Source organism: Thermopolyspora flexuosa (assembly GCF_006716785.1).
GTDB classification, from domain to species: Bacteria; Actinomycetota; Actinomycetes; order Streptosporangiales; family Streptosporangiaceae; genus Thermopolyspora; species Thermopolyspora flexuosa.
The window spans coordinates 1-113,746 of record NZ_VFPQ01000002.1 but is presented as its reverse complement, the minus strand read 5'-3'; the positions used below and the strand labels follow the sequence as shown (position 1 = coordinate 113,746).

The window sequence follows — 113,746 nt, the reverse complement described above, 5'->3', positions numbered from 1 at the left end:
CTGCTCCGGCGTCGCGTTGCTCACCCCGAGGTGCCGGATCACGCCCTGCCGCTGCAGCTCGACGAGCGTCTCGAAGGCCCGGGCGATCGAGCCGGGCTGCGGCCCGGTGGCGTCGCCGAGGCGCAGGTAGACCAGGTCCAGCCGGTCCACCCCGAGGGTCTTGAGGTTGTCCTCGACCTGCCGGCGCAGCTGGTCGGGCTCGCGGGCCGGCGGCCAGCCGCCCTGCTCGTCACGGACCGCCCCGACCTTCGTGGCCACGAGCAGCGAGCCGTACGGCTGCAGCGCCTCGCGGATGAGCTCGTTCGCGACGTGCGGCCGTACACGTCCGCGGTGTCGATGTGCGTGATCCCCAGGTTGCGGACCTCGCGGAGGACGGCGAGGGCCTCGTCACGGTCGGCGGGCGGACCCATCACCCCCGGCCCTGTGAGCCGCATGGCGCCGTAGCCGAATCGCGTGACGGTCAGGTCGCCCAGGGTCCAGGTACCGCCGGGCAGGGAAGGAGTGGCACTGCTCACGTTCTTTCACCCATTTCCACAAACAGAGAAAAGCGGCAGACGGCCTTGTGCTCGCCTGCCGTCTGCAGAAATGGTGCGGACGACGCTCCGAGGCTGTCCAAGACCGGCTGGATCTCGGCCGATACCGCAGCGGTATCGCAGGTAGTCTGCGGGCGTGGACGGTCTGGAAACTCGCGAATTGCGGTACTTCGTGGCGGTGGCCGAGGAACTCCACTTCGGCCGCGCCGCCGAGCGTCTGCAGATGGCCCAGCCGCCGCTGTCCCGGGCCATCCGCCGGCTCGAGCGCCGCCTGGGAGTCCAGCTCCTGAACCGCGACAACCGGGGCGTCTCGCTCACTCCGGCGGGCGAGACCCTCCTGAAGGAGGCCCGGCGCGCGCTCGACGCGGTCGACGCGGCCGTACGCCGTACCCGCCGCGCCGCGATGGCCAAGCCCACTCTGGTGCTCACCACGAAGGCGGGCGCCTCCCACGCGCTGCTGAAGGAGCTGCTCGACGCGTATGCCGCGCGGCCGGGGGCCGTCGAGATCGACGTACTGCTGTGTGAGATCGGCGAGCAGCGGGGACTGCTGCTCAACGGCCAGGCCGACGTGGCGATCATGCACGCGCCGTTCGACCTGATGACCGGGCTCGAGAGCGTCGAGATCCTGACGGAGGGCCAGGTCGCGATCCTGCCGAGGTCGCATCCGCTCGCTCGGCGCTCCACCCTGACCATGGCGGAGGTGAGCAACGTCCCCGACCTGCCGATGGCCCGGTGGCCGCGCCACGACTTCACCTATCCGCCCGGCCCTGGGCCCGAGGTACGCAGCCAGTCCCAGCTCGCGCAACTCGTCGCCCTCGGGCGGACGCTGCTGGTCATCCCGGCCTCCAGCCGCGCCTGGCAGTGGCCGGAACACGTCGCGGTCCCGGTCACCGACGCCCCCTTGGCCACAACCCTCCTCGCCTGGCCCGCCGGCGTGCAGTCCCCCGCACTGGCCGGCCTCATCGAAACGGCGAAAGAGGTCAGCGAGCGGCTGGCCAAGGATCCCCTCGACGTGCTCGGCGTGCGCTGATCCCGAGCAGCGGGACCAGCGGGACGCCGAGATCGCCGGGCCCGATCGGCCAAAGGCACCGCAACGGCACGAACGCCGGTCAATGGCCGGGCTCGGTGCGTTCTCGCCGGTGGAGCTTAGGGACTCGAAACCCTAAGCATCGGCTTGCAAATACGCATTCCGATCTCCGTTGACCTGGGAAGCCGCGGTTCAGCGCACCAATCGTGCTCCCCCCTGATTCCCCGCTTCTCATCTGTTCCCATTTCTTGGGTCGGCGACGGCGCGATCGGCGAAATATCGTGCAGATGCTTGCTTGCAATCCCTCAGGGGAGGGATTTGGGCGAGTCGGCGAACCGGGAAACGCGTGATCCTGAATCGCGGTGCTCATCGCCTGCTTGCCGTGCTGCTCGAACCGAAAACGTTCCAGCCGAATGCGCTTGGAAGCCGTCCACAACCGTGGAGGCGTCCTCGGAGGTCGCCTCGCAGGAGGCTGTCGATTCCGTCGGTGCCGAGGTCGGAAAATCCTGACCGCCATACGGCGGAGGCCCCTGTCGCACCCTGACACACCCGTACGACCTCCGGGTCTGCGAGGCCTGTCGCCTCCTTCGGCACATTGCGCCATGCCCTGGCGCGCCGCTCGCGGCCGACTTGACACCCGAGTCATGTCCATAGATAGTTGGGAATACCAACTTTGATCGTCTCGGGGGAGATCAATGCGTGCCGTCGCCGGGCTACCGCCGGCCCGTGCTCGTTTCCTGGTGCCGGAGCCGATGTCGGCCGGACGCCGCTGAAACCGGCGGGAGATTTCACGTACAACGGCGTGCGTGAAACTCGTGTCCGGGTGCCGTCAGCGCGGCGAAACCTGTGATCACCTGACGCCCTGGAATCGATTCCATGCCGGGTTGATCGCCATGCCCGGCGGTGCTCAGGAAATCTCCACACGACGATAGGACGCCGCGCTACGCCTGCACGGCTGTTGCGGCGCCGGTCAATCCTCGCCTATTGCCCTGGGAGGCCGCATTGCGGAAAACCACAGTCCTCAAACTGAGCACCGCCGCCGCCCTGACGGCGCTGCTCACCACCATCATGACGACCGGCGGCCGGGCGGCCGTCGCCGACACGACCCACCCGAGGCCCGCCGCGACCACCTCGGCCAAGGGGGCCCCGACCATGGTCGATCCCGAGGCGGATCTGGCCGCGCAGACCCCCGAGCCGGAGGGCCGCTGGACCGACAACATCTACTTCAGCAGCCGCGTGAAGGCCGGCGGCCAGGACATCGGGGTGGTGGTGCAGACCGTCAGCGCGCACAATGCGCAACCGCGGATCGTGTCCTTCGCCGTCACCAACGTGACCACCGGCTGGTACAAGAACGAAGCGATCGTCGTCGACCCGGGTGACTACCGGTGGAGCACGACCGGCTTCGAGATCACGGCGCCGGGCCTGAAGTGGACCGGCGACGCCCGGCGGATGAACGTGTCGATCACCGTGCCGTGGGGCTCCTTCAACGTGACCGCCCGGGCGCGGGGACCGGTCCTCCACTACGGCGGCGTCGGCGCGTTTCCGCTCTTCGGCCGCACCAACCACGAGTACGCCTTCCCGGACATGCAGACCACCGGCACCCTCGTCATCGACGGCAAGGCGCGGCGCGTGACCGGCCGCTCCTGGCTCGACCGCCAGTGGGGCGTGATCCCGGACGACCCGAACCTCCGGTGGCGGTGGACGTGGATGAACTTCAACATGCCCAACGGCGACTCCCTGGCCGTCTGGGACGCCGTCTCCATCCACGGCGAGAACTCCTGGGCCACCGTGGTACGCCGCGACGGCACCCACGAGGTGGTGGCGGTCGAGCCGCTCGCCAGGCGCGCGGACCGCTTCTACACGAGCTCCGTGAGCGGTGACCGGTACCCGACCCGCTGGCGCATCGGCATCCCCGCGCTCGGCACGAAGCTCACCGTCACCGTGGTGGGCCCCCGCAAGCAGGAGATCACCCAGGGCTCGGGCGGCCGTCTCGAAGCCACCACGTCCTTCACCGGCGTCCACCGGAACACCAAGGTCAGCGGGAAGAACAACGTGAGGCTGATCGGCGACTGGAAGCCATGACCCCGGCGCACACGCGCACCGCGTCGGCCTCGCGGCTCGTTCGCGGGGCCGACCCGTTCCCGCCACCGTCCGGCCGCCGCCCCTGGCCCTGACGGTCTGGGCACACGGGGGGTCGGATCGGCGATGCTGAGGGCGTGGAGTACGTGTCCCGAGCGCCGCGGCCACCGCTGGACGGGCTGATCGACGACCTTTACTACCTGGCGGGCGCGCCGCCGTACGCCCGGCTCACGCTGCCCCGGCGCCGTTCCACTTCGTCAACGGCATCGAGGCGGCCGTGGCCAAGGCGCAGGAGCTCGCCGGTGACCGCCTGGTAGAGGTCACCGCGGGCGACGTCGGCGGGCAGGTGCTCGCCGCGGGCCTGGTCGACGAGGTGCGCATGGACGTCGTACCCGTCGTGTTCGGATTTGGCAAGCGCTTCTTCGGGTCGGTCGACGCGCAGCACCTGCTGGAGGACCCCGACGTGGTGATCCGCGGCAACCGGGTGCTTCACCTGCGCTATCGGGTGCGCCGTTGACCGGCCTGGGCGGATGCGCGAAGAACTCCACCGCGAATGCCCGGCACGCGCTCGGGGTTTCCGGCTGACCGGGCGCGCACGACGGGCGACGATGACGCGCCGAGGGTAAAGCAGCAGGTGACAGGTGCTCTGTCCCCGGGCTGAGCGGCGAGTTTCGCAGGAACCTGCGGTAGTGCCGGAATCCCGATGGCCCGCCGCAGACCTCATGATCATGTGACTTCAAGCTTTCAAAAAGATAGCGGAACGCCTGAGACGGAGCGGCGTGGGTCGCTGTGGCGGCCAATGTCATGCCCTTGCAGACAGGCCCGGAGGGCGGCGACCGGCTCGACGAGTCCTGCCTGTTCAAGGGTCGAGCACGTCATTGAGGGCTCCGACGAGTGTTTGGGGTCCTGCGGCGCCCGATCGCGGGCGACGTGCGGGTCGGAGGGGACATGGCCCTGGTAGGCAGGCGTACACCATGGGGCAACCGGTGCGGGTCAAGACCTGGCCGTGCATGGTCGCGTGCGCCGGCGGTCGGTCGGACGCTTCGCCGTTCAGGCGTTTTCGTCCGGGTTCTCCCCGGCGAGGGCGGTCTGGTGTGACTCCGTTGACGCGATGAGGCGGATTCGAAACTCTGTTTTGGAACTTCTATGAGCGCAGCATTTAGGCCAAAATGCATTGCTGAGGCTTCGCGGTATTGATGTGAGTTCCACTCATACGGCAACCGCCTCGATCCACAGAACACCTTTCTGAACGGAGTCTCACCCTCATGTTCTCCAGAGGCTTAGCCCGGCTCGCCGCTGTCGGCGCCGCCGCGCTGACCGCCGTGGGGGTCGGGTCTTGTGGCCACCCCCGCAGCCGCGGCCGGCGCTCCGGTCAAGAAGCCGTCCGTGTCGGTGAGCACACCCACGGCGTCACCCCACGGACACGTCGGCAAGTGCCCGGTCACGGTCACCTTCTCGGCGAAGGTGCGTCTGAAGGTTCGCGGCAAGGCCACCGTCGCCTACCGCTGGCTGCGCGGTGACGGTTCCAGGAGCGCGGTCAAGACCCGGACCGTCAAGGGCCGGGGCGTCAAGACCGTCACCGTGGCGGAGAAGGCGACCTTCACGAAGAGCGTCAAGGGCTGGCAGGCCCTGCAGCTGTTGTCGCCGCGCAAGGTGACGACGAAGAAGGCGTACTTTGAGGTGTCCTGCCGCCGCCCGGTGAAGCCTGCGCCGGGCAGGCCCGGACCGGGCAAGCCGGGACACGGGAAGATACCGGCGTTCGTCAAGGCGTTTGTCCATGTGCCTGACTACACCGGTGTGTGCCCCCGTCGCGCGGCGTCACGGCCAAGGGCGTGATCAAGACCTTCCGCCCCACCGTGGTGACGTACCGGTGGGTGCACAACGGCAAGGTCGTCGACACGGGCAAGGTCAAGGTCGTCCGCGACAAGAAGGTCTCCTACACCTTCAAACCGGACAAGAGCCACAAGGGCTGGGTGACCTTGGACATCGTCTCCCCGCGCCATGGCGTTTCCGGCCGTGACGGCTACACGGTGACGTGTGAGAAGGAGGAACCCCCTCCGCCGCCTCCGGTCGAGGCGACGGCCTCGGTGACGGCTCCGGAGAACTACACGGGCGCCTGCCCTCCGATCACCCGCGTGTTCACCGGCACCGTGACCGTCGACCGGATCAACGCCGGCGGTACGGCCGTGCAGTACCGCTGGGCCGGTCCGGGCTTCCAGGGCCCCACCGAGACGCTGACCTTCGCCGAGGGCGATGCGCTGAGCAAGAACGTCTCGCACACGGTGGAGGTGACCGAAAGCGGCCCTGTGCAGCGGTGGATCGAGATCCTCTCGCCCAACACCGGCGTGTCCAACACGGCCGAAGTGCAGGTGACCTGTGAGGCGCTGAGCATCCAGGTCCTTAATCTCCAGCGGAACTACGACACCTCCGCCTGCACCCCCGGTAACGGGCCCGCGATCAACTTCACCAGCCGTATCCAGGTGAACGGCCCGGTCCGCGTGGAGTACCAGTGGGAGTTCCTCAGCGGCAGCGGTGGCGAGATCACGGTTCCCGGGTCGTTCGAGACCACCGGGCCGGACACCGTCACCGTCTCGCACCGCCTGGAGAGCTCGTCCTACACCAACACGGGCATTATGCGCGCGCGGATCAGGGTGACCTCTCACCCCGACGTCAGGGGCATCGTCACCGACTTCACTCCTCCGCCTTGCCCGACCGCATGACCTGACCCGAAGAAAGGCGCGGTGCCCGCATACACCGCGCCTTTCATTTATGCAGCCCACTAGTCCATCTGCCGCATATGCCTCGTACCTGCAAAGGTGCTCGCGCGTACGCCGCGGCCGGGCCCAAGGCGGAACGGCCGCGGCAGCGCGACGCGTAAGGCCTTCGAAACTCCATCGGGCACACAACGGGCACGGAAGCCTTGAATAGCTCCGGAAAGATCAAATCCCAGGTCAGCGCTGTGTCGCTGACCTGGGATTTTGTCCGGTGGAGCTTAGGGGACTCGAACCCCTGACCCTCTGCTTGCAAAACGGCCGGATCACGGCCGTCATAGGCCATGACCTGCCCGACCATGTAGCCGCAAGCGACCGTGACTGCCCCCTGCAGACCCCTCTTAATGGCACGCTAATGGCACGCGATCACGCGACGCGACCTGTCCAAGAGCGGTCGGCCCGCCCCGCCTCATGGCCCCCGTCTTCCTCAAAACTGCCGATCTTCCGGACAGTGGTACCTGCGAAGAGCCAACGATGTGATCGCAGCGACGCCGTTGGCACCAGCGAGGCGTAGAGGGCGACCGAAACCTTTATATGTAGAGAGGAAAAATTTCTAGGGAAGTGCCTGGCGTGTAGTGCGTCTGTGCCGCACCAAGCCCCCTCGTCGGGGTCTTCTCATCTTCGGATACAAGTCGCCTTCCGGTGTTGCATCATCAACCTATGTACCTATCACGTATCCGATCGGCAGTCTGGATGATATCAAAACATGCCTATACCTGGAAAATTATAAATGCGCTTCGCGCTCAGATAACATTCTCTAAATATTGGACGTATATACGAGTAGCTGGCAGAGTTCGCAGAGAATCGCAGACGATAATCGGCTACATAGATGGCCTGCCAGAGCTGACCGACCCAGTGATACGGCTTCGCCTGCTCGCGACAGCAATGCGAGGTGCCGTCTACAAGCAATTCATTTTCCACGGTTCGGCATCCGTTGTGCTAACCCTAAATTACGTTATCCTGCTACTCGGGGCGGTAGGGGCCATGGTGATTACGTTTCTTCGCGAGGCGTCGACCGTTGGGGCACTCATATTGACCTCCCTAGTATTTGCGGGGTCATTGCTGCTGCTCGTCATGATTCCGACACCTTACGTCCGCTTCGTTGATGTCTGCACATCGCACCTAGACCTTAACACCCCTTCCTCGATGTACTTCTATTGGAGAATGCTGCTTTTCTTCTTTGCTGTATCTCTGCTCTTAATGGCGGGAGCCCTGCTCGATATCCCCGATATGAGCAGGGCTCCCGACATGGTATTTCTGATCGCGCTATTTCATATAGTGGCAGTCCTGATGGTGAATATAATTATAGGTATCAGATATTATCGAGAAAGGCGTCGTCACTCAGCTCCTGGACCTCTAGATAGGATTATTCTCGGGCTTCTCGAGGTCGCATACTGGTCGCATTGGTGCCGCGAGCGCAGACGGTGGTCCTATCCACGACACATCAAGGCTCTTATTGCAGCGTTAGAACGGTTGGGCCGTGAAGCAGAACGGTTCGCCGTTCGACGGGTTCCGTTATGGGACATAACAGCTCGCCGAGATGCTCGACGTATCGGTGTTTGCTTAGCTAATGAGATTCGGAAGCACAAGGCCAGCCTTGCCGCTAGCTCTAACGGTACAGACCTTGAAAAGATCTCGGTCGAGATACTGAAGATTGTCGAGTTATGGAGCGACGGTAGTATTAAACAGCTATGGGAGGCGGCGGGAGAGGTTACTCTTGCAGAGAGGGTTCGTCGACTTGCGGCTCGCTTGTGGCCAGCAATAGTGCTCGCCAGTATGGGTTTCGTCCTGCCGCTACTCCCCGTTTTTGATAACTCTCAGCAAGCAGCTCAGAGTGTTCGAATCACTCTGGTAGCAGCTGCAGTTATCGCCCTAGCTAGCGGAGGTGTCAGCGTCTCAGAGCGGGTGAATGCGGTGTTAGATAAATCTCTTCCCTCGGAGTCAAAAGATAAAGAAGGTGACTAACGATGAACGAACTCGCACGCCACGATGCTCACTTCCGCCCGGTAGCCGGTATGCACAGTCAGCCCTTTTGCCGGCGAGTCGAGCATGAATTTTAATAGCACGATTTGAGGCTGTTTCGGACCGGGCCCCTACTCGGTGCAGTTGGGCGGTCGGGAGGGATTCCCGCGTATCTGCATGGGGAGAGTACGGCACACCAAAGGACACCGTAGCGCAACGGTATCTCGAGACTCGGCGAAGCACTCAGGCGCACAGACGAGACAGGCATCCCGGTGTCCGGTGGGCCAGGGCTGAGGAACGAAGCCCTGGCCCGGCGATCGCCCCGAGCCGTCTACGGCGACCGGCCATGACGGGGCGATCGTGAGGCATGCACGGTTACGGCGGCAGGGCATGGCGGCTAAAGCCGATGCGGCCCGGAGCCGTCGGCGGCCGGGACCGGCCGCGAGCCGCATGCCCGACCGCCGAGCGGCGGAGGGCCGCGAGGCGGCGCGGAGCGCCGCCCTTGATCTGTATAGGCGTAATTCGGCAACCGCCACAGTGATCGCGCGGACGCGTGTACGGCGGGGCCGTGGGACGTTAGCTTCGCGGTGTGGGCGAGGACACCGAGCGTACGCGCTGGATCGTGCACGGGGAGCGGCTGGTCTATGACAACCGGTGGATCCGGTTGGCGCTGGCCGACGTTGAGATCCCCGGGGGTGAGCGGTTCGAGCATCATGTGGTGCACCTGAAACGGGCGGCGATCGCGGTCGTGGTCGATGAGGACGATCGGGTGCTGATGATGTGGCGGCACCGGTTCGTGGCCGACCGGTGGGGCTGGGAGCTGCCCGGCGGGCTGGTGGAGGCCGGCGAGGATGCTCTTGTCACGGCGGCCCGGGAGGTCGAGGAGGAGACCGGGTACCGGCCCAAGCAGATGGAGCCGCTGCTCACCTACCAGCCGATCGCGGGCTTGGTGGATGCCGAGCACCTGCTGTTTCTCGCTCGCGGCGCCGAGTACGTCGGTGAGCCGACGGGGGAGGTCGAGGCGGATCTGATCCGCTGGATCCCGATGGCCGAGATCCCACAGATGATCGCCCGGGGTGACATCTGGACGTCGGGGACGTTGATCGGGTTGTATGCGGCCCGGGAGTGGCTCAGTTCAGAGCGCGCTTGAGCAAGCGGGCCACTTCGTCGATACGGCGGCGCTGGCGTCGGCGCCATTGTCAACGAACAGTTCAGTCGGAATGGACTTCTTGGGAACTATGAGCACCGAGGTTGAAGTTCACGTCACTACGAGTAATCGGCAGGAGGCCGATCAGATCGCAAGTGCGGTCGTATCCCGGCGCCTGGCCGCGTGCGCGCAAGTGGTCGCCAAAATCTCCTCCACCTACTGGTGGGAGGGCGAGGTACGCCAGGCAGAGGAATGGTTGCTGCTCATGAAGACGACCACTGATCGCTTTGACGACCTCGCAGCGTGCGTACGTGAGCTGCACTCCTACGAAGCGCCGCAGGTCGTGGCAGTACCGATCGTGCGAGGTACGCCGGATTACCTGGAGTGGATCAGGCAGGAGACAGACCCAGCGCGCGGCGATTAGCACGAAGGTCCCCGAGCAGTTCGCGCGCGGCCTTGTCGGGCCGGGCCGCAAGGGCCTTCTCCACCTTCGTGAGGTGCTGCATGCCCCAGGTGGATTCGGTGCGCTGGGCGGCTTCGAGGGCACGGCGGGCGTAGGCGACTCCTTCTGTCACGTCGCCGAGCTGAAGCTGTGCCTGGGCGATGTCGGCGTAGACGACGGACACGCGCTTTTGATCCTCGTCCGGACCGAGAGCCGCGAGGGCGGCTTGGCTGGCCTCTGCCACGCGCTGCTCATCGCCGAGCCGTACATAGGTCGAGAGCTGAAAAGCGGCCATTCGTCCGGGGTCGAGAAAGCGGGTCCACGCCCGCTCTCGGTGGGGTCGGGCTCGAGTGTGGGCTTCCTCGGCTCGCTGCAGCAGCTCGGCGGCATGGCCGTCGCCGAGCGCGGCCAGTTCTTCGGCTTCGCGGGCCAGCAGCCATGCCCGAGTCGCGTCGTCTCCCTTGGCTGGAAGGAACTGTTGCGCTCGCCGGATGTATTCGACGGCTTCGGGGCCCGCGACCGCGTACGAACGGTAGGCATAGGTGCATGCCTGGATGATGTGGTGACCGCTCTCCTTCGCGGCCAGGGCGGCGACGCGCTCGAACGAGGCCGCCTGCGCAGGCTGGTTGAGGTCCCAGGCGATCCAGGATGCCAGCGTCGCGGCTTCGCCGGCCGTAGCCGCCAGGCGGCGCCGGTAGCGCTCCGGCGGCCCGCTCTGAAGCAAGGTGCTCAGCTCGTTGATGTGCGTTGTCAAGCCCTGGTAGATGGCCCGGGCAGGCAGGACGTATTCCAGCCGATGGAAGCCGATGGTCCGTGCTTCGAGCCGTTCAATCGTTTCCTCGTCGAGCGCCTGCGGCCCTCTCAGTGCGCGAGAAAGGCGTTCCCAAGGATCCGCCATGGAAGCCGCGGTTTCGGCGGTCATTCCGACCGCGAGGAGCAACATCGTACGTCGGTCCATCCGAGAATCCAGCCTTCCCACTACCCACGCCAGCGTCAGAAGATCGATATCCCACAGGTCGTCACTTCGGCGCGAGCCCAACAGCACGCCTTCGACGCTAAGGAGTTGTCCCGCTGGGACCCCATCCCGAGAAGGGATAGCGCGGCGGGATGGGACGGTGCCGATGATCTGGGCACGGCTGGATGAGCTGGGTGCGAGGCCGAGAGCGAGTCGGGCCGAGTCCGGCATGCGCAGCCCGTCGGCTATCCGCTCGAACACTTCGAGTGCGGTGACCTGGGCGGTTCCGCGCATGATCTCGCTGACCTTGCCCTGGCTGAGATTCACCGCAATGCCGATGCGAGTCTGACTCACGCCCGCATATTGTCTGACAAGTCGGAAAACCTGCCCGATATTCCGTTTTTGTAGAGCGTCAAGCATTTCGGGGCGCTCCCAGAGATCGGGCGGTATCGAAACCGGTTCCGCCGCGTCTGCGGGCATAAGTCCTTCCCCTTGCATCGCATGACCACGAGCATTTCCAAGCTTCCGGATTGGAGGTAACCCGTCAAGGGATATCGGCATGCCCGCTTGGAATATCGGCTCGGGATGGGTTAAGCGGCTGGCAATTACGACCCTTGCCCCATGGTTCCGAAGACGGAGAGGTGCTGGGCCTGCCGGGGGAAGGGATGGCGGCTCGTTCGGCGAGCGTCGGCGGATGCCGAGTACCGGCTTGACGGCGTGATCCTGCAGCTGTCCACGGTCACGTGTTTCGAGTGCTCGGGCTCAGGCCGTAGGGCGGTCGCGTCGTGAACGCGGACCGGCTCGTGGCAGGTCGTCGTCCCCGGCCCCTCACCGCCGCTGAGTGCGCCGAGCGGCTGCGCCGGGAGCTGGAGAAGTACGGCGTGACCGCCGAGGTTCACGCGGGGTTTGGGTTGGCGCTGGTGTCGGTCTGGGCCGACCTGGTGGTGTGGACCGACGGCCGCTGGTTCCGTTGGCGCTCGGGTCGTATCTCGATCAACGGGCGGCCGGTCTACGCTTTCGCCCCGGCCTCCGATGTTGTGACTGCTGCACGACGGGTGGCTCAGCGCTATGGGCAACTGCGCCAGCAGTACCCTCCACCGCCGTGGCTGGCAGAGGGTTCCTCATAGCTGGAAGGTGTGGTTCGACCTGCTGACGGCTGAGGTCCGGTAGGGCGGTGATCGGCTGCCCACGGGGTAATGGGCTCCTGTCGGCCATGGGCCTTCGCATGGCGCGCTTGCGCTGCTAGCCTGCTTGGCTAGACAAGCATGTTGTATGCGGAGCCCTGATGTCATTCAAATACACTCCTCCCAAGTACGCCCAGCTGATCGCCGAGCTTGAACGGCGCATCGAGTCAGGTGAGTATCCGCCCGGCTCGCCGCTGCCGAGCGAGCACCAGCTCATGGCGGAGTTCGGCATGGCGCGGCCCACGGTGGTCAAGGCGCTTGGCGTGCTCCGCGATCAGGGATGGATCGTCACCCATCAGGGCAAGGGTCGTTTCGTGCGCGGCCGTCCTGCCATCGCCTCCGGGCAGCAGACTCGTATGGGCCGGGAGCTGCTCGACCGCAAAGAGGCTCAGGTCGAAAGCTCGCTGCTATCGGCGGGGCCGGTGCCGGCACCCAACCGCATCGCGGCCTACCTCAACATCGAGCCCAAGTCACCAGTCGTTCTTCGTAAGATCCTCGTCACGCGCGATGACGAAGCATCTGAGATTTCCTCCACCTGGGTACCAGCCGACGTGGCCGAAGGTACCCCGCTGACAGGAACCGACGATCTCAAGCAGGGGGTGCGGCGCTACGTAGAAGCCGCGGCCGGTATCCAGCTGGACCACATCGTCGAGCACGTGACCGCCCGCAACCCCACTCGGGAGGAGTGCAAGCTCCTCGGCGTCAAGCCCTCTGCCGCCCTGCTGGCCGTCTACGCCGTCGCCCGTGAGGCGACCGGCAAGCCGTGGGTCGTCGTGGAGACGGTGCTTCCTGGCGATCGCCACGAGCTTGAGGATGCCTACCCGATCAAGTAATCCAAACTTTCCTGCCTGAACCCACTTGGGCTACTTGACTAGCCAAGTGGGTTCAGTGCTAAATGGAGAGCAACTTGGTCAGTCAAGTTGGCTGACTAGACAAACAGAGGTGGTGACCATGGCTCTTCGGGGACCCATTCCGATCAGCTTCGACCAGATCTTCCCGTACGGCTGCTACGCCGTGGGTGAGGTCGAGCCGGTCAAGGATTTCGAGGCGTCGAGCAACGGCCGCTTCGTCCAGGCGCGGGACAAGCAGACTGGCGAACTCGTCTGGCAGATCGCCGTAATGGACGCCGATCCGTCGCTGAAGGCGGCCCAGAAGACCGTAGCCGTCAAGATCCTCGCTCCGGCTCAGCCAGTGCTACCAGCCCCGGTGGCAGGCGTGCCGTTCACGCCGGTCGAGTTCGACGGGCTGACCGTGACTCCGTACGTCAACGGGTCCGGAAGGCTCGCCTACTCCATCCGGGCTCGGGAGATGCGCGCTCCTCGCGCTCATGCCAAGGCAGGGAACAGCAAGGAGGCCGCGGCGTGACCGAGCAGCCGTACACGTACCTTTCGATGTCGATCGACCCCGGCGAGCGTTCCCGTGTCCGAATGTCGCTCTGCGGCTCCATGATCCGAGCGCGTGCCTGGGTGCTCGATTCCGGACGGCCGCACCTGGCCCTGGAGCCCGACGAGGCGGATGTGACGGTCTCGACAACGCGGAGCGGGCCGGTCGCCGCCAAGGACCTCGACATCGTGCGGCAGGTCTTCGGCGCTGCGGCGCGGCACCTGGCTGGCTGCGAGCTCATGCACGCCGAACACGCCCAGGTCACCGACCGCGCGGCCTGACAAAAGGCGGGGCCGCTGGAACTGCCATTCCAGCGGCCCCTGGATCTCTCATACACGCCGGTGCTGAGAGGACACCAAGCTTAATGTTCAAGAAACTGCCTGGCGACGAGGCCCGCAACCTCGTCTCCACCACCCCAGACACGGCCGTGGTCTTCCGCCCGGCCGTCATGAACACCCCTGTCAGCATCACCCTGGCGATCTGGCTGTACCGGCTCGTCGCGGGCCTTGCCCGCCTGGTGTGGCGGCACCCGGTCGCCCTGGCCGTGGCGGCGACACCGGTCGCGGCCTGCTGGCTGTATGGCTGGCATGTCACCGTCGCCGCCGTCTGCATGACCACCTCGGCGCTGACCGCGTGGGCGACCCTGCACCGCTCCTCGTTCGCGCGGTTGGTCGGCTGGCGGCTGCTGGCCTGGTGGCGCTGGGTGTGGGTCTACCGGCGGCACTGGCAGCCGGTAATGGTCGTCTCCGGTCTGGGGCGGCACCTGCGCGGCCGCGACTACCTGCCCGCGCTGCTGAAGGTCCGCTGCGACGACTGGGCCGACCACGTCACCGTCAGGATGCTGCACGGCCAAGCGGTCAAGGACTGGACCGACCGCGCCGACCATCTGGCCCACGGCTTCGGCGCGGCAGGCTGCCGGGTGTCGGTTGCCCGGGCCGGTCGGCTCCGCCTGACCTTCCCGCGCCGGGACCCGCTGGCGGTTCCGCTGCCCGCCATACCCATCCCCGAGACCCCCTCGGTGGGGCCGGTGGAGATCGGCATCTGCGAGGACGGCACCCCCTACCGGCTGAAGGTGCACGGCACGCACGTGCTGATCGCGGGTGCGACCGGCTCGGGCAAGGGCTCCTACCTGTGGTCGGTGATCCGTGGCCTGCTGCCCGCGATGCGATCAGGCCTGGTGCAGATCTGGGCGCTCGATCCCAAGCGCATGGAGCTGTCCTACGGCCGGGAGCTGTTCGACCGCTATGCGGCCGACCCGGCCGATTGCGCCGACCTGCTTGAGGCCGCGGTGGCGGTGATGCAACAGCGCGCCGACCGCTACGCCGGGGTCCGCCGCGTGCACGAGCCGACCGCCGCCGACCCGTTCATCCTGGTGATCGTCGATGAGGTCGCGTTCCTGACCGCCTACCAGTCCGACAAGCACCTTCGCGCCCGGACCATCGCCGCCCTGGCCACGCTCACCACCCAGGGCCGCGCCGTCGGCGTCGGCGTGCTGGCCGCGCTGCAGGACCCGCGCAAGGAGGTCATGAGCATCCGCAACCTGTTCCCCGACAAGATCGCCCTGCGGCTGGATGAGTCAGAACAGGTGGACATGGTGCTCGGCGAGGGTGCCCGCGACCGGGGCGCGCTGGCCGACCACATCTCACCCATCCCCGAGCGCGGGGCCGGCGTGGGGTATGTGCGGCTGGAGTCCAGCCCTGACCCGATCCGGGTGCGCGCCGCCTACGTCTCCGACGCCGACATCCGCGCCATGGTCGCCTACGCCGCGGGTGGGGGTGAGGGCCGATGACCCTGCAGGTGCCACGGTCGGTACGGCAGGCGATGCCGCTGGCCCGGGAGGTCGTCGAGCACATCGCCATCGACTACGGGGTGTGCATCCGCCCGGTGCCGATGCGGCGCATCGACACCCACACGGGCAAGTCCGAGATCATCGACGTCCCCTGCGGGGCGACCCTGGAGACCGTGTGCCCGTCCTGCGCGAAGCGCAACCGGCAGCTTCGCATGGCCCAGTGCCGCGAGGGCTGGCACCTGGAGACCGAACCGGTCATCACCCCGAATCAGCCCAGCGAGCATCAGCGGCACCTGGTCGAGCTGCGGGCCGACCTGCAGGCCTGGCGGGATGCGGCCCAGGCGGCGGGCGAGCCCACCGAAGATTTCGACGGCGCGATCACCGACCTGGATGCCGAAATCAACGCCGCGGGCCTGCGCGGCAACGTCCTAGGCCGGTCGGTGCCGAAGCGCACCCGTTCGACCCGGCGCCGCCAGGACGCGCCGGACCTGCCCAAGCGCAAGCGGGCCAGCACGACGCTGGGCCGGACGTTCACCGCGCCGGACGGCAAGGTCTACCGGCCGTCGATGTTCATCACCCTCACCCTCCCCTCCTACGGCCGGGTCCGCGACGGCGTCCCGGTCGATCCGGAGGAGTACGACTATGCGCGGGCTGCCCGGGACGCGCTGCACTTTTCCAAGCTGATCGACCGGTTCGTGCAGAACCTGCGCCGGGTGGCCGGGTACGACGTGCAGTACTTCGCCACCGTTGAGCCGCAGCGGCGGCTTGCCCCGCACCTGCACATGGCCGTCCGGGGCACCCTGCCTCGGGCGGAGATCCGGCAGATCGCCGCGGCCACCTATCACCAGGTCTGGTGGCCTGCGGCCGACCGGGTCGTCTACGACGGCGACCACCTGCCGGTCTGGGATGAGAAGGCCGGCTATGTCGATCCGGACACCGGCGAGGTGCTGCCCACCTGGGACCAGGCCCTGGATGCGCTCGACGCCGACCCGGACGCCAAGCCGCTGCACGTGATCCGCTTCGGCCCGCAGATGGATGTCCAAGGCGTGCTCGCCGGGTCCAAAGATGCCGACCAGTGCATCCGCTACCTGTCCAAGTACCTGACCAAGTCCATCGGCGACGCCGCCAACCCGGCCGATGCGGCCCAGGCCGAGCACGCCGCAAGGCTGGTCGAGGCACTGCGGTACGAACCCTGCTCGCCGAGCTGCCCCAACTGGCTGCGCTATGGCATCCAGCCCAAAAACGCCCGCGCCGGGATGCGCCCCGGCTGCTGCAGGGGCAAGGCGCACAAGCCCGAGCACCTGGGCTATGCGGGCCGCCGCGTGCTGGTGTCGCGCAAGTGGTCGAACAAGACCCTCGCCGAGCACCGGCAAGACCGGCGGGCCTGGGTGCTGGAAGCCCTCGGGCTGTCGGAGGAGGAGGCGGCCGACCCGCACCGCTACACCTGGCGCCCGGTCTCCCGCAACGAGCGGGACGTCCCACCGCTCGCCGTACGCCTCCTGCGGGCCGTCGCCGAGCGCCAGCGCTGGCGCGCGGCCATGCAACGGCTACAGGCCAGAGCCGAAGGACGCACCTTGCAAGATCTTTCGGCAACGTCGGCAGCCGATCGAGGGAGGGCGGCATGAAGCGACTTCTCACCGTCCAGGAAGCGGCCGAGCGGCTCAATACCTCGGTGCGGTTCATCCGGCGTCTGGTCGCAGAGCGGCGCATCGAGTTCGTCAAAGTCGGGCGGCACGTGCGCATTACCGAGCACGCCTTGGACGCCTTCGTCGCCGCCGGTACGGTGCCGCCGCTGACGGCCGGGAACGTCGCGAGGGGCGTTGCCTGATGGCGAATAAGAAGGGTCACCGGCGTTTCGGCAACATCCGCAAACTGCCCTCGGGCCGCTACCAGATTCGCTACCCCGGCCCGGATGGACGGATGAGGACCGGCCAGACCACGTACGCCACCAAGACGGACGCCGATCGCGCGCTCACGCTGATCGAGGCTCAGATCATTTCCGGTGACTGGACCGACCCAGACCGTGGCAAGGTCCGGCTCGGCGACTACGCACGACGGTGGATCAAGGAACGGCCCGGCCTTCGGCCGAAAACGATCGATCTGTACACGTGGCTGCTGGAACGCCACATCGCGCCCACCCTCGGCGGGGTCGCGGTCGGCAAGCTCACCACCCAGATGATCCGCACCTGGCGGAGTGAGCTACTGGACAGCGGCGTTTCGGTGTCGACGGCGGCCAAGGCGTACCGGCTGCTGCGGGCCGTGCTGATGACGGCCGTGGAAGAGGACAAACTATTGAGCCGCAACCCCTGCCGGATCAAGGGGGCGGACAACGAGCAGACGCCGGAACGCCCCGTTCTCTCCGTCGCCCAGGTCTTCGAGCTGGCCGACCGTATGGCCGATCGGCGTTTCCGGGCGCTGATTCTGCTGGCCACCTTCGCGAGCCTGCGCTGGGGCGAGGTGACCGCGCTGCAGCGTTGCGACATCGACCTGGCGGCGCGGACGGTGAGGGTTCGCCACCAGCTTGTGGAGCTGACCAGCGGAAAGCTGATCCTCGGTCCGCCCAAGTCCCGGGCCGGGAAACGCATCGTCAGTATTCCGGCCGTCATCATTCCGGCGCTGGAAGAGCACCTCGCCACGTACGTCGACGACGTGCCGGACGCGTTCGTATTCCTCGGCGCGCGGGGCGGATTCCTCCGCGGTGGCAATTTCCGGCGGGAGGCGAAATGGGCGGAGGCGCTGAAGGAAATGGGGCTGACCGGCCTGCACTTTCACGACCTTCGCCACACCGGGAACACGCTGGCCGCGCAGAGCGGTGCGAGCCTGGCCGATCTCAAGGCGCGGATGGGGCACGACAGTGACCGGGCGGCGCTGATCTACCAGCACGCGACGCGGCGTGCCGACCAGATGATCGCCGATGCGCTGAGCGCGCGGATCGAGGCCGAGCGTCGGGAGCGGAACGGCGGGAGCTTGCCCGGCCCGCCCGCCTCAGAAGGCTAATGGCACGTTAATGGCACGAACGCCCCGGTCCATGATCTGGATCGGGGCGTTTTCCCTGGTGGAGCTTAGGGGACTCGAACCCCTGACCCTCTGCTTGCAAAGCAGATGCTCTTCCAACTGAGCTAAAGCCCCGTGTGCCGCTCTCGGGTGGACCGTTCGACAAGATCGCCGAGGTGCGGCCGTACCTCCAACAGCATAGGACATGTGGCGGTGGTGATGGGTGCTAGCCGGGAGGGCCTGGCTGGGGAGGGGTGCGGGTGGGGTCGAGGAGGAGGGACGGGAAGTCGGCGATCGAGTCGATGATGTGGGTGGCGCCGCCGGCCAGCAGGCGTTCGCGGCTGTGGTTGCCGGTGAGGAGGCCGGCGACGATGGAGGCGCCGGCGCGGCGGCCGGAGAGCATGTGGCTTTCGGAGTCGCCGGCGACGGCGACCTCGCGTACGTCGTCGATGCCGAGGCGGAGGACGGCGGTGAGGATCATGTCCGGCCAGGGGCGGCCGCGGCCGGCGTCCTCAGGGCTGAGGGCGAGGTCGAGTTTGTCGGTCCACTCGAGCACGTCGAGGATGCGGCTGAGGGTGGTGCGGTTGAAGCTGCTGAGCAGGGCGACCTTGATGCCGACGCCGCGCAGCTTCTCCAGGGCCTCGACGGTGCCCGGGAGAGGGATGAGGCCGGAACGCTCGATGACGCCCGCGTAGGCGCGCTGGAAGGTCAGGTTCGCGGCCTGGGCCTGCGCCTCGTTGCCGGGGAATATGGCGCGGAAGATGTCGAGTTCGGGGCGGCCCCGGGAGCGGTGCACGTGCACCATTGCGCGCGCGTACGCACCGGTCCCGGGGACGATGCCCTGGGTGGCGATCGCCTCGGCGAACGCCCGCTCCACCATGGCGGAGTCGCCTACCGTGGTGCCGGCCAGATCGAGACAGACGAGCTTGGTGTGCGGGGTGCTGCCTACGCCGTCACCGTCGCGTTGCTCGACGACCATGTACGCACCCGTGTCGGTAGCCAAGCGGTCAGTTCTCGCTACCGGTGGCCTCGGTCCACAGGTCGAGCTCGGCGCGGTCGGCCTGCACCTTCCGCCAGATGAGCAGGCCCCCAAGGGCGACCAATGCGAGAACGAGCAGCTTCTTCACGTGTGACCCCACTTCTCGACGGTCTCACCACCCGGTGGGGTGAGACGACGCCCGGTTCTTATGGTTGCTTGCAGCCTAGCAAGCCATCGGCACGGAACTCGGTGCCCTGCGAGAGCGGTCGTGCCGAATTTACCCGATTCGGAATCCCTTTCAGGTACGGCGTGCAATCGGTGTCTCATGCATTCAAGGTCCCGACTGACCCCCGTTCGTACGCATTTGGCCAGGTAAACCAGTTAATAGGCTGGTTGTCCGCCTTGTCGCTACCGTCCGCATGGCAGGGAATCGGCGACCGGGCCGTCCCCCCACGACGGTGACGACTCGACGGTAGGCGTCCTGGCGCTCCGTGTCAGCGGGTCGGCGTGAAAAAGCGTGCTCGCGACTCGTGCCGTTGATGATGATGGAAAACATGACCGACATCGATCCGGCCGACGCCCGCGCCCTCGCCCACGCCCTTCGTCGCGTCTACGAGGCGGTCTCGCAGCGCATCGACGCGGAGAACGCGGCATCGCCCCTGGTGCAGAGGGTGACGGGCCACATCGGGTGTCCGCTCACCGATGTGGTCACGGTCGAGGAGCAGTACCCTGCGTTCGAGCACGCCGGGCTCCAGATCGCCATCGACCGCTACCTGGCGGCGCACAGCCCCGACGCCCGCTGGTTCGGGATCGTCGGCGCCGACGGTGGCTGGGAGAGCGTCACCACCACGCTGCTCAGGGCGGTGAGCTGGGGCGCCGCCACGCTCGGACGGCCCGACTACGGCACCGCGCCGATCGGCCCGGACGACACCGTCGAGGTCGTGAAGCTGGGCATGATCCCCACCTTCGCCCCAGACGGCACCCCGGTGGTCGTCGGCGTCTTCGTCAGGGAGGACTTCCAGCCGCGGTGCCTGCTCGCCGTCCTCGCCGCCGACCACGCCGCGGCGACCGCCGTACGTGAGGAGATCGAGCGGCTGCGGCGCGAGCACAATCCGCTCCGCGGGCAGGTGCTCAGCTTCTCGATGAGCGAGCACCAGGACAACGGGGTCGTCAGTTTCCTGCCGCGGCCGGAGCTGAGCGCCGAGGACGTCGTGCTGCCCGAGGGCCGGCTGGAGGCGATCGAGGAGCACGTCGTCGGCATCGGCGAGGCGGCCGACCTGCTCCGCGAGGCCGGGCAGCACCTGCGGCGCGGCCTGCTGCTGTACGGCCCGCCGGGCACCGGGAAGACGCACACCACCCGGTACCTGATGAGCCGCATGCGCGAGAGCACCGTCGTGGTCATCACGGGTCCGGCGATGGCGAGGATCGACCAGGCCGTCGCGCTCGCCCGCGCCATGCAGCCGTCGATGGTGATCATCGAGGACGTCGACCTGATCGCCGAGAGCCGCGACCACTTCGAGACGAGCCCGCTGCTGTTCTCCCTGCTCGACGCGATGGACGGCACCTCCGGGGACGCCGACGTGACCTTCGTGCTCACCACCAACCGGCCGGAGGTGCTGGAAAAGGCCCTCATCCAGCGTCCGGGCCGGGTCGACCTGGCGGTGGAGATACCCCTGCCCGACGCCCGGGCACGGGAGCGCCTCATCCGCCTGTACGCGCGCAACCGCCCGATCGAGGCGGACCTCGCCGCGGTGGTCGCGGCGACCGAAGGCGTCACCGCGTCCTACATCAGGGAACTGCTGCGCCGCGTCATCCTGCTCGCCATCCGCGCGAACGAGCACACCCTGCGCGACGAGCACTTCACCGCGGCGTTGGAGGCGATGTCGGGGGCCGGCCAGGCGCTCACCCGCGCCCTGCTCGGCGGCCGCGAGGGCCGGGCCCGCCTCGCCGAGGCCGAGGAGCCGTTCGAACCCGTCGGCCCGGACGACCTGGCGGGCCTCGATGAGGACGGAGAGACGGACGGAGCCGTTCCCGCCGGGCCCAGGGACCGGCGCAAGCCCGCCCGGCTCCATCCGCCCGCCTGCTGACGCGGCCCCTCCGCGAGGCGGCGGCGACGGCTCCGCCGCACCGTCCTGGCCCGGCTCCACCCGGAGGTCGCCGAGTCTGACGTGGCGGTTGCCGCCTACGAGGGCAGCCCTCGGCCTGCGGGACGTCTCGCGCACCGACGCCATCGCCGACGCCGGCCGCAGGCCGTCTGTCCTCGAGGTGAACGTCGCCCGGCGGCGGAGGTACGGCGGGCGGCCGCCGCCGGGCACATCACGGCGGCCGGCGGCCCGGGCGAGAGGGATTCAGCGGAGGTGGATCCTCCCCCTCGCGATCTCGAACCGCATCCTGGCGAGGGGCCGTCTCGCCGGGCCCGCCACCACGGAGCCGTCGGTGATCGCGAACCTGCTGCCGTGGCAGGGACAGATGATCGTGCCGTCGCGTACGTCGGCGACCGGGCAGCCCTGGTGGGTGCACGCGGCGTCGAAGACGCGGAAGACCCGCTTTCTCGGCCGGGTCACCACGTATCTGCCCCTGATGACCTTCCCGCCGCCCACCGGGATGTCCCTGACCCGGGCGATCACCGGGCCCGGGGCGTGGCGCCCCACGGGACGCTCGGGGGACGTGGCCGCGTCGGCCGGCCGTACCCGGGCGATCACCTGGGCGAGGAACGCGGCGGCGCCGGCGAGGGCGGTTCCGGTGAAGACGGCACGGCGGGTGCGCTCGGACATGGCGTCCTCCTCGATCGTTCGTGGACCGGCTCGGGGAGGATCACCGGGCCGGTTCACGGGAACGAGGGGTTCGGCCCAAGTGCCCAGTACTCGGACCGACCGTAGCCGATGTCGCCGTCGTATTCGAAGCACCCACGCGCCGGCCACGCCCCACATTCGGTCCGCGTCGTCGGGAGGCGCGGAGGGACGCCCTGCACGACGGTGCCGGGCCGTGGGGCTCGCCGTGCCGCCGGTCCGGGGCGCCCGCCGTACCCGGTGCCCACATGAGGTGCACCGGCGGCGGGAACCGCCGACGGGGCACACGGGCCGTGGCCGGCGCCGTCCTGCGCGCCGCCGGCCACCGTTCGGCGGGTCCGCCGGGAACGGATCAGGGCCGGCGTCCGGACCCGCCCTTGGGGTCGGCGAGCCGCTCGGCCTTCTCGGCGAGCCGTTCGCTCGCCTCGGCGGCCCGCTCACCGGTGGCGGCGGCCCGGCGGCTCGTCTCGGCCACCTGCTCGCCCGCCAGCGCGGCGGCCTCGCCCTCGGCCTCGGTCATCGAGTCGACCCAGTTCTGGTTGTTCCGGTACATCACGTAGCCGATCGCGCCGAGCGCCACCCCGGTGACGAGGGTGAGTACCGGCCAGCGGCGTTTCGCCTTCGCGGTCTTACCGGGGTCGACGGCCTTGGCGGCGTCCGAGAGCATCGCGCTCACCCGGGGCGCGATCCGCTCCTCGACCGAGTGCGCCGCGCGCTCCAGCCGTGGCGCGGCCCAGACCCGGGCGTCCTCGATGCGCCGGGACGCGACGTCGCGCGCCTGGGCGGCGAGCGGGCCGACCTTCTCCACCGCCCGCGCGGTCTGCGACCGTACCTGGTCGATCCGCGACTTCGGGATGACGAGCTCCAGGCGGCGCTTCTTCATGGTGAGGGACACGACAACCTCCTGTCCGTTCGGGTCGAACGCTCCGTTCCCGTCAGATCCGGACTCAACCGTGACCGGGGCGGCGGAGATGTTGCGTAGGCTGCTAGCGCAGGTCCACACCGAAAGGCCCGGTGGGGCAGGCAGGTCAGTGACGGATCCCCACCTCGTCAAAGAGGTGTCGAAGAAGGGCGGCCCTCGTGGCTGAGACGTTGATCGCGACGCTGCGGACCAACCGCGGCACCATCCGGATTCGCCTGTTCCCGGAGCAGGCGCCCGTCACCGTGCGGAACTTCGTGGAGCTCGCCGAGGGCACCCGCGAGTGGATCGACCCGCGGACCGGCCGGCGTACCCGTGACCGGCTGTACGACGGCACGATCTTCCACCGGGTGATCGCCGGCTTCATGATCCAGGGCGGCGACCCGCTGGGCCAGGGCACCGGCGGGCCGGGCTACCGGTTCGACGACGAGATCCACCCGGACCTGAAGTTCGACCGGCCCTACCTGCTCGCCATGGCGAACGCGGGCCGGATCGGCGGCATGGGCACGAACGGCTCGCAGTTCTTCATCACCGTGGTGCCGACCCCGCACCTCGACGGCAACCACACGATCTTCGGCGAGGTGATGGAGGGCCACGAGGTCGTGGACGAGATCTCCAAGGTGGCCACCGACTGGAACGACCGGCCACTCGAGGATGTCGTGCTGGAGCAGGTCACGATCGACCGCGTGCCTTGGTGAGCGGCCCGGTGAGCGCCGGACCGAGTGACACTCACGTGACCCGCGTGCCCGGGCACGCGGATTCGATGGCAGGCTGTGGATAACCGTGTCGGGCGCCGCGCGCCGGCGACGGCGGGAGCAAGGAAGTCGGAACGGCAAGGAACCCAGGCAGGCGATGACGAGTCAGCCACCCACCACCCCCTCGCAGGGCGAGGAGGCGGTACCCACGTGTTACCGGCATCCCGAGCGTGAGACGTACGTCCGCTGCCAGCGCTGTGACCGGCCGATCTGCCCCGACTGCATGCGGGAGGCCGCCGTCGGGCACCAGTGCGTGGACTGCGTGGCCGAGGCGAACCGGGCCACGCGCGCGGCCCGCACCGTGTTCGGCGGCGGCTTGATCGCCAAGCCGTATGTCACGTTCGCCATCCTCGGCATCAACGTCCTGCTCTTCATCGCCCAGGAGCTCACCCAGGGCGGGATCGCCGAGCGGTTCGGGATGAACGTGGCCTACGTGGCGGTGCTCGGCGAGTACCACCGGCTGATCACCAGCGCGTTCCTGCACTGGGGCATCCTGCACATCCTGTTCAACAGCTGGGCGCTGTACGTGCTCGGGCCCAGCCTGGAACGCATGCTCGGCCACGTGCGGTTCCTCGCGCTGTACCTGCTGAGCGCGCTCGGCGGGTCGGTGCTCGGCTACTGGTTCGACGATCCCCGGGTGCTCAGCGTCGGGGCGTCGGGCGCGATCTTCGGCCTGTTCGCCGCGACCTTCGTGATCGGCCGGCGGCTCAACGTCGACATCCGCGGCATCGTCGTGCTGATCGTGATCAACCTGGTGATCACGTTCTGGCCCGGCACGAACATCAGCTGGACCGCCCACGTGGGCGGCCTCATCACCGGGGCCGTCGTCGCCGCGGCGCTCGCCTACGCGCCGAAGTCCGCCCGCACGCCCGTACAGGTGGCGGCGCTCGCCGCCGTGCTGGCGCTGCTCGGCGTGCTGGTCATGATCCGGCCGAACTTTCCGTTCCCCATCGTGTAGGCGTGAATCCACAGGGTGTGGACAAACCTGTGGATCAGCATCACCGAGCGGTCGAAACCGGCGTCAGCGCCACCGGGTGGACAGAATCACCCCGAGGATGATGAAGCCGAACCCGATCGCGAGGTTCCACTCCTGCAGCGTGCCCAGCAGCGGCGCGTCCGTCCACACGTACCACGTGGAGATCCAGGCCACCCCGAGGATCCAGCAGGTCACCATCAGCGGCGCGAGCCACCGCGGGCTGACCTTGACCTCCTTCGCCTTCGGCGGCGGGGTGTAGACCGCCTTCTTGCGATTCTTGGACTTGGGCACGGTAACGCTCCTGGGTAGATGCCGACGTCAAGCAAGGATAGTCGTCAAGGGCGCGCAGGGGGGATGTCCGGCGGCCGGACGGTGCGGTGCCCCACCGGCGGGCGGGCCGTCCGGGCTCCGGCGTCTCCCGGGACGATCCGCCGAAAAGACTCATCGGAACCCTGTAACGCATTCGCCCTCAGAGACGACATCAGAGTGAGGGTCTCCGCCGTTGCCCCCGAGCGGCGGAGACCCTCACTCGTTTCCGCCTAGAACCCGCCCTCGTCGAGCGGCGGATCCTCGACCTCGCCGGGGCCGAGGCCGCCACCGCCGTCCTCGAGGGTGCCGTCGCCGGTGTCGCCACCGCCCGGGTCGCCGCCGGTGTCGCCACCGCCGCCGAAGTCACCGCCGCCACCGTCGAAGTCACCGCCACCGGAGGGCTCGTCGGCCGGCGGCCGGCTCGGGGTGTCCTGCCGCGGCCCGGTGGACACGACGAGCGTCACGGTACGGCCCGGCGTGAGGCTGGTGCCGCCGGGCGGGCTCATGCTGATCACGCTGCCCGCGGGCACGGTGTCGCTCGGCTGCTGCTGGACCCGCACCTTGAACCCGGCGCCCTCCAGCGTCGCCCGCGCGTCGTCGAGCGTCTGGCCGACCACGTTCGGCAGCTCGGTCGCCTCGACCGGCACGTAGATCTTGACCACGGAGCCCTTCGGCCGCTCGGTACCCGGCTTCGGGGACATCTTGAACACCTTGCCGGGCGGCTGGTTCGTCGGCTCCCGGACGGTCTGCACGCTGAACCCGGCCGACTCCAGGGCCTCCTTGGCGGCGTCCTCGTCCTGGCCGATCACGTTGGGCACCTCGACCGTCTCCGGGCCCTTGGAGACGACGAGCGTGACCGTGGAGTCCCGGTCGACCTTGGTGCCGGCCTCCGGCTCGGTGCCGATCACCGTGTTCTTCTTGTACTCGTCGCTGTGCTTCTGCTTGACCTCGTCGGCCACCTTGAGCCCGGCGGCGGTGAGCGCCTCCTTGGCGCCGTCGATGGTCTGCCCGGCCACCTCGGGGATCGTCACCTGGCCGGTCGTCGCGTCACCGCTGCCGCCGCTGAGGAAGGCCCAGCCGATGCCGATGAACGTACCGATCACCAGCAGCGGGATGAGGATCCACAGCGCGGTCTTGAGCGCCTGGTTGTTCCGCCGCGCGCGGCGCCGGTCCGCCCGGCCTCCGGCCTGGGTGGGCGGCCCGCCGGCGACGGGCGTGCCGAGCTCGGTCGGGGCGTACTCGTACGGCGGCAGCGCCGTGGTGCCCTGCTGGGTGGCGGGCCCGTTCGGCGCCACCATGGTCTGGGTCGCCCCGTAGGCGCCGTTGGTCATCGCCATCGTCTGGGTGGCGGAGGACTCGACCGGCATGCCGGAGAGCGCGCGCTGGATGTCGGCGCGCATCTCGGCCGCGCTCTGGTAGCGCATCGCCGGGTCCTTCGCCATCGACTTCAGCACGATCGCGTCGGCCCACGGCGGGATCGACGGGTCGAGCTGCGACGGCGGGATCGGCTCCTCCCGCACGTGCTGGTAGGCGATCGCGACGGGCGAGTCGCCGGTGAACGGCGGCTGCCCGGTGAGCAGCTCGTACAGGACGCACCCGGTCGAGTACAGGTCGCTGCGCGCGTCCACCCGCTCACCGCGCGCCTGCTCCGGCGACAGGTACTGGGCCGTGCCGATCACCTGCGCGGTCTGGGTCATCGTGGCCGCCGAGTCGGCCATGGCCCGGGCGATGCCGAAGTCCATCACCTTGACATCGCCGTTGCGGGTGATCATGACGTTGGCGGGCTTGATGTCCCGGTGCACGATCCCGCCGCGGTGGCTGTAGTCGAGCGCGCGCAGGATGCCGTCGGTGAGCTCGAGGGCGCGCTCGGGCGGAAGCTTGCGTTCCTGGCGCAGGATCTCGCGCAGGGTCTTGCCCTCGACGAACTCCATCACGATGTACGGCACCGGCGTGCCCGTGGAGCGGTCCTCGCCGGTGTCGAACACGGCGATGATCGAGGGATGGTTGAGCGAGGCCGCCGACTGTGCCTCCCGGCGGAAACGCGCCTGGAAGGTCGCGTCCCTGGCCAGATCCGCCCGGAGCGTCTTGATGGCGACCACGCGGTCCAGCCGGAGATCCCGTGCGCGGTACACCTCGGCCATGCCGCCGCGCCCGACGACTCCGTCGAGTTCGTAGCGGTTGTCTAGCCGCCGAGGCTGAGTCGTCATGTCCTGCACTGTCCCTTGCCATTCATCTCGGGTGCCGACGCGCCCTGAGGCTGCCGCTGTCCATCATCGACCCAATACCGCATCACGTCTCCCCGTCCGGGGTTTCCGTCTCGGTCGGGGTCGGGGTGTCCGAAGGAGTCGGCGTCTCACTTGGCGTTGGCGTGGGGGTGGTCGGCGGTGTCGGGGTGGGGGTCGAGGACGGTTCCTCGCGCGTCGGCGTGGGGGTGGTGCTCGGGGTCTGGGACGGCTGAGGCGTCTCAGATGCCGACCTATCAACGGTAGCCGACGGAGGCGGGATGGGCCGCGCCGACTTCCCAGGAGCTATGGGCAAAGTTGCGTGCCGATCCGGTCCAGCGGAGGTCGGCGCGGGGGTGGGCGCCTGCGTGACCTGGCCGGACGGCTCGACCGGGCTCTGGGTCACCCCGGTGTCCCGCAGCGCGACGAACGCGAGCGCGGCGATGCCCACCGCGGCCGCGGTCCCGGCCACGGCGAGGACCACGGTGGTGGCCCGCCGCCGGGGTGGCGCGGCCTGCCCGAAGTCGGCGTGCACGCCCGGGGGCACCCCGGGGATCGCGCCCGACGGGTACACCCCGGGCTCGCCCGGGAAGGACGAGGGCCCGGTGGCGGGCCCCGCCGCCGGGCCCATCGGCCCGGACGGGTGGCCGGCCGTCGCGGCGTCGCCGTGCCGTACCGGCCGCCATGCGGGGTCGGTCACGGTGCGCAGGTCGGCGCCCGCGGTGCCGGCGGCGAGCTGCTCGCGCAGCCGCGCGGCGTGCTCGGCGAGCTCCTGGGCGGGCCCCGGCCGCTTCTCCGGGGCCTTGGAGAGCATCGCCATCACCAGGTCGCGCACCGGCCCGGGCACGTGCGGGGGCAGCGGTGGCGGCGGCTCGTTGAGGTGCATGAGCGCGATCGCCACCTGGGTGTCGGCGACGAACGGCGGCCGCCCGGCCAGGCACTCGTACGCGACCACGCCGAGCGAGTAGATGTCGGTCGCCGGGGTGAGCGGGCTGCCCGAGGCCTGCTCCGGGCTGACGTACTGGGCCGTGCCGAGCACGGTGCCGGTCCGGGTCATCGGCGCGGCCTGCAGCGCCCGCGCGATGCCGAAGTCCGTGATCTTGACCTGGCCGGTCTCGGTGATGAGCAGGTTGCCGGGCTTGATGTCCCGGTGGATGACCCCCGAGCGGTGCGCGGCGTGCAGCCCGCGCGCGGTCTGGGAGACCAGGTCGAGGGTGATGTCCGCGGTCAGCGTGCCGTGCCGGGCGAGGATCGCCGACAGCGGCTCGCCGACCACGAGCTCCATCACCAGGTAGGCGCCGTCCTCCTGTTCGCCGTAGTCGAACACCTGGGCGATGCCGGGGTCGGTGAGCCCCGCGGTGATCCGCGCCTCGTGCCGGAACCGCTCCCGGAACGACGGGTCGGCGGCGACGTGCTGGCGCAGCAGCTTCACGGCGACCTCGCGGCCGAGCAGCTCGTCCACCGCCCGCCAGACCTCGCCCATCCCGCCGGCGGCGATGCGTCCGGTCAGCCGGTACCGGTTGCCCAGCAGCAGGTTGCCGGAGGTCACCGCCGGAGCACCGCCTGCATGACCTCGCGGGCGACCGGGGCGGCGGTCCCGCCGCCGGTGGCCCGGTCGCCGGCCGCGCCGGACTGCACGAAGACGCACACCGCGACCTTCGGGTTCTCGGCCGGGGCGAAGCCGATGAACCACGCGTGCGGCGGCGCGTTGTCGGAGGTCTCGGCGGTACCGGTCTTGCCGCCCACGGTGACGCCGGGGATCTGCGCGGCGGTCGCGGTGCCCTGGGCCACCACCGAGACCATCATCTGCCGGAGCTTGCGGGCGGCGTCGGGGCTCATCGCCTCGCTCAGCTCGTCGGGCTCGGTCTCCTCGAGCGTGTCGCCGTCCGGGCTCACCACCTTGTCGACCAGGTACGGCTTCATCACCGTGCCGTCGTTGGCGACGGCGGCGGCGACCATGGCCATCTGCAGCGGCGTCATCTGCACGCTGCGCTGGCCGATCGAGGCCATGGCGAGCGCGGCGTCGTCCTCCTTCTTCCCGATGCTGCTCGGGGCCACGTTGAGCGGGATCTGCAGCGGCTCGCCGATGCCGAACCGCGCCGCCTGCTCCTTCATCTTCTCGTAGCCCAGCTCCATACCGATCTTGGCGAACGGTGTGTTGCAGGACTTCTCAAGCGCGAACTGCAGGGTCACCCGCCCGGAGCCGCACGCCGCGCCGGCGTAGTTCGGCAGCCCCACCGAGGTGCCCGGCAGGTCGAGCACCTGCGGGGCGTCGACCGTGGTCTGCGGCCCGACGGTGTCGTCCTCGCTGAGCAGGGCGGCCGTGGTGACCACCTTGTACGTCGAGCCCGGGGCGTACGTGGTCTCGATGGCCCGGTTGAGCAGCGGCTGGTCCTTGTCGGCGTCGAGCTTGTTGTACGCCTGCGCCACCTTGCCCTTGTTCGGCACGGCGAGCTCGTTGGGGTCGTAGGTGGGCAGCGACACCATCGCCTTGATCGCGCCGGTCTGCGGGTCGAGCGCGACCACGGCGCCCTTGCGGCCGGCGCGGCGCAGCGACTCGTACGCGGCCCGCTGCGCCCGCGGGTCGATGGTGAGCTCGATGTCCGCGCCACGGGTCGGCTTGTTGGTGAGCAGGTCGACCGCGCGGCGCACGACCAGGTCGGCCGAGGTGCCGTCGAGCAGCTTGTTCTGCGCCGCCTCGATGCCGCGCTCGCTCTCCGGGGCGAAGAAGCCGATGACGTGCGCGTACAGCCGCCCGTTGCGGTACCGGCGCTCGAACCGGATGTCGCCCTTGGTGTCGACCGACTCGGCGATCACCTCGTTGCCCGCGATGATCCTGCCGCGCTGGTTCTCGTACCGCTGGAAGAAGCGGCGGAAGTTCCGGTTGTCCTCGCGGTACTCCTCGGCCTTCACCGCCTGCAGGTAGTTCACGTTGAGCAGCAGCAGGCCGAACATCACCATGCAGGCGACCGCAACCCGCTTGAGCGTGCCGTTCATCGCTGCATCACCTGCGTGAGCCCCTCGTCCTGGATGGCCTGCGGCGGCGGCCTGCGCGCCGCGTCCGACATGCGCACCAGCAGCGCGATGAGGATCCAGTTGGCCAGCAGGGCGGAGCCGCCCTGGGACATGAACGGCGTCACCAGACCGGTCAGCGGGATGAGGTTCGTCACGCCGCCGACGATGATGAACACCTGCCAGGCCAGGATGAAGCTTAGGCCACCGGCCAGCAGTTTGCTGAACGGATCCCGGGCGGCGAGCGCGGTGCGCAGGCCGCGCTCCACGATGAGCGCGTAGCACATGAGCAGCGCCATCAGCCCGGTGAGGCCGAGCTCCTCGCCCGTCGCCGGGAAGATGAAGTCGGAGAACGCCAGGGGGATGCGGTACGGGTGGCCCTGGCCCAGCCCGGTGCCGAGGATGCCGCCCGAGCCGAGGCCGAACAGGCCCTCCATGAGCTGGTAGCTGCCGCCGGCCGCCCGCTCGTAGAACTCGTTGCTCTCCGGGTTGAGCCAGACCTCGAACCGGTGGCCGACGTGCGAGAAGATCTGCCCGGCGAGGAAGGCGCCACCGACGAACAGCGTCAGGCCGATGAGCACCCAGGCGGTGCGGCCGGTGGCGATGTAGAGCATGCTGATGAAGCCGCCGAAGAGCAGCAGCGAGGTGCCGAGGTCCTTCTGCAGCACCAGGATGCCGACGCTGATGCCCCAGATCACGAGGATCGGGCCGAGGTCGCGGGCCCGCGGCAGGTCGATGAAGAGCAGCCGCCGCCCGACGAGCGCGAGCACGTCGCGTTTCGCCACGAGGTAGCCCGCGAAGAACACCACGAGCGCCAGCTTGGCGAACTCGCCCGGCTGCACGCTGAAGCCCACGTTGATCCAGATGCGGGCGCCGTTGATCTCGCGGCCGATGAACGGCAGCAGCGGCAGGATGAGCAGGACCACGCCGAGCGCCCCGGCGGTGTAGGTGAACCGCTGCAGCAGGCGGTGGTCGCGGAGCACGACCAGGGTCACCGTGAACATCACGATGCCGACCGCGGTCCACGTGATCTGCTGGGTGGCCGAGGCGCCGGTACGCCACGGGGCCTGCTCGATCCGGTAGATCATCACCAGGCCGATCCCGTTCACCAGCGTGACCAGCGGCAGGATGAGCGGGTCCGCCCAGGGCGCGAACTTGGCCAGCACCAGGTAGGCGATGAGCATGAGGACGCCGAGGCCCAGGCCGTACGTGAGCATGCCGGCCGGGACCTGGCCGTCCATCCCGATGCCGACGCTCGCGTACGCGGCCATGATGATCCCCACGGCGAGGGCGAGCATGAACAGCTGCGCGCCGCGCCGCTTGGGGGGCATCGGGACTGCGGAACCCGCGTCGACGCTCACCCCGAGGCCCTCCTGCTCGGGTTCGGGCTCTCCTCGTCGTTCCGGCCGGCCGGCTCGTCACCGGCCTCCTGCCGGTTCGCCTGGCGGCCCTCGGCGCCCTGCCGGTCGCCGCGGGTGTCCTGCTCGGTCTCGGCGTCCACGGCGGGGTCCTCGGCCTCCGCGGCGTCGCCGGCGTCCTCCCGGTCCCGGTTCGGCCGGGACGTCGCCACCGCCGCCAGCTTGTTGATCTCCTCCTTGCCGGCGGCGAGGCTCGGCACCGCGATGCCGTTGCGCACCCGGCCCTGCTGCGGCTGGGGGAGCGCGGAGACGGCGAGGCTGCTGCGGTGCGCGACCTCGAACAGCTGGATGGGGCCGAGCTCGGCGTCGATGCCCTGGTAGACGACGATCTCGTCCTTGTCGGCGCCGACGTAGAACTGCTGGTTGATCCACTGCATGGCGTACCAGCCGCCCACGGCGAGCCCGGCGGTGACCACGCCGAGGGTGGCGAGCACCATCGGCCAGATCCGGCGCTTGCGGCGGGGCACGGCCTGCGCGTACGAGGTGGTCTCGTCCGGCCCGTCCTCCTCGTCGCCGAGGATGACGGGCTGCGGGGCGGTCGCGGTGGGCGACCTCCCGCTGCTGATGAGCTCGGTGAGATCGCGGAACCGGCTCGAGCCGGCCGCGCCCACGATCACGGTCTTCAGCTCCGGCAGCGGCTGGCCGTCCTCGACCTCGATCACGTCGGCGACGATGCAGGTGATGTTGTCCGGCCCGCCGCCGCGGTTGGCGAGGTCGATGAGCTGGCGTACCGCCGCCTCCGGGTCCTCGTACGTGGTGAGCGTGTGATGCAGCGTCTCCGCGCTCACCACCGTGGACAGGCCGTCGGAGCACAGCAGGTAGCGGTCGTTCACCTGGGCGACGCGGAGGGTGAGGTCCGGGTCGACCTCGCCGCTGCCGTCGAGCGCGCGCAGCAGGATCGACCGCTGCGGGTGGGTGGCCGCCTCCTCCTGGGTGATGCGTCCGTCATCCACCAGCGACTGCACGAGCGTGTGGTCGTGCGTGATCTGATAGAGCTCGCCGTTCCGCAGCAGATAGGCCCGTGAGTCCCCGACGTGGACCAGGGCGACCTCGGGCCCGTTCCACAGCATCGCGGTGAGCGTGGTGCCCATGCCCTTGAGGCTCGGGTCACGGGTGACCATCTCGTGCAGCTGGCGGTTGGCGTTCCGGACCGCTGCCTCGATCGCGCCCAGCAGGTCACCCCCGGGGATCTCGTGCTCCAGGGACGACAGTGCGGCGATCGCGACCGAGCTGGCCACCTCGCCGTGAGCGTGCCCGCCCATACCGTCGGCGACGGCGAGCAGGCGCGAGCTCGCGTACGCCGAGTCCTCGTTGCCTTCGCGGAGGAGGCCGACGTCCGAGCGGGCCGCGTAGCGGAGTGCGATGGTCATTTGCGCAATTCGATGACGGTCTTACCGATGCGGATCGGAACGCCGAGCGGCACCGGAGTGGGGCGGGTGATTTTCGTGCGGTCCAGGTAGGTCCCGTTGGTCGAACCGAGATCTTCCACGATCCATTGCCCGTTCTGCGGATAGAGCCGCGCGTGCCGGCTTGACGCGTAGTCGTCGGCGAGCACCAGCGTGGAGTCGGGGGCCCGGCCGATCGTGATGGGCGCGTCGGTGAGGTTGATCACCGTGCCTTGCAGAGGGCCACCGGTGACGATCATCTGCCTCGGCTCACCCCTCTTAGGCTTCGACGCCGTTTTCGCGGGCTTGGTTGGCTTCGGTGCGGCGGACGCCGGTCGTGCTCCGAACAAGTCTGTCCGGATCACGCCGACCGCGGCAATCACAAAGAACCACAGCACCGCGAGGAACGCGAGCCGGATCAGCAGCAGCGTGAGTTCGGACATGGACCGTCTGTCTACCTCTAATCGCGCCGGAAGACCAAGGTCGTGCGTCCCAACGTCACTCGCGTGCCATCCGTCAGCTCGACCCGGCGAACCGGCTGCCCGTTGACGAAGGTTCCGTTCGTGGAGCCGAGATCCACCAGGATCACCTGCTGACCTTCGACCCGCAATTCGGCATGATGCCGCGAAACTCCCGGGTCCACCAGCCGAAGATCACAATCCGTGCCCCGGCCCAGCAGGGTCACCGGAGTGGTCAGCTCGTACGAGCGCTGGCCCTGCGGGTCGTCCTGGGTGGACACGAGCAGGCGCGGACGGCCGGGGAACATGCCGCGCGGCTGGGGCATGTCGGTCACCGGCTGCCGGATCTCGTCCTGCTCCACGGTGGCGCCGCGGATCACGCCCGAGCGGATGCGGAACAGGCCCACGGCGAGGTCGTCGGCGCGCTCGAAGCGCACCCGGACCGGACCGACGAACGAGTAGCCCTGCTCCTTGGCGTACTCCCGGGCGAGGTTGGCGAGCTCGTGGCTGAGGCTGTCGGCGTACACCTCCAGCCGCTCGCTGTCGGTCACCGACAGCTCGACCACGAAATCGTTGGGCACGAGCGTGCGCCCCTGGGCCACGATCGCGGCCCGCTCGTCCATCTCCCGCTGGATCGCGCTGGCGACCTCGACCGGCTGAAGGTCAGATTTGAACGCCCGCGCAAAGGCCCCCTCGACCAACCCTTCGAGCCTTCGCTCGAAGCGCTGCAGGACTCCCACCGGGTACCTCCCTTCCGTACTTCCACTGGTCGAGTCCGCCTCACCCGCAGGCCGGTTCGCTGCACCGACCGTGCCCGGCTCGGCACCCTCCCTGCGTGCCACTCGTCACGACCACCTGGAAGCCGGTGCCCCTCGCCACCTACTTCCGGCTTTCGTCGTCTAGAGGGATCGTATCCGGGTTCCTCACCACTGGCTGTTCCGTGCTAGCCTTTCCACGCACCCAAAAAACGGGCGGGTGGCGGAACGGCAGACGCGCACGGTTCAGGTCCGTGTGTCCGTGAGGACGTGAGGGTTCAAATCCCTCCTCGCCCACGCGTGAACCTCCGGCGGCACCGAGCACGGTGCCGCCGGAGGTTTTTTGTGTGTCCATACGCGGACGCCGTCCTCGCCCGCCGGCGGAGGCGGGCGCGCCGCGCCGGTGACCGCCCCCGTGGCGGGCCGGCAGGACGGGCCTCCGGGCGGCGCGGACGGCTACGCGGCCCCGGAGTCCTTTCTCACATCGGGCCCCGCGGGTCACAAGCCGGTAAAAACTTGCTGAAGGTTCCGGGGTGCCGAGCGGCCCACGCCCGCGAACCGTGGAGCGGAATGCGGGGCCGCGAGCCGGTACGGCACGGCACCCCGGCGGGCCGTACCCCGGCGGCGCACGTCGGCGCCGGCGGCCCTTGCGGCCGGGTACGGGCCGCCTCGGGGCGCGGCGCCCGGGTCCGGCGGGGCACGGCGGAGCGCATCGGCGGCGGTCAGGCGGTGAGCAGCTGGTTGATCAGGTCGTTGCGGGTGATCAGGCCGACCACCTGGCCGCCGGAGGTGACCAGCCCCAGGTGGGCGCGGGCGTCCTGGAGCGCGGCGAGGGCGTCCGGCACCGTGGTGGCCGCGTCGAGGCGCGGCGCGCAGGTGGCGAGGTCGCGCGGCCGGGCCTTCGGCCGCAGCAGCGCGTCCCGCACGTGCAGCACGCCGAGCACGTCCTGCGGGCCGTCCCCGGTCACCAGCAGCCGCAGGTGGTTGGTCCGGGCGGCGACCCGGCGGATCTCGGCCGCGCTCGCGTCCGCGTCCACCCGGGCGGCCTCGCCGATCGGGCGGGCGAGCGGCCCGATCGTCTCGTCGTGCACCCGCAGCGCCCGGGTGAGCAGGTCGTGCTCGTCCCGGTCGAGCAGGCCCATGCGCCCGGACTCGCCGACGAGGATGGCGAGCTGGTGCGGGGTGCGCGCGGTGGCGAGCTCGTCGCGCGGCCGTACCCCGAACAGCCGGAGCATGGCGTTGGTGAGCCCGTTGAGCGTGGCGATCAGCGGGCGGGCGAGCCAGGTGAAGCCGCGGAACGGCAGGGCGAGGCCCATCGCGGCCGCCTCGGCGTGGGTGAGCGCCCACGACTTGGGCGCCATCTCACCCGCGACCATGTGCAGGAAGGTGACGAGCGCGAGGGCGAAGGCGAAGGCGACCGGGGCGCGCAGCGACTCGGGCACGCCCATGAGGCCGAAGACGGGTTCGAGCAGGTGCTCGATCGCGGGCTCGGCCACCATGCCGAGGCCGAGCGAGCAGAGCGTGATGCCGAGCTGGGCGCCGGCGAGCATGAGGGTGAGCTCGCGGCCGTTGCGGACCGCGGCGCGGGCGACGGTGCGGACCAGCCGCCCGCCACGGGCGGCGGTCTCCTCCAGGCGGTGCCGCCGGGCGCTCACCACGGCGAACTCGGCGGCGACGAACAGGCCGTTGGCGACGAGGAGCACGACGCCCAGCAGGATCGCGGCGAGGGTGTTCATCGGGCCGCCGCTCCCCGGCTGCGAACCGGCCGGCCGGATCTTCGATGGATCGGCGAATTCTTAAGAGTCGTCATCTGTGGTGCGGTGGGTTCGTGGTCCGCTGGTGGTCATCGGAAAGTGGGTGGGCGCGGCCGGTCAGCCGGCCACGCGCGCGACCCGTACCTTGTCGGGCACGCGGCGCTGCACGCCGAGCACGGTGAGCACGGCGGTGTAGGTGGGCTGCTCGTCGTCGTCCTCGAGCGAGGACCCGTTGACGAGCGGCACCGTGACCGTGTCGCCGGGCTCGGGCAGCCGGCCGAGCCGCGCCATCACCAGGCCGCCGATCGTGTCGTACTCCTCGCTCTCCGGCAGGCACAGGCCGGTGGCGCGCTCCACCTCGTCGAGGCGCAGCGTCCCGGCGACGTGCCAGGTGCCGTCGTCGCGGGCCTCGGCGCGCAGCGGCTCGGGGTCGTTCTCGTCGACCAGCTCGCCGACGAGCTCCTCGGCGAGGTCCTCGATCGTGATGATGCCCGCGAGCCCGCCGTACTCGTCGATCACGCAGGCGAAGTAGTCGTCGGCCGCGCGCATCTCCTTCAGTACGGCCGGCAGCGGCAGCGTCTCGGGCACGAGCAGCGCGGGCCGGGCGAGCCGGGACAGCGGCGCGTCGTCGTCGCCGCTCTCGATCGCCCGCACCACCTCGTGCAGGCCGATCACGCCGACGACGTCGTCCCCGGAGTCGAGCACCGGGTAGCGGGAGTGCCCGGCGCGCTTGAGCGCGTCGAGCACGTCGGCGACGGTGCGGTCGGCGCGCAGCGAGACCACGCGCGGCCGCGGCACCATCACGTCCTCGGCGGTGCGGTCGCCGAACTCCAGGGCGCGCTCGAGCAGCTCCGACAGCCGGTGCGGCAGCTCCCCGGCGGCCTCGGACTCGGCGATGATGCGGGACAGCTCCTCGGGGGTGGCGCCGTGCTCGACGTGCTCGACCGGCTCCACGCCGATGCGGCGCAGCAGCCGGGTGGCGGCGCCGTCGAACAGCCGGATCACCGGCCCGGCGACCGCGAGGTAGACGAGGGTCGAGCGGGCGAGGAACTTCGCCACCGCCTCGGGCCGGGCGATGCCGAGGTTCTTCGGCGCGAGCTCGCCGAACACCATCTGCACCGCGGTGGCGATCACCAGCCCGATGGCGACCGCGATGCCCGGTACGGCGGCGTCGGGGAGGCCGAGGGCGAGCAGCCCGGGGCGGACCACGTCCGCGATCGCGGGTTCCGCGATGAACCCGACGAGCAGGGTGGTGACGGTGATGCCGAGCTGGGCGCCGGACAACATGAACGAGAGCCGGTCGGTGACCGCGAGGGCGCGGCCCGCCGCGGCGTCACCGGCGGCGGCCTGTTCCCGCAGCAGCGGGCGGTCGGCGGCGAGGAACGCGAACTCCTGGGCGACGAAGTAGCCGGTTCCCAGGGTGAGCAGGAGAACGGCCAACAGGCCAAGGAAGGTTTCCATCAGCGAGCACACCGTCCCGCAGGGCGACGATGTGCCCGACGTTGTTGTGGGTCACCCGTGCCGGAGCACGGGCAGGTACTCCACGGGTCCGAGCCGGACACGTCCATCCCTTCACTCAAGGTCTACTCACGATAACGGGCGAGGCCCGTCCGTGTGTTCCGAGTGTTCCCCGTTTCCGGTTCGCTCCGCCATAGCCGGGCCGTGTATCTCTATGCCGGACACAACTCGCTCACTTGCAAGCGAACCGCAAGCGAGCGGACGTAGCGTCAGAATCGGGCCTCGGTCCGCCGACCGCCGGATGCGCGGGTAGGGTCGTGCGTCGCCGGTCGCGCCGGGGCCTGCCGCGTTCGGGGAGGCGGACGTGCCCGGAGGCCGACACCGGATCCGGGCGGGCGCGCCGGACCGCGGCCGTGGAGAACGGTGGACAGGCCACGCCGACGAAGCGGAGGAGGAGCGGTGAACAGTTGGCCGGGTGCGGAGGACGACCGCACACGGGTGGTACGGCGACCGGGGCAGACGCCGCCGCCACCGCCCGCGTGGGACGTCCGCGGCGGTTCCGCCCCGCCGCCGGGCCCGAGCGAGCCGACCTCCCGCCTGGGTGAGTCGCCGTCCGGCCGCCGGCTCGACGAGACCATCGTGCGCAAGGTCTCCCGGGTGTACGGCAGGCCGCGCTCGGGCCGCAGCCCGGTCGAGCCGCTGCGGCCGCGCGGCCGGGGCTCCGGCGGCGACAGGGCGCCGCGCGACCCGCGGCGGATCGGCAAGATCGTCCTCCGGTCGCTGGCGGTGCTGGTCGTGCTCGTGCTCGTGTCCGGGATCGGCCTGTACGGCTGGCTCTCCTCGCGGATCAACGGCATCGAGGTGTTCGAGGACTACGAGGGCCGTCCGCCCGAGACGCCGGGCCAGGACTGGCTGCTCGTCGGCTCCGACAGCCGCGCCGGGCTGTCCAAGGCCGAGCGGAAGAAGCTCGCCACCGGCCGCGCGGTGGGCAAGCGCACCGACACGATGATGCTGCTCCACATCCCGGAGGACGGCGGCCGGCCGACCCTGGTGAGCCTGCCCCGCGACTCGCTCGTGCCGATCGACGGGCACGGCCGGACCAAGCTCAACGCCGCGTACTCGGTGAAGGGCGGCGGCCCCAAGCTGCTCGTGCGGACCGTGGAGAAGGTCACCGGCATCCGGATCGACCACTACATGGAGATCGGGTTCGCCGGGTTCGTGCAGATCGTGGACGCGGTCGGCGGGGTGGAGATCTGCGTGAAGCAGAACATCAAGGACCCCAAGGCCGGGCTCAACGTGAAGAAGGGCTGCCAGGAGATGGACGGCGCGACCGCGCTCGGCTACGTGCGCACCCGCGCCACCGGCGCCATCCCGGACTTCGAGCGCACCCAGCGGCAGCGGCAGTTCTTCTCCGCGGTGGTGAAGAAGGCCGCGAGCCCGGGGGTGCTGTTCAACCCGTTCAAGGGCATCCCGCTCGCCGCCGCGGCCACCGACGCGGTCACCGTCGACGAGGGCACCGGCACCTTCGACCTGCTGTCGCTCGGGCTGGCGATGAGCGACGACCCGGTGAACACGGTGGTGCCGACCGCGTCGTTCCCCACCATCAACGGGGTGAACTACGTGCAGTGGGACCGGGAGAAGGCGCTGAAGCTGTTCAACGCGCTCGCCCAGGACAAGCCGGTGCCCAAGGAGGTGCTCGCCAAGTGACGGGTACGGCGTGGCACGCCCGGCGCCCGCGGCGCGTGCCGCGCCCGCCCCGGCCGGGGGACCGCCTGTGCACGGCGGTGCGCCCGCGGTCGTCCACAGGCTGTTGATGATTATGCCCATCTGTGGAAAAGCCTGTGGATGATCGGCCGTCGGGCTGTGGATAATCCGCGCCGCTCCGGGTGACGGCCGCGGCCGGGGACGTACCGTGGGGGTATGCCGGAGCTGCCGGAGGTGGAGGCGCTCGCCGGGTTCCTGCGGGAGCGGGCGGTGGGCCGCACGGTGCTGGACGTGGAGGTCCCGGCGTTCCAGGCGCTGAAGACCGTGGACCCGCCGGTGGCCGCGCTGCGCGGGCTCGCCCTGCGCGACGTGGCGCGGCACGGCAAGTTCCTCGACCTCGCGTTCGGCGAGCCCGGGCTCCACCTCGTCGTCCACCTCGCCCGCGGCGGGTGGCTGCGCTGGCGGGACGACCTCGCCGGGGCACGGCCCGCGCGCCCGGGCAAGGGGCCGCTCGCGGCGCGGGTGCGCTTCACACCCGGCGAGACCGGCCGCACCCCCGGGTTCGAGCTCACCGAGGCGGGCACCCAGAAGCGGCTCGCCATCCATGTCGTGCGCGATCCGGCCGAGGTGCCGGGCATCGCCACGCTCGGGCCGGATCCGCTCGCCGACGACTTCACCCCGGAGGTGCTGGGGCGCATCGTGGGCGGCAGCCGTACCCGGATCAAAGGGCTGCTGCGCGACCAGAAGGTGATCGCCGGGATCGGCAACGCCTACTCCGACGAGGTGCTGCACGCGGCCCGGATGTCCCCCTTCAAGATCGCCGGCACGCTCACCGACGCGCAGGTGGCCGGCCTGCACGAGGCGATCGTGACCACGCTGCGCGAGGCGGTGGAGCGGGCGCGCGGGCTCGCCGCCGCGGACCTGAAGGCGGAGAAGCGCGGCGGGCTGCGGGTGCACGGCCGTACCGGCGAGCCGTGCCCGGTATGCGGGGACGTGATCCGGGAGGTGTCCTTCGCCGACTCGTCCCTGCAGTACTGCCCGACCTGCCAGACCGGCGGCCGTCCGCTCGCCGACCGGCGCATGTCCCGCCTGCTCAAGTGACCGCCGCGCGGGCGCGGCGGCGTGTCCCGGCGGCGGGCGTCGTCCGCGGAGCTGCCAGAATGGCCGGGTGAACGTACCGGAAACCCCTGTTCATGCCGTCCCCGACGACGCCTTCCTGCTGGATGTGCGGGAGCCCGAGGAGTGGGTGGCCGGGCACGCCCCGGGCGCGGTGCACATCCCGCTCTTCGACCTGCCCGCCCGCGTCGCGGAGGTGCCCGAGGACGTGACCGTGTACGTGGTGTGCCGGGTCGGCGGACGCTCGGCCCAGGCGACCGCGTGGCTCAACCAGCTCGGGCGCAAGGCGGTCAACGTGGCGGGCGGCATGATGGCCTGGGCCGCGGCCGACCGGCCGATGGCCGCCGAGAACGGGCAGCCGCCGTACGTGGCCTGACGCCGGGCCGCGGCACGGCACGACCGGGGCGGCCCGGGCCCCTGGCGTGACCCTCGCACGGGGTGCGGGCTCCCGGGACGGACGCCCGTGGGCGAGGCCGGCGGCCCGCTCGGCACCGGGTACGGCACGCGGGCCGGCGCACACGCTCCGGCGAGCGGCGATGCCCGGATTCTTCGTGCGGCACGGAATCGGTGCCGCACCTTTTTCTTCAGGGCCTTCCTCGCGGTGTTCCCCCATGCCGGCGCCGGGCGGGACGGCCCCGCCGGAGGGTCCGTTTACCTTGCCCTGGCATAATCCGGCCCAAAGTCAAGAAACCGCGGGAGCTCGGGCGAGACCGGGCTGAGAGGGCGGCTATCCGCAGCGGACGCGCCGCCGACCGCCGAACCTGTCCGGATAATGCCGGCGTAGGGAGCGTGTGATGGGGCCTGCCGCCGCCCAGAACGAGTCCACTCGGACCAAGCGCGACGAAGTTCCTCTCACCCTCGACGAAGCCCCTCCCCAAACCCTCGGCCTCCTCGACCAGGGGGCGTTCTGGGCGAACCTCGGCGTCAGCCTGCTGGGGTTCTCGGGGGCGCTAGTCCTGATCAACCCCCTCGGCGACGAGCCGCTCACGTTCACCGGCGCGATGCTGGCCGCGGTGATCGGCAGCCTCGTGGGCACCGCCATGGTCGGCCTCGCCGCCGTGCCGGGGGCGTACACGGGCCAGCCCGCCATGGTGCTGCTGCGCGGGCTGTTCGGGGCACGGCTGTCGTACGTGCCGACCGTGCTCAACATCATCCAGATGCTCGGCTGGGGCGCCTTCGAGCTCTGGGTCATCGCACAGGGCGCCCGTGCCATCTTCGGTGACGCCGTGCCGTACGCGGCCTGGGTGATCGCCGCGGGGGTGCTCACCACCGCGCTCACCATCCGGCCGCTCGGCTCGATCCGGCTGCTGCGCCGGTACGTCACCGTCGGCGTGATCGTCTCGATGATCTGGCTCTCCGTGGCGCTCGTCGCGGAGGGGCCGTCGCTCGGCGGCGGGTCCTGGGCGGCCTTCGCCCCGGCGATGGACTACGTGATCGCCCTGTCGGTCTCCTGGGTGCCGGTGGCGGCCGACTACGCGCGCCACTCCCGGTCCGGCTCGGCGGCGTTCACCGGCGTGGTCGGCGGGTACACGATCGCGCAGGTCGCGTGCCTCGCGCTCGGCATCGTCGCCCTCGCCCTGGTGGGCAACGACGAGTCCCGGGTGTGGAGCGTGTTCGTGGCGGCGCCGCTCGGCGCGCTGTTCTTCGGCATCCTCGTGCTGCGCGAGGTCGACCAGTCGTTCGCGAACGTCTACTCCACGGCGATGTCGCTGCAGAACCTCATGCCGCGGGTGGACCGGCGGCTGTTCAGCGTCACGATCGGCGTGCTCACCACGCTGATCGCGCTCGTGGTCGACGTGAACTCCTACGGCGCGTTCCTCAGCGTGATCGGGGCGGTGTTCACCCCGATGTTCGCGGTGCTCGTCGTCGACTACTTCGTGCTCGGCGGCCGGGCGCGGTGGGACATCTCGGAGACCGCGCCGTCCCGGTGGGGCATGGTGCCGCCGTGGCTGCTCGGCTTCGCCACCTGGTGGATCCTCGCCGCCCAGCCCGAGGGCTCCTGGTGGGACGCGATGTGGGTCGCGGCGCGCGAGGCGGCCGGGTTCACCCCCGCCCCGTGGATGAGCGCGGCGGTCGGGTCGTTCCTCGTGTCGGCGCTCGTCACCCTCGCGGTCGGCGCGGTCCGGTGGAGGCGGGCCCGCGCCGCGGCCGAGGCCCGCTAGCCCGCGGCGGGGGACCGGCGTGGCCGGGGCCAGGGCCGCTCCGGTCCCCCGCCGGCGTCACGGCGGCCCGCCGTACCGCGGTCAGCCGACGGTGATGCCCTCGAGCGCGAGCAGGTGGCGCTTGGCCTCCGGGCCTCCGGCGTACGCGCCGGGGCCGCCGTCGCCCTCGATCGCGCGGTGGCAGGGCACGATCAGGCAGACCGGGTTCGCCACGAGGGCGTTGGAGACCGCGTGCAGCGCCTGCGGGCGGCCGATGCGGGCGGCGAGCTCGGCGTGCGTGGTCACCGTCCCGTACGGCACGGCGAGCATCATCTGCAGCACGGTCCGGGCGAAGGGCGTGGCGAGCCGCAGGTCGACGGACGCGGTGAAGGTGCGCAGCCGCCCCGCGAAGTAGGCGTCGATCTCGCGCCGGAGCGGGTCGAGCCGCCGCGGGTCGGGACCGATGAAGCCGCCGATCTCCCGGCCCACCCGCTCGAAGATCGCGTGCTCGTCCTCGAAACTGCAGGCCGCCACGCCGCGAGAGGTGACCGCCAGCACCAGGCGGCCGACGGGTGTGTCCGTGGTACCGAAGGCGATCTCGGGTGGTTCCGCCCCGACGTAGCCGGGCGCGGTCACCCGAATCAGGGCTTCCAGATCTGGTGTCGGCATGGGCCACGTCCTCTCACCGCGGTCGGCTGGGCGCGTTCCCACCCCCGCCGACCGTTCCATCAGCGTATCGGAGCGGTCTCAGCCGCGGAAAAGCGGCATGATCAAGCGTCCGGAACAGGCACGATGGGGGACGTGGGTGACGAGAGGGTCGAGAGCGCCGACGAGGAGGGCATCGCCCGCGCCGTTATCGCGAGCTCGGCCAACGCGATCGTCGCGCTCGACCGCGACCTGGTGGTTCTCACCTGGAACCCGGCCGCGGAGCGGCTGTTCGGGTGGAACGCGACAGAGCTGGTGGGCCGACGGGCGCCGATCGTCCCCGACGACCTGGTGGCCGAGCAGAACGCCGTGCTGGAGCGGGTGCGCACCGGCGGGCCGGTGACGTTACGCACCAAGCGGCTCCGCAAGGACGGCACGCTGATCGACGTGGTGGCCGACATCAGCGCGCTGCGCTCGGAGGCGGGCACGCTGCTCGGCTACACCTTCGACTACCACCTGGCCAAGGACGACGAGGTCGCGCGCGCCCGGTACGCCCGCCGCGACCGGCTGGTGCGCCGGCTCACCGACGTGGTGGGCGACATCAACGCCGAGCTGGAGCTGCCCGCGGTGCTCGACCGGATCGCGGCGAGCGTCACCGAGCTCACCGGCGCGGACGCGGGCTGCTTCCTGCTCATCGAGGGCGAGCGGTTACGCCTGGTCAGCGGGGACCGGCTGCCCGACGAGATGCGCGGGATCACCGGCGACCTGCGGGACAGCCTCGTGGACAAGCTGCTGCGCACCGGCAAGACCGTGCTGCTCGAGACCCGGGACGCGGCCGAGCCCGGCGAGCCGATCTGGTCCCGGATGCCGGAGGTCAACGCGGTTGCGCTCGCGCTCGCCGCGGTGGGCACCCGGCCGTACGGGGCGCTGTACGCCCTGTTCACCTCGCCGAACGTGGAGCACGTGGAGCTGGAGCTGCTCGAGCTGCTCGCCGCGCACGCGGGCATCGCGGTCGGCAACGCGCTCTCCTACCAGGAGGCGGTACGGCAGCGCGCCCACCAGCGGGCGGTGGTCGACGCGAGCGCCGACGGCATCGCCGTGCTCGACGCGTTCGGCCGGGTGGAGCAGTGGAACCCGGCCGCGGAGCAGCTCACCGGGCTCTCCGCCGAGCAGGTGATCGGCGGCCCGCCGCCGTTCCCGCTGCCGCTGCCGGGGGAGAAGCTCACCACCCAGCTCCCCACGGGCCGCTGGCTGGACATCGTCAGCGCCGAGATCGTGGAGACCGGCGAGACGGTGGTCGACTTCCGGGACGTCACCAAGGAGAAGGAGCTCGAGGAGGCGAAGGACCTGTTCCTCGCCACCACGAGCCACGAGCTGCGCACCCCGATCACCGTGGTGCGCGGGTTCGCCCGCACCCTCGACACCAAGTGGGACAGCCTCTCCGACGCCGAGCGGCGGGCGGCGGTGCACACGATCGCGGAGCGGGCGAACTCGCTCGGGCGGCTCGTCGACCACCTCATGCTCGGCGCGCAGGCCGGGGCGGAGGAGCTGAAGATCCGGCTGGAGCGGGTCGACCTCGCCGAGCGGATCCGGGCGGCGACGCTCGGGCTGCAGACGTTCTCCGAGCTGCACCAGGTCGAGGTGGAGATCGGCGAGCTGCCGCCGGTGATCGGCGACCCGCTCGCCATCGACATCCTGCTCGACCAGCTGCTGGAGAACGCCTTCAAGTACTCGCCGGACGGCGGGCTGATCCACGTGGCGGCGTGGGCGGAGGGCGACGACGTCGTGGTCGTGGTCGACGACGAGGGCGTGGGCATCCCGCCCGCCCACCGGGAGCGCATCTTCGAGCGGTTCGTCCAGGTGGACAGCGGCGATAGGCGCCGGTTCGGCGGCGTGGGGCTCGGCCTCTACATCGTGCGGAACCTGGCGCGCGCCCAGGGCGGTGACGTGACCGCGCACACCCGGCCGGGAGGCGGCACCCGGATGCGCCTGGTGCTGCGGGCGGCGGACGCGGCCGAGCGGCCGTCCGTGCTCGCCAGCGGGCGGCAGGGCGGCTCCGACACCTCCGAGCGGTGACGCCGCGGGCACGATCCGTTCTATTGCCGAATGTGTACAAGCCGTAATCAGGGCGCGGTTTCCCCGGCCGACTAACGGGGCATTTCGGTCATATCTGTGCTGGCTTTTCCTCAGGGGGAACCGGAAACGGGGAGGTGAGTGCGTCGAGCGTCGTGCTGCTGCCGTACGCGCCGTCCAGCGTCGCCGTCGCACGCCAGCGCCTGGCCGCCGACCTTCGGGCACGGGGGATTTTCGCCGCGGTCGCCGACGATGCCGTCCTGGTGATGAGCGAACTGCTGAGCAACGCCCTGCGGCACGCGCATCCGCTGCCGTCGGGAAAGGTCCGGGTGGCCTGGGAGTTCTCCGGGGAAAACGTCGAGGTGCAGGTGACCGACGGCGGGGCGGCGACCGCGCCGCGCGCCGGCCGGGCCACGCTGTCCTCGCTGGGCGGGCGCGGGCTCGGCATCGTCGAGTACCTCGCCGAGCAATGGGGGGTGCGGTACGACGACGACGGCACCACCGTGTGGGCGGTCCTCCGCGTCGCCCACGAGCTCGCGGCCGAGCCCGGCGAGCCGGGCGGCCTCAACGGCCACGCCGTGACCACCTCCCGGATCGCCGAGGCCGAGATGAGCGTGTCAGGCGAGCGCGGCTGACCGCGGCATGCCCGCCACGAGGCCGGCCGCCGAGGCCGGCATGAGCAGGGTGACCCCGATCAGGCCGAACGCGGTCAGGGTCACGAGGCCGGGCGACCCCGCGACCAGGTCCGCGAACGGCGCGAGGGGTCCCATCACGGCTATCGCGTCGAGCTCTTGCCGACGAACGCGACCACCAGGAACACGATCAGGCCGATCAGGCCGAGAACGAGGGCGAGCTTCACCAGCGCGAAGAGCGCCGGAATGACGAACGAGAAGACCACGAAGAGGGCGAGCACCGCCCCCAGGATCGCCAGGATGAGTCGGGCCATGCCCCCACGCTACGTCGTCATCCCGCCCGCCGCGATGACTTCGCGGGTCACAGATCCACATCACCGCCCCGGCGGGCGCGGCCGCCGCGCGGGTGAGCGGGCGGGACAGGCCGGCGGGCACCGGCGGCCGGTACGGCGGGCACGTCCACGCACGCCGTACCGGGGGTGCCGCGGCGGCACCGAGGCGCAGGCGCCCTGCGGTACGGCCGGGCCGAGGCGGCGCCCGCGACCGGGGCAGGGCGTCTGTGTCCTGCCGCTCGCCGGGCCACCGGGCCGAGGCGGCCGCTACGGGCGCAGCGCGGCGAGGGTGCCGACGCCCGCCGGGTCGCGCTCGGTGGAGGACGGCACGATGACGAGGTCGTCGACGCCCGCCTTGGCGTAGGCGGCGAGCCGGGCGGTGACCTCGTCGCGGGTGCCGAACGCGCCGATCGTGTGCACCATCTCGTCCGGGATCGCGGCGAGCAGCTCGCGCGGGTGCGGGCGGCTGCGGGCGAGCGCGACGATGTCGCCGAAGCCCGCCTGCTCGAACATGCGCGCGTACCCCGGCGCGGCCAGATACCCCACGAGGCCGCGGCGGGCCTGGTCGATCGCCGCCCGGTCCGCGTCGACCGCCGCCGGGATCCAGGCGGCGACGCGCGGCGCGGGCCGGCCGAGCCGGTCCGCGGCCTCGCGCACCGCCGCGGCGAGCTCCCCGGCCGCCTCCGGGCTCACCAGGTTGACCACCATGCGGGAGGCGAACCGCGCGGCCGTCTCGACCGCGGACGGGCCGAACGCGGCCACGGTGAGCTCGGCGCCGGGCGCGGGCAGCCGCAGCCGGTAGCCGCGGGAGCGCACGTGCGTGCCGGTGAAGTCGGAGCGCTCGCCCGCGAGCAGCGGCCCGAGCGCCTCGGCGGTCTCCGCGAGCGCCGTCGCCGCCCCGGCCCGGGACCGGCCGTGCCACTCCTCGACGAGCACCGCGCTGGAGGTGCCGATCGCCACCGAGACCGGGCGGCCGGTGAGCGCGGCGACCGAGGCCGCGCCCATCGCGATCATCATCGGGTCGCGCACCGACACCGCGAACGGCCCGAGCACGAGCGACGCCCGGGTCATGCCCAGGCCCGCCGCGGTGGCCAGGGCGAAGGCGTCGTACGTCGCCATCTCGCCCACCCACACCGCCGGGTAGCCGTACTCGTCGGCGGCGCGCGCGGTGCGCAGCGCCTCCTCCGCCGGGCGGTCCTGCCACAGGCCAAGCGAAACCTCGATGTGCATGGGGCTCCTTCGTGATCTCCCGCCGCGCGCTCATCCGGTGGAAACCGCTGCCGGCCCCGGCGGCTCGCGCCGGCGCCGCGGGGCGCGCCATCCCGCGGCACCGGCGCGCTGGTCGGGCGGCCGAGGGTACGGCTCGGCGCGCGTCAGCCCTGGCCGCGCAGCTCGTCGCGGAGCTGCCGCTTGAGCAGCTTGCCCAGCGGGTTGCGCGGCAGCGCCGGGCGGATCTCCAGCCGCTCGGGCAGCTTGTACGAGGCGATCTTGCGCTCCCGCAGGTACGCGGTGATGTCGTCGAGGGTCACCGTGGCGCCCTCGCGCGGCACCACCACCGCGCACACCCGCTCGCCGTACACCTCGTCCGGCACGCCGACCACCGCCACCTCGGCGACGGACGGGTGGCCGAGGATCAGGTTCTCCAGCTCGGCGGGCGCGACGTTCATGCCGCCGCGGATCACCATGTCCTTGGCCCGGTCGATGTACTCGAGGAACTGGTTCCTGTCCCCGGCGATCTGGAACACGTCGCCGGTCTTCAGGAAGCCCTCCTCGTCGAACGGGCTGGGCAGCCGGTCGCCGTCCACGTACCCGGGGAACAGCATCGGGCCCCGGATCCGCAGCTCGCCGGGCACGCCGGGCTCGGTGATCTCCTCGCCGGTGGCGAGGTCGACGAGCTTCACCTCCACCTGGGTGGCGGTGCGGGCGCTCCAGGTCATGCCCGGCACGCCGTACCGGGGGAAGTAGCGGGCGCGCTCCACCGGGTCGGGCACGTCGCGCGGGGTGGTGAGCAGCGCCACGCCCTCGTTCGACCCGAAGAAGTTGATCACGCCGATGCCGTACCGCTCCTGCCAGCCCTTCACCATGTCCGGGGAGAGCGGGGCCGAGCCGGAGCCGATCATGCGCAGCGAGGAGATGTCGGTCCCGGCGAGCAGCTCGCTCCTGGCGAGCAGCAGGTTGAGCAGCGGGGGCGGGGCGACCGTGTAGGTGGCCTTCTCCTCGGCGATCTGGCGCAGGAAGGTGGGCAGGTCGAACGGGTGGTGCTGGACGAGCAGGCCGCCGACCCGCAGCCAGGGCAGGAACATGCCGTTGATGCCCGCCATGTTCACCATGGGGAACGGGTTGAGCAGCACGTCGGCGTCGGTGAGCGCGGGCGCGTCGATGGTGTTCCAGCTGATCGCGATCCAGTCGTAGTGGGTGCGCTGCACGCCCTTCGGCATGCTCTCGGTGCCGGACGTCCAGCAGATCGTGGCGCAGTCGTTGGGGTCGATCGGGTGCTCGGCGACGTACGCGTCCACGGCCGCGGCCTGCTCGGGGGTGGCCGCGGCGGGCTCCAGCCGGGTGACGCCCTCGGGCAGGTCGGCGCCGTACGCGAGCACCTTGACCCCGGTCGAGGCGGCCTCGGCGGCGAGCCGGCGGTCGCCCACCCGGTCGATGGTGAGGAACGCGGCGACGTCGACGATCTCCCGGACCCGGTTGATCTCGTGCTCGCGGTACTGCACCGGCAGCGGCGAGATCACGATGCCGAGCCGCCAGCAGGCGAGGTAGACGGCGGCGAGCTCGATCGTGTTCGGCAGCTGTACGGCGAGCACCTGCCCCTGCCGCAACCCGTGGTCGAGCAGCGTGGCGGCGAGCGCCACCACCTCGGCGTCCAGCTCCCGCCAGGTGAGCCGGCGCGGGTCGGTGCCGACGAGGTCGCGCCGGTTCGCCGGGTCGACGATCGCGGTGCGGTCGGGATCCGCCGCGACCCGGGCCCGGAACAGGTCGTCCAGCGTCTCGTTGGTCCACCAGCCGCGTCCGACGTACTCCTCGACCCGCTCCTTGGGATGCAAGCCCCGGTAGGTCATCTTCCGTTCCTTCCTGCGTGCGGGGGCGATGTGTGGATGGGAAGACGGACCGTCATCCACGGATGACGGTCGGTGAACGATGGGGGGTGCACGGAGCCCCCGGGTGCGGGCTCCGTGGACGGGGTGCGCCGCGGTCAGCTAGGGGATTCCACGAGCACCTCGCTGCCGCGCAGCGGCGAGGCGCACTGGTCGCAGGCGAGCCGGCCGTGGAAGTCCTGGCCGCAGGCGCGGTGGGTGAAGACCAGCGCGGGCCCCTCGGGCGCGCGGAACCAGCGTTGGCCCCAGGCGAGGGCGGTCATCGCGACGGGAAAGAAGGCCCGGCCCTTCTTGGTGAGCCGGTAGGTGTGCCAGTCGGGTCGTTCGGGGTTCGGCTCCTGGGCGAAGACGCCCAGCTCGCAGAAGGTCCGCAGCCGTGCCGAGACGATGGACGGCGGCGCGCCGAGCCACTGGGCGAAGTCGCGGAACCGGCGTGCGCCGAGGAACGCGGCCCCGAGGATCGCCGCCGACCAGCGGTTGCCGATCAGCGCCATGGTCTCGGGGAACATCCCCGCCGTGCCGGTCGACTCGGACCGGCGCCGGGTGGACGCGGCCGGGACCGAGCGGCTCCAGCTTCCGCTCGGGCCGAACGCGCCCGCGACGTCGCGCGGCTCGACCGGCCGGCCGCAGGCGGCGCACTCGAGCACGGGGGTGAACTCCCGCCCGCACCCGCGGTGCACCATCCGCGGCAGCCGTTCCACGTGGACCGGCACCCACGCCGCCTCCCACGCCCAGATCGCCAGCAGCACGGGCCACAGGTCGCGGCCCCGCTTGGTGAGCGTGTACGCCAGGCGGTTACCGCCCTGGTACCGGGTGCGCTCGAACACCCCCATCTCGGTGAGGTAGGCGAGCCGCCGGGTGAGCACCGCGTGCGAGATCGGCAGCGCGTCGCGCCAGTCCGCGTACCGCCGGGCGCCCGCCATCGCGTACCGGAGGATCAGCAGGTTCCACTCGTCGCTCACCAGCCCGAGCGTGTACCCGACCGCGTTCGTCCCGCCGGGCGCGAGCCGGGTGGGCCGGTCCGGGGGGTGGACGAGCGGCTCGGCGGGGCCGTCCGCGGTGGCGGGTCTCGGGGTCAACGAATCGGGCGCCTTTCATCGACGGAAACCGAGGGCGTCGGCCGCCGACTCCGTCTGATGCCAGCCGGGGATCGCGGACCCGGGCGCCCACGTGGCGTGGGTGCCGCTGCAGATCCGCTCCGGCAGCCGGACCCGAGCGATCGGCCCGTCCTCGATCCGCGACGCCTCGAAGATCAGGCAGTCGGACCGATCCTCGTTCATGTCAAGGGTAAAGGTAAGGACGTAGCCGTCGTCCTCGGACGTGGCGCCGACCCGCGGGGCCATCGCGGGCTCGCTCAGGTACACCCCCTCCGGCAGCCGGTAGCGCTGCTCGGCGCCGGTCTCGGTGTCGTGCCGGACCAGGCCGTTGAGCAGGAACCAGCCCTCCACGCCGGTCGCGGCGTACGCGTACCGGTGGCGCTGCCCGCCGATGAGGGTGTTGGCCACGCCGAACTCGGTGATCGTGTCGGTGAGCCGCTCCTCCTTCACCTCGCCGGTGACGAGGTTGAGCCGCCAGCGGTGCAGCCGGGTCTGCATCCGGTCGAGGGCGAGGAAGCGGAACATGCGCCGGTAGACGCCGCCCTCCCCGGTGTCGGCCGGCTCGGGGTCGTCCTGGTAGAAGCCGTCGAGGACGATCTCGTCGCCGTCCTCGTAGGCGTTGATCCAGTGCAGCACGTACGTCGGGCTCGCCTCGAACCAGCGGATGTCGCCCGGCCCGCCGCGGCGCGGGATGACGCCGAGCCGGCTCGGGATCTCCGGGTGGAAGCGGACCGCGTAGACGCCCTTCTTGAGCAGCTCGGGCTCCCAGAAGAGCGGGAAGTCGTTGAGGATGGCGTAGTTCTCGGTGAAGGCCATGTCGTGCGGCAGCCGGGGCCCGGGCAGCGGGACCTCGGTGTAGTGCACCAGCCGGTTGTCCGCGTCGACCACGCCGTAGTGCATGTACGGCGCCTCGGTCGTGTAGTTGAAGAACAGCAGCTCGCCGGTGCGCGGGTCGACCTTGGTGTGCGCGGACACCCCGCACTCCGGGGCCCAGTCGGCCTTGCCGAGCGTGTCGAGGGTGAACGGGTCGAGCCGGTACACCTCGCCGCACTGGTAGAAGCTGGTGAGCGCGACCCCGGCGTGCACCACCACGTCGGTGCTGGAGGAGTCCTTCAGCCCGCCGCGGGCGCCCCAGCCGTCCTTGCGGATGCCCTTCTCGCGCCGCTCGGCGATGCCCGCCCACAGCGCGCGGCCCGCCTCCTGCTCGGCGAGGAACCCGTCGGTGCGGATGAACCGGTTGCGGTAGAACGCCTTGCCGTCCCGGAACCCGATCAGGTGGATCATGCCGTCGCCGTCGAACGGGTGGTACAGCTCGATCGCCGGGTGCACCGGGTTCTCGGTGTTGCGCAGGTAGACGCCGTCGAGATCGGCCGGGATCTCGCCCTCCACGTCGAGGTCGTCGGCGGCCCACTCGGTGGTCTGCGGGCGCCACGGCCCGGTGCGGTAGGGGTGGTCGTCGTCCTCCGGCAGGGTGGACAACGCCCGCCCCACGACCTGGACGTCCATGGGGTTCTCCTCCTTCACTCGGTGCCGATGACGAAGCTCACGGTGGTGGTCGTGCTGCCGCCGATGTTGAGGGTGGCGAAGCGGCGGGCCCGCTCGAGCTGCGTCGGCCCCGCCGTACCGGTGACCTGGCGGTGGGCGTCGAGCACCATGCGCACGCCGGTCGCGCCGACCGGGTGGCCGATGCCGAGCAGCCCGCCGCCGGGGTTGACCGGGCAGCGGCCGTCGCGTTCCAGGTCGCCGTTCTCGATCGCCTTCCAGCTCTCGCCGGGGCCGGTGAGCCCGAGGTGGTCGATCGCCAGGTACTCGGACATGGTGAAGCAGTCGTGGACCTCGACCCCGTCGACCGCCGCCACGCCGGGGATGCCGGCCCGCCGGAACGCGTCGAGCGCCGCCTCGCGCACGTGCGGCAGCACGTACGGCTCGTCGGCGGAGCGCCGCAGTTTGTGGTCGAGCGGCAGGGCGACGGTGCGGTGGCCCCAGCCCTGGACGCGGGAGCGCACCCCGGACGGGGCGCGCTCGGCGAGGAAGCGCTCGCTCACCAGCACGAGCCCGGCGCCGCCGTCGGTGATCTGGCTGCAGTCGTAGCGGCGCAGCCGGCCCGCCACCGGCGGGTTGACCTCGTCGTCGTCGGTGAAGTGCCGGTCGGTGAACTCCCAGCTCCGGGTCTGGGCGTTCGGGTTCGCCTTGGCGTTGCGGAAATTGAGCTCGGCGATCGCGCGCAGGTGCCGGTCGTCGACGCCGTAGCGGCGGTCGTACTCGTCGGCGAGCGCGGCGAAGGTGTACGGCCAGACGAACCTGGCCTCCTGTGCCTCGTGGCCGACCCACGAGGCGGCGCGCATCCTCTCGGCCGCGAGGTCGCCGGGCACGGTGCGCTCGAGCTCGAGGCCGAGCACGAGCGCGACGTCGTAGCGGCCGGACTCCAGGTCGGCCATTGCCGCGAGGATCGCGACCCCGCCGGAGGCGCAGGCGGCCTCGTGCCGGGCCGCGGGCGTCCCCCACAGCTCGGGGAGCACGGTGGCGGGCATGCCGCCGAGGTGTCCCTGCCCGGTGTACAGCTCGCCGAAGGCGTTGCCGACGTGGATCACGTCGACGTCGGCCGGCTCGAGTCCGGCGTCCTCAAGCGTCTTGGTGGTCACCTCGCGGGCGAGATCGGAGAGCTCCAGGCCCTCACGGGTCCAGTTGCGGGCGAAGTCCGTCTGATGGCCGCCCAGGATCCACACGCCGGTGGTCATCGCGGGGCCTCCCTTGCTGCACGGCCCGGACGGGCCGGTGGCCCCTTACTACAACAGTGAGAGTTGCAGATGTCAATGGGCGATTTCGTGCCCGCTGGTAACCAGGGCAGAGCCGGATAAATCAGTCTTGTGGCGTGCAAAGGGTCTGGCTACATTTAGCGGAGCAACGCTACGGAGCGGAGGAGTCACTCGTGGCGGACGCCTTCGTGCTGGACTACGTGCGCACGCCCCGCGGCAAGGGCTCGTCCCGCGGCTCGCTCGCCGGGGTGCGCCCGCTCGACCTCGTGGTACGGCTGCAGCGGGCGCTGGTGGAGCGCACCGGGCTCGACCCGGAACGCGTGGAGGACGTGATCATCGGGTCGGCCTCGCAGGTGGACGACCAGGGTGGCAACCTCGCCCGTACCGCCACCCTGCTCGCGGGCTGGGGCGACCACGTGCCGGGCGGCGCGGTCAACCGGTTCTGCGCCTCCGGGATCGACGCGGTCGCCCAGGTGAGCGCCCGCATCCGGGCCGGTGAGCTGCAACTCGCGGTGGCCGGCGGGGTGGAGAGCGTGTCCCGGGTGCCGATGTTCGCCGACCGGGCGCCGCTGTGGACGGACGCCGAGGTGATCCGGCAGGTCGGCTCGGTGCACATGGGCATCGCCGCCGACCTCAACGCCACGCTGGAGGGCTACACGCGCGAGCAGCTCGACGCGTACGGCGTGGAGACCCAGCGCAAGGCGGCCGAGGCCTGGGAGCGCGGCGCGTACGCCGGCTCGGTGGTGCCGGTCGAGCTGCCCGACGGCACGCTCTTCGACCGGGACGAGCTGGTCCGCCCGGACACCACCGCGGAGGGCCTCGCCGCACTGCCGCCCGCGTTCGCCGAGCTCGGCGCGCAGGGCCAGGACGCGATCGCGCTCGCCGCCCACCCGGAGGCCGGGCGCATCGAGCACCTGCACACCGTGGGCACCTCCCCGTCGCTCGCGGACGGGGCCGCGCTGCTGCTGCTCGGCGACGCCGCGGCCGCCGAGGCCGCCGGGCTCCGCCCGCGGGCCCGCGTGGTGGCCTGCGCGACCGCCGCGGTCGACCCGGTGCTCATGCTCACCGCGGGCCAGGCGGCGGTGGAGCGGGCGATCGCGCGGGCCGGGCTCACCCCCGCCGACATCGACGTGTTCGAGTTCGCCGAGGCGTTCGCCGCGCTCTGCCTGACCTTCCGCCGCGACCTCGACGCCGGCCCGGACCGGCTCAACCCGAACGGCGGCACGATCGCGATGGGCCACGCCTTCGGCGCCACCGGCGCGATCATGGTCGGCGGCTGCGTGGACGAGCTGGAGCGCCGCGAGGGCCGGTACGGCGTGGCCGCGGTGAGCGGCGCGGCCGGGCTCGGCGTGGCCGTGGTACTGGAAAGGGTGCCGGCATGAAAAGCCTCGACGGCCGGGTGATCGTGGTGACCGGCGGCGGACGCGGCCTCGGCCGGGCGTTCGCCCTCGAGCTCGCCGCCCGCGGCGCCCGGGTGGTGGTGAACAACCGCAACCGCGTGGTGGACGACGCCGGGCTCGGCCCGGCCGACCACGTGGTCGCCGAGATCCGCGCGAACGGCGGCGAGGCGGTCGCCGAGCACGGCGACGTGACCGACCCGGCCACCGCGCGGCGCATCGTCGAGCTCGCCCTCGGCACCTGGGGCCGCATCGACGGCTGCGTGACCAGCGCCGCGATCGGCGGCCCCGGCATGTTCCACAAGGTCTCCCCCGAGGACTTCGCCACGGTGATCCGCACCAACCTGCTCGGCACCGCCCAGGTCGCCGCGGCCTGCGCCGCCGAGATGCGCAAGGCCGGGCACGGGCGGATCGTGCTCGTGGCGAGCACCGGCGGCCTGCACGGCGAGGTCGGCCTGTCGGCGTACGCGGCGAGCAAGGGCGGCATCATCGCGCTCGGCCGGTCGATCGCGGCCGAGGGCGCCCGGCACGGGGTGTTCGCCAACGTGCTGCTGCCGTACGCGGTCACCCAGCTCACCGACGCGGCGATCGACGAGCGGTACCGGCCGCTGCTCGACCCGGCCGCGGTCGCCCCGGTGGTCGCCGCGCTGTGCGACCCGGGCTGCACGCTCAACGGCGAGGTGCTCGTCGCCGCGGGCGGCGGCCTGCGCGCGGTGAGCGTGCTCGAGCACGCGACCGTGCCGCTGCCCTACGGCCCGCTCGCCCCCGACCGGCTGGGGGAGCTGCTCGACCGCAGCCGGAGCGCCCCCGGCCGCGGGTACGGCACGGCCCGCGAGGCGTTCCTCGACCTCGCCGAGGAGCTCGCCACCGGGCGGGCCGAGGAGGCGTCCCGGCCGTGAGCCTCGTCCCGCTGCTGGTCAACCTGGCGGTGACGGCCGTCGTGGTGGCGGCCACCATGCTCGCCACCCTCGCCGCGGCGCTGCGGCTGGGCCGGCACAGCGTGATCGACACGGTCTGGGGCCTCGGCTTCGTGATCATCGCCGCGGTGAGCTTCCTCCTCTCCGGCCTGCAGGGGGAGGGGCTGACCGCGCGCCGGGTCCTCGTGCTCGCCCTCACCGCCGTCTGGGGACTGCGCCTCGCCGGGCACATCCACCGGCGCGCCCGGGGCCACGGCGAGGACCCCCGCTACGCCGCGCTGCTGCGCCGGTGCACCGGCCCGGTGGTGCCGTTCACGCTCCGCACGATCTACTGGCCGCAGGGCCGGACCATGTGGGTGGTCTCGCTGCCGGTGCAGGTGTCGATGTACCAGGACGTGCCGCTCGGCCTCGTCACCGTGCTCGCGGTGGCGGTGTGGACGGTCGGCTTCCTGTTCGAGGCGGTCGGCGACCACCAGCTCGCCCGGTTCAGGGCCGACCCGGCGAACCACGGCAAGGTGCTCGACCGCGGCCTGTGGGCGTGGACCCGGCACCCCAACTACTTCGGCGACGCCACGGTCTGGTGGGGCATGTTCCTGCTCGCCTGCTCCCACTGGAGCGGCCTGCCCACGGTCGTCGGCCCGATCCTCATGACCCACATGCTCGTCAACCGCACCGGCAAGGCCCTGCTCGAGCGCCGCATGGCCCGCTCGCGCGGCCCCGAGTACGCCGCGTACGTGGCGCGCACCAGCGGCTTCCTCCCCCGCCCGCCGCGCCGCCGGGGCCGATGAGCCCGCGCGGCCGGTGCCGTCTCGTCCGGTACGGCCGGGCCGCGGTGACCGGCTGTGGTCGCGGCGGACCCGGAGGTCGTGTCCGCTCAGTACCTTGTGTGCATGGACGCGAACCGGGCGGCACTTTGTGGCGAATCGCGGTGTTCGCGCATCGCCGGGGGTGGGCATGGCGGCCCGCTGCGTGGGATGACCGGGCGGGCGAGCCGTACCGGTTCGCCGGCGTGCGCGACAAGGCCGGGGGCGGGGAGGCGACCATGACCGGGGGGAGCCCGCCGTCCCGCATCCTCGTGGTGGAGCACGACCCCACGATCGCCGAGGTGATCGTGCGCTACCTGGAACGCGACGGGCACCGGGTGGAGTGGGTGCGCGACGCGGCCAAGGCGCTGCGGCGCGCCTCGGCCGAGCCGCCGGACCTCGTCATCCTCGACCTCAGGACCCCGCAGCCCGAGGTGGTGGAGATGTGCCGGGCGCTGCGGGAGCCCTCGCCCGGGCCGGTGATCATGCTCACCGTGTCCGGCGACGACCTCGACCGGGCCGTGGCGGTGGAGATCGGGGCCGAGGACTACGTGACCAAGCCGTTCAGCCCGCGCGAGCTCGCCCTGCGGGTGGGGTCGCTGCTGCGCCGGTCGCGCGGCACGGCGGTGGCGTCCGGGGCGGCGGGCGGCGTGCTGCGCGACGGCGACCTCGTCGTCGACGTCGGCGCCCGCGACGTACGGCTCGGCGACGCCGCGGTGACCCTCACCACGCGGGAGTTCGACCTGCTCACCCACCTCATGCGCAACCCGCGCCAGGCGTTCAGCCGGGCCGCGCTGCTCCACCAGGTGTGGGGCTGGTCGTTCGGCGACTCCTCGACGGTCACCGTGCACGTGCGGCGGCTCCGCGAAAAGATCGAGAAGGACCCGACCGCCCCGCGGCGGATCGTCACCGTCTGGGGCGTTGGGTACCGGTACGAGCCGATGGAGGGGTGACCCGGGGCCGTGCCGTACGGCGCGGCGTGCCGGGTGGGCGACGGAGCGTCACAGCCCGCGGCCGGTGGGGGCGAGGTACGGCATGCGCGCGACGCGGCCCGCGGGCGGGCCGTCGGCGGCGGGCGCGGGGGACGACGCGGGGGACGGCCCGGGGCGCACGCGCCGGGTGGGCGGCGCGGGCCGTGGCACGGGCTCGGCGGGCGGGCCGGACTCGGCGCGTGCCGCCACGGGCCGGTCGGCCACGGGCTCGTCGCGTGGCGGCGTGGCGGCCGGGAGCGTGCCGGCGGGAGCGGCGTCGGCCGGGGCGCCGGTCGGCTCGCCGGGGGCCGCGCCCGCGGGCTCGGCGTGGCCGGGTCCGGCGGCGTGGGCGGCGGGCTGGAGGATCGCGTCGGAGAGGGCGCGGAAGGTCGGGCACGGCCAGCGCCACATGCAACTGCGGCAGCGCAGCACCGGATGGGGGCCGTTGTTCGTGATGCCGCCCGCGTCGCGCGGCTGGTGCAGGTCGAGCAGGCGCAGCAGCAGGCCGCTCAGCGACAGCACCTCCTCCCGGGCGGAGGCGAGGAAGTCGAGGTCCTCGACGGTGAGCCGGGCGCGGACCGGGACGTAGCCGTCCCGGTTGACGAGCGCGCGCAGCGGGGCGAGCCGGCCGCGCCACGGCGAGGCGCGCTCGGCCCGGGCCAGCAGCGCCGAAAGACGCTGGCGCAGCAGGATGCGGTGCGGATCCTCGGGCGGTTCGATCGTCATGAGTCCTGGCCCCCGATACCTCGGCCTCTCAGAGAGTCAATACTTGCGTACTCTCCGTTTTCGTGTGACCGAAATCCGGGAACGAAGGGCGGACGACTCTTCACTCGGTCAGGAATCGGCAGAGAGCGTGACCGGAGGCCGGGACGGCGCTAGTGTGCCCGCTGTGGAGCTGAAAGTCTCGACTCGGGTCACGGCCGGTAACGCCGTGATGACCATCGTCGGTGAAATCGACCTGTACACGGCGCCGCGTCTGCAGGCCGAGTTCGCCCGCCTGCTGGAGGACGGTCCCTCGCGGGTCGTCATCGACATGTCCGGCGTGGAGTTCTGCGACTCCACCGGGATGAACGTGCTGCTGTCCGCCCTCAAGCGGCTGCGGGAGCGCGGCGGCGGGCTCGAGGTCGCCGCGCCGCGCCCGGCGGTGCGCAAGATCCTGCAGGTGACGGGCCTCGACTCGGTGTTCGTCGTACACGACCAGGTGCCCGCGGAGCTGCTCACCGAGCAGTCCGGGTAGCCGCATCGACCCGGAACGTTCCTCGTCGTCGGTGGCGCCGCGCCGCCGATCCGGCGCGGTGGCCGGTCCGTGACGTGCGTGCAGGCGCGCGACCGGGTCGCCACGGCCCGCGGCCGCGGGCGTGACGGCGCTGGAGCGCGCCGACGTGGGCGAATGCGCGACCGGGCGCATGCCCGAGCGCCCCTGGGTGCCGCCGTGCGCCCGAGGGCGGTGCGCCCGGGCTGTCCGATCGGACGCCGGCAGGCGCGGCCGTACGTCGTGCCGGCCCGCGTGCCGTACGGCCTCGGCCCCTATCCGGGGTACGGCACGGCCCGCCCAGGGGGTCGCCGTGTGGCGGCGGGAGGGAACCGACGGTGATCGGAGCGGAAAGCGCCGTGAAAATTGCGTAAATCAGAAGATTTGCCTGCTTTCTGTCGGCCGTTTCAGAAGTGATCACGCCGTTCGCTTTTGGCGAGATTTTGGGTGCGGCCGTAATCGATCTTGAATTGCGATCATTTTTCTCATTCGGGGCAGGCGTTAAAGAGATCCCCAAGCGCCCCGCTGTGCCGCGTATGTGACTGTGATTCGCGGCTTTCACACGTTGTCCCGTCCGTCCCGTCGCCGCCGCCGGACGTCCTCGCGGCCCGCGGCGTGATCCACCGGCCCTGCGGCCGCCGCCCGCGACCGCGGCGTGCCCGCGCCGGAACGCCCCGGGGGTGCCGGGCGGCGCACTAGCCTAGGGCGTCATGGACGACACTGCGGTGATCATTCCCGCGAAGAACGAGGCCGCCCGCATCGGCGCGACCGTGACCGCGGCCCGCGCCCTGCCGGGGGTGGGCCTCGTCGTCGTGGTCGACGACGGCTCGACCGACCAGACCGGCCGCATCGCCAAGGCGGCGGGCGCCCGCGTGGTACGGCACAGCCGTAACCGCGGCAAGGCCGCCGCGATGGAGAGCGGCGCCGAGGCGGTGGCCCTGCTCGACGAGGGCGAGCCGCGCCACCTGCTGTTCCTCGACGCCGACCTGGGCGAGACCGCGGCCGAGGCGGCCCCGCTGATCGAGCCGGTCCGGGCCGGCACCGCGGACATGACCATCGCCGTGTTCCGTAACCGGGTCCGCCGCGGCGGCCACGGCTTCGTGGTGAAGCTCGCCTACGAGGGCATCAAGCGGGCCGTCGGGTTCGAGGCGACCCAGCCGCTCAACGGCCAGCGCTGCCTCACCCGGGCCGCGTTCGAGGCGGCGCGCCCGCTCGCCCACGGGTTCGGGGTGGAGACCGGGCTCACCATCGACCTGATCCGCAGGGGGTACCGGGTGGTCGAGGTCGAGGTCGACATGGCCCACCGGGCCACCGGCAACGACTGGCGGTCGCAGCTGCACCGGGCCAGGCAGTTCCGCGACGTCGCCCTCGCGCTCGCCGCCCGCGAGCCGGTGATCGCGGCACAGCTCGCGAAGCTGCGCGGCGGTCGCCGCTGACGCCGATGCGCACCCGCGCGCTGCCGTACCTGGCGGTCACCGGCCTGACCGCAGGCATCGCGCTCACGATCCTCATCGGCCTGCTCGGCCCGTCCGCGATGGTGCCGCACCTCGCCGGGACGCCCGGGCAGCCGCCGTACTCGCTCGGCCTCGGCCCGGGCCCGCACCTGGCCATCGCGCTCGGCGCGGCCGCGCTCGTCTTCGGCGCGCTGGGCCTCGCCGCCGGGCTCGCGGCGCTCGCCCGCGGCTGGTCCCCCGACCCCCGGCGGCTGCTGCTCGCGGGCTGTCTCGCCGCGGTCGTCCTCGCGTTCCTGCCGCCGTCCGGCTCGGCCGACCATCTCAACTACGCCGCCTACGGCCGCATCGCCGCGCTCGGCCTCGACCCGTACCAGGCCACGCCCGCCGGCCTGCCCGCCGACCCGGTGGCGGCCGCCGTGGAGGAGTGGCGGGACACGCCGAGCGTGTACGGCCCGGCGGCCACCGCGGTGCAGTTCGCGGCGAGCCTGATCGGCGGCACCTCGGTACGGCTCACCGTGTTCGCCATGGAACTGGTGAACGCGGCGGCGTTCGTCGCCGTGGCGGTGCTGCTCCACCGGTACGCCGCCCCGGCCGGCCGGGCCCGGGCGGCCCTGCTGTGGGCGGCGAACCCGCTCGTGATCTACCACCTCGCCGCGGGCATGCACGTGGACACGCTCGCGGTCGCCTGCATGGTCGCCGCCCTCGTCGCCGGGGGACCGGCCTGGCCGGCCGCCTCGCCGTACCGGCTCGCCGGGGCGGGCGCGCTGCTCGGCCTCGGCGTCGCGGTGAAGGTCAACGCCGGGCTCGCCGCGCTCGGCCCCGCCTGGGCGCTGCGGCCGTGGCGGCGCGACCCCGCGACCGCCGGGACCGGCGACCGGGTGGCCGCGCCGATCGGGCCGCGGGGCCGGGAGGCGGGCGGCGCCGCGGCCGTGCCGGCGGCCGAGACGGCCCCGGCGGGCGGTGGGCGGGTGGACGAACCGGCCGGCACAGGGGAGCCCAGGCCAGGGCAGGCCAGGGCAGGCCAGGGCGGGCCGTGGCGGGTGGGCAGGCTCGCGGTGGTCGCGGGCGTGGCGGTCGCCGTCGCCGGGGCCGGCTACCTGCTCGCCGGGCCGTACGTGCTCGACCAGGTCTCCCGGGCCACCGAGATGGTCTCACTCGCCACGCCGTGGGCGCTGGTGAAGGGCTGGCTGCAGGCCCTGTTCGGGCCGGGCGGCTACCGGTCGTGGATCCGGGCGGGCTCGCTCGCCCTGCTCGTGCTGCTCGCCGTGCTGCTCGCCCGGGCGCTGCGCGAGCCGTACCGGCTCACCGGAACCGGCGGCGATCCCGCGCCGGGGGCCGCGGCCGTGGTCGTCGCGGCCTGGCTGGTCGCCGCGCCGTACGCGCTGCCGTGGTACGACGGGCTGCTGTTCGCGCTGCTCGCCATGGTGCCCGCGACCGCCCTCGACGGCTTCGCGGTGGCCCGGCTCGCCGTGCTCTCCCTCGGCTACCTGCCCGCGCGGCAGGCCGGGCGGCCGGAGGACCTGGAGTGGCTCGTCACCGGGGTCAGGGCGACCGTGGTGCCGTGGATTCTGCTGGCGCTGACGGTGGCGCTTGCGGGGTGGGCGTGGCGTGCCGGATCGCGTGCACGCACGCGGCGAGGGTGAGCGGCACGGCCACGGTGAGCGCCATCGCCGGGATCGCCACCCCCGAGTCGTTGCTCACGAAGCCGACGAGCGCGCAGGTGAGCACGCCGAACAGCCCCGGGCGGAGCGTGGGCGCCTGCTCGAACGCCCGGCTGAGCGCGGACGCGCCCCACCGGGAGGGCCGGGCGAGCACGAGGTAGAGGAACGCGAGCGCGGCGATCGCGAGCGCGGTGAGCGGCAGGTTCCCCAGCGTGCCGACCATCGCGCCGAACTTGCGGCCCACCACGGCCAACGCCTCGCCGTCGAGCACCTGCTGCACGAACGCGCCGAGGTGGGTGCGCCGCTCCGCCGGGCGCAGCCAGTCCGCCACCGCGATCGCCGTGATCAGCACGCCGCCCGCGGCCGCGCCGATCGCGAGCCGCGCCGGGGAGAGGCGGCGGCCGGTGAGCATGATCATGAAGATCGCGAACCCGAGGGTGAACGCGGGCACGCCCCCGAAGTCGGCCCCCCACCCGGGCCAGCCGTCCGCGGCGATCGCGAGCGCGCCGTACCCGAGGCAGACCGCCACCGCGAGGCGGCGCCGCCCCCGCGCGAGCAGCGCGCCCGCCACCCCGGCGAGGGCGAGGATCGTCCCCGTGGCGTACACCGCGAAGGCGATGTTGCTGAACCCGTAGAACCGCCCGCCGGTCACCGGCTCGTACCCGGTGACCGCGTTCACCTGGAGCCGGGAGCCGGTCATCACGTCCGCGAGCAGCGCCAGCGAGGTCACGGCGGCGACCACGGTGAGCGGCCCGAGCACGTGCCGCCGCCACGGCCCGGCGAGCGCGACCGCGGCGATCAGCCCGGCGAAGCCGAGGATCGTGACGATCAGCGCGGTCATCGGGTACGGCATGCCCCACCACGGCACGAGCTGGGCGAGGAACGTGGACACCGCGACCGCGCCGCTCACCACCGCCACCACCCGGGTGGCCGCGAGCGCCCGGCCGCCCGGCCGCCTGCGCACCGCGACCGCGGCGGCGCCGTAGAAGACCAGCTGCACCGCGACGAACAGGCTGAAGAACGGCGCCCGCACCCGCCGCAGCACCTGACCGGCGACGTCGGCGTCGGCGAGCTCGGCGACGGTGGCGAGCACCGGCTCCGGCGCCGCGCCGCCCGGCGTCCAGGCCCGGCCCACCATGCCGGGCACCGTCTCGAGGCCGAGCGCGGTGAGCACGGTCGCGGTGAGGTCGGTGATCGTGACGAGGGCGTCCTGGCGGGTCGACGCGGCGGTGAGGAACCCGCGCGGGTACGGCGCGCCGCCCGGGGCCGCCGGTCCGGCCGCGATCGCCACGTGCAGCCGGGGCGCGTCGGTGACGTCGGAGATCCCGGCGACGAGCACGGTCGTGCCGTCCGGGACGCGCCGCAGCACCTGGCCGATCCGCGCGTCGGCGGCGGCCGCCGCGAGCCGCCGCGCCTCCGCCGACGGCGGCCCGGCCGAGGCCGCCCGGGCGAGGTCGGCGATCTCGACCACGACCAGGTGGTACGCCGCGAGATCGCCGAGCGCGTCGACGGCGTCGGCGTACGCGGGCACCCGCCCGGACCGGTCGGCGGCGGCGAGCGCCGCACCCGGGCCGGCGGCCGCCACCCGGCCACCGGCGTCCCGCACCGTCTGGCCGAGCAGCCCGATCCGCGCCCGGTACGCGCTCGCCGCGTTGAACGCGTCGTACCCGGCCCAGCCGGGCACCTGCGCCGACCCGTCCGCGCCGCGGGCCGGCGCCGTGGGACGCACGCACCCGTCGCCCGGCGTCCCGGCGCGCTGGCCCGCCGAGACGGTGAGCCATCCGGCGGCGTCGCAGGTGATGCCGCGGTCCGGCGGCGGGATCGCCCGGGTGGAGAGCGACGCCGCCCCGCCCCGGCCGGCCAGCCGCCGCAGGTTCGGGGTCTCCCCCTCCTCCAGGTCCGCCCACTCCAGCCCGGGCACCCCGATGAGCACCACCCGCCCCCTCGGGACGCCGGCCGCGTCGGCGGTCACCGCGCCGGCCGTGCCGTACCCCCTGCTCGACCCCCTGCTCGCCGCCGCCTCGGCCGCGGCGGCGGGGCCGCCCACGACGAGCGCGATCAACGCGACGAGGGCGGCGACCGTCGCCGCCGCGGGGAGTCCGCGCCACGTCCGAGCATGCGTACGGTGCGGCCCCCGAGCGGCCGGTCGCGGGGTGGGGATGGCGGAGTGCGCGGCGGTCGCCCGCGGGCGGCGTCGCCCTCCGGTCGGCGGTACCGGCACGCCGTCGGCCGGACACGGATTCGCTGCCCCCATCTGATCGCCCCGTTTCGCGGTGGAATGTGCTGCTCGGCGGCTGTCCCCTCGTGGGCCACCCAGTCTGCCGTACATCGCGGTAGCCTGCCGGGTCGTGACGACTGGCACGCTCTCCGCGATCAGGAAACCCGTCTGGGGCCGGGTGCTGGCCTGGTTGATCATCGTCGTGGCGGCGGCGCCCGTGGTGGCGTACTGGCTGACCAACCCGGACGACCAGCGCCTGGTGGACCTGGAGGTCTACCGCACCGGCGCGCAGAGCGTGCTGCAGGGCATGCCGGTGTACGACTTCGTCACGCCCGCCCCGCAGCTGCTGCCGTTCACCTATCCGCCGATCGCGGTGCTGCTCGCCATCCCGCTCGCCTGGATGTCCTGGCCGGTCGCGCAGTGGGTGTGGACCGCGGGCATCTTCGTCGCCCTCGCCGTCACGGTACGGCACGCGTTCCGCGCCGCCCTGGAGGGCCCGGACGGGCGGTTCGCCGGGCCGTGGGCGCCGCTGGCGTTCGGCCTGCTCACCGCCGCGTGCACCTACCTCATGCCGATCCGCGACCAGGTCCGGTTCGGCCAGATCGACATCCTGCTCGTCATGCTCTGCCTGGTCGACCTGAGTGCGCGGCGGCCGTGGTGGCCGCGCGGCATGCTGATCGGCCTCGCCACCGCGGTCAAGCTCACCCCCGGCGTCTTCCTCATCTACCTGCTCATCACCGGGTTCGGCCGGGACGGCTCGCGCGAGCAGCGGCAGACCTTCTTCATAGCGTGCTTCACCGCCGCGCTGCTCACCCTCGCCCCGTTCGCGGTGATCCCGCAGGACGCCGCCGACTTCTGGTTCTCCGCGCTGCTCGACTCCGACCGGGTCGGCGCGAACGCGGCCACCACGAACCAGTCGATCCGCGGCATGCTGCTGCGCATCTACCTGCCCGACGCGGTCACCAGCGCGATCTGGCTCGCCCTCGTCGCGGTCGTCGCCTGGTACGGCTTCCGCTTCGCGCGCCGGGCCTTCCGCGACGGCGACCCGATGACCGCGATCGCGCTCACCGGGCTCATGGCCGTACTGCTCTCCCCGGTCGCCTGGATCCACCACCTCGCCTGGATCGTCGTCGTGCTCGGCGCGGTCGTCGCCACCGGGCGCGACCCGGCACGGCTGTGGCTCGCCGCCGGGATCTGGCTCTACTACGTGCTCACCATTCCCTGGTGGGGGGTGTCGCTGCGGGCCGCGGAGATCCCCGTGCTCAGCCCGGTGGTGGGCCGGATCGTGCAGGACGCGTTCGGCATCGGCGCCGTGGTCCTGGTGTGGCTGCTCGGCCATCGCCTGCGGCGAACGCCGCCGGTGCCCGCGGCCGATTCCGCTGCGGGACCCTGAGGATCGGGGTTACGCTGCGTCACATGACGCTCACCGAGATCGTATCGGCGGTCGCGACGTTCTTCGGCGTCACCGGCACGGTGCTCGCGATCCTCGCGCTGCGGCGGGCGCGGCGCGCGGTCGACGACTGCCGGGACCTGCTCACCCGGCAGGCCGTGATCGGCGCCGGCGGCATCGACGGCAGGGCGATCCGGGACGTCGCCGTCTACCGGTACGACGCGCCGCAGGAGACCGGGCGGCGGTCGTTCTCCGCCGCCTTCCTCAACAGCATGGGCGACGGGCTCGTGCTCACCGCGCTGAACGGCCGCGCCGAGACGCGGACGTACGTGCGGCCGGTGCGCGGCGGCCGGGGCGTCGAGCCGCTCTCCCCCGAGGAGGAGCGGGTGGTGCGCGCCGCCCGGCTCGGCCAGGGCCCCGAGGTGGAGCCCGCGGAGGCGCGGCGCGGCCTGCGGGCCTCGTCGCGCCCGTCCTCCGGCACCGCCCGGTACGGCGGCGCGCACCGGGCCTCCGACCGCCGGTCCGACGAGGCGCCCGAGGGTTCGCGCTCCCCGGCGTACGCGGGCGACATCCTGGCGAGCGAGCCGCCGGGCGAACCGGCGGACGCCACGCGGAACGCGTCACCCGGCGGCGCGGCGGCCACCGGGGTGCCGCCCGGCGCGCCGGACGGCCCGGCCGAGACGCCGACCGCCCCGGCGGCGCCGGTGCCGGAACCCCGCCCCGACGTCCTGTCCGCCCCCGCGCCCACGCCTGCGCAGGACGCCACGCCCGACCCCGTTCCCCACGCCCGCCCCGGCGCCGTCTCCGAGGCGGTGCCCGAAGCCGCATCCGACACAGTGTCCGGCACGGTGTCCGGCACGGTGTCCGCGGCGGCGTCCGCCTCGGCGTCCGACCCCTCGGATCCGGTGGCCGATTACGGGTCCGGCCCGGCGTCCGAATCCCCCTCCGGCACGGCCTCCCACGGTGCCCACCGCCGCGCACGGCACCGCCGCCTGCGGACGTTGCTGCAGGTCAGACGGCGCACCGCGGAGCGGTAACAGGTCGGGAAAGACCGGGGAAGCCACGATATGCGGTCACGCGGATGGATACCCTAGACCACATGTCGAACGTGCCGTCCCGGGAGCGATCCCGGTCCTCAGATGTGCCCGAGGGGCAGGACGCCCCCAAGCCCACGTACGCGTACCTGGGTCCGGAGGGCACGTTTTCCGAGGCCGCGCTCCGGGCGATGGCACCCGAGGCACGCGGCCTTCCCTGCGTGAACATCCCGGCGGCGATGGAGGCGGTCCGCTCCGGCGAGGCCGAGGCCGCCGTCGTCCCCCTGGAGAACTCCCTGGAGGGCGCGATCACCGTGACCCTCGACGAGTTCGCCTGGGGCGAGCACCTGCTCATCACCGGCGAGCTGCTGCTGCCGGTGCAGTTCTCCCTGCTCGCCCGCGAGGGCATGGAGCTGGGCGACATCAAGCGCGTCGTCTCGCACCCGGCCGCGATCACGCAGTGCCGCAACTTCCTCGCCCGCGAGCTGCCCGACGCCGTGGTGATCCCCGCCGCCTCGACCGCCGGGGCCGCGCGGGACGTGAGCGAGCCCGGCTCGCCGTTCGACGCGGCGATCGCCGACCCGATCGCGGCCGAGGTGTACGGCCTGGTCGAGGTGGCGAAGAACATCGGTGACCGCAAGGACACCGTCACCCGGTTCGTGCGGGTGGAGCGGCCCGGGCCGCTGCCCGAGCCTACCGGCGCCGACCGCACCTCGGTGGTCGCTTTCCTGAAGGACGACCACCCGGGCGCGCTGCTGGAGATGCTGCACGAGTTCTCCGTGCGCGGCATCAACCTCACCCGCATCGAGTCGCGGCCGACCCGCGACGGCATCGGCCGGTACTTCTTCCACTTCGACTGCGAGGGCCACATCGCCGAGGCGCGGGTGGGCGACGCGCTCGCCGGGCTGCACCGGATCTGCGCCGAGGTGAGGTTCCTCGGCAGCTATCCGCGCGCCGACGCGGTCCAGCCGAAGATCAAGCCGGGCACGTCCGACGAGGCGTTCGCCGAGGCCGCCGAGTGGCTCCGCCGCATGCGCGCCGGACAGGTCTGACCGTACGTCGCATCCCGCGCTTTTCCGGGCTGAAACGCCCCGTCCCGCGTGGCGGGTGAGGAGCCGATTGCGGTGCGGGGCGCCACCGTACGCAGGTAGCCTTTTGGTGTGATCGACCTGCGTATCCTTCGTGAGGACCCGGACCGGCTACGGGCGTCGCAGCGTGCCCGTGGCGAGGACGACTCGGTCGTCGACACGCTGCTCGACCTGGACGCCCGCCGTCGCAGTGCGCTGAGCTCGTTCGAGTCGCTGCGCGCGGAACAGAAGAGCGTCGGCAAGTCGGTGTCGAAAGCCTCCGGGGAGGAACGCGAGGCGCTGCTCGCGCGGGCCAAGGAGCTCGCCGCCCAGGTCAAGGCCGCCGAGGCCGAGGCCGCGGAGCTCGCCGCGAAGTTCGACGAGCTGCTCATGACGGTGCCGAACATCGTCGAGGAGGGCGCGCCGGTCGGCGGGGAGGAGGACTACGTCGTCCTCGAGGAGGTCGGGGAGCGGCCGAAGTTCGACTTCGAGCCCCGCGACCACATCGAGCTCGGCGAGATGCTCGGCGCGATCGACATCGAGCGTGGCGCGAAGGTGTCCGGCGCCCGGTTCTACTTCCTCACCGGCGTCGGCGCCCGGCTGCAGCTCGCCCTGCTCAACCTGGCGATGCAGCAGGCGATCGAGAACGGCTTCACGCCGATGATCACGCCCACGCTGGTGAAGCCCGAGGCGATGGCCGGCACCGGCTTCCTCGGCGCGCACGCCCAGGAGGTGTACCGGATCGAGGCCGACGACCTGTACCTCGTCGGCACCTCGGAGGTGCCCCTCGCGGCGTACCACTCCGACGAGATCCTCGACCCCAAGTCGCTGCCGCTACGGTACGCCGGCTGGTCGTCGTGCTACCGGCGCGAGGCCGGGTCGTACGGCAAGGACACCCGCGGCATCCTGCGCGTGCACCAGTTCGACAAGGTCGAGATGTTCTCGTACTGCCTGCCCGAGCAGGCCGCGGAGGAGCATCTGCGCTTCCTCAACTGGGAGAAGGAGATGCTCGCCAAGGTCGAGGTGCCGTACCGGGTCATCGACGTGGCGGCCGGCGACCTCGGTTCGTCGGCGGCGCGCAAGTACGACACCGAGGCGTGGCTGCCGAGCCAGGGCCGCTACCGCGAGGTCACCTCGACCTCGAACTGCACCACGTTCCAGGCGCGGCGGCTCAAGGTCCGGTACCGCGACGAGAACGGCAAGCCGCAGTACGTCGCCACGCTGAACGGCACGCTCGCCACCACCCGGTGGATCATCGCGATCCTGGAGAACCACCAGCAGGCCGACGGCTCCGTGGTGGTCCCCAAGGCGCTCCGGCCGTACCTCGGTCTGGACGTCCTCGAGCCCATCCGCCCGGCGAAGAGGTCCTGAGCCGCGCGGGGAAATCCGGCGAACGCGATCGTGGGGCCGCCCGGTGGCGTGCCCCACGTTTTCGCGGTCACCGGGAAATACGCCGGGCCTGGAATACCCGGACGCCGCGTGGCGTGGCCATGGAAAATCGGCCGGTCGCCGTTCCCGGCGATTGGTTTTCGGGAATGCGAAAGGCGGGGCGCGCCAGGCGAGCCCCGCCTTCGTCGGATGTCTGTGGTCAGAGGCTGCGAACCTGCGACGCCTGCGGACCCTTGTGGCCCTGCGTAACCTCGAACTCGACCCGCTGGCCGTCCTCAAGGCTGCGATAGCCGCTACCGACGATCTCGGAGAAGTGGACGAAGACGTCCGGAGCCCCGCCGTCCGGCGCGATGAAGCCGTAGCCCTTCTCCGAGTTGAACCACTTGACGGTACCCTGAGCCATTAAAGCTCTCCTAACAGCAAAAAACCTTGGGATTCACACTTCGCGAACCCCGTGATGTCGCACAGCTTCCCGGGTGGCTCAGACAGTCAAGCTGGTTTGACACATCGGGAACAGCCAATACAACTTCCACTCCATCTAACACCATCCGCGGGCCTCGTGTTCCCGCAGGCGAAGATTTCGTTGTACTGATCCGGTTCCGCTGAGCCGGGCAGACATACGCGACACGACCGTACTCGTGCCCGCTGGCGCGGGATCTACACCACCCCGCCCCAGGTCGCCGGCCCGGTCGCGGCTCGCCGCGCCCTCGGCGAGGACCGGCCGCGGATCGCCGCGCCACGCCAACGGTCGTGACGTTGATCACCTTCGGTCCGGCGAGCCCGCGGTGAGCCCGAAAAGCGAACTCCGCCCTCGTCACGCCAGGGGTCGCAGCCCTGGGACGGTCGACCGATGACCGGGGAGACCCTCGCCTCGCCGAGCAGCACGTGCCACCGGGCTTCTCCTGCCGCGTGGAGATCGACGAAGCGGCACCGGACGCGGTCCGCAGTGTCGCGCCGAGGTGTCGGCCCGCGCCGATCTCCGCGCTGTTCGCGCAGAGGCGCAGGAGTGCCGCCCGGCACGGCCCATGTCGCCGGCTCTCTCCGCTCGCATCGGGGTGCCCGTGCCCTGTCGTCGATCCCGGCGTGCCGGGTCCTCGGGCGCAGGTGCCGCGCCCGGCTCGCCGTACCAGAGGTCGGGATCTACGTAGCTGATCGTGCAAAACTGGACGTTTACCGTTAAGAGGGCAGACTGGAACGTGCAATGGGCACTCCTCGACTCGTCGCCACCGATCTGGACGGCACCGCGCTCCGATCGGACGGCACCGTGTCGCCCCGCACGCTCGCCGCCTTCGCCGGCGTGGAGAAGGCGGGCGCGATCCTCGTCTTCGTCACCGGACGGCCGCCGCGGTGGATGGACGCCGTGGCCGCCGCGGTGAACCACCGTGGCCTGGCGATCTGCGCCAACGGCGCGCTCGTCTACGACCTGCACACCCAGCGCATCGTGGAGTCCTGGCTGATCGAGGCGCCGGTGCTGCGGGAGGTCGTGCACCGGCTCCGCGCCAACATCCCCGGCCTCGCCTTCTCGGTCGAGTACGAGGGCGGGTTCGCCCACGAGTCCGAGTTCCGCATCAGCGGATGGGACGCGAAGTACGCCACCGGCTCGGACGGCTCCACCCGGCTCGGCCTGCGCGTGGCCACCTCCACGCTCACCTCGCGGCCCTGCGCCAAGCTGCTCGCCCTGCACGAGAGCATGGACCCCGACCACCTGTACACGTGCGTGGCGGGCATCGTCGGCGACCTCGTCACCCCCACGCACTCCAGCGGCCGCCCCCTGATCGAGATGAGCGCTTACGGCGTCACCAAGGCCTCCGCCCTCGCCACCCTCGCCGCCGAACACGGCATCGGCCCCGACGAGGTCGTCGCCTTCGGCGACATGCCCAACGACCTGCCCATGCTCGTCTGGGCCGGCACCTCCTACGCCGTCGCCAACGCCCACCCCGACGTCCTCGCCGTCGTCGACCACGTCACCGCCAGCAACAACGACGACGGCGTCGCCCGGATCCTCGAGCAGTACTTCCCGCCCACCCGCTACGCCTGAGGCACCGGCGATCGCGGCCGGTGGCGCGGAGCGGGGCCGAGTTCCGCGTACACGGGACAAGCACGTCGGCCACCGGTGATCACCAGTCGCATCGGGCGGGCGTTCCGGCCCGCCTGCGGCGCCGAAGGCCTGCGGCGATCACGTGCGGGCGCGTGGGAGGGCCCTGCGGAGTGCGGAGCCGTACGCGGAAGCCGGTGCGAGCGTCGGCGAAGGCCGGGGTTGCGATGCGCGAACGGCAGAGCGGTGCGCAGGGTGACGCGATGTGAGGCGGTGCCGAGGGAGCCCGGTCGAGGGCGAACGGTGGCCGGGCGGGAACGGGGATGACGAGGTGGGGCCGGGTTGGGGTTTGCCCGGCCGGAGGGTGCTGCCCGCAACCAGCGTGTGCGGGTAGGGCGGTGACCGTCACGCGTCCACGGGGTCCGCGTCACCGGAGCGGGGGATTGGGGGGTGGGCGGGGTGTCCGCCGGTGGGGCCGGGCTTCCCGGCCGGAGATCAGGGTACGTCGCGCCGCCCTGGATGCAGGCGTCGGCGGGGTGCCGCGCCTGCGGTCCGCATGAGCGCGGGCCATGCGGCCGCTCGGCCGTCCTTGTGGCACCCCCGCCGACCGACGGATCGAACCGGGCGACCTCGCACACGGGCCGTGGCGGCACGCGCCGTACGCGTCCGCTCTGGTGGACCTCTCCGGCCAGAGCGCCTGCCCGGCGGCCGGGCAGGGGCACGGTCAGAGGTAGGGGCCGGAGGCGCGAGGGTTCTGCTGGTGGTCCTCCCCGCGCTGCACGGACAGGCCCTGCGGGAGGGCCCGGCGCATCTGCTCGAGCTGCGCCCGGGCGGCCATCTGCTGGGCGAACAGCGTCGTCTGGATGCCGTGGAACAGCCCCTCCAGCCACCCGACGAGCTGCGCGTGGGCCACCCGCAGCTCGGCCTCGCTCGGCGGCTCGCCGGTCTCCTCCGCGAACGGCAGCGACAGCCGTTCCAGCTCGTCCACCAGTTCGGGGGCGAGGCCCTCCTCCAGCTCCTTGATCGAAGCCTGGTGAATCTCCTTGAGCCGCTTGCGGCTGGCCTCGTCCAGAGGCGCGGCCCGCACCTCCTCGAGAAGCTGCCGGATCATGCTGCCGATGCGCATGACCTTGGCGGGCTGCTCGACGAGGTCGGTTACCGACCTTTCCTCACGTTCGTTCTTGTCCCCCTCAACCGTCATGCCATCCGGACCGACGACCACAATCTGAGGGGTGCTCTCCTCAGCACTCATGGCATTCAACCTAGCTCACCGGGCCAACAAGATTTTGCCTACGTGACCCCCCGACTCCAGCATCTGGTGCGCCCACGCGGCCTGGTCGATCGGCACCCGTGCGTAGATTACCGGCTGTACCGCCCCGCTCTCGACGAGTGGCCAGACGTTCTCCACCACGCTGCGCACGATCGCGCCCTTCTCCTCCACCGGCCGGCCACGCAGCCCGGCGGCGTGGATCGAGGCTCGCTTGGTGAGGAGCTTGCCGATGTGCAGCTCGCCGCGCGTACCGCCCTGCAGGCCGATGATGATCAGGCGTCCTCCGATGTTCAGCGCGTCGACGTTCCGGGGGAGGTACTTCCCGCCGATGATGTCGAGGATGACATCGGCCTTCACCTTCTCCGCGAAGTCCTCCTCGCGGTAGTTGATCACCTCGTCGGCGCCGAGGGCGAGGCAGCGCTCCGCCTTCTCGGCCGACCCCACCGTTACCACGGTATGCGCACCGAACGCCTTCGCGAGCTGGATCGCCATCGTGCCGATGCCGCTCGCGCCCCCGTGCACCAGCAGCGTCTCGCCGCGCCGCAGCCGGGCCGCCATGAACACCATCGACCACACCGTGCACGTCACCTCGGGCAGCGCCGCCGCCTCGACCAGCGGCACCCCCTTCGGCACCGGCATCACCTGCTGCCAGGGCACCACGACCTTCTCGGCGTACCCACCACCGGCGAGCAGGGCGCACACCTCGTCACCGACCCGCAGCCCGTCGACGCCCTCGCCCACGGCGGCGATGACGCCCGAGCACTCCAGGCCGGGCACTTGGGTCGCACCGGGCGGAGGATTGTACAAACCCTGACGCTGGAGCACATCCGCCCGATTCACCGCCGAGGCGACGATGTCGATCAAAACCTCACCGGGCCCCGGAACCGGGTCCGGAACCTCCTGCCAGCTCAGGACCTCCGGCCCGCCCGGCTGCGTAATAACGATGGCGTGCATGACTTCCAAGGTAACGCTCTTGCGATCTGTATAGTTGGCCGCATTGCGCGGAATGCGGGGCGCTAATCTTCTTTCTGTTTGCAACCCCTTAAGCCACTCCGAGGGGGAGACCAGGTGGCACGGCAGAACCGCGACGATCCGCACTCGCTCGAGGAGCAGCTTGCGTGGCTCGACGCGATCAAGGAGCGCGAGGACGCCCCCACCGAACTCGACATCGCCTCCGACACCGCGGTCTCGCCGTACCCAAAGGACCCCTGGTTGGCGGCATCGGCCGATCCCGCGCCCCGGCCGCCGTTGTTCCGGGCCGTGACCCAGGGGCGCTTCGATCCTTCGCCGGTCGCGGAATCGGGTGATGCCACTATCTCCGATACGGCGGAAATCGGTAACGCGTTCACCACCAAGCCCGTCAAATCGGAGCGTTCCGGGTCTGTCGGTTCCGCCGCGTCGGCGACGCCCGCGAGCCGGGCCGAGGAAAACGCCGCCGACACGCGCCCTGCCGGCCCGTCCGCCACCGAACCGGCCGGCCCCGCCGCCGAGCCCGGCGACACGTCCCGCGAGGAGACCGGCAAGGCCGACCCGGACGAGCCCACCAGTACCTTCACCGGCCCCTTCAGCCTCGGCTCGTTCACCTTCGCCGGTCCCGCGGCCGCCGCCTCGGACAAGGACGACACGGCGTACGGCACGGCCGACGCGGGGCCGTCCCGACCCGGCGACGCCGCCGACCCTGCCGACCAGACCACCTCGCCGCTCGGCGGCCGGAGCGTCGGCGCGTTCGCGGACTCGCTGCCCAAGCCCGACAAGAACGATCCGCTCGGCCTGGGCTTCCTGACCGACAAGCGGCGCGACGACGCCTACACGCCCGGCTCGCTGGGCGCCTTCGGCCCCGGGGTCCCGCCGTTTCCCACGCCCTCCTCTTCCGCCACCGCCGGTGCCGCGTCCGACTCGGAGACCACCACCAAGGAGCCGGTGCGCGGCTGGCTCGAGCCGGCCGTACCCGCGACCCCGGCCGACGAGGACGACGAGGAGCAGAAGCGCTTCGACGCGTTCATGGCCGGTGGCACGCGTGACCGGGACACGGGCCCGCGCAGCGAGTACGGCGGGGCCCGCGACCAGGACCCGGCGCCGCGTGCCGAGTTCGGCACCCCGGCGGACACGGACCCCACCCGTGACCTGCGCCGGACCGGCGGCCCGATCACCAGCCCCCGGCCGTCGCTCGAGGAACTGCGCGAGAGCTTCCGGGAGCCGCTGTCGGATCCGCGGCCGGCCACGGCCTCCTCGGCCGCCTACACCGACCCGAACCTGCGCCCGCCTGGCGACGCGGGCCGCGAGCCCGCCGCGCCGGGCTTCGGCACCGGCCCGCTGACGCCGCCGCGCGGCGACCTCGGCTCGGGCCGATCCGACACCGGGCCGCAGGTTTCGCCCTTCGCGGGGTTCGGGCCGTTCCCGCCGCCGGCCCCGGGCGACAGCGGCCCGCACGCCATACCGGCGACCGAGCCCGCCGCCGCGCCGTCGGCCCCCGGCGCCGCCGTACCGTCCCCGGCCGCCGAGTCGGCCGTGCCGCCGCGGGCCGCCGCAGAGGCCGGCGAGCAGCAGGAGCGGCGCGGGTCGCGCTCCCACCGCCGCCCGATCCCGCAGCAGCCGTTCGGCCGGCCGCCCCGGTCGGCCGATCCGGCCAGGCCGAGCGCGGACAGCCTCGACCCGCAGGTGCTGCTGAAGGGGCGCCGGAACGTCCCGGCGAGCGGCTGGCGCCGCTTCGTGTACAAGGCCACCGGCGGCTGGATCAAGCCCGGCGAGCCGGCCGAGGTGCGCCGCCGCCGCGAGCTGATGACCCGGGCCCGTACCCCGGTCGCGGGCGGCCACCACCGCGTCGCCGTACTCAGCCTCAAGGGCGGGGTCGGCAAGACCACGACCACCGTCGGCCTCGGCGCCACGCTCGCCCAGGTCCGCGGCGACCGGGTCATCGCCGTCGACGCCAACCCCGACCGCGGCACGCTCTCCGACAAGGTGGTCCTGGAGACCTCGGCCACCGTCCGCGACCTGCTCAACGAGCGTGACCAGGTCCAGCGTTACGCGGACATCCGCGCCTTCACCTCCCAGGCGCCGTCCCGCCTGGAGATCCTCGCCTCCGACCGCGACCCGTCGATCTCCGAGGCGTTCAGCGCCGAGGACTACAAGATCATCGCCGGGCTCCTGGAGAACTTCTACTCCATCTGCATCACCGACTGCGGCACCGGACTCCTCCATTCGGCCATGTCCGGAGTCCTCCAGCTCGCCGACCAGATCGTGTTGGTGACCTCGCCCTCGGTGGACGGCGCCCGCGCCGCCTCCGCCACCCTCGACTGGCTCGAGGCCCACGAGTACGGCGATCTGGTCAAGTCGGCCACCGTGGTGATCTGCAGCGTCCGCCCGCGCTCCAAGTCCACCATCGACCTCGACCGCCTGGAGGCCCACTTCGCGGCCCGCTGCCGCTCGGTCATCCGCGTGCCCTACGACCCTCACCTCGAGGAGGGCGCCGAGATCGACCTCGACCTCCTCCAGCCCGCCACCCTCGACGCCTACCTCTGCCTCGCCGCCGCCGTAGGCGACGGCTTCGCCACCCCTCGCACTTGATCACATAATCCGTTCGCGTCCCACCCACCCCGATGACACACTAAAGTGCAACGTGACACCCTCGTGGTGCACCAGGAGAGCTCGCCTAGTGGACGATGGCGGCGGTCTTGAAAACCGCTAGGCCGGGCGACCGGCCTCGTGGGTTCGAATCCCACGCTCTCCGCTCGGCTTGAGGACGCGGCTCCCGATCCGAGGCTTCGCCCTGGTCAGGTGCCGCTGATCGTTTCCGGTGCGTGCAGCCGCAAGCCTTGGTGAGTGATTCGGCCGCTGCCCGCAGAATTGCTTCCCTGGCTGCGGATAAGGGCCGTGATCCAACACGGGTATTGTCGCCCGCTGGTCACAGCCCTCATGTCCGTACCTTGGCGCCGCCTCGGCGTGCTAACCGCGGTATGTCCCCCTCGCCTAGAACTAGTTACGCGTCAGGACGCGGGTGACACCGGCGACAACTGCTGTGGCGAACAGCCAACCGAGCACGATCATTGCGGACACCACCCACTGAGCCAACCCCTGGTGCTTGAATGCGCCTTCCTGGCCGAGATCGATGATCGGGAGAAGCACATCGGCCGTGTACAGCACAGGGTGATAGTGCGGATGTTCATCCGCCTTGAGCGGCTCAGGGCGGTGGTGGGCGAAGAAGATGCTTCCCGCGGCCAGCAGCGCCAGCATCCACAAGGCGGCCCGGCCCGGCCGGTAGCCGTAACCGACGATGCCGTCGAGCAGGTATCCGAAGATCCTGGCGTACCAGGGACGTGAGGCGCGATAGTGCCGATACTTGGCCAGCAGTACCCGCCGGGCCTCCTCGTCGTGCCCCTGACGGCGGTAGTAGGCCGCCAGCTGCTCATACGGCTGAGCCCGATATCTCTTTCTACGCTGGCCCAACCATTTAAGCCGCTTACGGGCGGGCTCATCGGGTTCCAGGTCGTCATAGACCAGCTCATTCAAATCGAGGTCTTCCGGCCAACACTTGGGATCGTCATGCAGCGTCCCCACGCGAGCACCGCTAAGGTCGACTTTCCCCTTGGCGGTGAAGCCTGCGCTCAACCGTAGTGATCCAGCCTCGACCCCTTCGCAATCCAACGCAGTTCTGTCAGGGTTGATCAGCCGTGCGCCGTCGAAGCTCAGCTGACCAGTGATTTTGGCGCCGAGAAGGTCAATTTGTCCTACGGCTTGGAACCCACCCCGGCAGAACATGTTTTCGCCAACGATCAGCCGGCCGGCGCTGAGTGCTCTCCTACCGGGGTTGGTCAGCCGTGCCCCGATAAAGTTCAGCTGGCTGGTGATGCGGGCGCCGAGAAGGCGGATTTCTCCTTCGGCGTGGAACCCTTCCTGGCAGAACATGCTGCCTTCGACGGTCAGCCGGTCGGCGTTGAGCGCCGTCCCGCCGGGGTTGGTCAGCCGTGCCCCGATGAAGCTCAGCGGACCAGTGATTCTGGCGTCGAGAAGGCGGATTTCTCCTTCGGCGTGGAACCCTTCCTGGCAGAACATGCTGCCTTCGACGGTCAGCCGGTCGGCGTTGAGCGCGCTCCCGCCGGGGTTGGTCAGCCGTGCCCCGATGAAGCTCAGCTGGCTGGTGATGCGGGCGCCGAGAAGGCGGATTTCTCCTTCGGCGTGGAACCCCTCCTGGCAGAACATGCTGCCGCCGACGGTCAGCCGGTCGGCGTTGAGCGCGCTCCCGCCGGGGTTGGTCAGCCGTGCCCCGGTCAAGGTTAGATCGCCGCTGATGCGGGCGCCGAGAAGGCGGATCTCTCCTTCGGCGTGGAACCCCTCCTGGCAGAACATGCTGCGTTCAACGATCAGCCGGTCGGCAGTGAGTGCTGTCCCGCCCGGGTTGGTCAGCCGTGCGCCGTTGAAGCTAAGCGTGTTGGTGATGTGGGCATCGAGAAGGCAGGTCTCTCCTTCGGCATGGAACCCCGCATCGCAGAACATATCGCCGCCCACGATCAGCCCATCGGCGTTGAGTGCTGTCCCACCCGGGTTGGTCAGCGTTGCCCCGCTGAAGTTCAGCTGGCCGGCGATTCGAGCATCGGTGAGGGCGACGCTGTTCGCGCGGCACCTGCGCAGGACCAGATGTCCTTCTAGCTGGGTGTCATTCGCATCAAGGCGAGGGATCACACTGCCGGTCAAGTCCACCGTCCGAGTGGTCGCCTCATCCAGGCATATCGGCTGCTCGAACCAGCATTCCCGAAGCGATAAAAGAAACCTCACCTCCGCGTAGGCCAACGACAGTGCGCCGGTCACCCGCGCCCCGGTCAGGCGGACCGCCGGCACCCGGCCTGGAGCCGCCTCTGGCTCCGACAGGAGCAACGCCGCAATGACCTCGGCTCGCACCCGCCGCGCATTACTCCATTTGCCCCCCTGCTGCGGGTCGTCTTTCTCCGGGTTCCCGGTACGCAGGTCGACGCGGCTGCCCCATCTGAACGCCTCGCAGAGCCGGTGCTCGGCCGACGACAGCTCTCCAAGTCCCCATGCGGAGGAAAAAGGCTCCTTACGCGGCATAACTAAGTTTTTAGGTGGATTTGACTGACTTTGCTACACGAAACTGACCTCCGCGATGAGCTCCCGTTCGCCGTGATGGCCGATTGTTTTCGTCCTCGAAGGGGGTTGCATCACCAGGTGTCGGGCGACCACACCGCGCCTAACACCACCCCCTTGTCCGGTCGCTTATCCGGGTGTGTGCAGACGGTGGCGGAATTCGGCGGTGGCGGATCGGAGCAGGTTGTTGAGGTGCTCCAGTTCGGCGGGGGTGGGTTCGCGGTTGAGGGCGACGTGGACGGAGATGTTGTCGTCCTTGATGGTGACGTCGAGGTCGGAGAGGAGGTCCTGAGGGAGGCGGGCCAGGACGAAATCGCGGAACGCTTCGGCCAGGGCGTCGCGGGTGTTGCCGCAGCCGCAGGAGTGATTTTCGAGGATGGCGGTGAGGTGGCCGCGGCCCATGACGGCGTCCGGGTGGGCGGGGTCGAGGGTGGTGAGGCCGGCTTCGACGATCTCGCGAGCCTCGGCCAAGCGCCCGTGGTGCTGGAGGAAAAGGCCCAGGGCGATGCGGGTACGGCCGAGGAGTTCCGGGTCGTGGCCGGTTTCGGCGAAGGCGACGGCCTCGCGGAGACGTTGTTCGGCTTCGGTCGTGTGGCCGGACATCGAGAGGGCGATGCCCCAGTTGCGCAGTACCTGGGCGGTCAGGTCGGGGCGGTTGAGGGATAGCGCGTGGGCGTGGGCCTGGGCGTAGGTGGCCAGGGAGGCGGGGAGGTCGCCGGCGTCGCTCTGGGCCATTGCCAGGCCCTGTAGGGCATGGATCGCCTCCTCGGTTCTCCCATGGCGCAGGTGGGAGGCGAGGATGCGCTGGATCGTTGCGACACGGCCGGGCTCGTCGCCGGCGTGGTGGCTGGTGTTGGCGAGCTGGGACAGTACGGCGAGCGTTGTCTCGTGGTCGGGGCCGAGGTGGGTTTCCAGGGCCTCGGCGAGCTGGGTGAGGATGACCTTGTCCTGGTCGGGGTGATCACCGGTTCCCCTGAGGACGGCCCACGCCGTGCGGTTGATGATCTCTTCCGGTAGTTGCTCCAGGCCCTGGAAGAGGGGTTCCTGGGCGCCCGAGACCTGGATGATCCGGGCTCGCAACGCCAGCGCGGTGGCGACTCGCTCGTGGCCGTTGTTCCAGAAGTTGGCGACGGTTTCCTCGATGGCCTCGCGGGCGCCGGTGAGGTCGCCGCGGGTGAGCAGTACCTCGGCGAGTTGCTCCATGCCGAAGGCGTAGCCGGGGTGCTCGCGGCCGTAGAACGAGAGGCGTTCCTGCAGGTTGTGGCGCAGTTCGTGTTCGGCCTCGGCGAGGTTTCCGGTCGCGGCCAGCGCGGTGGCCAGGTTGAGGCGGTAGGTGATGAGTGCCTTGTGCGCCTCCGGGTCCGGCGGGACCGGTATGGAGCAGGCGGCACGATAGTGCTCCACGGCGCGGTCGGCCTGGCCCGTGCCGTACAGCAGGTTGCCGAGGTCACAGTGGGCCGCCGCCCACTGCGGGCTGCCGGGGCCGTACCGCTGCTCGGTGGCGTGCAGTTCCCGCTGCAGGAGCTGTTCCGCGTCGACCAGTCGGCCTTCACGCAGCAGGGCGAGGGCAAGGTCAACCGTTGTGGGTGCCGTCGACATGGCGCGGAGCCTACGCCCTCGCACCGACAAAACGGATCATGTGGCGCACACGGGTGCTCGGGGTGCCGCCGTGCGCCGTGCCCTGTTCGCCGCCGCTCCGGTACGGCGGTGCCCGGGCACCACCAACGCGGCGCTTTCGTAGGAGCAGGTCGCTACCGTGGGCTTCCCCGGCCGTCGCCGCCGATCAACACCGCCGCCGGCCAGGTTGCCTGGGACGCCTGACCTTCGCGGCCGCTACGGCCGGCCGGTCCTGACGACGCATGACTTTCCGTGATTGTCGCTCGGTATTCGAGAGCCGTATCCGGAGGACAGGACGCCAACTCGGTCCCAGGTGGTGTTTCGGGGTGGGCGTTTGGGCCGCGTCGGCCGTTGGCCGCCGTGGAGCCGTACAGGTGAGGTGGGGCACGCAACAAAAGGGCGAAAAATCGCTGCTCTGGTGTGAATCGGTGTTTCTATGATCAAAATCGGCTGACCTGCGTCGTGGCGAGGTGACATGGATGGGCGTTCCACGGCTCGCGGGGCTGATCGCAATGGTGGTCGCGGTCGTCGCGGTCGGTGTGTACGGGGTGGTGGTCGCCCTGCGGCCCGCCGAGACGCGTTCGGTGGCGGCGAGCCCGGCCGCGCCCGAGGACGAGGCCGAGCCGGAGCCCGCGACCGAGTCACCGGAGGAGCCGGATGCCGAGCCCACGCCGGAGGTGACGCAGACCCAAGGGCCCGAGGACACGGCGGCGCGGTACCTCGACGCCTGGCAGGCACGGGACAACCTCGCGATGCTCGCGTTGGTCGCCGATCCGCCGACCGACTTCATCGCGCGCCACGAGCGGTTCGACGCCGAGCTGCGGGTCTTGTCGATCTCGCTCACCGCCGGGGAGCTGCGCCGCCAGGGGGAGGATGCGGCGGAGCTGCCGTTCACCGGGGTACGGGAGGTGGCCGGGCTGGGCCGCCCCTGGGAGTTCTCCTCGGTGCTGCGGCTGGCGCTGCGCGACGGCGAGTGGAAGGTGCTCTGGTCGCCGGAGACGATGCACCCCTCGCTGAAGGACGGCGGAAGCCTGCGCCTCAGGGAGAAGCGGGTGGCCCGGCCGGCCACGCTCACCATGGAGGGCAGGCCGTTCCCTCGGAACAGCAGGGCGGGGGACTACTTCACCGGGCTGGACGGCACGGCCGTCGAGATCGCGATCGAGGAGGTGCCCTCCGGCCGCGTGCTCGTCCGGTCCCCGGAGACCGGCCCGGAGGGGCGGAGGACCACGATCTCGCTGCGGGTGCAGCGGGCCGCGGCGCGGGCGCTCGACGGTGTGGCCGAGCCCGCCGCGATCGTGGCCGTCGACGTCGAGACCCGGCAGGTACGCGCGGTGGCCGACACGCTCGGCGGCAAACAGGCGTTCATCGGGCTGTTCCCGCCCGGGTCGACGTTCAAGGTGGTGACCGCGGCGGCGCTGCTGCGCGGCGGGCTCACCCCGCAGTCCCCGGTGCCGTGCCCCGGCTCGTACACCATCCCCGGCGGCCGCGGCTTCACCAACGCGGACCCCGCCGATCGCGGGACGGTCCCCCTGACCAGGGCGTTCGCGCTGTCCTGCAACACCACGTTCGTCCAGCAGACGTACGAGCGGCTGCGAGACGGCGGGCTGCGCAGCGAGGCGGCGGACCGGTTCGGGTTCCGGGAGAAGCCGGGGCTGAGTTATTGCCGGATCCGCCCGCACCAGAGCAACGACGAGCTCGGGGCCGACGCGATCGGGCAGAACTCGGTGCAGGCGAGCCCGCTGTGCATGGCGGAGGTCGCCGCGGCGGTGGCCGACGGCGTGTGGAAACCGGCGATCATGAGCGCGGAGCCGTCCGCGGACGCGCCACCGCCGGTGCCGCTCGGCGAGGACGTGGCCGCGGGCCTGCGCACCATGATGGCGGCCGTGGTGTCCGAGGGTACGGCCGCGTCCGCCGGTCTTCCGGCCGGTACGGCGGGCAAGACCGGCACCGCCGAGGTGGCGGGGCAGCGGCCGCACGCCTGGTTCATCGGTTACCGGGGTTCGCTCGCCTTCGCGGTCTTCGTCCGCAACGCGGGAGCGGGTGGCCAGGCGGCGGCACCGCTCGCCGCGAGATTCCTCGCGGCGCTGTGATCGAACTGATCGCACCCGCCCGTCTCCGGCGTGGCCTCATGCGATCGCCGGACCTCCGCGGTGATCACGTACTGGACTGTTTCACGCTATCCGAACGTCATGGCCCCTGGCCGAGCACTATTCGTAGCAGTCCTGCTTCTTGTGCTCGATGCGCGGCCGGAGAAGGACGCCACAGGGCCTGGAAGACGCCGTCCGGGTCGTACCGGCCCCGGGCGGCGACCGAGGCGGCGGACGCGCGGGCCTCCTGAGTCCGCCGCCGAAGTTGCGTGGCCGCCCGCGCGGTCGGCGCACCTTGAGCGCAATTGCAGCGGCGTCGGGGCGAGCCGCGGCCCCGCGTCCGGCCCGCCGTACGGCCCGGCGCCGGGAGGCGATCCGGCGAAAACCCTGCGGGCGGAGCGGGCGCCATGGAATCGTTACGGTGTGCGTCCGTGTCGTCACGGTACGGCAGGGCCGCGATGGCGTGGCGGCGAGACCGGCAAGGGGGTTCATCCGTGGCCGACGAGCGCTTCTGCGACGTGTCGGCCTGTCCGGATCACGGGCAGGGGCCGATCGCCCAGGCGGTGCACGGGCTGCTCGTCGCCATGGGGCCGGAGCGGTTCCCGCCCACCCTCGCCACCGTCTACAACACCCTGGCCGACCCGCCGGGGCCGCCCGGCTACAGCCTGTTCGCCGTGGATCCGATCATCTGGGAGCTCGCCGGCCAGGATCCGCAGACGTACTTCGCCCTGATCACCGAATGGGTGGGCGCGATGCCGCCGCCCGAGCCGCCGGACCTCGCGGCGCTGGGCGAGCCGCGGTGCGCACCCACCCGTCTGGACGCCCTCGCCTTCGTCTTCCACGGCACCGCCGTGCACGCCGACGCGGGCCCGGCCGGGGCCGCGATCGCGGCGAACCTCGCCGAGGGCTACTACCGGCGCGGTGACGTCGCGGCGTCCCCGGCGGCCGAGCGGGCGCTGATGGGCATCGCGGTCGATCGCGGCGGTGCCACGCTCATGCTCTCCGCGGCGTACGGGCCGGTCGTGCGGCCCGCGCCGATCGCGGCGGGGCGGTACCGGATCGGCGGCACGATCGTGGACGGGCTGTCGTCCGTGCTCGCCGCGCTGTGGTCGCTGCTGGAGCGGGTGGACGCGCAGGGCGGCGAATGACGGCGGCGCGCGCCGGGGTCAGCAGATGCCGACGCAGTCCAGCTCGGTGACCGTCCGCCCGTTGATGACGATGGTGAACCTGCCCCTGACCGCTCCCTTTTCCAGGTCGGTGGAGGTGACGCTGGCCTCGAGCGCGACCTTGTCGCCGTCCTGGGTCTGACCGGTGCACGTGACCGGCACCCTGCCGTCCGTCATGTCGTGCGCCTCGCACTCGAGGTCGTCGGTGAGCTTGACCTGGGCGATCTGCTCCACGGCCAGCCGGCCCAGCGGCTGCAGCGCGCCCTCCGCGGCGCCCTGCTTCGCCCCTTCCTCGAAGATCTGCTGCACGTCGGAGCACGCGGTGATCGCGGATAAGCCGAGCACGACCCCCAGGCTCGCGGAGATGATCCTCCTTCGGTACGCGATCTTGATCATGGCCGCGAGCGTAGCAACCGAGGCTGACAGCCGCCGGGGTTTGGCCGCCTTCGGCCGGATACGCCCGGGTTCACCAGGGGCGGAGCGCGGGGTCAGCGCTCGCTGAGCGCCTTCGCCATGCGCTCGACGGCGAGCCGCATGATCGGCCGGGGCGTGGCGAAGTTGAACCGGACGAACCCGACGCCCGCCTCGCCGCACGCCGCGCCGTCGGTGAGCACCACGTCGGCCCGGTCGGCGAAGAAGTCCGCGGGCGACCCGTCGAGGTCGAGCTCGCGGCAGTCGAGCCAGGCGAGATAGGTGCCCTCCGGCGGGGTGTACCGGACCTGGGGGAGATGCTCGGCGAGCAGCTCGGCCAGGTGCCGCCGGTTGCCGTCGAGGTAGCCGATCACCTCGTCCAGCCACGGCCCACCTGCGGCGTACGCCGCCGTGTTGGCGACGAGCCCCAGGTTGGACGTGCCGTACTCGGTGTACCCGCTCACCTGGAACCAGGTCTCCAGGTCCGCCTCGTTGGAGAAGATCATCTGGGCGCACTTGAGGCCGGGCAGGTTCCACGCCTTCGACGCCGAGGTGGCGGTGATCGTGTGCGCGGCGGTGACCTCGGACAGCGACGCGTACGGCACGTGCCGGTGGCCGGGGTAGACGAGCGGCGCGTGGATCTCGTCGGCGAACACGCGGCCGTCGTGCCGCGCCACCACCTCGCTGATCTCGAGCATCTCGTCGCGGGTGAGCACCCGGCCGATGGGGTTGTGCGGGTTGCACAGCACGAGCAGGTGCCCGCCCGCCGCGAACGCCCGGTCGAGGGCGTCGAGGTCGTAGCGCGGGCCCTCGGGGGTGTCGCGCATCGGCACCTGGATGACCTCGCGGCCGAGGGCGGCGGGCTCGGTGAGGAACGGCATGTACGCCGGGGTCGGCAGGATGATCGGCGAGCCGGGCCGGGTGAAGAACCGGATCGTCGCGGTGAACGCGGCGATCACGTCCGCCATCGGGCGGATACGGGCGGCGGGCACGTCCCAGCCGTACCGGGTGCGGTACCACTCCGCGCACGCCCGGGCCATGTCGTCGACGAGCGGCGGGGGCAGGTAGCCGAACGCGCCCTCGTCCACCCCCTCGTGCAGCGCCCGGGTGATCGGGGGAGCCACGTCGAAGTCCATCTCGGCGATGAACGCCCCGATCTTCCCGGGGTAACGCGACCACTTGATGCCGCCGCGCGCCCGAAGCTCCTCGATGGTGATCGCGTCGAACCGTGCCGTCGTCATTGTCGGGGGTCCTTTCGCTGGTTGGCCACGGCGTGGGGGCGGGCCGGGGACGAGTCCGGAGCGGCCGGGACCGTCGCCGCGGCGCGTACCGGTACGGCCGGGCTCGGCCGCCTGACGGAGCTCCGCTCACGCCCGATCATGGTGTGCCCTTCCGAACCCGGCGAATGGTGCGAATGCCACAAAACTTACCGCGACCTTGCCGGGACGCTCACGCTGCTCACGCCCGCGGCCCGGATGCCGCCGTCGTCCAGGGCGACGCGGCGCCGCATGCACGACGCCCGCACGTCCGCGGGCGGCCGTGCTCGTGCCGTCCCGGAGGTCGGCACTGGAGTGCGGTACGGCCGGGCGACGAGGGCGGCCCCGGTCTGCGGGAGCGGCGGGGCGGACCCGGACTTTGCGCTTGCGTCAACCGGGTGGCGGTTACGCCAAGGGAGCTTCACATGTGACGCACATCACATTCGGCGAATTCGATCTCGGTGGCGCGAGGAAAGGTAGATCGAATAATCGCGCGGCATCGCCTGAAATGCAGGCGTTATAGATTCGTAATCTACCTTCCGGCTTTCCTTCGGACTTCTCCGCCGCCCTCGGAAACGATCGCAAACCCGTCCTGACCGGGCTTGACCTGGGCTTGGGGTGTGTTGTTATCTGGTGACCAGCGGTTGAACCGCAGACCAAGGCCGTCACGTCCACGCCAATTCTTTTCGCTGGACGTCGAGCGTGGACGAAGTCCCGATTCCTACAGAGCGGCTCGGTCGGCCGGCCGTACGGCGGCGCGGCGTTGATCTTTTCTCACGGCCCCGAGTAGCGCCTTCCTCATTTGCTTATGTCTCAGCACACCGACGCTTTGCTCAAGATTGCCGAATCCCAGCTTGGTTACGGTGAGGGCCCGGGCGGTCACACCAAGTTCGGTCAGTGGTACCAGAACACCCATGCCAAGGAACCCGGCTACAGCAATGCCGCCTGGTGCGACATGTTCGTCTCCTGGGCTGCGACGCAGGCCGGTCTGCAGGACGCCGTCGGCCAGTACGCGTGGACCGTCGAGCACGCCAAGTGGTTCGAGAGCAAGGGCGCGTTCGGCGACAAGCCGGTGCCCGGTGCCATCGTGTTCTTCGACTGGGACGGCTCCGACGAGATCGACGCGATCGACCACGTCGGCCTCGTCAAGGAGGTCCTGAGCGACGGCACGATCAAGACGATCGAGGGCAACATCTCGAACGCGGTCGTCTCCAAGATCCGCAGCGACGCCACCATCGTGGGCTACGGCTACCCGGAGGTCGTGCGGCAGCAGAACCAGCGCAAGACCGTCCTGGTCAGCCAGAAGAAGAAGGCCGAGGAGGCCGCCGGTTCCAACGCGGCACGCGGCTCGTCGGAGACCACCACGAGCACCTCGACCGCGACCCCGGCCCCGGCCGCCGAGCACGAGGGCATCATGGAGCCGCTCACCGTGAGCGCCCTGCTCCTCCCGGCCCTCATCGCCGCCGCCGTGGTCAAGAAGAGTTCGCTGGGGCAGCGGCTCGCCGCCCGGCTCGCGCCGGCGCGCACCCGCCGCGACGACTCCGGCTGAGCGCCCCCGATCCCCCTCTCCCCCTTCTCTCCCCTCCACCGAAACGGGTCGGCCGGGCCGCGTTCCTCCTGCGGCCCCGGCCGACCCGTCGTCATGTCCGGGAACTCCGCAGGCGTCGGCACGGCGGACGCCGTACCCGGCCCGGCACCTCACCCGGCGATCACTCGTACGGCTCGACCGGCCGCGGCACCTTCGTCACGTCGGTCGCGCGGAGCTGCGGCGGCACCGTCCCCAGCGGGAGCCTGTCCGACTTGGGCGGGATCCACGTGCCGGTCACCTCCACCCAGGTGTTCTCCGGCGGCGCGGGCGCCCCGCGCACCGCGACCTTGAGCGCGATCGCGTCCGCCGCGCAGCAGTTGAGCTGCATGCGCGCCACGTACCAGGTGTCCGACTTCTTCGACCGCACCACGAACCCGGTGAGCCGCACCTGCTTGCCGGTGAGGCTGCGCTTGGGGTCACCCCAGGCGCGTCCCACGAACTCGCCGATCGGCATCGCGATCGGCCCGTCCCCGCGCAGCGGCTCGTACCCCTCGACCACCTCGCGCGGCGGCGGGGGAGGCGCGACGTCGTCCCGCGCCGCGGCGAACGACCCCAGCGCCGGCGGCGCGATCAGGAAGATGGCGAACACCGGCAGGCACATCAGCCACGCCACCCGGGGACCCCGCGAGTGGTCGTGCCCGTGCCCGCCCGCATGCCCGTCCCCGGGCCCGGCCGCGTGCGCGCCGGCGTGCGGGTCCTGGTGGGCCTCGGCGTGCCCGCCGTACCCGTCGGCCGCGGCGGGCCACCGCTCCCGCGCCGCGTCCTGCGGCCGCCGCCACTCCTGCACCAGGGTGGCCACCCCGAGGGCGAACACCACCGCCCCGGCGGCGATGAGGAACGGCCGGAACCCCGGCTTGACGTAGTTGAGGTACTCGGTGGTGAAGGCCGAGATCCGCAGCACGGCCCCGCCGAGCAGCAACAGCACCAGTCCCTGGGATAACCGGCTCACAGCAGCACCCACCCCGTGACGGCGCTGACGACGATCGCCAGCGCGAGCGTGAGCGGCACGAACCGCGCCGCGAACGACCGCCCGAACGTGCCCGCCTGCAGCGCGATCAGCTTCAGGTCGACCATCGGCCCGACGACGAGGAACGCGAGCTTCGCGGTCGGGGAGAAGGCGGTGAGCGACGCCGCCACGAACGCGTCGGCCTCCGAGCAGATCGACAGCACCACCGCGAGCAGTGCCAGCACCAGCACCGACAGCCACCCGACCTCGGCCACCGCCGCCAGCCAGGAGCGCGGCACCAGCACGTTCAGCGTCGCCGCGGCGATCCCGCCCACCACGAGGAACCCGCCCGCGTGCAGCAGGTCGTGCCGCATCGCCGCCAGGAACGCCCGCCAGCCCCGCTCCGCCGAGGCCCGCGGCACCCGCAGCCACTCGGTCCGCCCGAACCGCAGCCACAGCCACCCGGCGAGCACCGCGACCGCGAGCGACGCGACGAACCGCGCGAGCACCATCTCCGGCCGCCCGGGAAAGGCGACCGCCGTGGACACGAGCACGACCGGGTTGATCGCCGGTGACGCGAGCAGGAACGCGAGCGCCGCCGCGGGCGTCACCCCGCGCGCCATCAGCCCCGACGCGACCGGCACCGACGCGCACTCACACCCGGGCAGCACCGCCCCGGCCGCCCCGGCGACCGGCACCGCCGCGTACGGCCGGCGGGGCAACGCCCGCGTCCAGAACGACGGCGGCACGAGCGCGGTGATCGCCGCCGACAGCAGCACGCCGAGCACGAGGAACGGCAGCGCCTGCACGCAGACCGCCACGAAGATCGTCGACCAGGTCTGCAGGGCCGGCGAGGTGAGGTAGGGCGCGAACAGCGAGCGTCCCGCGAACAGCGCCACCACCAGGCCCGCGAAGACCCAGGGCAGCAGCGGCGCCGCGGCCGACCTGCGCCCCCATGAAGCGGGCGGCACGGGACTGTCGGCCTCCGCCGACCAGTCGAGCAGGGCCTTGTCGGACATGGCGACAATCTTGACAGAGCCCGAGTACGGACATCGGGTGATCCGCAAGGCCTGTGGATAACCGCCAGGATCCGTTCACATCTGGGACAGCAGCCACCTCGGCCCGGCCACCGCGGCCCCCAGCTCGGCCACCCGGTCCCGCAGGGCACGGTCCGCCGTCACCACCACGACCCGCTCCCACGGCCGCGCCCGCCGTACCTCCTCGACGATCGCGTCGTCCCCGCTGCCCGACGCCGCCACCACGCCGACCCCGGCCACCGGCTCGACGCCCCGGGCCGCCCCCTCGACCACCATCGTCATCCGCGGGAACCACACCGCCAGCCCGGGCCCGCCGTCCACCGGCCGGCGCAGCCCGGCCCGCGCGAGCCGCCCCACCTCGTCGAGCAGCCGCCGGGTCGCCTCGGCCCGGTCCCGCCACCACCCGTGCTCGGCCCGCGCCCCCACGATGTTCGCCGCGTCCAGCACCACCGTCACCGGCGTCAGCTCCCGCCGGATCGCCGGCCAGGTCTCCGCGAACCCCGGATGCAGCGGCCAGGACGCGATCTCGTCCGCGGGCAGCCACCGCAGCTCCACGCTCTCCGCGCCCGGCGTCGCCTCCAGCAGCGACGCCGCCTGCGCGATCACGGTCTGGAACGCCCAGCCGCCGTGGTCGTCGACGTACACCCCGCACACCCGCAGCGCGCCCGCATCCAGTGCGGCCTCCTCCCGCGCCTCCCGCAACGCCCCGGTGATCGCGTCCTCATGGCTGTCGGTCGCCCCGCCCGGCAACCCCCACGTCCCGCCGTGGTGGCTCCACAACGCCCGCTTCTGCAACAGCACGTACGGCGTGCCGTCCGCCCCGTGGTGTACGGCCAGCAACCCGGACGCCCCGTGCACCCCCCAATGCCGATGCCCCCGCCCGCACAGCGTCCATCCATCGCCGTCGCCGACCGTCATGCCTTCATCTTGCCTGCCCGCCGTACCGGGCACGAGGCGAACGGTCACCGAAGCGTGACCGATCGTGGCCACACCGGCGCACGCGCGGCCGGCCTTCCGGTGCATGCCACCGGGGCCGAACCCTCGCGGGACGGTGCGGATGCCGGTGGACCGGGAGCGGCGGCGATTGACGGGCTGAGCGGGTTCGCGGCGTGGCTCGGCATGCCGTGGCGCTGAGGTTCACGACATGCGGTGCTTCGCCACGCTTGGCACTTGGGGGAATTTGTCAAGTTCTCTGACGTCTTAGGCGCCACATTTCCGCCTCTTTTCTGATTGATGTTCAACATTCGCCGGGTGCAAAGGCGTTGGCAACCTAGCACCTGTCATCAACCCTGCGTAGCGTCCCGAATCCGGTTCCTTTCTGCGATCGATGCTCGTTGGCCGAGATCTGCAGAGATGCCGTTATCTGGCTTGTGTGGCGCCTGTGCTTTACCTCTCGCGAGATTCGGGATCGCGTCATAGCCTGAGAGCGTCGCGACTTCAGGCAGGGCAGGGGCCGCATGGATGACGCCAGGACGCCGATGAGCTTTGGGGAGCGCGTCGAGTTCTTCCGTAAGCGCGCCGGTATGACCCGCAAGGTGCTGGGTGAGTTGTGCGGGCGCTCGGAGGAATGGGTCAAGGCGCTCGAAAAGGGCAGGCTGCTGATGCCGCGTGTCCCGCTGCTCGTCCGTCTGGCGGAGGTCCTCGAAGTGGGGGATCTGGCCGAACTCACCGGTGAGCAACGGCTGACGACCGCCACGTACGGCAAGGCGCGTCATGAGAAGGCCGACGAAATCGCTCGCGCGCTGGTCTCCTATCCACTTGTTTGCGGCGACCGCGAGCCGGTGCCCGCCGCGGAACTGGCGGCGAGCGTGAGACAGGCCTGGATGGTGTGGCATGGCTCGGCGCATCAGCGCACCGCCGTGGCGGCCGTGCTGCCGCGGCTGCTGAGCGATGCGCGCACGTCGGCACGGTTGCTGGAAGGGCGAGAGAGGCGGTCCGCTCTGGCGTCGCTGGCCCAGGTCTACCACCTGGTGCAGTTGTATCTGGCCTTCCAGCCGGTGCCGGGACTGGTCATGCTGGCCGGAGACCGGGCGATGCAGGCCGCGCAGGACGCCGACGATCCGCACGCGATCGCCGCGGCGGCCTGGTACATGAACCACGTCTACCGCGAAGCGGGCGAGCAGGCCGAGGCGCGTCTCGAACTCGCGCACCAGGTGGCCGGGCTGCTACGCCCCGATGCGAGCGAGACCGACCGCGCGTTGTGGGGCCTGCAGCAGCTCGCGATCGCCCTTTCCCTGGCCAGGACCGGGCGCAAGGGGGAGGCGGAGCATCACTTCGACCTCGCCGGCCGGGCGGCCGACGCCCTGACCGCCCACCATCCGTGGCTGCTGTTCGGCCGTGCGATGGTCGACGCCTACGCGATCACGATCTACGCCGATCTCGCCGACGCGCACGAGGCGACGAGACAGGCCGACCGGACGGACCTGTCGAAGTTGCCGTCGGCGACGCGTCGGAGCTTCCACTTGATCGAGACGGCACGTGCCTACCACCTCAAGCGGGAACCGCTCGCCGCCGTCCATCTGCTCAACCGCGCCTACGAGATCAGCCCCGAAACCATCGGGTTCAACCTCTTCGCCCGCTCGGCAGTGCAGGAGCTGATGGTGTCCGGCGGGCCGACGGTGCGCGAGGACGCACGCGAACTCGCGGGGAAACTGCGCCTGCCCGCCGCGTGAGCTGAGGGGTAGGGACTCTACCCATCGACGTGGGGGGATTGCCTTGCCCTCCCATCGGCGCTTACGGAGAGTCCACTAGTCATGTGCGACACGTAACGACTCCTGATCGCCGTGACCACGCGACGGCCACCTGCGCGATGACGGCCGGGAGGCGGCCATGAACGGCGGGCGGCATCGCTGCGGTGTGCCGTACACGCCGGTGCGGCGGATTCGGTGGGATGTGAGGCAGCGGGAGGAGGCGGCGCGTCTCGATGCGGAGGAGCCCGGGTGGGTGGTCGTGTACGGCCCGTGGTCGCGCCGGTTCATGGCGTTCGCCGCCTGGCCGGTGTCGCGGGGGTTGGTGGTCGACGCGCACACGCCGGAGGACCTGTGGGAGGCGATGCGGGACGCGGAGATGACCGACGCCGCGACGAGCAGTGGGCGATGGCACGTGAACGCCACGCCCCGACCGTAGGGGGTCTGCATGCACTGGCACGCCTACGCGTGGACCGGGAACGGGGCCGACCGGGAGCGGGAGGCCGAGCGGCGGACGATCTCGCCGGAGTTCGCCGGCTCGCCGCTGCCGCCGATGCGTACCGGTGACTGGCTTGCCAAGCCCGCGGACCGGGTCGCCGCCACGTTCGGCGATGTGGGAAAGGCCGTGGGCTGGCTCGCCGAGCAGTACGAGCAGTTCCAGGCGTCGCTGCTGCACCCGGACCGCATCGGGCTCGACTTCCGGCTCGGCATCGCCCGGGCGGCGTTGCCGGGCGGGGTGGACGTGCAGTGGGGCGAGTGGCTGACCGGCGGCCGGTTTGTCACGGTTGGCGTGATCTGCTGCCCGAACGCGCACATCCGGCACCCCTGTCCGGTCCCGCGCTGAGGGCGGCCCACAGGCCGGGCGCGGCGGCGCGTGCCCTCGGTACGCCGGGGGGAAGACGCGCCGACCCGAGGATGATCGCGCGCCGCCGTGCCCTTCCAGCGCGTGGCCGTACGCGTTCCCCATCACGTCGACCCAGCCCGCGGCGGCCACGCCGAGGCCCGGCGTCCCGTGTCACCTCCTGTTCCACGGGATGCCGGGCCTCATCGCCGGGCGGAGGTACGGCCGAGCCGGGGCGCTCAGCCGCCGCCCTTGCTGAAGTGCTGGTAGTCCTTGGCGCCGGACCAGTAGCCGCCCCACTCCCAGCCGACGCGCTCGAACGCCTTGACCACCCGGTCGCCCGGGTTGATCACGCCGGGCTTGTCGAGCGGGCGCTTGACGAAGGCGCGGGCGTTGGGGTGCTCGTTGCTGCCGTCGGGGTTCACCCACGGGTTCTCCCGGGGGTTGAGGTCGATCGCCAGGCCGTAGGCGTGCTTCGACCAGTTGCCGGAGCCGGTGGCGCGGCGGCAGTTGAAGGCCGAGGTGTTGTCGGCGTCGATGGACCGGTAGTCGCTGCCGCCGTACCTGTCGACCGGCTCCATGCGGCGGATCGGGAAGCGCCAGCCGTACAGCCGCTTGAAGACGCCCGCGACCTCCTCGGCGACGGACTCGTGGACGATAAGCCGCCCCGTGTGGACCTTGCCGTCGAAGCCCCAGTGCGGCATGACGATCATGCGGAGCTTCTCGACCGGGACCGGGCAGCCGGGCCGCCAGGAGTGCTTGAGCATGCTCCGGTCCACCTTCTGGATCTTCGCGGAGAACGCCGGCGGCTCGGTGGAGGTGGGGCTCGGCGTCGCCTCCAGCGTCGTCTCCGACGGGACCGGCGACGCGGTGTCCGGGACGGACGGGCTCGGCTGCCGTGCCTCGCTCCGCGGCCCGGCGGCCCCGTCGGCCCCCGCGGAGGTGCCGCCGCCGCACGCGGTGGCCGCCGCGACGGCGAGAAGTCCCAGGTAGGGGAGGAGTCGTCTGCGAGCCATGCCTCAGGGTAAGCCGCATCCGAACGGGTTTTCCCGGTCCTCGTAGGGACATTGCGCAGTTGTGGGGGTTTGCCGGACGACTCGTTATTAAGGTGTGCCTCGTGCTTGCTGTACCGCGGATCGGCGGGCCCGGCGCCGGCGTGCGCGTGCGCGCGGCGCGGGGGCACGGGGCCCGGCGCGGGCGGTCGCCCGGCACGGCGACCCGCGTGATCACGGGCGTGCCGGACGCGGGACCGCTCACCGGCCGCCGGCGGCGTACGGGGGACCTGTCCGCCCCGGCGGTCGCGCCGGACGGGGCGGCGCCGTGCCGTACCGCTCCCGGGTGAGGCATCCCGGGCCCCGACGCCGTGGCCCGTCATCTCCGTCGTCGCGGCCGGGCGCCGTACCGGCCTCAACCTGAAACGGACATATGACCACTGCATTACCGCTGCGCGGCGACCGCATCCTGCGCTATGTCACCGCGTTCTGCCCCGCCTGCCACCGCGCCGGGGGTGACCTGCGCGACGTACGGCGGCTCACCGGGCGGCTCGTCGACCGCAACGGGCGGGTGTACCTGGAGCGCGGCTGCCCGGACCACGGGCTGGTCCGCACCCTCTACGAGGAGGACGCCACGATCCTGGCGTACCTGGAGGAGTGGACCGGCCCGGTCGCGTACGCCAACCCGGACGTCACCGGCAACTTCGACCCGGTCCCGGCGGCGTACCTGCGCGGCCTGCCGGAGATGCAGACCCAGCACACCTGCACCCTGGTGGCCGACGTCACCGAGGCGTGCAACCTGCACTGCCCGACCTGCTACGCCGACTCCTCCCCGGAGCGGAACCGGGTCGTGCCGGTCGCCGACGTGCTCGACAACGTCGACCGGGCCATCGAGCGCGAGGACGGCCACCTCGACGTGCTCGTGCTCGGCGGCGGCGAGCCCACCCTCCACCCCGAGCTGCCCGAGCTGCTCGCCGAGCTCGCGGTCCGGCCGATCTCCCGGATCGTCGTCGACACCAACGGCCTGCTGCTCGCCCGCGACGGCGCGGTGCTCGACCTGCTCGCCGAGCACCGCGAGCGGGTGGAGGTGTGGCTGCAGTACGACGGCACCTCGGCCGAGGCGTACCGGTACCACCGCGGCGGCGACCTGCGGCCGTTCAAGGAGCTGGCGGTGCGGCGGCTGTCGGAGTACGAGATCTTCACCACGCTGGTGATGACCGCCGCGCTCGGCGTCAACGACGAGGAGATCGGCGACGTGGTACGGCTCGCGATCGAGACCCCGTACGTCGGCGGGGTGACGATCCGGCCGCAATTCGGCTCCGGGCGGTCGGTGGCGATCGACCCGATGAACCGGCTCACCCACACCGGCGTGCTCAAGCGGCTCGGTCCGCAGACCGGCGGGATGGTGACCTGGCAGGACCTCACCGCGCCGCCCGGCTCGCACCCGCACTGCGGCTCGGTCGGGCACCTGCTGCGCGACGAGGCCACCGGGCGATGGCGGTCGCTCGCCGCGCTCGTCGGGCACCGGCGGCTCAAGGAGTACCTCGGCATCGCGCCGGACGGGGGCGCCGGCGACGACCTGCCGAAGGAGGCGCGGCTCGCCGTACAGGAGGCGCTGCTCGGGCTGCTGTCGGAGCGGGCGTCGTTCTCGGACCCGGCCGCCGGGGAGCTGTGGCGGACCGTCGCGGCCGCCTTCGACCTCGGCGCGTTCACCATGCCCGCGGTGTCCTCCGCGGTGTCGCCCGGGCAGCGGCGGGTACGGCGGCTGCTGGGGGGAGCGGGTCGTGCGGATCACGGTCAAGCCGTTCATGGACATCTCGACGATGGTCGAGGAACGGCTGGTGCAGTGCGGGACGCACGTGGGCACGCGGGCGCGGCGGGACCAGTGCGCGCCGTTCTGCGCGGTGCAGGCGTGGCCCGCGCTCGCCCGGCAGCGGCTGTCGTCCGCCGTGGGGGAGCCGCGTGACCTGGCGGAACGTGTCGGTGCAAAGCAGGGCATAAAGGTCGCCCTGCCCGAGATCCTATGAGCCCGCGCCGACAATCTTCGGCGAAACACTCGCGCACATGTTCGATCTCGCGCTACAGTCTTCCTCGTCGAATCGAACGCAGGTTCGGACTCGAACGCGCGGATTCGCACGTTTGTGCCACTCCTGCGTCCGGGAAGGGGGTGAGCGCGATGACCGTGCTCCTGGCACCGGCCGTGCCCGCACCGCGCACGGCCGTGTCGTCGGTGGGGTCGTCGGGCGGGCCGTCGACGGGGGCGTCGGCCCTGGCGCGGGTCCCGGCGCCGGCCGGGGTTCCCGCCGCGGAGCGGACCGCCGCGCCGTCCTGCCGCCCGCGCCGGGCGACACGCCGTACGACTTTCTACGGAAATCTACGGCGTCCGCTAGAGCCCGTCATAAAGTCCGAGAGCGTGGACCCCGTGCGCAACCCCTACGCCCCCGGCGCCGGCCAGCGTCCCCCCGAGCTCGCCGGGCGTGACCGCGAGCTGAGCCAGTTCGAGGTGGTGCTGGAGCGGGTGGCCCGGGGCCGCCCCGAGCGCAGCATGGTGCTCACCGGGCTGCGCGGCGTGGGCAAGACCGTGCTGCTCAACACGTTCAAGTCGATGGCGATGCAGCGGCTGTGGGGCACCGGCAAGATCGAGGCGCGGCCCGACCAGTCGATCCGCCGCCCGATCGCCGCCGCGCTCCACATGGCCGTGCGCGAGCTCGCCCCGCGGCACCGCGCGCCCGACCGCATCGAGTACTTCCTCAGCGTGCTCAAGGCGTTCGCGATGCGCGACCCGACCGCCGCGAAGGGCACCTCGCACTGGTCGCCCGGCATCGACGTGCCCGCCGCACGCGGCCGCGCCGACTCCGGCGACCTGGAGATCGACCTCACCGAGCTGTTCGTGGACGCCGCGTCCGTGGCGACCGACCTCGGGGTCGGCATCGCCCTGTTCATCGACGAGATGCAGGACGTGCGCGCCCCCGACATCTCCGCGCTGTGCGCGGCCTGCCACGAGCTGTCCCAGACCGGCGGCCCGCTGATCGTGGTCGGCGCCGGCCTGCCGCATCTGCCGAGCGTGCTCTCGGCGAGCAAGAGCTACTCCGAGCGGCTGTTCCGGTACGCGCGGATCGACCGGCTCGACCGGGAGGCCGCCGACCAGGCGCTCATCGCGCCCGCCGAGCGCGAGGGCGTGGAGTACACGCCCGAGGCGCTGGAGGCGCTCTACGAGGCCGCCGACGGCTACCCGTACTTCGTCCAGGCGTACGGGAAGGTCACCTGGGACGCCGCGCCGCGGAGCCCGATCACCGCGGACGACGTGAAGGTGGCCGCGCCCGAGGCCGAGGAGGAGCTCGCGGTCGGCTTCTTCGGCAGCCGGTACGAGCGGGCCACCCCGGCCGAGCGCGAGTACATGCGCGCGATGGCCGAGATCGGCGCCGCCAACGGCGACGAGCCCGTGCCGACGTCCGAGGTGGCCAAGTGGCTGGGGCGCAAGCCCTCCAGCCTCTCCCCGGCCCGGGACAGCCTGATCAAGAAAGGACTCGTGTACAGCGCCGAGCGCGGGCTCATCGGGTTCACCGTCCCGCACTTCGGGAAGTTCCTCCGCGCCCAGCCCGTCTGATCTTCGTTGACCGGGTAAGACGTCCTAGACCTCTCTACGGCTTTCTAGAGGGGAAGCTAGAGAGCCGTAGAGAGCCGAATTCGCACGACCGGATCGGAGAATCTACGCCTGTCTAGTCTCAGGCCGATACAGGGATAGATTCCGGCAGAGACTCGAGCGAGGTCCCGTCGGCGGCGACCAGCGCGCTGCGGACGGGGGCGTGTCGGCCGCCGTCGAGATGGACGGCGAACACCACGTCGACCGCGTCCCCGTCCGCGGTGCGCCCCTCGTAGACGAAGAACCGCCAGCACAGCTCCCGCCAGGTGTCGACCGGCGTGGTGGAGACGAGCAGCGGCCGCCGCTCCCGCCATTCCGCGCTCGCGGTGAGCCGGGACAGCGCGTCCTCCACCGGCGCCTCGCGCAGCTCGCACGGCGCGCGGTAGCGCATCCGGGCGATCATCTCGTCGATCTCCGGCGAGAGCAGCAGCACGAGCGCGGCCGCGGCGACGGTCCAGCCGAGCATCGTCCACGACAGGCCCGCGACCAGGTCGGCCGCGGTGACCGGGGAGAGCGCGACGGCGAGCGTCATCAGGCCGAGCGTCATCGCCCGCCCGATCGAGCGCAGCCCGACCGGCTTGCGGCTCACCTCGCCGAAGCAGCCGCACCCGGCCTCCGGGCGGCGGCGCTTGAGGTCCACCAGCACGTAGGTGGCGAGGGTGAAGAACACCACCGCGCCCCACCGCGGCAGCGGGTGGTCCCACAGCGGCAGCGCGACCGCGTACGCGAACTCGACCAGCGCGCACAGCACGATGGCCGGCCGCCGCAGCCGCTCCGGCAGCAGCACGGTCGGGCCCAGCCCGCCGAGCCCCTCCGGCTCCGCGCCGCGCCGTACCGCCGCCAGCTTGAGCACCGCGCCGAGCACCAGCACCGGCACGATGACGGGCAGCGAGGCCAGAGCGATCGTCGTCGTCATCGCACCCTCACCCCAAACCGATACCGGCATTGAAGCACCCCCTCGACAGCTCGCCGCCCAGCTCGACGAACGACGCCGGCGAAAGCTCCACGATCCTCCCGCGCTCGGAGGTCCCGCACTCCACGCACCGGTCGCAGAACCGCCCGGTCAGGCACCCGCACGCGACGATCGGCACCACCGCCGACCGCCCCGTGCACTGGTTCTCCACGCGCAGCGCCGACCCCAGCGCCAGGTACGGCAGGGCGGCGCAGGTCACGCCCACCTGGTCGCACTCGGCGTCGGACCGCTCCAGCCGCGGGTAGGCGGCGCCGCGCTCGTCCTCGTCGAACGCGTCCGACCACACCGCCGAGCCGACCTGCACCGACGGCACGTCGTAGGTGAGCGGCGGGGCGGGCACCGCGTCGGCGCGGTACGGCGGCTGCGAGGCGGCCGGGAACAGCGCGGTCGGGTTGCCCTTGCCGAGGGTGCCGATCGCGTCGAACAGGTAGCCCGGCTCCAGCCGGGGGTAGCGGACCTGGATGCGGCCGGTGGCCCGGTACGGGATGGTGATCGTGCGCCGGCCGCGGTGCGGGCCGCAGTCGAGCTCCACGGTGAGGTCCCGGGTGCCGTGCACCCGCAGGATCTTCCCGGTGAACCGGGTGATGTCCACCCAGATGCGGTCGGCGACCCGGCCGTACTCCCCGGCGGTGCGCACGATCGCGCGGGCCCCGAGCGGCAGGTCGGCCGGCGCCGCGTCCCCGCCGTGCCAGGCGGTCGCCCACGGGGCGATGACGAGGCGCACCTCGTCGCCGTCGGCGTTCTCCAGCACGAGCAGGTGCGGGCTGACGTCCCGGATCTCTCCGGTCACCACGCCGGGCGCCGGTCGCTCGCCCGGCACCGGCCCGAGCGACGCGGGCTGCCGGCCGAGCACGGCGGCGGCGCGCGCCCGGCGGCGCTCGACGTTCATCGGTCCACTCCTCCCCTGGCTCCCGGGCCCGCTCCCCGGCGGCGCTCCGGCGTGCGAGGTCCCGCCCGCCGTGTCCGCGGTGGCGGCACCCACCGGAGCCCGCGGCGACGTGGAACCCCCGCCCTCTAGCCTCACATGTCGAGCCGGAATCGTGCCTTGCATCTGCAAATTCATGCACGCGACGGCCGGGAGAGGGGCGAAGTATCTCCTACTGCTTGAGACGGTTTCACTCCGCTATGCGGCGATTGTGCACCCGTGCCGCGCATTTGCGGACGTGGACGGCGGTTCGTGCATCGCTTGGACGATCTTTGCATTCGGTGGACGGAACCCTGATTCCCGGTTCGGCCGCACGAGGGGCGCGGGATGTCATTCTGGCCACAATATGCGTACGAACCATGACGGTCCGCAGTGCGACGGCGGCGGGTGCCACGAGACGTTCCACGACTACGTGGCCGCCCGCGGCCCCGTACTGCTGCGCATGGCACTCCATCTCGCCGGAAACTCCACCGACGCGGAGGATCTGCTCCAGGCCGCGCTGATGAAGACGTACCTGGCCTGGGACCGCATCAACGACCGCAGGGCGATCGATGGCTACGTACGGCGCGCCATGGTCAATATCAACATCTCCTGGTGGCGTCGCCGCAAACTCGAGGAATACCCCTCCGACGAGATCCCGGACGTCCCCGTCCCCGACGGCGGCGCGGCGCACGGCCGCGCGTTCGAGCTGCTCGAGCAGGCGCTCGACCGGCTGCCCAACCGGCAGCGCACCGCGATCCTCATGCGCTACTACGAGGACATGACCGAGCCGGAGATCGCCAAGGCGCTCGGCATCAGCGTCGGCACGGTGAAGAGCACGGTCTCCCGCGCCATGGCGAAGCTGCGCGGGGACCTCAAGGTCCCGGCCCAGGCCCCGCCCCGCGCCTGACCGGCGGCACCGGTCACCAGGGCCCGCCACCGGCGGCCGGTACGGCCGGCCGGTCGCGCCCGCCGGCACGGAAAACCGCCGCGGCCTCACGCCCGCCGGGGCCGTGGCCCCGCCCGTCGCGCGGGCGTCACGCGGCGCCGCAGCCCTTCTCCGGCTCCCCGCGCTCGGCGCCGGCCGTGGCGCAGGGCCGTACCACGTCGCGGATGACGCGCAGCGCCTCGAGCAGGGCGTCGAGCTGCTGTGGCGTGAGCAGCCCGGTGAACCACCTCTCGATGTCCTCAAGGTGCTGCGGCAGCACCTTGTTGAGCCGTGCCATGCCCTCCTCGGTGATCGTCGCGTACAGGGCGCGGCGATCGTTCTCGCAGGTCACGCGCACGACCAGGTTGTCGCGTTCCAGCCGGTCGACCACCCGGGTGACGCCGCTGGTGGACAGGTTCGTCTGGGCGGCGAGGTCGCTCATCCGCAGCCGGTGGCCGGGTGAGCGGGCGAGGCGAAGCAGGGTCTCGAAGTCGACCGCGGACAGCCCGGCTTCGCTGAGGCTCGGCGTGATCCGCGCGATCACGCCGGTATAGGCCTCCGTGAACAGGCCTGCGGCAGTGAGCCGCGGATCGTCCAACCATTGCACAGCCACACTGTACATCATGATAGTTGACATGCGGAATATTCCTCAGGTAGACATCTACTCAAGCAAATATCTGCAAGCGCAAGCACTAGACGAGCTTCTTGGGAGACCGCTTCATGAGCACCCGTGACTGGCAGGGCCTCACCATCCCCACCCCCGGCACCTTCGTCCTCGACCCGACCCACACCCGGATCGGGTTCTGGGTGCGGCACATGATGGTGTCGAAGGTGCGCGGTCACTTCGCCCAGTACGAGGGCAAGGTCACGATCGCCGAGGACCCGCTGCAGTCCACCGCCGAGATCACGATCAAGGCCGCGAGCATCGACACCGGTGTGGCCGACCGGGACGGTCACCTCCGCAGCGACGACTTCCTCGCGACCGACAAGTACGAGAACATCACCTTCCGCAGCACCCGCGTCGCCCACGACGAGGGCAACGTGCTCAAGGTCACCGGTGACCTCACCATCCGCGACGTGACCAAGGAGGTCGAGCTCACCGTCGAGTTCAACGGCGCCGGCACGAACCCGTGGGGCAAGGAGCTGTTCGGCTTCAGCATCACCGCCGAGATCGACCGCGAGGACTTCGGCCTCACCTGGAACCAGGCCCTGGAGACCGGCGGCGTGCTCGTCGGCAAGAAGGTCGCCATCGAGATCGAGGGCGAGGCCGTCCGCGAGGCCTGATCCACAGGCGTCCACAACTTGTCCACAGGGGATCCCAGGGAAATCCACAGGTTGCCCACACCCGTTATCCACAGGCTGTGCACAACGGGTGTGGGCAACCTCACCTCAATCGGACGCGAACCCGAATCCACTTTGCCGCCCAGCCCGCGGACCGGTAGTCTGTCGTGGGCCAGACGGCTACCAGGAGGCTTCGCCTAGTCCGGTCTATGGCGCCGCACTGCTAATGCGGTTGGGGTTTATCACCCCTCCCGGGTTCAAATCCCGGAGCCTCCGCAGATCAAAGGCCCTCTCCCGGCATCGGGAGAGGGCCTTTCGCGATCTTCGGGCCATGCCGCGCGCCCCGGCGACGCCGCCACCGGCGACCCTGACGCGGCGATCGTCACGCCCGCGAGGGCCGAGGCGCGGGATCCGTCCACAGGGGCGGGAGATCGCACGGCCGCGGCGTCCGGTTTGTCCTGGCAGGGCGGGGGCAGGGGGAGCGCACGGGCGGGGTGAGACCCGCCGCCGCATCGACGGAAGGTGAGCGAATGGGTGCGGGCGACAAGTTCCGGAACAAGGCCGAAGAGGTCGGTGGCAAGGTCAAGGAGGGGTACGGCGAGGCCACCGGCGACGAGGAGAAGCGCGCCGAGGGCAGAGGCGAGCAGACCCGCGGCAAGGCGAAGCAGGCCGGCGAGAAGGTCAAGGACGCCGCGAAGCACGCCAAGGACGCGATCACGGGCGACTGACCGCCGTACGCCCCTCGGGCCCGGCGCCGGGGCGGGACGCTCCGGCACCGCGGCCGTGGTCCGGGCCAACGGACACGGAGAAGAAGAACAACGCCCCCAACTGCCGGCGGCCAACCCGGCGGTCGGGGGCGTTCCACGAATATATGAAGACCTGGCAGCCTTACTCGCTGTACGTGAGAGTGCTGTACGTATGAGCGCGCCGCCGCGGGAACGGCCTCAAACGTAGCCGGTTTCTCCGGCGACGGGTGTGGCGATTGTGAACGCGGTGATAACGATCGGCAATCCGAATCATCACGGCCGCGCGTCCGAAAGTGCAACCGCGTGCCGTCGTACCTGCGTCCAACGAGCAGCCGACCGTGCTGAGAGACAGGAGACGCGTACGTGACCACCCTGCCGCAGTGGATGACCTCGAGCCCGCTCCCCTCCATCTGGCCAGACGACCGCTACGAGCTCCGCTGCGCACTCCCCGCCCCGTTCTTCGCCACCACCGACCGCTACCACTTCCCCAACCACGCCCACGAGGCGGCGCACCGCATCCGCCAGGAGGGCCAGGCGATGGAGATCCAGGTGATCCGGCTGAGCGACGGCGCCGTGCTGTTCGATCTCCTCGCCGGCATCGACCGGCCGCTCAACGAGTGGTAACAGGAGTCGTGCAACACAACCCAGGGCACCGGCGTCCCTGGGATTGTGGAGCAGGCCGCTGAGTTTGACGAGTTCGTCAGGGTTCGCGGGGCGGCGTTGTACCGCTACGCCTTCGTCCTGACGGGCAACGCGGACGACGCGGCGGATCTGGTGCAGGAGGCGCTGGCGCGCCTCGGCGACGCCTGGCATCGCGTGCAACGCAAGGACGACCCCGAAGGGTACGTCCGCACCTGCATGGTGCGCCTGCACATCAGCTGGTGGCGCAGGCGGCGCAGGGAACACCTGTCGGCGTCGGTGCCCGAGGAGGGCTACACCGACGCCGGGGTCGACCGCGTCGACGCCGACATCGGCCTGTGGCGGGAGCTGGCCGAGCTCCCGGCTCGGCAGCGCGCCGTCCTCGTGCTGCGGTACTACGAGGACCTCTCCGACGGTGAGATCGCCAAAATCCTCGGCATCTCCACGGGCACCGTCCGCAGCCAGGCCGCGCGTGCCCTGGAGAAGCTCCGTATCCGGCGAGGTGGGGCCGCATTGGAAGCGGAGAAGGTGTGATGGCGGAACGAACCGAAGAGCAGCTGGCCCGGGCGTTGAAGGCCGCCGCGAGCCTGGCTCCCGAGCCGGCCGCCGATCTCGCGCTGCTGGTCGCCGCCCGCCGGCGGCGGCGCCGTCGGCGGCGGCGCATGCAGGTCCTGCTCGCGGTCACCGGCGTGGTGGCCGTGATCGGCACGGCGATGACGGCGGCGCGGGGCGCCTTTCACTTTCGGCACCCCGATGTGGTGGCGGCCGACCCGCAGGTGAACGCGGCGCGGCCGCCCGACGGTACGGCGGACGCCGTGTCCTTCGCCCCTGCCCGCCAGGTGTGGCCGGACGCGGTGTTCCGCATGCCGGCGAAGGCGCGGGACGGGTTCGCGTACCGTCCGGTGACCGCCCTCGGCCCGACCGAGGTGCTGCTCAGCGCCGAGTCGCCGACCGGCCACCATCTCCGGCTCGAGGTGTACGACACGACCACGGGGACCACCCGCGTGATCGCCAAGGCGATCGTCCCGGCCGCGATGCTCAAGTACCACGTGCAGGGCTGGGACGTGGACGAGCGGCACATCGCCTGGTACGCCACGGCGGAGCGGCGCTTCGGCGAGGAGGTGACCCTTTTCTGGGCGGTCCCCCGCGAGGGCGGTACGGCACGGCTCGTGCACTCCGTCTCCGGTGGGCCGGCCGCCCAGGTCGACCGGATCGCGCTCACCGGCGACGGCCGCCTCGCCTACTCGACGGTGACCGGCGGGGTGTTCACGATGCCGCTCGACGGGACGCTCGACCGCTCCACCGACCCCGCGCCGGTGCCCGGGGCGGAGGATCTCCACCTGCAGCAGTGGCCCTGGGCCGGTGACCGGCCCGCCGGGTACGGCGCCGATCCCGGCCGGAACCAGGGTGTGGTCGTCAACCTGGAGACCGGGGAGCGGCGCCCGGTGCGCGCCGCCGCGGACGTGCGGGCGATGCGGTGCGGCCCCACCTGGTGTGTGGGGGAGCGGCGCGGCGACGACGGCCTGATGCGCGCGGTGGTGCAGCGGCTCGACGGCACGCAGCGGCGCGAGCTCGACGGGCTGCGGGCGTACCCGGCGCTCGACGGGCTCATCGACGACCGGTTCGCCGTGCTCTCGGTGACCGGCGGGGACGCGGCGGGAACGGGCATCGAGGTCGCCTCGCCGCCGGTCGCGGTCGTGCACGACATCGGCACCGGGGTCACCGCCGCGGTGGGCGCCACGGAGGAGGGCGGCGGCGGGAGCTTCGGCCGCGGCGCGTCCTCCACGCCGAGCCCGGTGCTCTACTGGAACGTGACCGGCCGCTCCGGCAAGCTCGAGGAGTACTGGGTGCTCAACCTCGCCGCGGTGCGCTGAGCCGCGGTACGGCCCGGCGCCGCGGGGTCAGTTGGCCTGCGCCGTCTGCGTCCAGGTGCGCCACGGGCTGTGCCGGATCGGCAGCGTGGCGACCACCTGCCAGCCGTTCGGGCCCGGCCCGGCGGTGAGCGTGCCGCCGACCAGGCTCGCGCAGCGCCGCATGTGCCGCAGCCCGCCGCGGTCGCGCCGCGCCTCCCGGCGGCGCTCCGGCACCGGGTTCTCCACCCGGATCGCCAGCCGCCGCTCCTCGTACGTGATGATCACCGAGGCCTGGCCGGTGCCGTGCTTCACCACGTTGACCAGCGCCTCCTTGAGGATCTCGTGCCCGGCGTCGCGCACCGTCACGGGCAGCTCGGGCGGCGTCCCGGAGATGTGCAGCCGCACCCGCAGCCCGGCGTCGCGGCAGCACTGCACCAGCCCCACCAGATCCTTGCGCGGATACCGGTACTCGCTCTTCAGGTGGAACTCGGCGAGCCGTTCCAGCTGATCCAGACGGTCCTGATCCCCCTCGTCCCGGCGGCGACCGCGAAGGCCATCCAGTATTGCCCCGATCATGCTCTGGACCCCCGTTCGTGACGTCCGCGCCGGATCGGTGTGTTCATCCCGTTTCTTGCCTGGGGAATCATTGATCATTCCAAGCGACCGCAGACTTTGCCTGTTGCCGCTCGGCGTTTTCTCGATCGATGGTTGGCGCGTCCATTACGAACGGCCGACCAGCGGTACACGTACCCGCCCGGCGAGCCGCCCAGTCATGCCCCGGCAAAGCCACAGCAGCCGTACGGCGAGCAGCCCCGCGGCCGCCAGCTCGACGCCGAGCAGCAGCCGCTCCACCAGCCCGATCATCACCTGGTGGCCGGGCAGCGCCACGTAGGTGATCGCCACCACGCCGAGCCCCTGGGCGAGCGCGAGCCACTCCATCGGCCGCGCCACCGCGGCCCACCGGGCGTCCTCGCGCAGCGCGGGCACGAGCAGCGCGGTCGCCGCGGGCAGGGTGAGGTAGGCGGTCACCGACAGCGCCCCGGCCACGAGCCGCGGCGTGCCCGCGGGCGCCACCCCGAGCAGCGCCGTGGCCGCGCCCCACGCGGTGAGCAGCGCGCCCGGCCAGCCGCCCACCGGCGCCCCCGCCGCGCGCAGCCCGGCGACGAGCGCGAGCCCGGCGCACCCGGCCGCGGCGAGCGCGACCTCGAGGGCGACGCCCGGATCGCGCGCGAGCGTGGTGCCGATCGTCACGTCCATCCACCCGGTGCCGCCCAGGTGCGCCACGACGAACGCCACCGCCGCGACCGCCGTACCGGCGCAGGCGACCACCGCACAGGCCGTTCTCAGGGGGAGCATGATCCCAGCATCGCCGGACGGGCTGACAAAAACATCCGGCGTGATCCCTGAGCGGACCCTGAGCCGACCCCTACCGGGCCGGCTCAGGGTCGCGTGCGGCAGGCGCGATCAGTGCTGGTCGAGGTCGCGCGCCTCGGCGTAGCGCTCCCGCAGCCCCGGCGTGGGCTCGCCCTCGTACACCTCGGTCTCCGCGCCCTCCCAGGCCGGAGGCTCGGGCGTGCCCGCGAGCACCCACGCCGCCTGCCGGGCCGCGCCGTCCGCGACGTACTCGCCGGGCTTCGGCACGACCACCTGGCAGCCGAACACGGTCGGCGCGATGCGCCGCACCGCCTCCGAGCGGGCCCCGCCGCCGACGAGCAGCACCCGGGACGGCGACATGCCGAGCGCGTCGAGCGCGTCGGCGAGCCCGCACAGCATGCCCTCCACCGCCGCCCGGGCGAGGTGCGCCGGGGTCGCGGTGGCGAGGCGCATGCCGTGGATCAGGCCGGTCGCCTCGGGCCGGTTCGGGGTGCGCTCGCCCTCGAAGTACGGCACGAGCACGAGCCCGTCGGCCCCGGGCGGGGCCTGCAGCGCGAGCTCGCTGAGCCGCGCGGGGGTGACGCCGAGCACGCGCGCGATCGCGTCGAGCACCCGGGCCGCGTTGAGCGTGCAGGCGAGGGGGAGGAAGCGGCCGGTGGCGTCGGCGAACCCGGCCACCATGCCGGTCGGGTCGGCGGCAGGGGTGTCGGAGACGGCGAACGCCGTACCGGAGGTGCCGATCGACACCACCACGTCGCCCGGCTTGGCCCCCACCCCGAGCGCGGCGGCCATGTTGTCGCCGGTGCCGGGGCCGAGCACCGCGCCGCCCGGCGTGGTCCCGGCCCGCTCGGCAGGGCCGAGCACCCGCGGCACCGCGGGCGTCGTGCCGAAGGCGAGCTTCAGCAGGTCGGTGCGGTACGTGCCCGCGGCGGGCGACCAGTACCCGGTGCCGGAGGCGTCACCGCGGTCGGTGGTGATCGCCTCGATGCCGGGGGAGCCGGCGAGCTTCCAGGTGAGCCAGTCGTGCGGCAGGCACACCGCGCGCACCCGGGCCGCGTTCTCCGGCTCGTGCTCGGCGAGCCAGCGCAGCTTGGTCACGGTGAACGAGGCGACCGGCACCGAGTTCACCGCGTCCACCCACGCCTGCGGCCCGCCCAGCTCCTTGACGAGGTCGCTCGCGGCCTTGGCCGAGCGGGTGTCGTTCCACAGCAGCGCCGGGCGCACCACCTCGCCGTTCTCGTCGAGGCAGACCATGCCGTGCTGCTGCGCGCCGACCGCGATCGCGGCGACGTCGTCGAGGCCCCCCGCCTGCTCGGCGGCCTGCTGGAAGGCCGTCCACCAGGCGTCCGGGTGGACCTCGGTGCCGTCCGGGTGCGCGGCCCGGCCCTCGCGCACCAGCGCGCCGGTCTCCGCGTCCCGAATCACGATCTTGCAGCTCTGCGTCGACGAATCGACGCCCGCGACGAGGCTCATCTCACTCCGAGGAGGTGTTCCATGGCGAGCTGGTTGAGACGACTGTAGTGGTAGCCGCGGGCTGCGGCGGCATCCAGGTCGAATTCGTCCTTCTCCAGGTCGGACCAGGACTCACCGGGCGCGAGCGTCGGTACGGCGAGCTGGTCGGCGCGGGCGGCGCGCAGCGCCTCCTGCACCTCGGGGTCGGCGCGGAACTTCTTCGCCTTCTCCTTGAGGATGAGGTAGGTGCGCATGCAGGCCGCGGCGGACACCCACACGTCCTCGGGGTCCTCGGTGCGCATCGGCTTGTAGTCGAAGTGCCGCGGGCCGTCGTAGCCGCCGTGCTCCAGCAGGTCGACCAGGAAGAACGCGCTCTTCACGTCGCCGTGACCGAAGATCAGGTCCTGGTCGTACTTGGTGCTGTGCTGGCCGTTCAGGTCGATGTGGAACAGCTTGCCGTGCCACAGCGCCTGCGCCACGGCGTGCACGAAGTTGAGGTTCGACATCTGCTCGTGGCCGACCTCGGGGTTGAGCCCGAACAGCTCGGGGTGCTCCAGCTCGTTGATGAACGCGAGCGCGTGGCCGACGGTCGGCAGCAGGATGTCGCCGCGCGGCTCGTTCGGCTTCGGCTCGATGGCGAACCGGATGTCGTACCCCTTGTCCAGCACGTACTGGGCGAGGATGTCGAAGGCCTCCTTGTAGCGGGCCAGGGCGTCGCGCACGTCCTTGGCGGCGTCGGACTCGGCGCCCTCCCGGCCGCCCCAGCAGACGTACGTCTTCGCGCCGAGCTCGGCCGCGAGGTCGATGTTCCGCATCACCTTGCGGATCGCGTACCGGCGGATGTCGCGGTCGTTGCTGGTGAAGGCGCCGTCCTTGAACACCGGGTGGGTGAACAGGTTCGTGGTGGCCATCGGCACCTTCAGGCCGGTGTCCTCGAGCGCCTTCTTGAAGCGCTCCACGGCCTTGGCGCGGTCGGACTCGGTCGCGAGCAGGTCGTCGTCGTGGAACGTGACGCCGTACGCGCCGAGCTCGGCCAGCTTGTGCACGGTCTCCACGGGGTCGAGTGGCGGCCGGGTGGCGTCGCCGAACGGGTCACGGGCCTGCCAGCCGACCGTCCAGAGACCGAACGAGAATCGGTCTTCCGGCCTTGGGGTGTACGCGTCCATTCCCTGGCACCTCCATTTAGTCCATGCTGTGGACTAAATATGTGTCGTGCATCCTGGAGCGTCAAGGGGGGTTGATGACATCGACTCACAAGGCGGTGCGGCACGACGTGATGCGTGCCCGCAATCTCGCCGTCGTGCTCGGCGAGATCGACCGCTCCGGGCCGCTGTCCCGGGCCGCGCTCGCCGAGCGCACCGGGCTCACCAAGACCACCGTGTCGAAGCTCGTCGCCGACCTCATCGACGGCGGCATGGTGGTCGAGACGGGCGCGGTCCGCGGCGGCGAGCGGGGCCGGCCCGGCGTCGCCGTACAGGTGCACGGCGGGCGGGTCGCCGCGCTCGGCCTGGAGATCGGCATCGACTACCTCGCCGGATGCGTCGTCGACCTCACCCGAACGGTACGGCTCCGCCGCCGGCTGCCCGCGGACAACCGGTCGGCCCCGCCCGAGGAGGTGATCGCCCGGATGGGCGGGCTCGGCGACGCGCTGGTGCGCGAGGCGGCCGGGCTCGGGCTCGTGGTCGTCGAGGCGGAGCTCGCCATCCCCGGCCCCATCGACCCCGGGTCCTCGCTGGTGCACTACGCCCCCAACCTCGGCTGGCGCGACGTCGCGCTCGCCGAGCTGCTCCAGGTGCCGGTCCCGGTGCGGGTGGACAACGAGGCGAACCTCGCCGCGCTCGGCGAGCTGTGGTTCGGCGCGGGCGCGGCGCTCGGCAACTTTCTGCACATCTCGGGCGAGATCGGCATCGGTGCCGGTGTGGTGGTCGGCGGGCGGCTGTTCCGCGGCGCGCACGGGTTCGCGGGCGAGCTCGGGCACGTCGTGGTCGTGCCCGACGGTGACGAGTGCCGCTGTGGCGGGCGGGGCTGCCTGGAGCGGTACGCGGGCCAGGACGTGCTGCTCGGCGACGCGCCCGACCTCGCCGCGCTGACGGCACGGCTCGCCGCGGGCGACCCGGTGGCGAGCGCGACCTGCCGGAACGCGGGCGAGGCGCTGGGCATCGCGCTCACCTCCGCGGTCCACCTGCTCGACCCCGACACGATCGTCCTCGGCGGCGTCTTCGGCGAGCTCTACCCCTGGCTGTCCGGGCCGGTCGCGGAGACCATGGCGAGCCGGCTGCGCCGGTTCCGCGGGGCCGTACCCGAGCTGATCGCCTCCAAGGTCGGGCCGGACGCGGCGATCCTCGGCGCGGCCGGATCGGTGATCATGCGGATCATCGCGGATCCGGCGGCGTTCCTCTCCGCGGCGGCGCAGCCCGCCTGAGCGCGGGCCCCGCCGTGCCGTACCCTCCCGGACGGGGAGGGGACATGCTTTTCGCGGGGGTGGCCGCCTTCGGGCTCACCTGGTGGCTCGGGCTGTACGTGATCGTGCGGGAGCCGCGCGAGCGGGGCGCGCGCCGCGCCGGGGCCGGGCTGCTCTGCTACGGCCTGGCGCTCGCGGCCTGGCAGGTGCGCGGCACCGTCGCCGAGCCGTGGGCCGCGCCGGTGGCCGCGGCCGCGACCGCGTTGACCCACCTGCCCGCGCTGCTGTGGACCGGGGCCGTGCTCACCCTCGTCCCGGGCGGTGAGCGGCTGGAACGGCTGTGGGCGCGGGCGTTCACGCTCGACGTGAACGCGCTGTGGGCCGTCACCAGCGTCATCCTGCCGCTCGCCGGCGGCCTGAGCCCCAACGCGCTCGGCATCGCCTTCGTCGTCGCCCAGGCCGTCGTGGTGATCGTCGTGGCCGAACTGCAGTACATCGGCCTGCGCCGGTCGGTCGCCCGCCCGGCCTGACCCGGCGGGCCACGGCCTGCGGCGGACGTCTCCGATGACGCCGCGGCCCTGATCGGCGGCGCCCGCCGGCCCGCCGTTCAGGGCCTGGTATGGGTTGCGCTCTTACCGGCCGCGGGCGGTGGTCGCCCGCGGCCACCACGTCGTCGTCGCCGCGGATCAGATGGCCGGGCCGCCCAGACCGGACGGGTCGCGCCCCACGCTGATCTGCTCGGCGAGGCGCCGGAGCTCCAGATCGTCGAGCCCGGGCACCCCGGGAAGCCGCTGCCGCAGCACCGCCATCACCTCCGGCACGGACCGTCCGGCGTGCGCGGACGCGATCTCGTGCACGGTCCGGAACAGGTGCTCGGAGGCCTGGTAGTGGTCCTGCGGCTCAGAGAGGTTGGTCTCGGGCATGCCGCCACCGTACGACGTGCCACCGACAGTTCGCCGCCGGACGCACCGATCCCGCCCCCGCGGTGGCCGCACCCGGCCACCGCGCGGCGTGGCGAGATCACCAGGTCATCGGCGGTTCACGTACGGCTCACCCCGGCCGCCTCCAGGCAGGCGCGCAGGATGCGCTCGGCCTCGGTCCACAGCACCGCCCCGCCGATGCCCGGCACCAGATGCCGCCGGGCGCCCGGGATGCGGGCCGCGAGGGTCTCCCCGTTGTCCGGCGAGTGGCTCCGGTCCTGCTCGCCGTACCAGATGTCGACCGGCACATCGATCCTGGCGAGGTCGAACGGCCACCTGCCCATCGCCAGCACGGTGTCGCGGGCGTACCCGCCCGGCCCCTGCGCGAAGCCCTCCTCCAGGGCACGCCGGTACGCGCCCGCGAACGCCGGGTCCTCGTACACCCGGCGGTCGCAGGGCGGGCTGCCGTCCATCACCATCGCCCACATCCGGTCGGCGTCGAACTCCGCGAAGGCCCGCTCCGCCTCGGCCGGGTCCTTGGCCGTCAGCTCGACGAGATTACGCAGGTCCTCCGGCAGCCGGTCGGCGAACTCGGGCAGCGCGACCTCGTCCGCGCCCGACACGATCGCCACCGCGGACGCCGCCCCGCCGAGCGCGAGCGCCAGCGCGAACGGCGCCCCCTGCGAGTTCCCCACCACGACGGGCCGGCCCAGCCCGCGTACCGTGGCCAGATGCCGGATGTCCGTCACGAAGTGGTCGAACGTCCTCCCCGGCAGCGGCGTGGACACGCCGAGCCCCGGCCGGTCCACCGAGACGAGCCGTACCCGCAGCGCGTGTACGGCGTCCGCCCCGAAGCCCAGCCAACGGCTCGTCGCCGCCCCGGAACACAGCAGTACCGGCACCCCGTCCAGCGGCCCCCACTCCGCCCAGCCGAGCACCCGCCCGTCGGGGAGTGTGGTCTTCCCAAGCCGCTCGGGTTCGGCGATTCCCACACTCATGGCGCTCATCCTCGCTGTCACACGCGACCGCCCGCAGCTTGTTTTCCCATAGCCGAACGCGCAGTCTCGTATGACCATGCACCCCACATCACACGAACCCCCGCCAGGCGGTGAGGCCACCGTGCTCACCACCGCCCGCCTGACCCTTCCGCCCTGGCACGACCGCTACTTCGAGGACCTCGTCCGCCTCTCCGGCGACGACCGCGTCATGCGCCTCATCGGCTCCGGCCCGTGGACCCGCGCCTACACCCTCGAACGCCACGAGCAGGCGCTACGGCAGTGGCAACGCGAAGGCTTCGGCCTCCGCGCGATCCTTTACGAGGGCCGCTTCGCCGGCCTGGTCTCCCTGAGCCCGTGCACCGACCCCGCCTTCCCCGCCCCGGCCCGCGAGATCGGCTGGTGGCTCGCCCCCGGCCTCTGGGGCCGCGGCCTCGCCACCGAGGCCGCCCTGGCCGTCCGCGACGAGGCCTTCCGCCTGTCCACGGCCGCGCTGGTCGCCCGCTGCCACCCGGACAACCGCTCCTCCGAACGCATCATGCGCAAACTCGGCATGACCTTCCACACCCCCGGCCTCGACCGCTACGGCCGGCCCTGCCGCATCTATGCGATGCCCCGGCCCGATGCCCACCGGCCGCATTGCGAGCCCTGATGCTTCGCTGTCCTCGGTGAGGGATGAGGTGGCCAGGCGGGGAATCCGGGTCCGTGGTCAGCCGCGGCACAGGGCGGTGTCGAGGACCTGCTGCGTGGCCTCGATCTCCTTGAGGTCGCGGGGGAGCCGGGTGACGGCCACGATGGCGGCGCGGCCGTCGTCGGTGGCGGCGTTGACCGTGTGGTAGCCGGGGATGTCGCCGCCGTGGCCCCAGGCGCGTACGCCGCAGCTCAGCCTGTAGCTCGCGATGCCGAGGCCGTACCGGGCACCGGAGCCGAGCTCCGGCGCGGGCACGGTCCGGCGCATCTCCTTCAGCGCCTTCTCGCCGAGCAGCTCGCCGTCGAGCAGGGCGCGGAAGAAGCGGTTGACGTCGCTCGGCCGGGCGATCATCGCGCCCGCGGCCCAGCCGAAGGACGGGTCGGACCGGGTGTACTCGATGAGCGGCCTGCGCGGATCGTCGGCGTGGTACCCCTTGGCGTGCGGGGCACGCACGTTCTGGTCGCCGACGTTCGGCAGATAGGTGTGCCGGAGCCCGAGCCTGTTGATGATCCTCCGGTTGAGCTCCTCGATGTACGGCCGGCCGGTGACCTTCTCCACGATCAGCCCGGCGACGGTGTAGTTGGTGTTGCTGTACTCCCACTTCGTGCCGGGCTTGAAGCGGCGCTTCTCCTTCAGCGCGATGTGCAACGTCTCGAGCGGCTGAAGGTACCGGTGCCGGTGGGGCTCCAGGCCTTTGGCGAAGATGTTCGTGTAGTTGGGCAGGCCACTGGTGTGCTGCAGCACCTGCCGCACGGTGATGCGGCGGCCGTCGTTGCCGTTGCCGCGGATGAGCCCCGGCAGGTACGTCTCGACCGGCTCGTCCAGCTTGACCTTGCCCTCCTCGACGAGCTGCAGCACGAGCACGGCGGTGTACGTCTTGGTGTTGCTGCCGATGCGCACGTACCCGTCGACCGGCACCTCGGCCTTGGTCCTCAGGTCGGCCACACCGGCGGTGTGGTGGCGGATCCCGCCGTCACGCCCGCGCACGGAGGCGAGCGCGGCGGGGAACCCGTACTTGCCGACGAGCCTGTCCAGCCCCCGCTGGACGACGTCGACGGAATCGGACGCGGTGGCGTGCCGCTCGGCCGCGGGTACGGCGGAGGCCGCAGGGGCCGCGGTCACGGTGAGGGTCGCCAGTACGGCGGTGCCGAGGAGCCCGGCACGGCGGCGAAGGGAACGAGAACGCCGGATGTCGCGAATCGAGATCATGCCCGGAACGCTACGGGCGGCGACCGTGTCGTCTCGATGGTGCGGCACCGCCAATCGATGGTGGTGCAGGCACCACCTCGGATCGGCGTGCGCACACCCTCCACCCACCGCGGCGTCCCGCTTTAGAGTCACAGCCATGTGGCCCGTGACGGATTCCCCGCACGCCCTCCATCCGGCCGCCCCGACCCCGTCGCGGAGGCGATGATGGGCGCCGAGACGCGCGGCGGCACCTGGCCGTGCCGGGTCCGCCACCTCGTGATCAGCTTGGGCGTCGCGCTCGCCGGGTACGGCGTGTTCGTCCTGGTCCTCCTCGGCGCGGTGGCGTGCCTGGTCGGCGGGCTGCCGCTGTTCGTCAAGGCGGTCGAGCTGAACCGGCGGCTGGCCGATTTCCAGCGGGCCAGGGTCGGGGTCGAACCCGGCTCGCCGTACCCGCCGATGCCGGACGGCACCCTGGCCAAGGTCCTCACCATCCTGGGCACCCCGGCCACCGCCCGCGACCTGCTGTGGGTCGCCCTCCCCGGGCAGCTCTTCCTGGCGGTGATCGGCGCGCTCCTGTGGCTCAGCGGCGTACAGGGCGTCCTCACCGCCGGGCTGTGGGCGATCGGACAGTTCCCCGACGCCGAGTACCTGGGCATGCCGATCACCGGCCCGGGCTCCGCCCTGCTCGCCACCCTGGCCGCCGCGCTCGCGCTCTTCCTGGGCCTGCGCGCCCCCGGCCCGGCGGTCGAGCTGGAGCGGCGGTACTGCCGGTGGCTGCTCGCCCCGACCCAGAAGGCGCAGCTCGCCGCGCGCGTGGAACGGCTGACCCGGACCAGGTCGGAGGCCGTGGACGCCTCCGCCGCCGAGCTGCGCCGCATCGAACGCGACCTGCACGACGGCGCCCAGGCCCGGCTCGTCGCCCTGACCATGAACCTCGGCATGGCCGAGGACCTGCTCGACCAGGACCCGCAGGCCGCCAAGGCCCTGATCGCCGACGCGCGGCAGGGCGCGCACACCGCCCTGACCGAGCTGCGCGACCTGGTGCGCGGCATCCACCCGCCGCTGCTCGCCGACCGCGGCATCGAGGGCGCACTACGCTCGCTGGCGATGAGCAGCGCCGTACC

General features: G+C 71.6%; 103 protein-coding genes and 4 tRNA genes (1 of these 107 cut by a window edge). 59 read left to right on the top strand and 48 right to left on the bottom strand.

Translation table 11 applies throughout. The annotated features are described in order from the left end of the window. On the bottom strand, positions 1-258 hold the 5' portion of the coding sequence (locus FHX40_RS22940) for an oxidoreductase (protein WP_280525122.1). It extends 360 nt beyond the left edge of the window; the window shows 258 of its 618 coding nt (coding positions 1-258); it begins with the start codon at positions 256-258; its stop codon lies off the left edge, out of view. A gap of 411 nt (positions 259-669) precedes the next feature. On the opposite strand from FHX40_RS22940, the gene FHX40_RS22935 reads away from it, so the two are divergent. From FHX40_RS22935 to cutA, 8 genes are all read left to right on the top strand, one after another. Then, the gene (locus FHX40_RS22935; RefSeq protein ID WP_142262052.1) at positions 670-1,563 is read left to right on the top strand and encodes a LysR family transcriptional regulator; all 894 of its coding nucleotides are present in this window, start codon (positions 670-672) and stop codon (positions 1,561-1,563) included. A gap of 999 nt (positions 1,564-2,562) precedes the next feature. After that, a complete protein-coding gene (locus FHX40_RS22930) occupies positions 2,563-3,642 on the top strand; it encodes a lipocalin-like domain-containing protein (protein WP_142262051.1) in 1,080 nt (359 codons plus the stop codon). Between the two features lie 274 nt (positions 3,643-3,916). After that, positions 3,917-4,156: a dihydrofolate reductase family protein gene (locus tag FHX40_RS22920; protein WP_229788468.1), complete on the top strand. Its 240-nt coding sequence runs from the start codon at positions 3,917-3,919 to the stop codon at positions 4,154-4,156. A gap of 869 nt (positions 4,157-5,025) precedes the next feature. Beyond that, positions 5,026-5,475 carry a hypothetical protein gene (locus FHX40_RS22915; RefSeq protein WP_142262050.1) on the top strand — a complete coding sequence of 150 codons (450 nt, stop codon included), beginning with the start codon at positions 5,026-5,028 and terminating at the stop codon, positions 5,473-5,475. Beyond that, positions 5,472-6,359, top strand: coding sequence for a hypothetical protein (locus FHX40_RS22910; RefSeq protein ID WP_142262049.1), 888 nt, complete (start codon positions 5,472-5,474; stop codon positions 6,357-6,359). The genes FHX40_RS22915 and FHX40_RS22910 overlap by 4 nt, the downstream gene beginning before the upstream one ends. A gap of 711 nt (positions 6,360-7,070) precedes the next feature. Continuing rightward, on the top strand, positions 7,071-8,375 hold the full coding sequence (locus FHX40_RS22905; RefSeq protein ID WP_142262048.1) for a hypothetical protein: 1,305 nt from the start codon (positions 7,071-7,073) through the stop codon (positions 8,373-8,375). Between the two features lie 586 nt (positions 8,376-8,961). Next, the gene (locus FHX40_RS22900; RefSeq protein WP_142262047.1) at positions 8,962-9,522 is read left to right on the top strand and encodes an NUDIX hydrolase; all 561 of its coding nucleotides are present in this window, start codon (positions 8,962-8,964) and stop codon (positions 9,520-9,522) included. 88 nt (positions 9,523-9,610) lie between these two features. Next, positions 9,611-9,943, top strand: coding sequence for a divalent-cation tolerance protein CutA (gene cutA, locus FHX40_RS22895; protein ID WP_142262046.1), 333 nt, complete (start codon positions 9,611-9,613; stop codon positions 9,941-9,943). On the opposite strand, the gene FHX40_RS22890 is transcribed toward cutA, so the two are convergent. After that, a complete protein-coding gene (locus tag FHX40_RS22890) occupies positions 9,909-11,336 on the bottom strand; it encodes a helix-turn-helix domain-containing protein (protein WP_142262352.1) in 1,428 nt (475 codons plus the stop codon). The genes cutA and FHX40_RS22890 overlap by 35 nt on opposite strands. Before the next feature lie 365 nt (positions 11,337-11,701). Here FHX40_RS22890 and FHX40_RS22885 point away from each other — a divergent pair, with 365 nt between their 5' ends. From FHX40_RS22885 to FHX40_RS22850, 8 genes are all read left to right on the top strand, one after another. Then, on the top strand, positions 11,702-12,043 hold the full coding sequence (locus tag FHX40_RS22885; protein WP_142262045.1) for a hypothetical protein: 342 nt from the start codon (positions 11,702-11,704) through the stop codon (positions 12,041-12,043). 158 nt (positions 12,044-12,201) lie between these two features. Beyond that, positions 12,202-12,933 carry a GntR family transcriptional regulator gene (locus tag FHX40_RS22880; RefSeq protein ID WP_142262044.1) on the top strand — a complete coding sequence of 244 codons (732 nt, stop codon included), beginning with the start codon at positions 12,202-12,204 and terminating at the stop codon, positions 12,931-12,933. A gap of 118 nt (positions 12,934-13,051) precedes the next feature. Next, a complete protein-coding gene (locus FHX40_RS22875) occupies positions 13,052-13,465 on the top strand; it encodes a plasmid replication, integration and excision activator (RefSeq protein ID WP_142262043.1) in 414 nt (137 codons plus the stop codon). Next, entirely contained in the window at positions 13,462-13,764 is a 303-nt protein-coding gene (locus FHX40_RS22870; RefSeq protein ID WP_142262042.1) for a hypothetical protein, read from the top strand. Before FHX40_RS22875 ends, FHX40_RS22870 begins: the two co-directional genes overlap by 4 nt. Positions 13,765-13,847: 83 nt before the next feature. Continuing rightward, entirely contained in the window at positions 13,848-15,272 is a 1,425-nt protein-coding gene (locus FHX40_RS22865; RefSeq protein WP_142262041.1) for an FtsK/SpoIIIE domain-containing protein, read from the top strand. Beyond that, a complete protein-coding gene (locus FHX40_RS22860) occupies positions 15,269-16,897 on the top strand; it encodes a replication initiator (protein ID WP_142262040.1) in 1,629 nt (542 codons plus the stop codon). The genes FHX40_RS22865 and FHX40_RS22860 overlap by 4 nt, the downstream gene beginning before the upstream one ends. Continuing rightward, positions 16,894-17,100: a helix-turn-helix domain-containing protein gene (locus FHX40_RS22855; RefSeq protein WP_142262039.1), complete on the top strand. Its 207-nt coding sequence runs from the start codon at positions 16,894-16,896 to the stop codon at positions 17,098-17,100. Before FHX40_RS22860 ends, FHX40_RS22855 begins: the two co-directional genes overlap by 4 nt. After that, positions 17,100-18,269 carry a tyrosine-type recombinase/integrase gene (locus FHX40_RS22850; RefSeq protein ID WP_142262038.1) on the top strand — a complete coding sequence of 390 codons (1,170 nt, stop codon included), beginning with the start codon at positions 17,100-17,102 and terminating at the stop codon, positions 18,267-18,269. Before FHX40_RS22855 ends, FHX40_RS22850 begins: the two co-directional genes overlap by 1 nt. A 56-nt stretch (positions 18,270-18,325) precedes the next feature. On the opposite strand, the gene FHX40_RS22845 is transcribed toward FHX40_RS22850, so the two are convergent. From FHX40_RS22845 to FHX40_RS25590, 3 genes are all read right to left on the bottom strand, one after another. Next, positions 18,326-18,401: transfer RNA gene (locus FHX40_RS22845), tRNA-Ala, on the bottom strand. Between the two features lie 91 nt (positions 18,402-18,492). Then, positions 18,493-19,245, bottom strand: coding sequence for an HAD family hydrolase (locus tag FHX40_RS22840; RefSeq protein WP_142262351.1), 753 nt, complete (start codon positions 19,243-19,245; stop codon positions 18,493-18,495). Between the two features lie 28 nt (positions 19,246-19,273). Further along, on the bottom strand, positions 19,274-19,393 hold the full coding sequence (locus tag FHX40_RS25590) for a DLW-39 family protein (RefSeq protein WP_013130296.1): 120 nt from the start codon (positions 19,391-19,393) through the stop codon (positions 19,274-19,276). Between the two features lie 406 nt (positions 19,394-19,799). On the opposite strand from FHX40_RS25590, the gene FHX40_RS22835 reads away from it, so the two are divergent. Further along, a complete protein-coding gene (locus FHX40_RS22835) occupies positions 19,800-21,332 on the top strand; it encodes an AAA family ATPase (RefSeq protein WP_142262037.1) in 1,533 nt (510 codons plus the stop codon). A gap of 261 nt (positions 21,333-21,593) precedes the next feature. On the opposite strand, the gene FHX40_RS22830 is transcribed toward FHX40_RS22835, so the two are convergent. Together FHX40_RS22830 and FHX40_RS22825 are read right to left on the bottom strand one after the other, a co-directional pair. Then, the gene (locus FHX40_RS22830) at positions 21,594-22,019 is read right to left on the bottom strand and encodes a Rieske (2Fe-2S) protein (protein WP_142262036.1); all 426 of its coding nucleotides are present in this window, start codon (positions 22,017-22,019) and stop codon (positions 21,594-21,596) included. A gap of 367 nt (positions 22,020-22,386) precedes the next feature. Beyond that, complete coding sequence (locus FHX40_RS22825; RefSeq protein ID WP_142262035.1) at positions 22,387-22,929, bottom strand: hypothetical protein; 543 nt, start codon at positions 22,927-22,929, stop codon at positions 22,387-22,389. A gap of 185 nt (positions 22,930-23,114) precedes the next feature. Between FHX40_RS22825 and FHX40_RS22820 the strand changes: the two genes are divergently transcribed. Both FHX40_RS22820 and FHX40_RS22815 read left to right on the top strand, forming a co-directional pair. Further along, positions 23,115-23,651, top strand: a complete 537-nt coding sequence (locus FHX40_RS22820; protein WP_142262034.1) for a peptidylprolyl isomerase — start codon at positions 23,115-23,117, stop codon at positions 23,649-23,651. A 154-nt stretch (positions 23,652-23,805) separates the two neighbouring features. Then, positions 23,806-24,666: a rhomboid family intramembrane serine protease gene (locus FHX40_RS22815; protein ID WP_142262033.1), complete on the top strand. Its 861-nt coding sequence runs from the start codon at positions 23,806-23,808 to the stop codon at positions 24,664-24,666. A 63-nt stretch (positions 24,667-24,729) separates the two neighbouring features. Here the strand turns inward: FHX40_RS22815 and FHX40_RS22810 are convergent, their stop codons facing one another. From FHX40_RS22810 to FHX40_RS22775, 8 genes are all read right to left on the bottom strand, one after another. Next, positions 24,730-24,975: a cell division protein CrgA gene (locus FHX40_RS22810; protein WP_142262032.1), complete on the bottom strand. Its 246-nt coding sequence runs from the start codon at positions 24,973-24,975 to the stop codon at positions 24,730-24,732. A gap of 248 nt (positions 24,976-25,223) precedes the next feature. Further along, the gene (pknB, locus tag FHX40_RS22805) at positions 25,224-27,200 is read right to left on the bottom strand and encodes a Stk1 family PASTA domain-containing Ser/Thr kinase (protein ID WP_142262031.1); all 1,977 of its coding nucleotides are present in this window, start codon (positions 27,198-27,200) and stop codon (positions 25,224-25,226) included. An 82-nt stretch (positions 27,201-27,282) separates the two neighbouring features. Then, the gene (locus FHX40_RS22800) at positions 27,283-28,764 is read right to left on the bottom strand and encodes a serine/threonine-protein kinase (RefSeq protein WP_268241025.1); all 1,482 of its coding nucleotides are present in this window, start codon (positions 28,762-28,764) and stop codon (positions 27,283-27,285) included. Beyond that, positions 28,761-30,212: a peptidoglycan D,D-transpeptidase FtsI family protein gene (locus tag FHX40_RS22795; protein WP_142262030.1), complete on the bottom strand. Its 1,452-nt coding sequence runs from the start codon at positions 30,210-30,212 to the stop codon at positions 28,761-28,763. Before FHX40_RS22795 ends, FHX40_RS22800 begins: the two co-directional genes overlap by 4 nt. Then, a complete protein-coding gene (locus FHX40_RS22790) occupies positions 30,209-31,558 on the bottom strand; it encodes an FtsW/RodA/SpoVE family cell cycle protein (protein ID WP_142262349.1) in 1,350 nt (449 codons plus the stop codon). The genes FHX40_RS22795 and FHX40_RS22790 overlap by 4 nt, the downstream gene beginning before the upstream one ends. Positions 31,559-31,584: 26 nt before the next feature. Continuing rightward, positions 31,585-33,015, bottom strand: coding sequence for a Stp1/IreP family PP2C-type Ser/Thr phosphatase (locus tag FHX40_RS22785; protein WP_142262029.1), 1,431 nt, complete (start codon positions 33,013-33,015; stop codon positions 31,585-31,587). Beyond that, complete coding sequence (locus FHX40_RS22780; RefSeq protein WP_142262028.1) at positions 33,012-33,473, bottom strand: FHA domain-containing protein FhaB/FipA; 462 nt, start codon at positions 33,471-33,473, stop codon at positions 33,012-33,014. Before FHX40_RS22780 ends, FHX40_RS22785 begins: the two co-directional genes overlap by 4 nt. Before the next feature lie 17 nt (positions 33,474-33,490). After that, on the bottom strand, positions 33,491-34,228 hold the full coding sequence (locus FHX40_RS22775) for an FHA domain-containing protein (RefSeq protein ID WP_142262027.1): 738 nt from the start codon (positions 34,226-34,228) through the stop codon (positions 33,491-33,493). A 229-nt stretch (positions 34,229-34,457) separates the two neighbouring features. Between FHX40_RS22775 and FHX40_RS22770 the strand changes: the two genes are divergently transcribed. Further along, positions 34,458-34,540, top strand: a tRNA-Leu gene (locus tag FHX40_RS22770). A gap of 425 nt (positions 34,541-34,965) precedes the next feature. Here the strand turns inward: FHX40_RS22770 and FHX40_RS22765 are convergent. Continuing rightward, positions 34,966-35,979 (bottom strand): hemolysin family protein, encoded by a 1,014-nt coding sequence (locus FHX40_RS22765; RefSeq protein ID WP_142262026.1) that lies wholly within the window; start codon positions 35,977-35,979, stop codon positions 34,966-34,968. Between the two features lie 135 nt (positions 35,980-36,114). After that, entirely contained in the window at positions 36,115-37,458 is a 1,344-nt protein-coding gene (locus FHX40_RS22760) for a hemolysin family protein (protein ID WP_142262025.1), read from the bottom strand. 456 nt (positions 37,459-37,914) lie between these two features. On the opposite strand from FHX40_RS22760, the gene FHX40_RS22755 reads away from it, so the two are divergent. The 4 genes from FHX40_RS22755 (at position 37,915) to FHX40_RS22740 (ending at position 42,437) form a co-directional block, all read left to right on the top strand. Continuing rightward, a complete protein-coding gene (locus tag FHX40_RS22755; RefSeq protein ID WP_229788476.1) occupies positions 37,915-39,162 on the top strand; it encodes an LCP family protein in 1,248 nt (415 codons plus the stop codon). 213 nt (positions 39,163-39,375) lie between these two features. Further along, entirely contained in the window at positions 39,376-40,260 is an 885-nt protein-coding gene (locus tag FHX40_RS22750) for an Fpg/Nei family DNA glycosylase (RefSeq protein ID WP_142262024.1), read from the top strand. A gap of 67 nt (positions 40,261-40,327) precedes the next feature. Next, positions 40,328-40,651 carry a rhodanese-like domain-containing protein gene (locus tag FHX40_RS22745; RefSeq protein WP_142262023.1) on the top strand — a complete coding sequence of 108 codons (324 nt, stop codon included), beginning with the start codon at positions 40,328-40,330 and terminating at the stop codon, positions 40,649-40,651. A gap of 418 nt (positions 40,652-41,069) precedes the next feature. Further along, entirely contained in the window at positions 41,070-42,437 is a 1,368-nt protein-coding gene (locus tag FHX40_RS22740; RefSeq protein ID WP_142262022.1) for a purine-cytosine permease family protein, read from the top strand. Positions 42,438-42,518: 81 nt separating this feature from the next. On the opposite strand, the gene FHX40_RS22735 is transcribed toward FHX40_RS22740, so the two are convergent. After that, the gene (locus FHX40_RS22735; protein WP_142262021.1) at positions 42,519-43,085 is read right to left on the bottom strand and encodes a methylated-DNA--[protein]-cysteine S-methyltransferase; all 567 of its coding nucleotides are present in this window, start codon (positions 43,083-43,085) and stop codon (positions 42,519-42,521) included. 123 nt (positions 43,086-43,208) lie between these two features. Here FHX40_RS22735 and FHX40_RS22730 point away from each other — a divergent pair, with 123 nt between their 5' ends. Together FHX40_RS22730 and FHX40_RS22725 are read left to right on the top strand one after the other, a co-directional pair. Then, on the top strand, positions 43,209-45,137 hold the full coding sequence (locus FHX40_RS22730) for an ATP-binding protein (protein ID WP_142262020.1): 1,929 nt from the start codon (positions 43,209-43,211) through the stop codon (positions 45,135-45,137). A gap of 134 nt (positions 45,138-45,271) precedes the next feature. Beyond that, positions 45,272-45,769: an ATP-binding protein gene (locus FHX40_RS22725; protein ID WP_142262019.1), complete on the top strand. Its 498-nt coding sequence runs from the start codon at positions 45,272-45,274 to the stop codon at positions 45,767-45,769. Here FHX40_RS22725 and FHX40_RS25290 read toward each other — a convergent pair. From FHX40_RS25290 to FHX40_RS22700, 7 genes are all read right to left on the bottom strand, one after another. Then, entirely contained in the window at positions 45,752-45,904 is a 153-nt protein-coding gene (locus FHX40_RS25290; RefSeq protein ID WP_170198970.1) for a hypothetical protein, read from the bottom strand. The genes FHX40_RS22725 and FHX40_RS25290 overlap by 18 nt on opposite strands. A gap of 5 nt (positions 45,905-45,909) precedes the next feature. Further along, positions 45,910-46,080, bottom strand: coding sequence for a hypothetical protein (locus FHX40_RS25285; protein ID WP_170198967.1), 171 nt, complete (start codon positions 46,078-46,080; stop codon positions 45,910-45,912). Between the two features lie 285 nt (positions 46,081-46,365). Next, positions 46,366-47,328, bottom strand: coding sequence for an LLM class F420-dependent oxidoreductase (locus tag FHX40_RS22720; protein WP_142262018.1), 963 nt, complete (start codon positions 47,326-47,328; stop codon positions 46,366-46,368). 143 nt (positions 47,329-47,471) lie between these two features. Then, the gene (locus FHX40_RS22715; RefSeq protein WP_142262017.1) at positions 47,472-49,163 is read right to left on the bottom strand and encodes a class I adenylate-forming enzyme family protein; all 1,692 of its coding nucleotides are present in this window, start codon (positions 49,161-49,163) and stop codon (positions 47,472-47,474) included. A 134-nt stretch (positions 49,164-49,297) separates the two neighbouring features. Beyond that, positions 49,298-50,278, bottom strand: coding sequence for a winged helix-turn-helix transcriptional regulator (locus tag FHX40_RS22710; RefSeq protein WP_142262016.1), 981 nt, complete (start codon positions 50,276-50,278; stop codon positions 49,298-49,300). A gap of 15 nt (positions 50,279-50,293) precedes the next feature. Further along, positions 50,294-51,802, bottom strand: coding sequence for a carotenoid oxygenase family protein (locus FHX40_RS22705; RefSeq protein WP_142262015.1), 1,509 nt, complete (start codon positions 51,800-51,802; stop codon positions 50,294-50,296). Between the two features lie 14 nt (positions 51,803-51,816). Next, entirely contained in the window at positions 51,817-53,034 is a 1,218-nt protein-coding gene (locus FHX40_RS22700; protein WP_142262014.1) for an acetyl-CoA acetyltransferase, read from the bottom strand. Positions 53,035-53,225: 191 nt separating this feature from the next. On the opposite strand from FHX40_RS22700, the gene FHX40_RS22695 reads away from it, so the two are divergent. The 4 genes from FHX40_RS22695 (at position 53,226) to FHX40_RS22680 (ending at position 57,122) form a co-directional block, all read left to right on the top strand. Next, positions 53,226-54,434: an acetyl-CoA C-acyltransferase gene (locus FHX40_RS22695; protein WP_142262013.1), complete on the top strand. Its 1,209-nt coding sequence runs from the start codon at positions 53,226-53,228 to the stop codon at positions 54,432-54,434. Then, positions 54,431-55,348: an SDR family NAD(P)-dependent oxidoreductase gene (locus tag FHX40_RS22690; RefSeq protein WP_142262012.1), complete on the top strand. Its 918-nt coding sequence runs from the start codon at positions 54,431-54,433 to the stop codon at positions 55,346-55,348. The genes FHX40_RS22695 and FHX40_RS22690 overlap by 4 nt, the downstream gene beginning before the upstream one ends. Then, positions 55,345-56,154, top strand: coding sequence for a DUF1295 domain-containing protein (locus FHX40_RS22685; protein WP_229788477.1), 810 nt, complete (start codon positions 55,345-55,347; stop codon positions 56,152-56,154). The genes FHX40_RS22690 and FHX40_RS22685 overlap by 4 nt, the downstream gene beginning before the upstream one ends. A 254-nt stretch (positions 56,155-56,408) precedes the next feature. Continuing rightward, positions 56,409-57,122, top strand: coding sequence for a response regulator transcription factor (locus FHX40_RS22680; RefSeq protein WP_142262011.1), 714 nt, complete (start codon positions 56,409-56,411; stop codon positions 57,120-57,122). Positions 57,123-57,170: 48 nt separating this feature from the next. Here FHX40_RS22680 and FHX40_RS25585 read toward each other — a convergent pair whose 3' ends face one another. Continuing rightward, the gene (locus FHX40_RS25585; RefSeq protein WP_189136159.1) at positions 57,171-57,866 is read right to left on the bottom strand and encodes a hypothetical protein; all 696 of its coding nucleotides are present in this window, start codon (positions 57,864-57,866) and stop codon (positions 57,171-57,173) included. A 163-nt stretch (positions 57,867-58,029) separates the two neighbouring features. Between FHX40_RS25585 and FHX40_RS22665 the strand changes: the two genes are divergently transcribed. From FHX40_RS22665 to mptB, 3 genes are all read left to right on the top strand, one after another. Continuing rightward, entirely contained in the window at positions 58,030-58,377 is a 348-nt protein-coding gene (locus tag FHX40_RS22665; protein ID WP_142262010.1) for an STAS domain-containing protein, read from the top strand. Between the two features lie 725 nt (positions 58,378-59,102). Next, the gene (locus tag FHX40_RS22660) at positions 59,103-59,828 is read left to right on the top strand and encodes a glycosyltransferase family 2 protein (protein ID WP_142262009.1); all 726 of its coding nucleotides are present in this window, start codon (positions 59,103-59,105) and stop codon (positions 59,826-59,828) included. Positions 59,829-59,833: 5 nt separating this feature from the next. Then, positions 59,834-61,489, top strand: a complete 1,656-nt coding sequence (gene mptB / locus FHX40_RS22655; RefSeq protein WP_142262008.1) for a polyprenol phosphomannose-dependent alpha 1,6 mannosyltransferase MptB — start codon at positions 59,834-59,836, stop codon at positions 61,487-61,489. On the opposite strand, the gene FHX40_RS22650 is transcribed toward mptB, so the two are convergent. Next, positions 61,389-63,569: a hypothetical protein gene (locus FHX40_RS22650; protein ID WP_229788481.1), complete on the bottom strand. Its 2,181-nt coding sequence runs from the start codon at positions 63,567-63,569 to the stop codon at positions 61,389-61,391. The two genes, mptB and FHX40_RS22650, sit on opposite strands and share 101 nt — an antisense overlap. A gap of 286 nt (positions 63,570-63,855) precedes the next feature. Between FHX40_RS22650 and FHX40_RS22645 the strand changes: the two genes are divergently transcribed. From FHX40_RS22645 to serS, 4 genes are all read left to right on the top strand, one after another. Beyond that, complete coding sequence (locus FHX40_RS22645; protein ID WP_142262006.1) at positions 63,856-65,118, top strand: glycosyltransferase 87 family protein; 1,263 nt, start codon at positions 63,856-63,858, stop codon at positions 65,116-65,118. Positions 65,119-65,141: 23 nt separating this feature from the next. Continuing rightward, positions 65,142-66,152, top strand: a complete 1,011-nt coding sequence (locus tag FHX40_RS25580) for a DUF4446 family protein (RefSeq protein WP_142262005.1) — start codon at positions 65,142-65,144, stop codon at positions 66,150-66,152. Between the two features lie 62 nt (positions 66,153-66,214). Next, on the top strand, positions 66,215-67,201 hold the full coding sequence (gene pheA, locus FHX40_RS22635; protein WP_142262004.1) for a prephenate dehydratase: 987 nt from the start codon (positions 66,215-66,217) through the stop codon (positions 67,199-67,201). Between the two features lie 108 nt (positions 67,202-67,309). Beyond that, positions 67,310-68,587, top strand: a complete 1,278-nt coding sequence (gene serS, locus FHX40_RS22630; RefSeq protein ID WP_142262003.1) for a serine--tRNA ligase — start codon at positions 67,310-67,312, stop codon at positions 68,585-68,587. A gap of 217 nt (positions 68,588-68,804) precedes the next feature. On the opposite strand, the gene FHX40_RS22625 is transcribed toward serS, so the two are convergent. Continuing rightward, positions 68,805-69,008: a cold-shock protein gene (locus FHX40_RS22625; RefSeq protein WP_142262002.1), complete on the bottom strand. Its 204-nt coding sequence runs from the start codon at positions 69,006-69,008 to the stop codon at positions 68,805-68,807. A 798-nt stretch (positions 69,009-69,806) separates the two neighbouring features. Between FHX40_RS22625 and FHX40_RS22620 the strand changes: the two genes are divergently transcribed. Continuing rightward, on the top strand, positions 69,807-70,643 hold the full coding sequence (locus FHX40_RS22620; RefSeq protein WP_142262001.1) for an HAD family hydrolase: 837 nt from the start codon (positions 69,807-69,809) through the stop codon (positions 70,641-70,643). Between the two features lie 721 nt (positions 70,644-71,364). On the opposite strand, the gene FHX40_RS22615 is transcribed toward FHX40_RS22620, so the two are convergent. Together FHX40_RS22615 and FHX40_RS22610 are read right to left on the bottom strand one after the other, a co-directional pair. Then, positions 71,365-71,892, bottom strand: a complete 528-nt coding sequence (locus FHX40_RS22615) for a bacterial proteasome activator family protein (RefSeq protein WP_142262000.1) — start codon at positions 71,890-71,892, stop codon at positions 71,365-71,367. 15 nt (positions 71,893-71,907) lie between these two features. After that, positions 71,908-72,864, bottom strand: a complete 957-nt coding sequence (locus FHX40_RS22610) for an NAD(P)H-quinone oxidoreductase (protein ID WP_142262346.1) — start codon at positions 72,862-72,864, stop codon at positions 71,908-71,910. A 114-nt stretch (positions 72,865-72,978) separates the two neighbouring features. Here FHX40_RS22610 and FHX40_RS26175 point away from each other — a divergent pair, with 114 nt between their 5' ends. Together FHX40_RS26175 and FHX40_RS22600 are read left to right on the top strand one after the other, a co-directional pair. Beyond that, positions 72,979-75,474, top strand: a complete 2,496-nt coding sequence (locus tag FHX40_RS26175) for a nucleotide-binding protein (RefSeq protein WP_306465691.1) — start codon at positions 72,979-72,981, stop codon at positions 75,472-75,474. A gap of 74 nt (positions 75,475-75,548) precedes the next feature. After that, positions 75,549-75,637 (top strand) — tRNA-Ser (locus tag FHX40_RS22600). Between the two features lie 245 nt (positions 75,638-75,882). Here FHX40_RS22600 and FHX40_RS22595 read toward each other — a convergent pair. Further along, positions 75,883-77,970 (bottom strand): translocation/assembly module TamB domain-containing protein, encoded by a 2,088-nt coding sequence (locus tag FHX40_RS22595; RefSeq protein ID WP_142261999.1) that lies wholly within the window; start codon positions 77,968-77,970, stop codon positions 75,883-75,885. 165 nt (positions 77,971-78,135) lie between these two features. Beyond that, positions 78,136-79,605, bottom strand: a complete 1,470-nt coding sequence (locus FHX40_RS22590) for a tetratricopeptide repeat protein (protein ID WP_142261998.1) — start codon at positions 79,603-79,605, stop codon at positions 78,136-78,138. A 497-nt stretch (positions 79,606-80,102) separates the two neighbouring features. Between FHX40_RS22590 and FHX40_RS22585 the strand changes: the two genes are divergently transcribed. Then, the gene (locus FHX40_RS22585) at positions 80,103-81,713 is read left to right on the top strand and encodes a penicillin-binding transpeptidase domain-containing protein (protein WP_142261997.1); all 1,611 of its coding nucleotides are present in this window, start codon (positions 80,103-80,105) and stop codon (positions 81,711-81,713) included. A 491-nt stretch (positions 81,714-82,204) separates the two neighbouring features. Then, on the top strand, positions 82,205-82,858 hold the full coding sequence (locus tag FHX40_RS22580; RefSeq protein ID WP_142261996.1) for a hypothetical protein: 654 nt from the start codon (positions 82,205-82,207) through the stop codon (positions 82,856-82,858). An 18-nt stretch (positions 82,859-82,876) separates the two neighbouring features. Here FHX40_RS22580 and FHX40_RS22575 read toward each other — a convergent pair whose 3' ends face one another. Then, entirely contained in the window at positions 82,877-83,272 is a 396-nt protein-coding gene (locus FHX40_RS22575; RefSeq protein WP_142261995.1) for a hypothetical protein, read from the bottom strand. 92 nt (positions 83,273-83,364) lie between these two features. Continuing rightward, complete coding sequence (locus FHX40_RS22570; RefSeq protein WP_142261994.1) at positions 83,365-84,528, bottom strand: MalY/PatB family protein; 1,164 nt, start codon at positions 84,526-84,528, stop codon at positions 83,365-83,367. A gap of 823 nt (positions 84,529-85,351) precedes the next feature. On the opposite strand from FHX40_RS22570, the gene FHX40_RS22565 reads away from it, so the two are divergent. Continuing rightward, a complete protein-coding gene (locus FHX40_RS22565) occupies positions 85,352-86,092 on the top strand; it encodes a CHAP domain-containing protein (RefSeq protein WP_142261993.1) in 741 nt (246 codons plus the stop codon). A gap of 160 nt (positions 86,093-86,252) precedes the next feature. Here the strand turns inward: FHX40_RS22565 and FHX40_RS22560 are convergent, their stop codons facing one another. The 3 genes from FHX40_RS22560 to FHX40_RS22550 all read right to left on the bottom strand — a co-directional run bounded on the left by FHX40_RS22560 (position 86,253) and on the right by FHX40_RS22550 (position 89,032). Beyond that, a complete protein-coding gene (locus tag FHX40_RS22560; protein ID WP_170198969.1) occupies positions 86,253-87,080 on the bottom strand; it encodes a TIGR03943 family putative permease subunit in 828 nt (275 codons plus the stop codon). Beyond that, complete coding sequence (locus FHX40_RS22555) at positions 87,077-88,096, bottom strand: permease (protein ID WP_142261991.1); 1,020 nt, start codon at positions 88,094-88,096, stop codon at positions 87,077-87,079. The genes FHX40_RS22560 and FHX40_RS22555 overlap by 4 nt, the downstream gene beginning before the upstream one ends. A 75-nt stretch (positions 88,097-88,171) precedes the next feature. Next, complete coding sequence (locus FHX40_RS22550) at positions 88,172-89,032, bottom strand: NUDIX domain-containing protein (protein WP_142261990.1); 861 nt, start codon at positions 89,030-89,032, stop codon at positions 88,172-88,174. A 539-nt stretch (positions 89,033-89,571) separates the two neighbouring features. Here FHX40_RS22550 and FHX40_RS22545 point away from each other — a divergent pair. The 3 genes from FHX40_RS22545 to FHX40_RS22535 all read left to right on the top strand — a co-directional run bounded on the left by FHX40_RS22545 (position 89,572) and on the right by FHX40_RS22535 (position 91,645). Next, positions 89,572-90,786, top strand: coding sequence for a helix-turn-helix domain-containing protein (locus FHX40_RS22545; protein WP_142261989.1), 1,215 nt, complete (start codon positions 89,572-89,574; stop codon positions 90,784-90,786). Positions 90,787-91,006: 220 nt separating this feature from the next. Next, a complete protein-coding gene (locus FHX40_RS22540; RefSeq protein WP_142261988.1) occupies positions 91,007-91,240 on the top strand; it encodes a hypothetical protein in 234 nt (77 codons plus the stop codon). 9 nt (positions 91,241-91,249) lie between these two features. Next, on the top strand, positions 91,250-91,645 hold the full coding sequence (locus FHX40_RS22535) for a hypothetical protein (RefSeq protein ID WP_142261987.1): 396 nt from the start codon (positions 91,250-91,252) through the stop codon (positions 91,643-91,645). A gap of 236 nt (positions 91,646-91,881) precedes the next feature. Here the strand turns inward: FHX40_RS22535 and FHX40_RS22530 are convergent, their stop codons facing one another. After that, a complete protein-coding gene (locus FHX40_RS22530; RefSeq protein ID WP_142261986.1) occupies positions 91,882-92,658 on the bottom strand; it encodes a M15 family metallopeptidase in 777 nt (258 codons plus the stop codon). Positions 92,659-93,067: 409 nt separating this feature from the next. On the opposite strand from FHX40_RS22530, the gene FHX40_RS22525 reads away from it, so the two are divergent. Continuing rightward, positions 93,068-94,600 carry a radical SAM protein gene (locus FHX40_RS22525; RefSeq protein WP_211350479.1) on the top strand — a complete coding sequence of 511 codons (1,533 nt, stop codon included), beginning with the start codon at positions 93,068-93,070 and terminating at the stop codon, positions 94,598-94,600. A gap of 447 nt (positions 94,601-95,047) precedes the next feature. Beyond that, positions 95,048-96,241 carry an ATP-binding protein gene (locus tag FHX40_RS22520; protein ID WP_142261985.1) on the top strand — a complete coding sequence of 398 codons (1,194 nt, stop codon included), beginning with the start codon at positions 95,048-95,050 and terminating at the stop codon, positions 96,239-96,241. A 118-nt stretch (positions 96,242-96,359) separates the two neighbouring features. On the opposite strand, the gene FHX40_RS22515 is transcribed toward FHX40_RS22520, so the two are convergent. Both FHX40_RS22515 and FHX40_RS22510 read right to left on the bottom strand, forming a co-directional pair. Next, on the bottom strand, positions 96,360-97,193 hold the full coding sequence (locus tag FHX40_RS22515) for a MauE/DoxX family redox-associated membrane protein (protein ID WP_142261984.1): 834 nt from the start codon (positions 97,191-97,193) through the stop codon (positions 96,360-96,362). 7 nt (positions 97,194-97,200) lie between these two features. Next, positions 97,201-98,139 carry an RlpA-like double-psi beta-barrel domain-containing protein gene (locus FHX40_RS22510; protein ID WP_142261983.1) on the bottom strand — a complete coding sequence of 313 codons (939 nt, stop codon included), beginning with the start codon at positions 98,137-98,139 and terminating at the stop codon, positions 97,201-97,203. A gap of 382 nt (positions 98,140-98,521) precedes the next feature. On the opposite strand from FHX40_RS22510, the gene FHX40_RS22505 reads away from it, so the two are divergent. Next, complete coding sequence (locus FHX40_RS22505) at positions 98,522-99,064, top strand: SigE family RNA polymerase sigma factor (RefSeq protein WP_142261982.1); 543 nt, start codon at positions 98,522-98,524, stop codon at positions 99,062-99,064. Between the two features lie 127 nt (positions 99,065-99,191). Here the strand turns inward: FHX40_RS22505 and FHX40_RS22500 are convergent, their stop codons facing one another. Further along, on the bottom strand, positions 99,192-99,689 hold the full coding sequence (locus FHX40_RS22500) for a MarR family winged helix-turn-helix transcriptional regulator (protein WP_244941617.1): 498 nt from the start codon (positions 99,687-99,689) through the stop codon (positions 99,192-99,194). A gap of 113 nt (positions 99,690-99,802) precedes the next feature. On the opposite strand from FHX40_RS22500, the gene FHX40_RS22495 reads away from it, so the two are divergent. From FHX40_RS22495 to FHX40_RS22470, 6 genes are all read left to right on the top strand, one after another. Continuing rightward, positions 99,803-100,366, top strand: coding sequence for a YceI family protein (locus FHX40_RS22495; protein ID WP_142261980.1), 564 nt, complete (start codon positions 99,803-99,805; stop codon positions 100,364-100,366). 183 nt (positions 100,367-100,549) lie between these two features. Further along, a tRNA-Ser gene (locus FHX40_RS22490) sits at positions 100,550-100,639 on the top strand. 254 nt (positions 100,640-100,893) lie between these two features. After that, positions 100,894-101,091, top strand: a complete 198-nt coding sequence (locus FHX40_RS22485) for a CsbD family protein (protein WP_142261979.1) — start codon at positions 100,894-100,896, stop codon at positions 101,089-101,091. Positions 101,092-101,472: 381 nt separating this feature from the next. After that, complete coding sequence (locus tag FHX40_RS22480; protein ID WP_142261978.1) at positions 101,473-101,733, top strand: hypothetical protein; 261 nt, start codon at positions 101,473-101,475, stop codon at positions 101,731-101,733. A gap of 96 nt (positions 101,734-101,829) precedes the next feature. Further along, the gene (locus FHX40_RS22475) at positions 101,830-102,282 is read left to right on the top strand and encodes a SigE family RNA polymerase sigma factor (protein WP_244941616.1); all 453 of its coding nucleotides are present in this window, start codon (positions 101,830-101,832) and stop codon (positions 102,280-102,282) included. Then, complete coding sequence (locus FHX40_RS22470) at positions 102,282-103,622, top strand: hypothetical protein (protein WP_142261976.1); 1,341 nt, start codon at positions 102,282-102,284, stop codon at positions 103,620-103,622. The genes FHX40_RS22475 and FHX40_RS22470 overlap by 1 nt, the downstream gene beginning before the upstream one ends. A 27-nt stretch (positions 103,623-103,649) precedes the next feature. On the opposite strand, the gene FHX40_RS22465 is transcribed toward FHX40_RS22470, so the two are convergent. From FHX40_RS22465 to xylA, 4 genes are all read right to left on the bottom strand, one after another. Beyond that, positions 103,650-104,177 (bottom strand): sensor histidine kinase, encoded by a 528-nt coding sequence (locus tag FHX40_RS22465; RefSeq protein WP_142261975.1) that lies wholly within the window; start codon positions 104,175-104,177, stop codon positions 103,650-103,652. A gap of 144 nt (positions 104,178-104,321) precedes the next feature. Then, complete coding sequence (locus FHX40_RS22460) at positions 104,322-104,957, bottom strand: DUF998 domain-containing protein (protein WP_142261974.1); 636 nt, start codon at positions 104,955-104,957, stop codon at positions 104,322-104,324. A 108-nt stretch (positions 104,958-105,065) separates the two neighbouring features. Continuing rightward, entirely contained in the window at positions 105,066-106,448 is a 1,383-nt protein-coding gene (gene xylB / locus FHX40_RS22455) for a xylulokinase (RefSeq protein ID WP_142261973.1), read from the bottom strand. Next, complete coding sequence (gene xylA, locus FHX40_RS22450; protein WP_142261972.1) at positions 106,445-107,593, bottom strand: xylose isomerase; 1,149 nt, start codon at positions 107,591-107,593, stop codon at positions 106,445-106,447. The genes xylB and xylA overlap by 4 nt, the downstream gene beginning before the upstream one ends. Before the next feature lie 74 nt (positions 107,594-107,667). On the opposite strand from xylA, the gene FHX40_RS22445 reads away from it, so the two are divergent. Beyond that, positions 107,668-108,849 (top strand): ROK family transcriptional regulator, encoded by a 1,182-nt coding sequence (locus FHX40_RS22445; protein WP_142261971.1) that lies wholly within the window; start codon positions 107,668-107,670, stop codon positions 108,847-108,849. Between the two features lie 44 nt (positions 108,850-108,893). Beyond that, positions 108,894-109,358 (top strand): hypothetical protein, encoded by a 465-nt coding sequence (locus FHX40_RS22440; RefSeq protein WP_142261970.1) that lies wholly within the window; start codon positions 108,894-108,896, stop codon positions 109,356-109,358. A 156-nt stretch (positions 109,359-109,514) separates the two neighbouring features. Here FHX40_RS22440 and FHX40_RS22435 read toward each other — a convergent pair whose 3' ends face one another. Together FHX40_RS22435 and FHX40_RS22430 are read right to left on the bottom strand one after the other, a co-directional pair. Next, positions 109,515-109,751 carry a hypothetical protein gene (locus FHX40_RS22435; RefSeq protein ID WP_142261969.1) on the bottom strand — a complete coding sequence of 79 codons (237 nt, stop codon included), beginning with the start codon at positions 109,749-109,751 and terminating at the stop codon, positions 109,515-109,517. 116 nt (positions 109,752-109,867) lie between these two features. Then, positions 109,868-110,746 carry an alpha/beta fold hydrolase gene (locus FHX40_RS22430; RefSeq protein ID WP_211350477.1) on the bottom strand — a complete coding sequence of 293 codons (879 nt, stop codon included), beginning with the start codon at positions 110,744-110,746 and terminating at the stop codon, positions 109,868-109,870. 76 nt (positions 110,747-110,822) lie between these two features. Between FHX40_RS22430 and FHX40_RS22425 the strand changes: the two genes are divergently transcribed. Continuing rightward, complete coding sequence (locus FHX40_RS22425) at positions 110,823-111,395, top strand: GNAT family N-acetyltransferase (RefSeq protein ID WP_170198968.1); 573 nt, start codon at positions 110,823-110,825, stop codon at positions 111,393-111,395. A 57-nt stretch (positions 111,396-111,452) separates the two neighbouring features. Here the strand turns inward: FHX40_RS22425 and FHX40_RS22420 are convergent, their stop codons facing one another. Further along, the gene (locus tag FHX40_RS22420) at positions 111,453-112,643 is read right to left on the bottom strand and encodes a serine hydrolase domain-containing protein (RefSeq protein WP_142261967.1); all 1,191 of its coding nucleotides are present in this window, start codon (positions 112,641-112,643) and stop codon (positions 111,453-111,455) included. Between the two features lie 204 nt (positions 112,644-112,847). Between FHX40_RS22420 and FHX40_RS22415 the strand changes: the two genes are divergently transcribed. Then, on the top strand, positions 112,848-113,746 hold an 899-nt coding region (locus tag FHX40_RS22415; protein ID WP_211350476.1), incomplete at its 3' end, for a sensor histidine kinase.

What these genes read in the sequence shown, in the direction of transcription:
- FHX40_RS22790 (WP_142262349.1), bottom strand. Translation starts at nt 31,558, where the DNA reads ATGCCCCCCAAGCGGCGCGGCGCGCAGCTGTTCATGCTCGCCCTCGCC.
- FHX40_RS22760 (WP_142262025.1), bottom strand. Translation starts at nt 37,458, where the DNA reads ATGGAAACCTTCCTTGGCCTGTTGGCCGTTCTCCTGCTCACCCTGGGA.
- FHX40_RS22660 (WP_142262009.1), top strand. Translation starts at nt 59,103, where the DNA reads ATGGACGACACTGCGGTGATCATTCCCGCGAAGAACGAGGCCGCCCGC.
- FHX40_RS22690 (WP_142262012.1), top strand. Translation starts at nt 54,431, where the DNA reads ATGAAAAGCCTCGACGGCCGGGTGATCGTGGTGACCGGCGGCGGACGC.
- FHX40_RS22850 (WP_142262038.1), top strand. Translation starts at nt 17,100, where the DNA reads ATGGCGAATAAGAAGGGTCACCGGCGTTTCGGCAACATCCGCAAACTG.
- pheA (WP_142262004.1), top strand. Translation starts at nt 66,215, where the DNA reads ATGTCGAACGTGCCGTCCCGGGAGCGATCCCGGTCCTCAGATGTGCCC.
- cutA (WP_142262046.1), top strand. Translation starts at nt 9,611, where the DNA reads ATGAGCACCGAGGTTGAAGTTCACGTCACTACGAGTAATCGGCAGGAG.
- FHX40_RS22750 (WP_142262024.1), top strand. Translation starts at nt 39,376, where the DNA reads ATGCCGGAGCTGCCGGAGGTGGAGGCGCTCGCCGGGTTCCTGCGGGAG.
- FHX40_RS22420 (WP_142261967.1), bottom strand. Translation starts at nt 112,643, where the DNA reads ATGATCTCGATTCGCGACATCCGGCGTTCTCGTTCCCTTCGCCGCCGT.
- FHX40_RS22530 (WP_142261986.1), bottom strand. Translation starts at nt 92,658, where the DNA reads ATGGCTCGCAGACGACTCCTCCCCTACCTGGGACTTCTCGCCGTCGCG.
- FHX40_RS22735 (WP_142262021.1), bottom strand. Translation starts at nt 43,085, where the DNA reads ATGCCGACACCAGATCTGGAAGCCCTGATTCGGGTGACCGCGCCCGGC.
- pknB (WP_142262031.1), bottom strand. Translation starts at nt 27,200, where the DNA reads ATGACGACTCAGCCTCGGCGGCTAGACAACCGCTACGAACTCGACGGA.
- FHX40_RS22430 (WP_211350477.1), bottom strand. Translation starts at nt 110,746, where the DNA reads ATGAGTGTGGGAATCGCCGAACCCGAGCGGCTTGGGAAGACCACACTC.
- FHX40_RS22575 (WP_142261995.1), bottom strand. Translation starts at nt 83,272, where the DNA reads ATGATCAAGATCGCGTACCGAAGGAGGATCATCTCCGCGAGCCTGGGG.
- FHX40_RS22715 (WP_142262017.1), bottom strand. Translation starts at nt 49,163, where the DNA reads ATGACCTACCGGGGCTTGCATCCCAAGGAGCGGGTCGAGGAGTACGTC.
- FHX40_RS22610 (WP_142262346.1), bottom strand. Translation starts at nt 72,864, where the DNA reads ATGCACGCCATCGTTATTACGCAGCCGGGCGGGCCGGAGGTCCTGAGC.
- FHX40_RS22595 (WP_142261999.1), bottom strand. Translation starts at nt 77,970, where the DNA reads ATGCCGCGTAAGGAGCCTTTTTCCTCCGCATGGGGACTTGGAGAGCTG.
- FHX40_RS22830 (WP_142262036.1), bottom strand. Translation starts at nt 22,019, where the DNA reads ATGTCCGAGCGCACCCGCCGTGCCGTCTTCACCGGAACCGCCCTCGCC.
- FHX40_RS22545 (WP_142261989.1), top strand. Translation starts at nt 89,572, where the DNA reads ATGGATGACGCCAGGACGCCGATGAGCTTTGGGGAGCGCGTCGAGTTC.
- FHX40_RS22700 (WP_142262014.1), bottom strand. Translation starts at nt 53,034, where the DNA reads ATGACCACCGGCGTGTGGATCCTGGGCGGCCATCAGACGGACTTCGCC.
- FHX40_RS22835 (WP_142262037.1), top strand. Translation starts at nt 19,800, where the DNA reads ATGACCGACATCGATCCGGCCGACGCCCGCGCCCTCGCCCACGCCCTT.
- FHX40_RS22615 (WP_142262000.1), bottom strand. Translation starts at nt 71,892, where the DNA reads ATGAGTGCTGAGGAGAGCACCCCTCAGATTGTGGTCGTCGGTCCGGAT.
- FHX40_RS22525 (WP_211350479.1), top strand. Translation starts at nt 93,068, where the DNA reads ATGACCACTGCATTACCGCTGCGCGGCGACCGCATCCTGCGCTATGTC.
- FHX40_RS22620 (WP_142262001.1), top strand. Translation starts at nt 69,807, where the DNA reads ATGGGCACTCCTCGACTCGTCGCCACCGATCTGGACGGCACCGCGCTC.
- FHX40_RS22730 (WP_142262020.1), top strand. Translation starts at nt 43,209, where the DNA reads ATGGGGGACGTGGGTGACGAGAGGGTCGAGAGCGCCGACGAGGAGGGC.
- FHX40_RS22445 (WP_142261971.1), top strand. Translation starts at nt 107,668, where the DNA reads ATGACATCGACTCACAAGGCGGTGCGGCACGACGTGATGCGTGCCCGC.
- FHX40_RS22565 (WP_142261993.1), top strand. Translation starts at nt 85,352, where the DNA reads ATGTCTCAGCACACCGACGCTTTGCTCAAGATTGCCGAATCCCAGCTT.
- FHX40_RS22585 (WP_142261997.1), top strand. Translation starts at nt 80,103, where the DNA reads ATGGGCGTTCCACGGCTCGCGGGGCTGATCGCAATGGTGGTCGCGGTC.
- FHX40_RS22440 (WP_142261970.1), top strand. Translation starts at nt 108,894, where the DNA reads ATGCTTTTCGCGGGGGTGGCCGCCTTCGGGCTCACCTGGTGGCTCGGG.
- FHX40_RS22510 (WP_142261983.1), bottom strand. Translation starts at nt 98,139, where the DNA reads ATGAACGTCGAGCGCCGCCGGGCGCGCGCCGCCGCCGTGCTCGGCCGG.
- FHX40_RS22720 (WP_142262018.1), bottom strand. Translation starts at nt 47,328, where the DNA reads ATGCACATCGAGGTTTCGCTTGGCCTGTGGCAGGACCGCCCGGCGGAG.
- FHX40_RS22890 (WP_142262352.1), bottom strand. Translation starts at nt 11,336, where the DNA reads ATGCTTGACGCTCTACAAAAACGGAATATCGGGCAGGTTTTCCGACTT.
- FHX40_RS22840 (WP_142262351.1), bottom strand. Translation starts at nt 19,245, where the DNA reads ATGGTCGTCGAGCAACGCGACGGTGACGGCGTAGGCAGCACCCCGCAC.
- FHX40_RS22780 (WP_142262028.1), bottom strand. Translation starts at nt 33,473, where the DNA reads ATGTCCGAACTCACGCTGCTGCTGATCCGGCTCGCGTTCCTCGCGGTG.
- FHX40_RS22425 (WP_170198968.1), top strand. Translation starts at nt 110,823, where the DNA reads ATGCACCCCACATCACACGAACCCCCGCCAGGCGGTGAGGCCACCGTG.
- FHX40_RS22785 (WP_142262029.1), bottom strand. Translation starts at nt 33,015, where the DNA reads ATGACCATCGCACTCCGCTACGCGGCCCGCTCGGACGTCGGCCTCCTC.
- FHX40_RS22880 (WP_142262044.1), top strand. Translation starts at nt 12,202, where the DNA reads ATGTCATTCAAATACACTCCTCCCAAGTACGCCCAGCTGATCGCCGAG.
- FHX40_RS22865 (WP_142262041.1), top strand. Translation starts at nt 13,848, where the DNA reads ATGTTCAAGAAACTGCCTGGCGACGAGGCCCGCAACCTCGTCTCCACC.
- xylA (WP_142261972.1), bottom strand. Translation starts at nt 107,593, where the DNA reads ATGGACGCGTACACCCCAAGGCCGGAAGACCGATTCTCGTTCGGTCTC.
- xylB (WP_142261973.1), bottom strand. Translation starts at nt 106,448, where the DNA reads ATGAGCCTCGTCGCGGGCGTCGATTCGTCGACGCAGAGCTGCAAGATC.
- FHX40_RS22485 (WP_142261979.1), top strand. Translation starts at nt 100,894, where the DNA reads ATGGGTGCGGGCGACAAGTTCCGGAACAAGGCCGAAGAGGTCGGTGGC.
- FHX40_RS25290 (WP_170198970.1), bottom strand. Translation starts at nt 45,904, where the DNA reads ATGGGACCCCTCGCGCCGTTCGCGGACCTGGTCGCGGGGTCGCCCGGC.
- FHX40_RS22555 (WP_142261991.1), bottom strand. Translation starts at nt 88,096, where the DNA reads ATGTCCGACAAGGCCCTGCTCGACTGGTCGGCGGAGGCCGACAGTCCC.
- FHX40_RS25285 (WP_170198967.1), bottom strand. Translation starts at nt 46,080, where the DNA reads ATGGCCCGACTCATCCTGGCGATCCTGGGGGCGGTGCTCGCCCTCTTC.
- FHX40_RS22905 (WP_142262048.1), top strand. Translation starts at nt 7,071, where the DNA reads ATGTACCTATCACGTATCCGATCGGCAGTCTGGATGATATCAAAACAT.
- FHX40_RS25585 (WP_189136159.1), bottom strand. Translation starts at nt 57,866, where the DNA reads ATGACGATCGAACCGCCCGAGGATCCGCACCGCATCCTGCTGCGCCAG.
- FHX40_RS22495 (WP_142261980.1), top strand. Translation starts at nt 99,803, where the DNA reads ATGAGCACCCGTGACTGGCAGGGCCTCACCATCCCCACCCCCGGCACC.
- FHX40_RS22570 (WP_142261994.1), bottom strand. Translation starts at nt 84,528, where the DNA reads ATGACGACGGCACGGTTCGACGCGATCACCATCGAGGAGCTTCGGGCG.
- FHX40_RS22795 (WP_142262030.1), bottom strand. Translation starts at nt 30,212, where the DNA reads ATGAACGGCACGCTCAAGCGGGTTGCGGTCGCCTGCATGGTGATGTTC.
- FHX40_RS22465 (WP_142261975.1), bottom strand. Translation starts at nt 104,177, where the DNA reads ATGATCGGGGCAATACTGGATGGCCTTCGCGGTCGCCGCCGGGACGAG.
- FHX40_RS22680 (WP_142262011.1), top strand. Translation starts at nt 56,409, where the DNA reads ATGACCGGGGGGAGCCCGCCGTCCCGCATCCTCGTGGTGGAGCACGAC.
- mptB (WP_142262008.1), top strand. Translation starts at nt 59,834, where the DNA reads ATGCGCACCCGCGCGCTGCCGTACCTGGCGGTCACCGGCCTGACCGCA.
- FHX40_RS22765 (WP_142262026.1), bottom strand. Translation starts at nt 35,979, where the DNA reads ATGAACACCCTCGCCGCGATCCTGCTGGGCGTCGTGCTCCTCGTCGCC.
- FHX40_RS22875 (WP_142262043.1), top strand. Translation starts at nt 13,052, where the DNA reads ATGGCTCTTCGGGGACCCATTCCGATCAGCTTCGACCAGATCTTCCCG.
- FHX40_RS22460 (WP_142261974.1), bottom strand. Translation starts at nt 104,957, where the DNA reads ATGCTCCCCCTGAGAACGGCCTGTGCGGTGGTCGCCTGCGCCGGTACG.
- FHX40_RS22625 (WP_142262002.1), bottom strand. Translation starts at nt 69,008, where the DNA reads ATGGCTCAGGGTACCGTCAAGTGGTTCAACTCGGAGAAGGGCTACGGC.
- FHX40_RS22815 (WP_142262033.1), top strand. Translation starts at nt 23,806, where the DNA reads ATGACGAGTCAGCCACCCACCACCCCCTCGCAGGGCGAGGAGGCGGTA.
- FHX40_RS25580 (WP_142262005.1), top strand. Translation starts at nt 65,142, where the DNA reads ATGACGCTCACCGAGATCGTATCGGCGGTCGCGACGTTCTTCGGCGTC.
- FHX40_RS22435 (WP_142261969.1), bottom strand. Translation starts at nt 109,751, where the DNA reads ATGCCCGAGACCAACCTCTCTGAGCCGCAGGACCACTACCAGGCCTCC.
- FHX40_RS22740 (WP_142262022.1), top strand. Translation starts at nt 41,070, where the DNA reads ATGGGGCCTGCCGCCGCCCAGAACGAGTCCACTCGGACCAAGCGCGAC.
- FHX40_RS22550 (WP_142261990.1), bottom strand. Translation starts at nt 89,032, where the DNA reads ATGACGGTCGGCGACGGCGATGGATGGACGCTGTGCGGGCGGGGGCAT.
- FHX40_RS22860 (WP_142262040.1), top strand. Translation starts at nt 15,269, where the DNA reads ATGACCCTGCAGGTGCCACGGTCGGTACGGCAGGCGATGCCGCTGGCC.
- FHX40_RS22505 (WP_142261982.1), top strand. Translation starts at nt 98,522, where the DNA reads ATGCGTACGAACCATGACGGTCCGCAGTGCGACGGCGGCGGGTGCCAC.
- FHX40_RS22705 (WP_142262015.1), bottom strand. Translation starts at nt 51,802, where the DNA reads ATGGACGTCCAGGTCGTGGGGCGGGCGTTGTCCACCCTGCCGGAGGAC.
- FHX40_RS22855 (WP_142262039.1), top strand. Translation starts at nt 16,894, where the DNA reads ATGAAGCGACTTCTCACCGTCCAGGAAGCGGCCGAGCGGCTCAATACC.
- FHX40_RS22535 (WP_142261987.1), top strand. Translation starts at nt 91,250, where the DNA reads ATGCACTGGCACGCCTACGCGTGGACCGGGAACGGGGCCGACCGGGAG.
- FHX40_RS22515 (WP_142261984.1), bottom strand. Translation starts at nt 97,193, where the DNA reads ATGACGACGACGATCGCTCTGGCCTCGCTGCCCGTCATCGTGCCGGTG.
- FHX40_RS22590 (WP_142261998.1), bottom strand. Translation starts at nt 79,605, where the DNA reads ATGTCGACGGCACCCACAACGGTTGACCTTGCCCTCGCCCTGCTGCGT.
- FHX40_RS22470 (WP_142261976.1), top strand. Translation starts at nt 102,282, where the DNA reads ATGGCGGAACGAACCGAAGAGCAGCTGGCCCGGGCGTTGAAGGCCGCC.